This is a genomic window from Thiopseudomonas acetoxidans (assembly GCF_030362935.1).
GTDB classification, from domain to species: domain Bacteria; phylum Pseudomonadota; class Gammaproteobacteria; order Pseudomonadales; family Pseudomonadaceae; genus Thiopseudomonas; species Thiopseudomonas acetoxidans.
Genome location: NZ_JAUCDY010000004.1, coordinates 1 through 115,343, shown reverse-complemented (window position 1 = coordinate 115,343; position 115,343 = coordinate 1). Strand labels below are relative to the sequence as shown.

Below are 115,343 nucleotides of genomic sequence, written 5' to 3'. Positions count from 1 at the left end.
ACGATCAGTACATGAATCTGTACCTGCCTGCAGCCCTTTCTGGCCGCTTAATTGTCGGAGATGAAGCGCGTATTTTATTGGATGCTTTGCCAGAACAACCCTTAGTTGCACAGGTTGCTTTTGTCGCGGGCAAAGCTCAGTTCACCCCCAAAGAAGTGGAAACGCGCGATGAGCGGCAGAAGCTGGTATTTCGCGTCAAACTGCGTCTGAGTGAGCCTAGCGCAACGCCACAAGCTAAGCCGGGCATGCCGGGTTCGGCCTATGTGCGCGACAGGCAGGATGTGCAATGGCCAGAATTTCTTGTCCGTTAATTAATTAGCCGTCCACTATGACCACTCAACCTGCAGTAATTGCACAGGGAATTTCCCATCGTTATGGCCAGCAGCAAGCGCTGTCCGGAGTGGCTTTTAGTTTACCGGTTGGCAGTCGTTGCGGCTTAATCGGCCCCGATGGTGCGGGAAAATCTAGCCTACTTGGTTTAATTGCAGGAGTAAAAAAGCTACAGCAAGGTGAGCTTGCTGTGCTCGGTGCTGATATTGATGTTCGCCGTCACCGGCGCACGCTCTACCAACGTATCGCTTTTATGCCGCAAGGATTAGGACACAACCTGTATCCTGATTTATCTATTGCGGAAAACATTCGTTTCTTTGCTGACTTGTTTGGCTTAAATCGCCAAGAGCGCGAAGTCCGCATGACGAGCCTGCTTGCAGCCACCGATTTAACCGCCTTTGCCAATCGACCCGCAGGCAAGTTATCTGGCGGTATGAAACAAAAACTAGGACTGTGTTGCGCACTAATTCATGACCCCGACTTGCTTATTCTGGATGAGCCCACCACAGGAGTAGACCCTTTATCGCGCCAGCATTTTTGGCAATTGGTTGAGCGTGTACGCCAAGATCGACCCCAGCTGACCTTACTGGTAGCCACGGCTTACATGGAAGAGGCTGCGCAATTCGAGCATTGCTTAATGCTGGACAAAGGCCAGCTCATAGCCCAAGGCTTAACCGCAGACCTGCTGCAAGTAGTCGACAGTGGCACACTGGATGATGCTTTTACCTATTTTCAGGGCGCTGGTAAACAAGCGGTTATCCCTTTAACCATGCCGCCACTGCAACAAAGCAGCCAAGAAATTGCCATTAAGGCCGAAAATCTAAGCTTGCGCTTTGGTGATTTTACGGCGGTAAACAACGTCAGTTTTGCCATTAGAAAAGGCGAAATATTCGGTTTTTTAGGTTCCAATGGTTGCGGCAAAACCAGCACCATGAAAGTGCTGACCGGCTTGCTACCCGCCAGTGAAGGCAAGGCGTGGCTGCTGGGTAATCCCGTAGACTCAAGTGATTTGGCTACCCGCAAAAGGGTCGGCTTTATGTCGCAAAGCTTCTCTCTATATGGTGAATTGACCGTACTCCAAAACCTTCATTTGCATGCACAGCTATTTGATATTCCTAGCGCACAAGGCCAACAAAGAGCGCAAAAACTCATGCAGCGTTTTGACTTGCTCGACTTTGCTGACGAGCAGGCCGGCACACTACCACTGGGTTTGCGCCAGCGTTTATCCTTAGCTGTGGCCGTCATCCATGAACCTGAGGTACTTATTCTGGATGAACCCACCTCTGGTGTTGATCCAGCCGCACGGGATGATTTCTGGCGTTTATTACTTGAGTTATCGCGGGAGCAGGGCGTTACTATCTTCCTGTCGACCCACTTTATGAATGAAGCTGAGCGCTGTGACCGTATTTCATTGATGCATGCAGGACAGGTGCATGCGGTGGGCACGCCCACCGAGCTGCAAGAGCAGTATCAGGCACAAAGCTTGGAGCAGGCTTTCGTACGTTGTTTACTCAAAGCGCAAAACATCAGCGAAGAAGACGCGCATATCGCACCGACCAATACAGCAACCGCTAGCCAAATTACAGCGCCACGGCAAAGGTTTAGCTTTAAACGCACCCAGGCTCTTGCCGTACGTGAATCCAAAGAACTCTTGCGCGACAAAGTACGCTTAGCCTTTGCCATGCTCGGCGCGCTGTTTATGATGATTATCTTTGGCTTCGGAATTTCATTAGATGTGGAAGACCTTTCTTTTGCCGTGCTGGATCAGGATAACAGCCCACAGAGCCGTGCTTATCTAGAAGCCTTTCGCAGCTCAAGATACTTTTCCGAGCGCCAACCTCTCAGTAATGACAAACAACTGCATGCGCGTTTGCAACGCGCCGATATTCGCATTGCTATTGAAATACCGGCAGGCTTTGCTCGCGACCTTTATGCAGGGCGACAACCCGAAGTCGCTGTTTGGCTAGACGGTGGTGTGCCTTTTCGCGCAGAAACCAGTCGCGGTTATGTGCAGGCTGTACATATGGAAAGCTTGCAGCGATTACAGGCAGAAAGCAGTGCTCCCTTACCTGAAGTAAACCAGCTAGCACGACTGGAAACGCGTTTTCGCTATAACCAAGGTGTTATCAGTGTGCATGCAATAGGCCCGGGGGTGATGGCACTTATTTTAGTTTTTATTCCAGCTATGCTCACCGCTCTTGGAGTGGTGCGCGAAAAGGAACTGGGTTCCATTACCAATTTTTATGCCACACCGCTAACCCGTTTAGAGTTTTTGTTGGGCAAGCAATTTCCTTACTTAGTAGTCAGCCTCTTAAATCTAGCCTTGCTTGTCGCTACCAATATCTGGCTGTTTGGCGTGCCGCTTAAAGGCAGTGCCACTACACTCGCATTAGGTGGCGTGCTCTATGTTCTGGCGACCACCAGCTTTGGCTTATTGATTTCCACAGTCACCAAAACCCAGATAGCAGCCATTTTAGGCACGATGATTCTCACCACTTTGCCTACGGTACAATTTTCCGGTTTGATTACTCCACGCTCATCCTTAGACGGTGGTGCGGCAATCATGGGCGAACTTTTCCCTGCCGGCTACTTTTTAGATATCGCCGTAGGTACCTTTACCAAGGCGCTGAACCTAACCGACCTCTGGCCACAAGCCTTAGCACTATTAGGTTTTTTCGTGCTCTTTACCGGCCTAAGTTTGCTGCTGCTAAAGAAGCAGGAGGCTTAGAATATGTACAAGCTAAAACATATTTTCCGCCTAGGTATCAAAGAGTTAATTAGCTTAAGACATGACAGCGTGCTGTTGCTGTTTATGCTGTATGCCTTTAGTGCGGCGATTTACATGCCTGCATCTGGCTCAGCCATTGGTGTGCATAATGCCAGCGTAGCTATGGTGGATGAGGACAACAGCCGCTTATCACGCCAACTCGCAGAGGTCTTGCGACCACCCGAATTTCAAACTCCAGTACCCTTGGCCTACGATGACATGGATGCGGTGTTAGATAGTGGACGGTTTACCTTTGTGGTGAATGTACCACTGAATTTTCAAGCCGACTTACTCGCAGGCAAGCAACCTGAATTACAGATAAACGTTGATGCAACCGCCATGAGTCAAGCCTTTATGGGGGCAGGCTATATGCAGCGGATTTTTCAGCAGCAACTGCATGCCTTATCAGGGCAAGAAACCGTTACCGCCGTCAAGCTCACCACTAGGGCGGTGTTTAATAGCAACCTACAAAGTGGTTGGTTTTTAGCCATTATCCAAATTATAAATAACGTGACGATTCTCGCTATTTTGCTCACCGGCACGGCACTGTTACGTGAGCGTGAGCATGGCACGCTGGAGCATTTGTTAGTGCTGCCGCTGACGGCTCTGGAAATCATGCTGAGCAAAGTCTGGATTAATATCGTGGTCGTGGTGTTTTGTACTTGGCTGTCATTGGAGTTGATCGTAAAAAAGGCGCTGGGCGTGCCTTTGGTCGGCTCTATGGGTTTGTTTTTACTGATTACTGCACTCTACTTGTTTGCCTGTACTGCAGTAGCCGTCTTTCTAACCACATTGGCACGCTCGATTCCGCAGTTTGGCTTGCTGACTATTCCAGTGGTGATGACCATGCTGATGCTATCGGGTGGAACTACGCCACTAGACAGCATGCCGGTCTGGCTGCAATGGGTGATGCAGTTTGCACCAACGACACATTTTGTCAGCTTGGCAACGGCGGTTTTATTTAGAGATGCTGGTATCGCGCTGGTGTGGCCGGATATGCTGGCACTAAGCGCTATTGGTGGGGTTTTCTTTGTTACTGCACTGGCGCGCTTTCGCACCAGCTTGGCGTCTTAAAACTATTCTTGAATGAAACGTAAACCAGCACCCTTGCTGCTAATGCGTACTACTTCCATCATCAGTACTGGCGCATCATCATTATCACTCAAGCCTTGAACTTGCCCAAACACCACATCACCAACGGTCAGCTTAGCCATATCTGGATGCGCAATAAACACACCCGTATCAGATAGATCTTCGGTAGTGGCATAGATATCTTCCATGCTGGGATGTGAAATTTTTATCTTGCAATTAAGGCAGGTACGAATATGTTGGCGTAAATGAACATGCATGATGGTGTCCTTATGGCGTGTGCGTCTATATGTCCACTTTATGCAGCTCAAACAATTTGTTCAAGTACAGATTAGAATTAGTCTTAAACCACGCTGGGCAGTATATTTGATGCTTGTTGGCTTTCTGGAGCTACTCTGCAGACCAGATAATCATGCATAAAGTATTGTTTACTTAGGGAGCAATAAAATAATGCCCCCTAAGTACTGACTAGTTACCGCCCCATTTGCTGACGATGCATAGACTGATAGGCTGAGAACTCCTCTGGAGATATTGAGCCATCACCGTTAGTGTCTATATCAGTGAACGATGCAGCATCAGTAAGCCCTCGCATTTGATAGCCTTGCTGAGCGCGATCGCTAATTCTGGCGGTACGTGCCTCAATAAATTCCTCCTCGGTGATCTTGCCGTCATTATTAAGATCGAAGTCAGAAAATGAAGGCATGGCATTCTGTCTGGCATTACCACCACCCATGCCCATACCACGTCCACCGGCACCCATGCCGCCACCTCTAGTAAGAGGTTCATCCGGCAGCGTCACTCCACGCTCCTTGGCACGAATTACCATACGCTCGTGATGCTCCCTGCGAATTTGTTCCTGCTCTTCAGCCGTTTTCGCAGCACGCATTTTAGCACGTTGCTCGGCACGCTCCTGAGGCGTCATAAGCTGACTGCCGTAGATTTGCTCTTGCTGCTGGGTTTGGGCCTGCTCTGTGGCTGGCTCTTGCTCAGCTGCCAACGCGTAACCAGCGAAAAATGCCAATGTACTAACCAAAGCAGACATAGCTAATGTTTTTAGCTTCTTCATGATTAACTCCTAAAACTGGGTTGTCTAGAGAAGATACGCGAAGCTAGTTTAGTAGCTACGCCTATACACACTAGCATAGCATGCTCAATTTACTGCATCTTTGAATTCGTTTTGCATCACTTCGCGGTCAAACCATACCCTTGCGCCAAACTAGGCAAGTCGTGTGAAAGCAATCATTTATGGGGTTGAAGATTATTTCTGTCTGCGTAAGCGGCGGTCCTTGCTGAGGCTGAAACTCTGTACGACTGTTCTTTTATCGTCTTCTGTCCGCACTTTAACGATAGTCGGTTCAAGCGCAGCGTAACTTTTTATCTGCTTGTTTAATTTTTGCTTGAGCTTCAGCCGAATCGTTCACATTCAACTTCCTTTGTTGATTGTGTAAAGCTTAAAAAATAAAAAGCAACCAAAACAGACGCTTACCGTATTTAGTATGCGCCGATTAGGGTTGCCCTTTAATTTGTGTTGCTACTTAGATAGCAACAACTTTATTTGCGCAAGGACCTTTTTGACCTTGACCAACTTCGTATTCGACCGCTTGGCCGTCATTTAAAGTTGCGTATCCACCACCTGCCTGAATTTCAGAGTGGTGCACAAACAAATCTTTACCACCGTCTTCAGGTGTAATGAAGCCGAAACCTTTGTCAGCATTGAACCACTTTACAGTACCTTTAGCCATTTTACTTTACTCGTAATTATTGGTGAGAAATATAGTTATATGCGAATTCACCAGTTCGTATATAAAGCAGTGATTCAGATTAGAGCGCATAGCGTCCTGCACGGCCGAACAAGACCTGTGTGCCAGCACCAAAATGCAGACGGTTACAGCTTGTTAACGGCAACACGTGCTACTCCGAAAATCACGATTGTATAGTATGCGCCAATAGATGACATTAATGAACATATGGATTAACAAATCTAACCCTTTTCTATCTAGCCTGTATCCGCAAGCACAGGATGAAATTGCCGCATCGCCTGCTGTGGTGTGCGTGGCGGTGAATTTGTAGTCTCAGTTTAAGCGTGTTCTTTTTAACCGCTTTTATTGTTACTGACGTCCAATATGTGCCCAGCCCAGTCTATTTTCTTAAAACGTCGCTTCGTACAGGCTTTCAACCTTATCTCTGGCCCATTGGGTTTTGCGTAAAAACTTCAATGATGACTTGATTGACTGCTCATTTTTAAAGCAGTTCACATTGATTCGTTGCGCCAATCCATCCCAGCCATAATGTTCTTGCAGACTTGTCACTATCTGCTCAAGCGTAACGCCGTGCAAGGGGCTATTGGTTTGTTCGTTACTCATGTTGCATACACCCGCATGTTATCTAAGAAAGCACTGAATCTATGCCTGCGCCGCTAGAGCGTTGATAGAAAGCGTACAAATGATCTGTCCTTACTCTATTCCCTGCTGCGGTACTAATTGCTCGCAACGGTAAAAAGCCTGTCCTGTTTCATCCAGCGCCTGAGTGAGTTTTGGCAGGAGTGCCTGCATGTGGGTCATAAGTTGCCAAGGTGGATTGATGACCAGCATGCCAGAAGCCGTCATACCTTGACCTTCTGCGTCGGCAGCCAAGCCCAGCTCAAACACCTGAATATCCTTAATGCCGCTTTTAACAAACTGCTGGTGCATACGCTTAATACGGCTGCGCTCAACCACGGGATACCAAATGGCGTAACTGCCCGTGGCGAATTTTTTATAGGCGCTGGCTACTGTTTTAAATACCGCATCGTAGTCAGATTTTATTTCATAAGACGGGTCAATAAGCACCAGAGCCCGTCGTGAGGGTGGTGGCAACCGGCCTAATAAGCCGCTTAAACCATCTTCTTTAAAGACTTTGAATTTGCTATAACCTTGCGTGTTTTTTACCAGCCGTTTGTAATCTTCAGGATGCAACTCATACAGCCATGCATGATCTTGGCTGCGTAAAAATTGCGCGGCAATCAGCGGTGACCCCGGATAAAAACCCAGTTTGGCTGACTTACTATTAAATGCAGCTATCGTTTGCTGATACAGATTCAATTCAGGCCAGTTCAAATCCATTAGTTTGGCTACGCCCTGACGATACTCCTGCAGCTTATCGGCATGGGCTGATTGTAGGTGATAAAGCCCAGCGCCGCTGTGGGTGTCCACATAGCTGAAACCCTTATCTTTTTTAATCATATGCTGCAGCATTTCTAGCAGCACAATGTGTTTAAGCACGTCCGCAAAATTGCCGGCGTGAAATGAGTGGCGATAACTTAACAAGGTGATTTCTCTATCAAAATACGTGGTTAGGCACGTGCTGTTTAATTGCTGGCAAAACAATTGCCGCCGCTCTGCTTAGCCTTATACATCGCCGCATCAGCCGCTTGGATAATGCGATCGGCGCTGTTGCCATCTTTAGGATAGTGCGCGATGCCTATAGACACACCCACCGTCACACTTTGACCTTCAATTTGGAAGGGCTGGGTGATTTGGCGAATAATTTTTTCGGCAATAACGTTGGCCTGTAGCGTATCGGTTGCCGACTCAACAATCATTAAAAACTCGTCACCACCCAAACGTCCAACAATATCATTGGCACGTACTACACTACGGATTCGCTGCGCCACTTCGCGTAACAGGCAATCACCCACCTGATGACCAAAGTTGTCATTCACCGGTTTAAATTTATCCAAATCAATAAACAGCACAGCAAACACCTCTGTGTTTTCTACACAGTGCGCTAAACGATTCAGCAGCGCGTTTCGATTTGGCAAGCCAGTAAGCGCATCGTGATGGGCCATATAAATCACTTTGCTATGTACCGCTTTGCGTTCTGTAATGTCGCTAAAAATATGAATAAGGTAGCTGATTTGCGCGCTGGTGTTATTAACCGAGCTGATGTTCTGCAAAGTGGGCGTGATAGCGCTCTCATCGCCTGCTAATTTTTTATAGCAAATCTCACCCTGCCAGCTGCCCTTAGTATTTAGCAGTTGCGTTAAATCCTGCGTAAGCAGCTGATTGTTGTCACATACGTCTGGGGGTAAAAACTCTTTTAGATTTCGCTTTGCAACAGAGAGGTCATCCACGTGAAGAATTTTTTTAGCGCCCTCATTGGCACGCACAATGTTGAATTGCGGATCGGTGATTAAAATCGCCTGCTGAGTTTGCTCAAACACACTGGCAGCCAACCGTAATTCGATGGCGTGTCGCTCAATTTCAGCTGCTTGCCGGGTAAGCTTGTTGATCAAGGGTCTCACGGCGTAATGACTGATAAGCGCCCCCATGACCAGCATGATGAAGATACTGAGGTATGCCCAATACATTTCTTGGTAAGCCGCTTGGTAAAAGATGTGCTGCGGAATCTGGATAAGCAGCCCACAACCAACCTCGGTTAGTGGTACATAAAGCAAGGTGAAATCTTGCTCCGCGGTGAGTTCAGATAGGCGCGCCTTACTGTAATCAAGTTCAGTTAATGCACGTTTGAATGCAGGACTTAACTCCTGACGTATCACCTGCTGCAGGCTGGGGTCGTAATTTAAGGACAATAAAGAATCTTGATTGATCAGGTGCAGCTGCGCACTGTGCGTATAGGTACCAAACTCGCTCAATAAGGGCGCCAAGCTTTGCGTATCAAAGTAGAGCATATCCCAACCCACTAACACGCCTTCTGGGCTGCGGATTTCTGCAGTCACGCGAATCAAGTCTATGACTGGATCGTTGAGGCTCACTACTTTTTGCGTTATAGCTGTTAAATCCAGCGTTCTAACCTGCTCGGCGAGCTCACCCACAGCAGCCACCACTTCGTGCTGGGGTGTAACGCGCACCATAGCGCGCAAGTCTGGAATATGGCTGGCTGGTTCGGCCAAACGTGGCTGGCTGAATTCCTGTAACTGCGCCAAAGACAGCGTGCCGTCTAAATAGGCTTCTAGGCGTTTACGTATCTCAGTACGGCTGGTGAACTGCGCTGCTAAAGAGTGCAAGCGCGCAAAATGGTTGTCTATTGCACCGGCTTGCGCAGTCGCATTGGTTAGATTGACCTGTTCAATATGCGAGCGTATTGAATAATACATTGGCACAGTGGTGCTAAAGCCAACTAAGGCGCCCGTAAGCAATATTGTTATAAGTGATAACAATACAATCCTTTTGCCAACACTGAGTAACCTAGGCATAACGCATTAACCTTTTACACAAACTACCTGGCGCAGGGTATGCACAATTTCCACTAAATCTTGCTGTGCTGCCATAACCGCATCGATATCTTTATAAGCCATAGGCGTTTCATCTAGCACACCGGCATCCTTGCGACATTCTACATGAGCCGTAGCCTGTTGGTGATCCTTTACCGTAAAAGTGCGCTTGGCTTGGTTACGACTCATCACTCTGCCAGCACCATGACTGCAAGAGTTAAAGCTTTGCTGATTCCCCAAGCCTCGGACAATAAAACTTTTCGCCCCCATAGAACCTGGAATAATTCCTAATTGACCGCGTCGAGCAGACACAGCACCTTTACGGGTTATCCACAGCTGTTGTCCAAAATGCTGCTCTTGTTGCACATAGTTATGATGGCAGTTAATCGCTTCTTGTACGCTGGTAAAGGGCGTGTCTATTTCTTGTGCCAAGGCAGCCAAGGTGTGGTCCATCATCAGTTCACGGTTAACTCTGGCATAGTGTTGCGCCCAATCGACCGCTTCTACGTAGTCGGCAAAGAACGCACTACCTTCTTGCAAGTAAGCCAAGTCCTCATCGGGCAAATTCATTTGTTGACGCTGCATATCCTGCTTAGCCAACTCAATAAAACTTGTGCCTATGGCATTGCCCACACCGCGTGAGCCGCTATGCAACATAACCCAAACTTGATTGGTTTCATCCAAACACAGCTCTACAAAATGGTTGCCTGTGCCTAAAGTGCCTAAGTGCAGGCGGTTATTGGTTTTTTCCAAGCGCGGGTGCTTAGCGGTAATTTTTTTAAAACCGGGTAGCAACTTAGCCCATGCCTGATCCACCGACTTTGGCGGCTCATGCCAAGCACCCACGTCTCTTTTACCGCGACCAAAGCTGCGCCCGTGCGGCACTGCCTTTTCGATAGCACGACGAATCGATGCCAGATTATCCGGCAAATCCTCTGCCATTAATGAAGTACGCACCGCCATCATGCCGCAACCCAAATCAACGCCAACGGCAGCTGGAATAATAGCCTTCTGCGTGGGAATGACACTGCCGATGGTTGAGCCTTTACCCAAATGTACATCCGGCATCACCGCCAAATGACTAAAAATAAACGGCATTTGTGCGGTATTGAGCAATTGCTGCTTAGCTTCTGCTTGTACCGGCACGCCCTGCGTCCAAAGCTTAATAGGCACACCCTGGTGACTGCTTAATACTTGATAACCAGACATACTCTTACCTCAATAATTAATACAAACATGACACTACTATGCAAACTATCTGTCTTAAGCTTGTTCATGCAGCAATAAAGCTTGCCTACTAATAATTTCCTGTGGAGTAAAAAAATGAAAAATATACTCACCCCTGTGCTCTTAGCAATAATCTCATCTACAGCTGCCTATGCTGATACCTACAAACTAGACCCAGACCACTCCAATGCACGCTTTGCTATTGGCCACTTTGGTACCAGCACCAACCACGGTGGCTTTTATAATCTCACCGGTGACATCACCGTAGACCCGCAACGCGGAACAGGTCAGCTCAAAGTTATTATTCCAGTAGCGAGCGTTAATACAGGTAACCAGCAGTTCAATGAACACCTAAAAAATGCCGATCTATTTAATGTTGAGCAGTTCCCCACCATGACATTCGCCAGCACTGAGTGGAACTATGTCGATGGCATGCCACAGCAAGTGACGGGCGATCTCAGCCTGCTAGGCGTAAGTCATCCAGTTACTCTGACGGCCACACAATTTAACTGTTATCAAAGCCCTATGTTTGACGGTGCAACAGTCTGTGGTGGTGATTTTGAAGCAGTTATCGACCGCAGCCAGTGGGGCATGGATTATTTAGTTGAGTTAGGTATACCTAAAGAAGTTAAGCTCAGCATCCAAGTTGAGGCCGTTAAACAGTAACAAAACTCAGAAAAAACAGCATAAAAAATGGCGCTGCCACGGTCAGGATTAAACCGCTAATAATAGCTGTGGGTACATACTCGTAGTTGCACGCCTTACGCACAAAGGGCAGGGTAGTATCCATAGCCGTTGCGCCACAGACCCCTATGCTGCTGTTGGAATAATTACGCCCCAAAATAAATACGGCCGTCAGACCAATTAACTCACGCATCAGATCGTTCAGCAGCGCAATACTGCCGTAAGCTTCGCCTAGATGCTGTCCAGCCAAAGCGCCTGATAAGCTAAACCAGCCAAAACCCGTGCTGAGCGCCAATGAAACCATTAAGCGCTCACCCGTCATCCAGCTTAACAAAACGCCTGCCAGCATCGAACCAAGCATCACCACGGCAGGAATCACTAAGACACGCGGTGCAAGCCAAGAGCGGTTAATCGCCACCTGAGCCAAATCTAAGCCGATGAAAAACAACAACACATACAGCCAGTAGGAAATGTTAAATAAAACCTCGCCTACGGCATGCTCATGCCAGTGTAAACGGTAGAAAAAAGCACCTAGCAATACCAAGCTAAAAGCAATCAGGCACTCTTTAACCGGATACCAGAGTGCTAGCCAAGCGCTGGTATCCTCTGTTTCAGTTTGGTTTTTTTGATTGAAGGGCAAAAGCAACAAAAAAACCACTACACTGATGGTAAACGCATAGATGGCGGCTTGTTTTAAAACGCTAATCCCAGAAGCAAAACTGCTAAAAGCCTCACCCGACTCCATGCCAATCACAAACAAAATCACCCAAACCACGGGCGTGATCGCTTTGACTAACGAGCCAATTACAGGCTTGCTCAGTCGTTTGCCCAATAGGTAGCCTGCTAACAAATAAAGCAGTATCGGCAGTACAGTAGTGAGTATTTTGGTCAGTGGAGCTAGCACGAGGTATCTCTTGGGGAGCTGATTAAATTGAAGTCAGTAGCCCAGTAATTTAGTGCGACAAGAGATCACGCTGGGGCTGGAGGGCCTAGTATAGCAGGTTCAACCGCGGGGAATATTTGTCAGCTCAGAGAAGAAAAGCAATTTAGCCGACAAATTAATATGCTAATTTGTATACTCTAGCTATTCATTCGCTTTAAAAAGGTACCCTGGTATGAAGGTCGCTCGCTGGTTAAGCCAAAATCTTAGCTTAAGTATTCCGCTGTTTTTATTGCTGGGTCTGGTTGCCGGTTTTTGGCTGCCGAGCGCAAACCTCAGCGTGCTGATCACACCACTCACCTTGCTGATGGTTTACCCGATGATGGTCAATATCAAACCCAAGCAACTGCTTGAGTCTGGCCATGGCAGCGTGCAGTTTTGGGCGCTGGTGATTAATTTTTTATTTATCCCTTTTGTCGCTTTTATCCTAGGCCGTTTATTTTTTTCTGATAAGCCCGAGCTGGCGCTAGGTCTGCTACTAACCTCACTATTACCCACTAGCGGTATGACGATTTCCTGGACAGGTTTTGCCAAAGGTAACGTACCGGCCGCGATCAAGCTCACCTTGGTCGGTTTATTCCTCGGCTCATTGCTCACGCCTTTTTATGTGCACCTTTTATTGGGTGCTCAGTTGCCCGTTAAACTGATGCTGGTGTTCCAACAAATTCTATTCTTTATTGCCATTCCTTTGTTTGCTGGTCAACTGACGCGTGCGGTTCTGTTACGCCGTTATGGCCAAGAAAACTTTCAAAAGCACCTAGCACCTAACTTCCCAATCCTCTCCAGCATTGGCGTCCTCGGGATTGTATTCGTAGCCATGGCGCTTAAAGGTCCTGAGCTTATTAAGTCGCCCAGTTTGGTGGTATACATCATTGTGCCGCTGGTCTTGTTGTATGCCATTAACTATGCGGTGAGTACCTTTGTGGCGCGCAAATCACTTTCGCGCGGCAATGGCATTGCTTTGGTTTACGGCACGGTAATGCGTAACCTGTCGATTGCTTTAGCATTGTCCATGACAGCCTTTGGCGAGGCCGGTGCTCAAGCAGCGCTATTGATTGCCTTGGCCTATATTATCCAGGTGCAATCTGCAGCTTGGTATGTAAAACTCACTGAACACTTGTTTCCCGCTGAGCCCGAGCAACAGTAGCCGATAAATTTAAGGCAGTACCCAGTCCAATTCATGGTGCGCCGCAAAGGCTTCCGGGTGTAAATACTCTCCTCTTAACAGGGGCTGCTCAAGCCAACTCCAGTTGATGTTAAAGGCTGGGTATTCATTTTTTATCGCATCCGCCAAAATCGTGCTGCAATACAGATGCTGCTTATCACGCGCAGCTAGCACAAACGGCTTGCCCAGCTCAGCCAAGAGACTGCGGCTTATATTTTGACGCTGCTCAGCGCTTAAAAACTGTGGCCGCGCTACAGCAACACGCTTGGCTAATTTCACATCGGTAAACTGCTGCCAAGTAGAGAGTAATACTTGATTGCTGAGCGCTTGTAGATCATCGGTGGTTGCATGGAGTATTTGTATTTCTGGCTCAACCTCAACCACCATGCCGATATGGGAAAAATCACCTGCACCAAAGCTGGCAATCAAATAGCTTTCCAACGAGGTTCCTTGCCGAAAGACCCAGTCACCCACAGCAAGCGCCGGCGTATCTGTTATGCCAGTCGAGTCAGCGTTATCACGAGCAACGGCTAAGCCGTTTAACAGCAGCCAGCTAAGTAAAAGAAAACATAAAAAAAGCCATCTATGTCTTACCCAGATGGCTTTTTTATTATTCGGCAAACAATGCATTACAGCTTAACTTTCCAACCATCCTTAGTGCTGATCAGGTTAACGCTTTCTTCTTCGCTCGTGCCGTTTTTAAATTCCAACTTAACCGCAACAGAGGCCATTTTCTTATCACTGCTGTATTTGGTAGTGGTGGACTTAATGGATTTAACACCACCAGCCAACTCAGCTGCAGCGGATGCGGCTTTAAGCATTTCGCTCATTTTGCCCTTCATCATATTGAACTGCTGTTTTTCTTCTTCAGTTAAATGAACCACAGCCATAAAGGTTTCAATATCGCCGTTGATCATGGCGCTAACATACTTCTCAGCCACTTTCTCTGGACCTGAGCCCGAAGAACAAGCAAACATAAATACAGCAATGGCCAGTACAAAAAAGTGCTTTACTTTATTCAGATACATGAGGGTTCCCTATTAAATTAATGTGTTAATTTTTCCAAAATCTACCTCAGCGCCGGCCTAAACAAAGCGCCCTGAACAGCACATGGTCTTTAACGGCCTTGCTAATGCATTAGTTAGTCGCGTATAGCTTACACACTTAACTAAGGCAAACCGTTACCAAAAACGATACTGTCATTTTTTTGCGAACTAACTCACAAAAAAAAGGCGGTCACAATACTTAATAGCACTACCACAGCAAAAACCTTGTAGTGGGTGCTAAATAGCGGTCGTTTATTTGATTCGTTCACATCTCTAGTCATAGCTTCCAACTCTGCGGCTCTATCGATTCATTAACGAGCACTCTGCTCAAAAATCACCCCACAAATGCTGCGCTACTGCCATTGCAGCTATGGGTGCTGTTTCTGTTCTTAATACTCTTGGTCCTAGGCTAACCGCCTGAAAACCTTGAGTTAATACCTGTTCAACCTCACCCGCACTTAAACCACCTTCAGGCCCTATTAATAGCGCCAGCGTTTGAGGTGCGGCGTATTGGGCAAAAGGCTGAGCCTGCGGGTGCAACACCAGTTTTAAGTCAGCGTTGAGCTGATCTGCCCAAGTGGCAAGCTTTTCGATTGGATGAATAATAGGGATTTGGCTACGACCACACTGTTCGCACGCACTAATAGCAACTTGCCGCCAATGCTCGAGTCTTTTTTCTGCACGTTCTTTATTTAAACGCACTTCACAGTGCTCGGTGAACAATGGCGTGATGTGTGTGACACCTAGCTCGGTTGCCTTTTGAATTGCCCAATCCATGCGCTCACCCTTGGAGAGCCCTTGGCCCAGGTGCACCTTTAAGGGTGATTCTGCTAAACCCGCTATTTTTTCAGTGAGTTGCACAGTTACAGATTTTTTACCCACCCGTGTTAGCTTGGCTAAAAACTCATCGCCACTGCCATCAAAAACCTGTATCCGAGCGCCAACATCCAAACGTAATACTCTGGCCATATAATGTGCAGTTTGCTCTGGCAGTTCGTGCTCGCCCAAACTAAGTGGCTGCGCCACATAGAAACGCTGATACCCCATGTCGCCCACTCGTATGCAATTAAAAACCGTGAAACCATAGCAGATTCCATGGCGGCTCGACCATAGCGCTGGTGTGATATGTGGATGTGTGATGAGTTATAGCAGGTTGCGGCTATGTGTTAGGTGGGTTTCTACAGGTTTACAAGCAACTTCCTTGCCGCCAACACTGAGCCAAGTTTTAAGCCAGTCTCCTATTGAAGCGTAGCTTCTGTGCGAGGTGGACTATACAACCAGCTCAGGCGGTACTGGAGAATCCTTCGCGCAAGAGTTGCGCTCCCACAGAAGCTGAGCCTGCGCGCCAGCTGGCTATAAAATTGCCGGACGTCTACTTAGTGCGCAAGCTCATCATGTTCGATTACATCGCCCTCATGTTCCATGGATTCATGCTCATGTCCTGCATCTTCTTGGCCATGCATCATCTGCATTTTGTCACCGTGTTCAGCCGCGTGCTCATGGCCCGCTTGAGCGATTTCTTTCAGTACCGCCAAATCAATTTGCTCAAAACTTATTACACGTCCACCACGATCATGCGCCAGCTTTTCAGCCGCTGCTTTATCGCTGTAGGACACTAACGAGGGTCCCATAGCGCCAAGCATGTCAGAACCCACAACATACCAAGCTTTGCGTGCATCGATTAAGTGCTCATCTTCTGGCGTATCCCAATGTGTTTTAGCCATATCATGCACATAAATCTGCGCTTGCAGGGTTTTGTTTTCTGGCTGCAACCACCAGCTAAACATATCCACAGTAGAGCAAAATTTATGTGTTTCGCCATTTTGCTTATTGATTGACTGACCTTTTGCGCCCGGCCATTCGGTAATCAACATACCGCATACATGGCACTCATCGCCCGCATGAAAGGCGACCGGATCAGTGCTCACTTGTGGTTTATTTTCTTCTGTACAAGCAGTTAACCACAGCGCTGTGAAAAGTACTGCGCCAAAACCTAATGCTTTTTTTATTGTTTCTTTCATGGGTACAACTCCTTTAATTATTTTAAGCCGCTCGCTTAGTCAAGCGCCAATGTGCTAAACCCAGTACTACGCCAGCCCAAACCACCAAACATAACCACAACGCTAACTGACCAACCGGCAAGTCACTAGCCAATGCCATAACTCCAAGCCCCTGACCGCCAGCTTCAAAACCACCCAGATTAATCAAACGGTAAATATCGGTAGGGTTAAGCAACAACAACCATGGCAGTAATTCGGGATTAATTCGTCCTTCAGTCACCACCAGCAAGGCTAATAAAGCCAAGTCAAATACCAGTACAAACAAAAACCAAATACCCAGCGCTAACCCTGCCGCGGTAGTTTTTTCCTTTGCTTGGCTGCTCAGTACATAGGCAAAGGCTAAGAATACTAAGCCAAGTAAAGTTGATGAGAAAATAAAGCGACTAAATGCAAACAGTAGCGTGCTGTAGGAGACATCCTGTACCAACAATGCAATCGCCACAGCCGCACTACCAAAACCTATTAAAGTGGCCATACCTAAAATACACCCATGACCAACAAACTTCCCGAGCAACAGTTCGCGGCGAGTCAACGGATAGGTCAGCAGCAACATCAATGTACCGCCTTCTTCCTCGCCGACAATGGCGTCATAGGCTAATAACAAAGCAATTAGTGGCATTAAAAACGTGGCCAAGCTTGCCAAACTGGCAATGGTTGCTGGGATAGAGGTAAAGCCCACCTGCCCTGAAGCAGCGGCACCAAACCAAGCAATACCGACAGCCAACACCGCAAATAACAGACTAATCGCCAACATCCAGCGGTTACGCAAGCCATCACTAAATTCTTTACGAGCAATATGAATTATTTGCTTCATTGCTGTACTCCTGCAATACCCACGGCACCCGCTTTTTCCATGTAGTAAATATAAATATCCTCAAGTGAGGGTGGGCGCACTTCTAAATCGCTGGGCTGCAACTTAAGCAGCTCCTGCACTACACTCAGCTTAGCGGCGGGGTTGACGCTCAGTTCGAGCCAGCCCTGACTTAACGGTCGCTGCGCCTGCACTTCTGGATGTTTAAACTCACCAACAAGGCCTTGCACGCGAATTCGCACCGGTAAACCTGCTTGTTCGCGCAGTTCGTAGAGATTGCCTTCTGCCTCTAAATAACCACGCGCCAGCACAACGGCACGATCGATATAAGACTCCACACCCGGTAAAACGTGTGAACAAATAATAATACTGGTTCCCGAATCTTTAAGCCGGCCAATAAGTCGGTACAGCTCTTGTGTAGCAATAGGGTCAAGCCCCACGGTAGGCTCATCTAAGATTAGTAATTTAGGTTCGCCTAACAGTGCTTGCGCCAAACCTAAACGCTGGCGCATTCCTTTTGAATAGGTTTTCACACGCTTGCTGGCGGCAGCAGTAAGGCCCACTTGCGCCAGCAACGCATCTACCTGTGCAAGCGGTGCATCTTTTAAACGTGCAAAGTGCTGCAACGTTTCACGACCTGTCAGTTGCGGATAAAACATCACGTTTTCAGGTAAAAAACCAATTTGTTGGCGAACTCGAGACTCACTGGCCTCACCACCCAACACCCGCACCTGGCCTGAAGATGCTTGGATTAAACCCAAAATAAGCCGCACCGTGGTGGTTTTTCCTGCACCGTTATGGCCAAACAGCCCCAGCACCTCTCCGGCACGTAATTGCCAATTCATATCGTGCAGCACCTGCAAGTCGCCATAGCTTTGCTGCACCTGTTTGAGTTCTACCACTACAGTCATTGTTGTGTTCCTTGTGACGCTGTCGGCAACCTTTGTGGTGGTCGCATTAACGGATAACTATCTTGCACGCCTGGATATTTCACCACGGGAAACGCCCGCTGCACCCAACGTAGCAGTTCAATACTAGGGCTGTGCATTAGCAAGCGTACTTGCGGATAAGTCCACAGCAATCGGTCTACGTTATCGTTAGGTTCATAGGGCACATCGCCTATGCCATCGTCATTACGATCCCAGCCTAAATAGTCGCTCCAGTAGTTGCCACGACCTTCATGTGACCATTCCTGATAACGAATGGCGACATATTTAACCTGCTGTTGGTTATTGATAAAGGCATTGTCGTAAATCTTGTTATCCTCAGAACCTGCGGTGAGATGCACACCCAAGGCGCTGTTGACAAAAGAGTTACCCGACACGGTATTAAACAGGGAGTTATAAATAAACAGCCCTTTACCTTCGGCACCGCTGATATGTACACCATCTCCAGAACCGGGCTGCACATCGGTGGCATAATTATTCTGGATAGTTGAATTAATGATGTAATTGAGTAGCACGCCATAGTTCTGGTCGTGGTCAGAGCGGTTGTTAAGCACAGTTAACTGGCGGCTTTGCATCAGTGCGTAGCCTGTACGCGTGCGCGTGGTGCTGTTATTGGTTACATGGTTGCGATTGGAAAACATGTAGTGAATGCCGTAACGCATATCACGCAAATTATTGCCGTCGATAATATTGTCGTTGGAGGCTTCGATATAAATCCCATCGCGCACATGCCAAATTTCATTGCCTTGAATAGTGGCATCACGTACTGCAAATAAATGGATGCCGTTGCCACGGTCTTGGGTACGCAGATTGTCATCGCCCTGGACTTGGTTGCGGATAATGCTTACGTCTCTAGTAGCATCAACCCAGAGCCCAAAACCTTGCCCTTTTAAGGAGTTCTCTACTATGTTTGCATTTCTTGCCGTGCGTTCGACAAAAACACCTGCTTCCATATTGGTGAGGTTGCTCCCCCAGTTTTCAATCTGGCATTTTTTAAGTGTTACATCATGGGCACGGATGTTGATTGCGTTTTTATGTCCATTTGCATTGAAGATCGCACCTGCGGCGCATTCAAGTTGAATGGGAACATCAATGACAAAGTTGCCGTGGTACACACCAGCCGGCAAGCGCCATACATGCTCATTAATTTGTTCTATAGGAAGTGTTGTTATAGAGATGAGACTTGTGTCTGCTTCAGGTGCTGCTTGAATCGCATGAAGCTGTAAATGATTGGCTGCTTCTGGAACGTCTGGAACGTCTGGAACTTGCGCTGCTATAGCCATGCTGGTCGCAAAGAAAGCGACAAAGCAAATCACAGTATGAATGAAACGTTTGACACCCATGCACAAGCCTTACTTGGTTAAAAATAAAAACCATGCGCCCCCATTAAGGAGCGCATGGATTATTCCAGCTTACTTAGCTGGTTTTACATACATGCGTCCAACCATTTCCATGTGAAGTGCATGGCAGAACCAGTTACAGTAATACCAGTGGATACCTGGCTTATCAGCAATAAACGTCACTGATGCTGTTTGTTGCGGGCTAATTTCCATGCTCACACCGTGGTTTACCATACAGAAGCCGTGTGAAACGTCTTCGATGATATCCAAGTTGGTAATGATTACAGTTACTTCATCGCCCTGGTTAACGGTGAACTCAGTCATTCCGTAAGATGGAGCGTAAGAGGTCATATAAACCCGTACTTTCTTACCTTCACGAATAACTTTGTTGTCTTTTTCTAGATCAATGCCGTCTTTCTTCGCCATGGCACGCGTTGTAGCAAAGAATGGATCATCACGGTCCCAAACTTTTTTGGTCTTGATCTGATCACGACGCGCCATAATACAGTCATGCGGCTCAGCAAAGGTAGGGCCATCATGTACTAGCTTCATCACATCACCAGAAATATCAATTAACTGATCGTTTTCTGCGTGTAACGGGCCAACCGGCAAGAAACGGTCTTTAGAGAACTTACTCAATACCACCAACCACTTACCGTCTGCTTCGCGAGACTCAGTCAGAGAAGCATGGTTATGACCTGGCTGGTAGTGTACATCGAGTTTTTGCTTGATGTAGTTAACTTTTTTACCGTTGTATGCCTGAACAGCTTCTTCGATGTTCCACTTCACTACCTGGCTATCAATAAACAGCGTGGTGTACGCATTACCGCGACCATCAAAGGTGGTGTGTAACGGCCCTAAGCCTAACTCTGGCTCACCAACAACTACATCACGCTCGTCTTTGAGCTTGTCGTTAAACAGGTCGTCCAGTCTATCAATTGCAATAATAGTACAGGTTGGAGATAGCTTACCGTTGGCAATAAAGTACTTACCATCTGGTGAAGTATTCAAACCGTGGGGGTTTTTAGGAGTAGGAATATAACGGGTTACACGAGAGTTTTTGCCGTCTTTTTTACGACCATCAACAACAGGAACTTTAGAGTCGCCAAGGGTAATAAAATTACCTTTTTTAATTTCTTCTTCAATGCGTGGAATATTGAAAACAGTTACCCAGTCACGCTCATTACGCATCATACCTGCAAGATCAGTCGCAGCTTCTGAGTTGTAGCAGGTAGCAGCAGCGTACTTACCTGTGTAACACGCATCAGTGTTATCGAGGTTACCGTCGACAATTACCTGCCATGCTACTTCCATGGTTTCCGCATCAACTGCGTTATACATGGTGTACTTGTTGGATTTATCCCAGTTTGCAAAATCAGTTTTACCGTCATTTGGGTGCGGAATAATAAATTCAGCGTTACAGAATACGTACTTTGTGTGAGGTACTTTCTGCAAACGTAAACCGTGAATTGCCTGTACGTTTGGAATGGTGGTGATCTTGTCACACTTCATAATGTCCAAGCGAATACGTGCAACACGGCTGTTAGCTTTATCGTTAATGAACAGGTACTTACCATCATACTTACCATCGGTCATGGAAATATGTGGGTGGTGAGAGTCACCGTTTAAGAACTTCGCGCTATCACCAAGCACTTCTCTACTTTCGTTGGTTAAGCCCCAACCAGTAGCAGAACAGGTATTAAATACTGGAATACGCATCAACTCACGCATGGATGGAATACCCAATACGCGAACTTCACCCGAGTGACCGCCACTCCAGAAACCATAATACTCATCAAGTTCACCTGGTCCTACATGAACTTTATTTTGTGAATCCTTTACCGCTGCAGCCCATGACTCGCGTGTCATTACTGAACTACCCAGAGCTGTAGCACCAGCTAAGGTGGCGCCTGTTACTGCAGTGGCGCCGAGAAATCCACGGCGACTAAGGCCTGTTTTCTCAACTTCTGTTGTTTTTTTATCACTCATGACAGACTTTCTCCTAAATTAAACCCTTACTCTTCTAAGTCAGGGCGAAACATCCAGCTGTACGGCTGGAATGATTTGCGGCTCCTCAGGAGCAGCTTTATTACGTTGGCGGCGTTTCTTTTTTGCCACCAACGGCGGGCATCGGTCGTCGTTGTAGTAGGTAACCTGACAATCCAGACAGTGGTGACACTCGTTGGCATTAATATGTCCATCTGGGTGAATCGCCTGCACCTCACACTCAACGGCACATAACTGACAAGGCGTACCGCACTCTTTGCGACGCTTAAGCCAGTCGAACAAACGTAATTGTGTTGGTATCGCCAAAGCTGCTCCTAAAGGACAGATGTAGCGGCAATACACTTTGCGGGTAAAGATATTGATTACCAATAAAACAACAGCATAGAGAACGAAACCCCACTCACGCACAAAATGCAGCGTAATAGCGGTCTTGAATGGCTCAACCTCAGCATATTTTTCTGCCGTGGCAATGGAGTCAAGTGACAATCCGAACAGAGCCAGCAAGATAATGTACTTCACCGCCCATAAGCGCTCGTGCACAGCCCAAGGCAACTCATACTGCTTAACTTTTAACTTGCGTGCGGCTTCATTAATCAATTCCTGCAGGGCACCAAAAGGACAGAGCCAGCCACAGAATACTCCACGACCCCAGAGCAGAATACTCACCGCCACAAAGCTCCACATAATAAATATCACGGGATCAATCAGAAACGTCTCCCACCTAAAGTCACCCATAAATGAGTGCACAAAGGTAAACACGTTAACCACTGAGATTTGACCCAAGGCATACCAGCCAATAAACACCACAGTGAAGGTCAAGTAAGCGATTCGGATTGTGTGCAGTAAACCCGGACGACGCGCTAGGAAGTCCTGCATAAATAAGACTGCTACCAGTACAATCAGCGCTATTGAGATAATCGATATTTGGAAGCTTTTTTGATACCAAACACTCAGCCACAGCGGACGATTAGCTTCATCAATAGCGGCCTGCTCTGAAGCGGTTAAAGCCGGTCGATCAATGTATTCTTCAGGTAGCTGGTAGCCCAGTTCAAAGCTGGTAAAAATACTGTCTACGGGACCGGTTTGACGGCGCACCAACAGCTCAAAGCTTAGAGGGCTGCCCGGGTCCACGGCGTATTGTGAGCGCGCAATAAAAATACCCATCTCAGTAAAATTTGGCATGCCTTGCGCATACACATCACTGAGACGGAAGAAATCCAAGTCTCTAAAGCTGATAACTTCACCAAACTGACGCATCTGGATACGGTCGAAAATACCGCCACGCACATAACCCGAGCCTTTAAATGAGTAGTCACCATTAGCCACAACCATCATGGCATGATCACCCTCGTTAAGCTCTTCCATAATCGCTTGGTATTGCTTGTCGCCCAAAATGTTGCGGCCAATGGTTGGCACTGTTAAGTCCGCTAAATACAGATCAATAAAGGGTGTATCTCGTTGATCCTCAGCAACCGCCTCAACACCTTCAGCTTCCGTACCGATAAAAGCATCATCAACCTGACCATGGTTGAGCAGCATACGTCTCACTGAACCGTCACCGGTCAGCGTATGCCAATCTGATGGTCTGAAATAGTCTTTGAGGATAGTAGCGGGCTTAGATTTAATCTCGCTGTGTGCTTCAACCAGACCCAGCGACACTGCAACTCGGTGTGCAGCACGCATGACGATCTCGTTAACCACCATTACCGTAACCGTTGCGCCACTTACTGCATCAATAGTTACCGCTGTTTCATCTTTGGTACGCCCGATAACTACGCGCTGCTCAACATTAATTCCTTGATATTTAGCTGCAAAATCGTGCAGTTTTTGCTCAGGAATACCAATGAGTAGAATAGGTTCGTCATGATGCAATACGTAAGCGTCAAGGATGGTGCCATCTAAACCTAGCACCACCTGCATATTGATAGGCTTGCCCGAGTAGGCAGGGATATTAACGACATTGATACTTTCGAATGCGTAGCCCTGTAATTCGTCGCCTTTTTTTAGCGTTCTTACGCCGAACTCTTCTGCCGGCTCTGAAATAACGTTCACTTCAGGCAGCACTGTAGCAATACGCTGCCTCTCTAACGGGCTCAGTGGCTGGGCAAGTGCCAAGCTTGTCCAAAACATTAACAACCAAATCCAGAAGCTTTGGCGTAAGTATTTAATTCCTGCGCTTTGGGGTGCCGCAACCGTCATAGCTTTCCTGCCTTATCATTTGTAACTTAATTCATACTAACCCAGCCTATGTGTGTGCGGCGCATGATCGCAATCAATTTATTTTTTTATTAGTTTACAAAGAATGAAATCTTTGAAACTCGCACCTCACTCAATCCCCCCTACTGGCGCTACGCCTTTTTAGCATGCAATACACTGATCCATGACAGCACTTGTCCAGATGCGAGCATCAATACTGCCTAACCCAGCAAAGAAGACTGCGACAATTCGCTATAATCATGATGGCACAATACCTGCATGGTTATCTGGCAGTTAAAATTTTGACTCTGGTTCACACACCTGTCTGCCTATAGCACGTGACCAAAACCAACTCTAATAATTATTGGGTGCCACTATGAAAAAATATATTTCCGACGTCATACAGGCCATTTTGCGTGGCATAGGGATTCGCAGCCTTGATAAGCAATTTTTGTTTTCGTATTCACTTATTGCCATTTTCACTGTTGTTGTAGCTGCACACCTATTAATCTCTCACAGCGATGATGCGACCAGCATAAATGTGGCGGGGGCACAGCGAATGCTTAGCCAAAAAGCGGCTAAAGAGGCGCTGCTTACAGGCGCAGGCTTAGAGCAAAAAGCCACAGTGCTCGCCACCCTGAAGCAGTTTGATGACGCTCACCAAGCTTTGTTAGCAGGTAATAAAGAGCGCGGCATGAGCGCCATTACTGACCCTGAGGTTGTTGCGCAACTTAAAAAAGTGGAGCACCTCTGGCAAGACTACAAACAATCCATCATCAATTACGTAGAGCAACACAACCCTGAGTATCTAAGCGCAATTCACGAACGCTCACCCATAGTTCTAAAAGAAATGAACGCCGCAGTAATGATGATGGAAACCTTAGCGCAAGCTGACGCCAAACAACAACTCTATGTAGCCTTTGGCTCCACCGTTATTATTTTAATCCTCGTCACCTTTGGACGAATTTTCGGTATGAGTGTGCTTATGAATCAGGTGCACAGATTACGAGAACACCTTTACTCAGTTGGAGCAGGCGATTTTTCCCACACGCTTGAAATTGACCGCTTAGATAACGAAGTAGGGCAAATGTTCACGGCCTATAACGATATGGTGACCCATATTGGCAAACTGGTCGGCGGCGTTATGCAAGCAACAGCCGAAGTAAGCACAACTATTGATGGTGTTGCGCAACGACTAGAGCAAACCGCGCGCGGTGTTCAATCCCAGCACAGCGAAATCGACCAAGTAGCCACAGCCATGAATGAAATGGCGGCCACCGTGCAAGAAGTTGCTCACAATACTGTGTTGACCGCCGAAGCAGCTGAACAAGCGCAATTAGAAGCACAAAACGGCCGTCAAATAGTTACGCAAACTATCCGCAGCATTAGAGAGCTGGCCGATAAAGTCGAACAAGGCTCTGCAGCCATGCAACTGCTACAACAGGATAGTCATGAAGTAGGTCAGGTCATGCAGGTGATTAGCGCCATTGCCGAACAAACCAACTTACTGGCATTAAACGCTGCCATTGAAGCTGCACGTGCTGGCGAACAGGGCCGTGGTTTTGCTGTAGTAGCCGACGAAGTACGTACACTGGCGCAGCGTACCCAGCAGTCTACTGAAAACATTCGTACCATTATTGAACGCTTACAAAACCAATCACGTCGAGCAGCTGACTTAATGGCAGAAAGCCAGGAACAAACACAGGCCACGATCGACGATACGACCGCAGCTGATAGCGCACTGGATAACATTGTGCAGTCTGTTACTTCGATTACTGAAATGAGCACCCAAATTGCTACAGCTGCAGAAGAACAAAGTCAGGTGGCAGCTGAAATGGATAGCTCGATTACCAACATCACTGGCATTGCTGAAAAAACCAGTATTGACGCCAACGATACTGTTACAGCTACCGCACAGATTCATGAGCAGATGGATAGACTGCGCACGTTGACCGCCCACTTCCGCTCCAACGTAAAAGGGGTTGATTTAACCGCCGCAAAAACTGCCCACGTCGCTTGGAAAGGTCGGTTGCGCGCCTACCTTGATAACAAAGGCAGCCTGACGCGCGCCGAAGCAACTTCGCACAAGGATTGCGCTCTGGGCAAGTGGTATTTCGGCGAAGGGTTAAAACAGTATGGACACTTGCCTGAAATGAAAAACCTAGATGCTCCGCACGCCGAACTGCACAGTATAATCAGACAAATTATTGAGCTGCGTGAAAGTAACAAGCTTGTAGAGGCTGAACAGCTGTACCAGCAAATTGAGCCGTTATCTGAAAAGGTTGTTCATCTACTAGGACAGATTGAACAAAAGAGCAAATAAGGACTAAGGAGCCTCTAAATAACACCCGTTTTTCGGGTGCGACGTAAAATCCTCCATGCATCCCAACTATAAACTGCCAGTGCGGCCCAAATAAAGGCGAAACTAAGCCAGGCACTGGCAGTGAAGGGTTCTCCGAACAACAGCACCGCCAATAATAAAAGCACCGTGGGGGTGATGTACTGCAAAAAAGCTATGGTCGAATACGGCAGGTGTTTAGCCGCACCATTAAAGGACAGCAGCGGTAATAGCGTTATAGGTCCTGCCGCTGCCAACCATAGCATCTCTTTACTGCCCCAAAATCCAGGCTGTGCTGCCACCGCTTCCGGGCTTAACCACAGCCAAATCAAAGCAGCGGGCAACAGCATCCAGGTCTCAACCACCAACCCAGGCAAAGCTGCCACAGGTGCTTGCTTGCGGATCAATCCATAAAGACCAAAAGAAAAAGCTAAAATTAATGCAATCCACGGCACTGTACCCAGTTGCCAAATTTGCACGCTGACACCTAGGCCAGCAAGTCCCAAAGCCATCCACTGCATGCGCCTTAGGCTTTCGCGCAAAAACACCAGCGCCAGCATCACATTCACCAGCGGATTAATGTAATACCCCAAACTGGCCTCTACCATATGCTCGTTGTGTACCGCCCATACATAGGTCAACCAGTTGCTGGCGATTAAGCAGCCTGACAGCACCAAAGCCAGCAAACGCTTAGGGTGTTTAATTAATTCATTTAACCAGCCGGGGTGACGCCAAATCAGCAATAAAAAAGCGCCGAAAATTGCAGACCAAATAATACGGTGCATCACTACTTCAATCGCTGGAGTCCCTTCAAGCGTCTTAAAGTACAAAGGAAACATACCCCACACGCAGTAAGCCGTAAGGCCAAGCACATAACCACGACGGGGATTCACTGTTGGATTCATTTACTGTTAGCCTGCTATTAAAAGCGCATTTTACACGGTTCTTGTTTTGCCGTCTTTAGACTCTACACGTTAGCTCAACACAGGTGCAGCAGCTAGGGTTCGCATGCGGCTGTATGATAGCGGCCCAAAGTCACAGCCTATTGGAATCATAGCCTGCTGTGATAACGTATTTGTCACCGTTTATCAGTCAGGAATCTCCAAATGTCGCGCAACTCCATCCAGCTTGCTTTACTCGCAACCACCAGTTTGGTGTTGGTACTAATCATTATTTACGCAGCCGCCAACATCAAATCACCCAGCCCTGATCAGCACAACGAAGAGTTGCGTGCTGCCGGCATCATCGCTTTGCCCAAACCTAGAGACATTCCCACACTAAGCTTTGACAGCAGCAACAACGAGCCTATTGTCACAACCGAGCTTAAAGATAAATGGTATTTGGTTTATTTCGGCTATACCTATTGCCCAGATATTTGCCCAACCAGCCTCGCTGAAATGCGACAAATACACCGCTTGCTCACACCCCAAGCACAGCAACAGGTTGAATTTATTATGGTGAGCGTCGACCCTAATCGCGATACGCCCCAGCAACTCAGAGCTTATCTTAATTTTTTCCATCCAGACTTTAAGGGGTTTACAGGAGATATGACGGATGTGCAAAAATTTAGTAACGCGCTGGGTATTCCCTTTATTCCCGGCGATACCAATCAACCCGGTTACACGGTCGATCACAGCGGCAATTTAGCTATTATCAGTCCGGCGGGACAACACTTTGGTTTTGTCCAAGCGCCGTTCAAAATAGAACAAGTAGCGCAGCAATTTAACCGGCTTGTGCAGCAAGCAAAGTAACAGCGATTACCACACTCATCGCCACAGGCCAGCCATACATAATCATGCGCCAACGCACGGACGCGTGGCGCAACTCCATAAAGCCATCAATAATCACCCCGGATTTTACAACGGCGATGACTAAAATTGCTGCCAATTGCAGCGCCAGTGTGCTTTGTTGTGCGCCCCAGTATACGGTCGCCATAGTGGCCAGCATGAGCACGACCCAGCAGACCAACAAAACCACTTCGTTGCTTTTTTGCTTCATGCCGTTAACCCAATAAATAAACCAGCGGGAAGATAATCACCCAGACTAGATCCACCATATGCCAGTACATTACTCCTGACTCCATCCCTGCGTGTTCTTGTGCGTTATAGACATTTTTCCAGCAGCGCCAGCTCAAAAAACTCAGCACTGTTAGACCTAATAGCACATGCAGAAAGTGAAAAGCCGTGGTCAACCAATACAGAGTGAAAAACGTATTGTATTCAAGATCAAAACCAAGACTGGCCAAGTGGCTGTATTCGCTGATTTTCAGCACAACATAAACCATGCCGCTGGCAATAGCAGCTATCAGCAACAGACTGCCTTGCCGTGCTTTGTTTTTGCGCGCGCGTTCAACCGCCAACGCTGCTAAAAAACCAGAGCTCAACAAACCTGCGGTCATCGCAAAGCCGGTCGAGCTGTCCAGCTGTGCGCGCCCAAGCGTAAACATCTCAGGCTTAAGTAGTTGCGTAATACTGAAAGCAAGAATGAATAACGTAAAAGCTGCCAATTCGGCTAGGATAAAAATCCACATAGCCAAATCACCCGGCAGCTTATGTTTCGGTTGTTCAGTCAACGTGAAAGTGGACATCGACTACATCCATGAGTGCGGCAACAGTTTGTGCGTCATCGGTTAGAGGCTCAGCCAAACAGGCCATGCATGCTTGGCGTACAGGCAAGCCTGCTTTAATCATACGCGCGGTAAAAATTAACAACCTTGTCGAGGCAACCTCTTCCAAGTCATGGTTTTCGAGACGTCGAATCGCATGACCTAACCGCACCAATTGAGCGGCTAGTTTCTCATCGACTCCGGCCTCGGTGGCCACAATATGGACTTCTTGCTCAAAGCTAGGGTAGTCAAAGCGCATTGCTACAAAGCGCTGTCTGGTACTAGGTTTCATACCCTTAAGCAGATTTTGATACCCGGGGTTATACGACACCACCAGCATAAAATTGTCGGGAGCACGTAAACTTTCGCCGGTACGCTCAATAAAGAGCTCGCGACGGTCATCCGCCAATGGGTGCAGCACTACCGTTGTATCCTGCCGTGCTTCCACCACCTCGTCCAAATAACAAATACCGCCTTCACGTACGGCTCGTGTCAATGGACCATCCTGCCACCAGGTTCCGTCGGCACCTATTAAATGCCTGCCTACCAAATCTGTAGCACTTAAGTCGTCATGACAGGCAACTGTGTACAGGGGTAAGTTGAGAGCGTGGGCCATGTACTGGACAAAGCGCGTTTTACCGCAGCCTGTAGGTCCTTTAATTAAGACCGGAAGCTGATGTTGCCAAGCTTGACGGAAAATCTCTTCTTCGTTGGTTATATTTTGATAATAGGGAGTTGTTTCAATTATTGCGCTGGATTGTTCTTGCATAACCATATCCTACTGCTTGACTGGGTTTTAGACAGCTTAACTACCTTGTCACTCTATAGACAATTAAAGAGCGCAGTTAACTTGATTGCCATCAAGGGTGATTGTTTAGCCTTTCTTTAGCATTATTGTCAACATGGTTAGCAAGCTACCCAAACTACAAAACACCCATACAAGAACAGTTACCCTAACAATAAGATTTTCGCACCACTCGCAGAGTTCTGTTGAAATTCACTGTTAAAATTAAAAACATGCAGAACTCAAAAGGAGACAAAGCATGACAATGAGAACGACCGCAGCACGCACTAGCCTTCTCGCTATCGCTTCAGTACTAAGCCTTGCAGTTGCCAGTGCCCATGCACAAACCAAAGTTGACGATCCGCAAGCGGCCTATCAATCCGCTGCAATCACAGAGATCAGCGACGGTAAGATCATCCGTACCGCTGGCGCACCCAACCTATCTGACGCTGAATTTGAGCGTGCACGTGAAATCTACTTCCAGCGCTGTGCTGGTTGTCACGGCGTGCTACGTAAAGGCGCTACAGGTAAACCATTAACACCCGACATTACGCAAGCCCGGGGTCAACAGTACCTTGAGGCGCTGATCACCTACGGCTCACCGGCTGGTATGCCTAACTGGGGTACTTCTGGTGAGCTAACCAATGAGCAAATCACGCTCATGGCCAATTATATTCAGCATACACCGCCTACTCCACCTGAGTGGGGCATGCCGGAAATGAAGAATTCTTGGAAGATCATTGTTCCGCCAGAGAAGCGTCCTAAGAAGCAGATGAACAAGCTCAACCTACCGAACCTGTTCTCAGTAACACTGCGCGACGATGGTAAAATTGCACTTATCGATGGTGACACCAAAAAAATTGTTAAAACCATTGAGACAGGCTATGCCGTGCATATTTCTCGTATGTCAGCCTCAGGCCGATACATGTTCGTTATTGGCCGTGATGCCCGTATCGACATGATTGACCTATGGATGAAGAGTCCAAGCATCGTTGCCACCATTAAAGTGGGTATCGAAGCACGCTCTGTAGAAACCTCCAAATTCGCAGGTTACGAAGATAAGTACGCTATTGCTGGCGCATACTGGCCACCCCAGTACACCATCATGGACGGTGAAACCCTTGAGCCATTACAGATTGTCTCCACGCGCGGCATGACTGTAACCACTCAAGAATATCACCCAGAGCCCCGAGTAGCTGCGATCATTGCCTCACACGAGCACCCGGAGTTCATTGTTAACGTAAAAGAAACTGGCCGTATTTTGCTGGTGAATTACGAAGACATTGAGAACCTGACAGTGACCAGTATTGGTGCCAACCTGTTCCTGCACGATGGGGGTTGGGATAGTTCTCACCGCTACTTTATGACGGCAGCGAACGAGTCTAACCAAATTGCCGTGATTGACTCTAAAGAGCGTAATCTGGCTGCTCTGATTGATGTGGGCAAGATTCCTCACCCAGGTCGTGGCGCAAACTTTGTCCACCCTGAGTTCGGTCCTGTGTGGGCGACCAGCCACCTAGGTGATGAAACCATCAGCCTGATAGGCACCGATCCTGTGGGCCATCCACAGCATGCTTGGAAAGTAGTGCAAACGCTGAAAGGTCAAGGCGGTGGTTCTTTGTTTATCAAGACTCACCCAAAATCAACCAACCTGTACTTAGACACTACCTTTAACCCTGATGCCAAAATCAGCCAAACAGCCGCTGTATTTGATATCAACAACCTCGCTGCCGGCTACAAAGTTTTGCCAATTGCCGAGTGGGCTAATATTGATGGTGGCGTACAGCGCGTGCTACAGCCCGAGTACAACGAGGCCGGTGATGAAGTTTGGTTCTCTATCTGGAGCCAGCAGGATGAAGTTTCCGCAATCGTAGTTGTGGATGACAAAACCTTAAAACTGAAAAAAGTGATCAAAGATAAGCGTTTGATTACACCAACGGGTAAATTTAACGTAAACAATACACAACACGACGTTTACTAAGTAAACTACAGTTGCGGGCTCCTTTGAGTCCGCAACTATAATAGCTTTGAGGATATATGATGAAAAAACTATTAATTCCTTTGTTTTCCGTAGCAGCTCTTGCCTCTTTCCAGACCGCAGTAGCTGTTGATAACGCTGCTGCAGAAGCACTTTTTTCTGCAAAAGCATGTGTTGCTTGTCATGCTGCTGACAGAAAACTGGTTGGCCCTTCTTACCAAGAAGTTGCAGAAAAGCGTGGCGATGATGTTGCAACTGTTGCACAGAACATCATCAGCGGTAGCACCGGTGTATACGGCCCTATTCCAATGCCACCAAACGCTGTTACTGAAGAAGAAGCAACTATTCTTGCTGAGTGGGTTCTCTCACACAAATAGTCTGCTAAGGAGACGTCATGCGGTACTTAAGCAAACGCAAGTGCGCTATTATTTTCCTCGTGGCGTCCTTCCTTTTTCCACTTACCAGTCATGCAGAATCCATTTCTGCAGAACGACAAGCCACATTAAAACATCTCCTTATTCAAGACTGCGGGTCCTGCCACGGTCTGCGCATGAAGGGCGGTTTAGGCCCAGCACTCACTCCTGATGATATTGCCGACAAACCTAAAGAAGGTTTAGTGGCCACCATCATTCATGGCCGTCCCGGCACAGCGATGCCACCTTGGGCCGCCTTACTCACCGACCAAGAAGCCACATGGTTGATTGACCAGCTTTTACAGGGAGTTTCACCATGAGAAAACGCCTGTGTATTACTCCTTTATTTGCGCTGGCGCTTAGCGCCTGCAGTTTAATAAGTGTGCAAGAAGAACCGCGCGGTACTGGAGATTTGGGCGTAGTTATTGAGCGCGCTGCCGGTAATGTTCTTATTGTTGAACACACCAACAACCAAGCCATTGCTCGCGTCGAAGGTTTAGGTGATTTATCACACGCCTCGGTCGTTTTTTCACGCGATGAACGCTACGCCTATGTCTTTGGCCGTGATGGCGGCTTGACCAAAGTGGACCTGCTTAAACAGCGTATTGATAAGCGCATTATTCAAGGCGGTAACAGTATTGGCGGTGCTATAAGCCAAGACGGTCGCCTCATCGCGGTGGGCAACTATGAGCCCGGCGGCGTTAAAATATTTACAGCTGACACCCTAGAACTGGTGGCTGATATTCCAGCGACGGCTCTTGCCGATGGCAGCAAAAACTCGCGCGTGGTCGGCATGGTTGATGCTCCCGGACAAAAATTTTTAGTCAGCCTATTTGATACCGGAGAAATCTGGATTATCGACTTTAGCGATAGCGCTGCTGACGCACCAACCGTTTCCCGCTTTACCGATATTGGCAAGCAACCCTACGACTCTATGCTCACGCCTGAAGGGCGCTACTACATTGCTGGCTTGTTTGGCGAAGACGGTCTAGCGATGCTGGATTTATGGAATCCAGAGCAGGGCGTAACGCGTATTTTAGACGGCTACGGCAAGGGGAATGTGCCACTACCTGTGTATAAAATGCCTCACCTAGAGGGCTGGACCGTTGCAGACAACCAAGCCTTTGTCCCTGGCGTGGGTCATCACCAAGTTTTGGTGATTGATACGCAAACCTGGCAACAAAGCAAAGCGATTGAGATGGTTGGGCAGCCTGTATTTGTAATGGCACGACCTGATGCACGACAGATTTGGGTTAACTTTGCTTACCCCGACAACCAGTACGTGCAGGTGATTGACAGCCAAACTAAAGAAGTCATCAAAACCATTGAGCCGGGTCCAGGCGTGCTGCATATGGAGTTTACTCCACGCGGCGAACATATCTGGATTTCTGTGCGCGATCGCAACGAGGTGCAGGTCTGGGATACCCAGACATTGGAACATCTTTACACCCTCGAAGCCGACAACCCTAGCGGCATTTTCTTTACTAACCGAGCCCATCGTATTGGCCTCTAAGGGTTAAACATGGACGAACTCACTCAACGCCTGCTGGATCGTTTCCAGCATGGCGTACCTATTTGTGCCACCCCCTATCAAGCCATGGCTAATGCGCTCAACTGCAGTGAAGCCGATATCTTGTTGCGCTTAGAACAACTGCAACAACTAGGCGCTTTATCCCGCGTTGGTCCCGTCATTGAACACAGCAAAGCGGGTGCCAGTTCATTAGTCGCCTTAGCCGTCCCCGAGCCACGCATAGAAAGCGTCGCTGAGTACATCAACCAGCTGCCAGAAGTGAATCACAACTACCTGCGTGAACATGAATACAACCTATGGTTTGTCCTTACCGGACCTAGTCGCGACCATCTGGATGTAATTTTACAGCGCATCGAGCATGACACTGGTTTGGCTCCACTGGATTTACCCATGCTCACGCCCTACCGCATCGACTTGGGTTTTTCCTTGTTTAGTAATTCGCAGGTGCCGCTATGACACAAGCATTATCCGCCAGCCAAGCGCAACAACTACTGGCACTGCTGGAACAAGGACTGCCTTTGGTCTCTCGCCCATACCAAGCACTGGCCGAACAGGTTCAGGTCAGCGAAGCGCAGGTAATTGCCAAGGTGAAAGACTGGCAAGAGCAAGGCTTGTTTCGTCGTTTCGGCATAGTGGTCAAACACCGAGCACTGGGTATTAACGCTAACTGCATGCTGGTACTGGATGTTGCTGATGGACAGGTTGACGAAATAGGCGCTCAGCTCGCACAAGCCCCCGGAGTGAACCTGTGTTACAGACGACCACGACGCGATAATTGGAATTACAATTTATTTTGCATGGTGCATGGCCGCTGTCGTGAAGCCGTTACCGAGCATGTGTACCAGCTGTTACGACAGTTTGATTTAACTGAACGCCCACACCATTTACTGTTCAGCACACGCGCCTTTAAACAACGCGGCGCGCGCTACACGATGCCCGAGGTTAACCATGGTTGAATTAGATGAATTTGATCGCCGCTTACTTAATCGCATGCAACATGGTCTGCCTTTAGTGCGCCATCCTTGGCAGGCACTAAGTGTCGAACTAGAAGCCAGCGAAGAACGCATCCGCCAACGTCTGCAAGAGCTGCTGGATGACGGCACTCTAACCCGCTTTGGTCCCATGTTTGATATTGAACAGCTTGGCGGTGCTTTTACCCTTGCGGCAATGCGCGTACCCGAAGAGCAATTTGATACGGTCACTGAACAACTCAACAACATTCCCGCCGTCGCCCATAACTATCAGCGTGAGCATGACTACAACATGTGGTTTGTGCTGGCGACCGCAACGCCAGAGGGCATCACCGAGACCATAGAGCACATCGAACAGCTGACCGGCCTGACCGTACTCAACCTACCCAAAGAGAAAACCTATCATGTCGGATTGCATTTCCCCCTCTGATCAGCAATTAGCGCAACGCTTAATCGCCCTGACCGAAGCCGGCATGCCATTGGTTGCCGATCCTTGGGCGTGGTTAGCTGAACGTATGCAGCTTGAGGTGGATGACACCCTAGCCTTATTGCAGCGCCTACAAGCCAGCGGCGCTATTCGCCGCATCGCTGCCGTACCCAACCACTATCGTTTGGGTTACACCTTTAACGGTATGACGGTTTGGGAAGTGGACGAAGCAGAGATTGATCGCCTCGGTCAAGAAGTGGGCAACTTCCATTTTGTCAGCCATTGTTACCGCCGACCCCGGCGTGAAAACTGGAATTACAACCTTTTTGCTATGGTGCATGGTACCAACGCTGAACAAATTGAACATGAGCGCAAACTTATTCGCGATCATTTAGGCAAGCATTGCCGCGCTGATACGATGCTGGTTAGTAGTAAAATTCTTAAGAAAACTGGGCTGCGGATTCATAGTAAGCCCAAGGAGTAGCCGCCATGATGCGCATCAGTACCTATCTACGTGCCATTGCAGGTCAAGCCCCCGAACCACGGGCAGCCAAACCCGGCAGCACTCGTCCTCCTGTAGTTATTTGGAACACGCTACGCCGCTGCAACCTGACCTGTAAGCACTGTTACTCCACCTCCGCCGATATAGATTTTAAAGGTGAGCTGGATACTGCTGAAGCGCTGGATGTGATTGACCAGTTGCACGAGGCGGGCGTTAAGGTATTGGTTTTAAGTGGCGGCGAGCCTTTGATGCGCCCCGATATCTTCCAGCTGGCTGAACGCGCACGTCAGTACGGTTTTTATACTGCACTGTCCACCAATGGCACGCTGATTAACGAAACCAACATTGACCAAATCGCCGATGCAGACTTTGACTATGTCGGTATCAGCATTGATGGTTTGCCCGAGATTCATGATGAGTTTCGTCGCATGAAAGGTGGTTTTGCCGCCGCCATGCATGGCGTGAAACTGTGCCGTGAAAAAGATCTGCGTGTGGGTCTGCGTACCACGCTAACCCAGTTTAACTTCCCGCAGCTGCCCGACTTGCTCGACCTAATGCGCGAATACGATGTGCAGAAATACTACCTCTCGCACTTAAATTACAGCGGGCGCGGTAAGCGCAATCACGGGGTAGATGCCCACCGTAACATGACCCGCCAAGCCATGACGCAAGTTTTTGAACGCGCTTGGGAAGACGTACAAAATGGCATTGAAACCGATTTTGTTAGCGGCAATAACGATGCCGATGGCGTGCTGTTACTGCAGTGGATCACGGCCAACATGCCAGAGCACCGCGAACAAATGGAGCGCATGCTGCTCGCTTGGGGCGGTAATGCGTCCGGCGCTGGTATTGCCAATATCGACAATCTTGGCTTAGTGCACCCCGACACCTACTGGTGGCAAGAGACCGTGGGCAATGTACGCAAACAACGCTTTGCCGATATCTGGTTGAACAAACCTGATCCTTTATTAGTTGAACTGCGCCAGCACCCGCGCCCGATTAAAGGTCGTTGCGGTCAGTGCCAGTGGTTGTCTATCTGTAATGGCAACACCCGGACCCGAGCTTGGGCTGGTGGCGATATGTGGGCAGAAGACCCTGGCTGTTATTTAACCGATGCTGAAATTGGTTTGCCTCAGCCAGAGCTAATCCAAGCGATGCCGGTAAACTAATGCTAAGTACTACGCCGTAACGCCAAAACAACTATAAGCACTGGAATAAAAACATTCGCTAAGGAGCACCACATGAATCTAATCAAGCCTCTCAAACCCTTAGCCTGTGCTTTGTTATTGCTGGCCTCGAGCCACACATGGGCCGTAGATAAAGCCGCTGAAAACACCTATCTCGAATTATGCAGTGTATGCCATAGCGAACAACGCATTGGCGGCACAGGCCCGGCATTATTACCGGAAAGTCTGGGACGGATCAAAAAAGCTGAAGCCATTAACGTGATTGCCAATGGCCGACCCGCTAGCCAAATGATTGGCTACAAAGACGTACTCAGCAGCGAGCAAATCAGCACACTGGTTGATTACCTATACACCCCCGCTGATAATCCACCCAACTGGTCGGTAGCAGATATCCAAAACAGCCATAAACTTTTTGTGAACCAACAAGACTTGCCCACACAACCACAGCATAACTCTGATCCGCTGAATCTGTTTGTCGTGGTCGAGGCCGGCACGCATCATGTCACTATTTTAGATGGCGATAAGTTTGAAACCATCGCTCGCTTCCAAAGCCATTTTGCCCTACATGGCGGACCTAAGTTTTCCCCAGACGGGCGCTTTGTTTACTTTGCCTCGCGCGATGGCTGGGTCAGCAAATACGATATCCACAACCTCACTATGATTGGTGAAATCCGGGTGGCGCTGAACACCCGCAATTTAGCCGTCAGTAATGATGGCAAGTGGGTGATGGTCGGTAACTACTTGCCCGGCAGTTTAGTGGTCTTAGACGCTGAAGACTTGAGCTTCGTTAAAGAGATTCCGGTCGTCGGCAATGACGGTAACCCCTCACGCGTCAGTGCGGTATACACCGCTCCACCCAGAGACAGCTTTGTGGTGGCGTTAAAAGATACTCAAGAGGTATGGGAGTTTCCCTACCTGAACAACCCCAACTTTGAGCCGCGCCGTATTCTGGCCAATGACTATTTGGACGATTTCTCTTTCACTCCCGATTACCGTTATTTATTAGCCACCTCGCGTAAAGCCAAGGGCGGACAGGTGATTGATATGGAGCTGGGTAAAACCATCAGCGAGATTCCACTGCCGGGCATGCCGCACTTAGGCTCAGGTATTTACTGGCAGCGGGGCGAGCAGCAAGTGTTTGCTACACCCAATATCAGCCAAGGCTTGATTTCAGTATTGGATATGCAGAATTGGCAGCTGATTAAAGAAATTAAAACCGAAGGACCGGGCTTTTTTATGCGCAGCCACGCAAACTCCAAATATGCTTGGACCGATGTATTCTTCGGCCCTAACAATGAAGCCGTGCATGTCATTGATAAACAAAGCTTGGAAGTGGTGCGGACGTTACGCCCCATGCCCGGCAAAAATGCGGCGCACGTAGAGTTTAATAAAGACGGTAGCCACCTGATTCTTAGCGTCTGGGACGAAGATGGCGCCTTGATTGTCTATAACGCTGAAACCCTTGAAGAAGTGAAGCGTATCCCGATGAACAAGCCCTCGGGCAAATACAACGTCTACAACAAAATCAATTTTGCTGAGGGAACCTCCCACTAAGCAATCATGCGCAAGCGCACCTAGACTGCGCTTGCGCTATTTCTGCAGAACTAGATCGGCTCAAGCTTAGCAAACGACAACATCAACCACTTACTGCCTTCGCTGGCAAAGTTAATTTGCACACGTGCCTGAGCGCCAGCGCCTTCAAAGTTAACGATCACACCCTCACCAAAAACCCCATGGCGTACCGCTTGTCCCAGTTGAAACTCTGTCTCGGGTACTGCACTGCCGGCAAACAAGCTGCTCGCTGACGAAGCGCTTTGCTTGGGTGCGCTAGGCGTGTTCTGCAAACGTACCATTTGCAATAAATCGGCAGGAATTTCACGCAAGAAACGTGATTGCAAATTATATGACTCCTGCCCATGCAAACGGCGACTTTCCGCGCTGGTTATATACAACTGTTGCATGGCGCGGGTGATACCCACATAGGCTAAACGCCGTTCTTCCTCCAAACCATCGGCTTGCTGCAAGCTATTGGAGTGGGGAAATAAATTTTCTTCCATACCGGCAATAAACACCAAAGGAAACTCCAGTCCCTTGGCGCTGTGCAATGTCATTAACTGCACGCTGTCTTCAAACTCATCCGCTTGTGTATCACCCGACTCCAATACCGCATGGTCAAGAAACGCCACCAAAGGTGTGAGCTCTTGTTCTTCATCGCTTAATTCAAAAGCACGCGCCGCGCTGATTAATTCTTCCAAGTTTTCCACGCGTGACTGGCCTTTCTCACCTTTCTCTTCCTTGTGATAGGTCATCAACCCGCTGTGTTCAATCATGTGCGCCATGGCTTCATGCAAGGGTAAATCTGTCGCCTGCTCGGTTAGCTGTTCAATCAGCAGGATAAATTCCTGCACTGCGTTGTTCGCCCGGCCACTGAGCAGTTTACGCTCGGTTTGCTCACGCATGGCTTGCCATAAAGATACATCATGGGTGCGCGCATAGTTACGAATGTTTTCTACTGTCTTCTCGCCAATACCGCGTGTAGGCACATTAATCACACGCTCAACGGCCTCGTTATCATGGTAATTACGCAATAAGCGCAGATAACCTAAAGCGTTTTTAATCTCTAAACGCTCAAAAAACTTATGCCCACCATAGATGCGATAAGGAATGGCAGCGCGTAGCAAGGCTTCTTCCAAAACACGCGACTGCGCGTTAGAGCGATAAAGTATGGCGATTTCACTGCGTTTAAGCTCACTGCCATGCAATGCTTGCTCAATCACTTCAACGATATAGCGCGCTTCGTCATATTCGTTATAACCCAGATACACGCGAATAGGCTCGCCACCGGTTTCATCGGTCCATAATTCTTTACCTAAACGACCTTGGTTATTACTGATTAACGCATTGGCGGCATTAAGAATATTGGCTGTAGAGCGGTAGTTTTGCTCAAGTCGCACAGTTTGTGCCTTAGGGAAGTCATCATTAAATTGCAAAATATTTTCGATGCGCGCGCCACGCCAACCATAGATAGACTGATCATCATCACCGACCACCATCAGGCTGGAACAGTCCGCTGCCAACAGCCTTAGCCACGCATATTGCACGGCGTTGGTATCTTGAAACTCGTCCACCAGAATATGACGAAAACGGCGCTGATACTGCTGCAGCAAAGTTGGATTATCACGCCACAACTCCAACGAGCGCAGCAGCAGCTCAGCAAAATCAACCGCGCCAGCACGCTGGCAAGCTTCTTCGTAAGCGGTATACAGCTTTTGCATGGTGGTTAAAAACAAATCACCCTGCGCTTGGATATGTTGCGGGCGCAAGCCTTCATCTTTTTGCCCGTTAATAAACCACTGCGCTTGACGAGGTGGCCAGCTTTTCTCGTCCATACCCTGTTCGCGCATGACTCTTTTTAACAGACGCAGCTGATCTTCACTGTCTAAAATGCTAAAGCCTTCGGCTAAACCGGCTTCTTGCCAATGTGCGCGCAGCAAACGGTGTGCTAAACCATGGAACGTACCCACCCACATCCCAGCAGGGTTGATGCCCAACAACTCTTGAATACGCGTGCGCATTTCTGCAGCTGCTTTATTGGTAAAGGTTACCGATAAAATACTATGTGGCGAGGCACCTTCAACCTGAGTCAACCAGCCAATGCGGTGCACCAATACCCGCGTTTTGCCTGAGCCTGCACCTGCCAATACTCGTTGTTGACCTAATGGAGCTGCAACGGCTTGGCGCTGTGCATCATTGAGATCGTTTAAGAGGTAGGAAATATCATCATTCATAGTAGTAAGTCACTGACATGCAAACTCCAGCAGTGAGCCGGGGTTGTCCTAAAAGCGCCGCGGCTATAACGGTGTATAGCTACGTAATGAGGAAGTTACCAATAACGCTAGCCAAAACCGCCTAGACAATTCAAGTGACCAAGCTGGCGCAACGTTTGGTTTATGCAATGTTGCGCATTAACAGGCCGTACTCAAGGTCCAGCTCTTGTGGCAGCGGAATATACAACACATGCCCATCACCAGGTGCCACATCGCGGGGTTTACCAGCACGATCTTCAATATGTTTGAGTTCGAAGGTCAGGTTTCCCTGAGGTGTCATAAGCTCAAGGCTGTCACCAACGCAAAAGTGGTTTTTGACAATCACTTCAGCCAACTCACCCTTGCGTTCACCGGTCAGCTCACCAACAAACTGTTGACGATCCGACACGGAGTTACCGTAAGCATAGTTCTGATATTCATCATGTACATGACGACGTAAAAAACCTTCGGTGTAGCCGCGATGCGCCAAAGACTCAAGCGTATCCATCAGTGACCTATCAAAAGGGCGGCCCGCTAACGCATCGTCAATGGCTTTGCGGTAAACCTGCGCCGTGCGCGCAACATAATAATGGGATTTGGTCCGGCCTTCGATTTTCAGCGAGTGCACGCCCATTTTTATCAATCGCTCAACATGCTGTACCGCTCGCAGGTCTTTGGAGTTCATGATGTAAGTGCCGTGCTCATCTTCATAGGCAGACATCAACTCACCGGGACGGCTGGAGTCCTCCAGCAAGAACACTTCTTTGGTCGGCGCACCTACACCTAGAGTCGGCTCTACGGCTGCAGTACTGGCGATAGGCTCGTATTTTTGTACGATATCGCCCAGCTCGTTTTCTTTGGCTTCGTGGGTTTTATACTCCCAACGACAGGCATTGGTGCAGGTGCCTTGGTTAGGATCGCGCTTATTAATATAACCCGACAGCAAGCAACGGCCTGAGTACGCCATACACAGCGCGCCATGGACAAACACTTCCAGCTCAACCTCGGGTACCTGTTGACGGATTTCTTCGACCTCTTCCAGCGATAACTCGCGCGATAGGATCACCCGCGAAATACCTTGTTGTTGCCAAAACTTAACACTGGCCCAGTTAACCGCGTTCGCTTGCACCGACAGATGAATACACTGCTGAGGGAAATGCTCACGCACCAGCATGATCAAACCCGGATCCGACATAATCAGCGCATCAGGCTGCATTTCGATCACGGGCTTAATGTCTTTGATAAAGGTTTTCAGTTTGGCGTTATGCGGAGCAATGTTAACCACCACATAAAACTTCTTACCTTGCGCATGCGCTTCTTTGATACCCAGCGCAAGGTTGTCGTGGTCAAACTCATTATTGCGCACGCGCAGACTATATCTAGGCTGACCGGCATACACCGCATCAGCACCATAGGCAAAAGCATAACGCATATTTTTCAACGTGCCGGCAGGGCACAGTAATTCAGAGTGATACAGGCTAGACATGGGGAGGGTACTCAAAATAGCTGTCTAAAACGCTCTATTCTACCAGCCTTACGCCAAAGAGTCGCTTAGCTAGCCGCCGAAAGATAGGCTAGTTTAATGACTTAAGCTGCTTCGGGTACAGGCTCTGCGCGTTTAGCATAGTTTTGCGCCATCACCGCACAGACCATCAACTGGATCTGGTGGAATACCATTAGCGGTAAAATAGCAGGCCCCACTGCACCGCCAGCAAACAGCACCTGCGCCATAGGTACACCTGTAGCCATGCTCTTTTTCGAGCCACAGAACACAATCGTAATTTCATCTTCCTTATTGAAATTTAACAAGCGTGATGCCCAGGTAGTTATCATCAACACCAACGCCAGCAATGCACAACACACCACGGTCAACATAATGAGCGCCTTAGGCGGCACGGTGTACCACAACCCACCTACCACCGCAGAACTAAAGGCCGTGTATACCACTAACAGAATTGAGCTTTGATCCACGTACCTGATCAGGGTGCGGTTGTTATCCACCCAGCCGGCGATCCAGCGGCGCGAGTAGTGCCCTAAAATAAAGGGCAATAACAACTGCAGGCTAATCTTGATCACGGCATCCAGCATACCCGTGGTGCCTGCATCAGCATCCAGCATCAGCTTGACCAGAATAGGTGTCACCAAAATACCTACTAGGCTTGAAGCCGAGGCTGCGCAGACTGCGGCAGGAACATTACCACGCGCCATTGACGTAAAGGCGATCGCCGACTGCACCGTGCCCGGTAACGCCGCCAAATAGAGCATGCCCACCCATAATTGCTCGCCAAGCAAAGGTTTTAATGCTGGGGTTAACGCCACCATTAATAGGGGGAACATAATAAAAGTACAGCCGAATATCAGCAGGTGCAAACGCCAGTGCAAGGCACCGGCAATGATCGCTTGGCGCGACAGTTTGGCGCCATGCAGGAAAAACAGCAGGGCAATGGCAGCGGTGGTCAGCCATTTAAAAAACACTTCACCAGAACCCTGTGCTGGCACATAGCTGGCAGCCAAAATCACTGCGATAATTATCAGGGTGTAATTATCAAAAACCATTCGCATACGGGCATAGAAAACAGACATAACTTTGCTCTTCAAAATAAACACTGGACGCTAATGTACCCTAGCCTTTATATTCCGGCTAACGCCAAGCAGTCAATTAATTGCTCCGAACGGACATCGCATGTATTTAGAACAACAACTCAACCAACTAAAGCAGTTACCGCGCCCTGTATACGGCCAAGCAGAAGCTTTGCCCAACATTGCACTGGGTTATAAACACAGTCATCCGTGGATACAGTTTTCCTATGCCAGCCGTGGCGTATTGGATGTATTGACTGCAGACGGGCGTTATATCGCGCCACCGCAACGCGCTGTCTGGATTCCAGCGAGGGTAGAGCACCAAGTACGCTGTTCTGGGCAAACGCAAATCCGCAGTCTGTACATTGAGCAATCGGCGCTCGCAACCGCCATGACGCAATCCTGCGTGGTGCAAGTAAGTCCGTTACTACGCGAACTTATCCATGCGTTTAGCCAGTTCGATAGCTGTTATCCTGAGCAGGGCAGCCAAGCACGTCTCGTGCAGGTTTTGCTCGATCAGCTTGAACAAGCGCCCTTAACCGACTCCATTTTGCCACTACCACAAGATGAGCGCGCTTTAGTGATTGCCCAACACTTGCAAAACCAACCCGATTGCACACAAACACTGGCCCAGTGGGCGGCTGAACTTGGCGTGGTCGCAAAAACCCTAAGTCGTATTTTTACCCAGCAAACCGGTCTGACCTTCAGGCTCTGGCGTCAGCGTCTGCGTATTTTGAGCGCCCTGCCAATGTTAGAGCAGCAACAATCGGTTACCGATGTAGCCATCGCCTGTGGTTATGATTCTGTTTCTGCGTTTATCCATGCTTTTAGTCAGCATTTTCATTGCACGCCGGGAGAGTTTTTCAACTGACGCGCGCAGTGCTCAGCATCAAACAAACTGACTAATAAAATACACCCCAGCAAAACCAGTGCTATAAGCAACCAACAAGTAAACAAAATAGCGCAGATAGGCAACAAAGGTTAAGCCGGGCACTTTACTCATAGATACCACCCCAGCCGCCGAACCAATGGCCAGCAATGAGCCACCCACGCCAACCGAATAGGTAAGGGTCAACCATTCACCGGTATTCATATCGATGCCTGATTTCAGCAATGCTGCGGTCAATGGTACGTTATCAATCAAGGCTGAGAACAAACCCATAATGTAGTTAGCGGCTAACACCGGTACATTTTCATACAGGCTCAGGAAATGCTGTAGCACGTGCAGCTCTTTCAAAATGCCCACAAGTAATAATACGCCCAAGAAAAATAGCAGCGTATCAAACTCAATTTTGCGTATGTATTCTAAAATCGGTTCGTCCTTATTGATGAGGGTAACGGCCATAAACATCACCGCCAGCCCGAATAAAAAGGACAGTACAGGCGGTATGCCAAATGCTACGTTGGCAGCAATAGTGCCAAGAATGGTGGCTAAGAATAATCCAGTGATAATTTTGTCACCGGTGCGTATATATATCCTTTGCTTCTCGAGTATTACTTCACCTTTAAGGTTGAGCGAGAGCATAAACGCTAAAAACAATACCGCTACCAACGCTGGGATACTGAGTAAAATCAGATCGACGATTTGCACTTTTCCCGCCAAGAAAATCATCAGCGTCGTTACATCACCGGTGATCAAAGCCGCACCACCTGAGTTCACCGCAAATACTGTTAAGGAACGTCTGAATAACGTTACCGAGGACGCTAGCACAAGGCAAAAACGTATGAAAAAGCGCAGTTTACACCTAGTAAATGAGCATTTTGAGTACGTTTTTAACGCAGTGATAGCTACGCAGGTAGTTATTCAGAGGCTTCTTAAAACAACATAGCGAATGAGCCTCTCTGTGGTGAGCTTAAGGCTCATCAGCACCGTGATACAGATGAGCGTAGCGGTAATGTTGTCTGCCATGGATGAGAATACAAAGGCGAACACGCCAACAACCATCATCAACTGGCGTTGCGTCATTTTTTTAGGCAAGACCTTGTAAGACAGCGCATCAATCACGCCTTTACTGGAGACATAGGCAACAAAAGTCATGGCCGCCATTAAGAATAACCACAGCGAGGCGATCTCGAGCAGATTTTCATTCAGTGCGTGCATCAACTGTTCATTGCTAAGCCCACCTAGCGGCGCAATGAAATACAGCATCCACGCTAAAGTGCCAAAGAACAGTGTGGTTTTGGCTTTATCTATACCGATGTAATCTTCGGCAATAATGGAAATAAAGCCCAGCAGGGCGAGGATGAGTAGAGCTGTGGACATAATAGTAGTCCTAAAAATACATGCACTAACCATCCACGGGCAGACATTTGGCTGCCTGCGCGTGGTATTTTGCCCAGCATTTTATGCTCTATTTAGCCGAAGGAGTACTGTTTGTTGCTTAAGGTTTCGGTTATTTTCAAACGAATCATTTAGAGTTAATTTTTAATCAGCTTTTGTCATCTTGCTCTGGCTTTTTAGCCGCTACTTGCTGGCTTTGCCACTCTCTTAACTCTTCGTAGTAAGTATCCCATACGCAGGGTTCGCAGGCTGACTCACAGCACTCATAATCTTCTGGGGGTAAGGGTTTTTCTAACATGGGTATTCCTGCTTTTTTTATTGCTGTTTCATTCACTTAGAGGCAAAAACATGAGTAAGAAAATCTACTATGCCACCTACAGCCATCCTTTTGCAGAGCTTTTGGTGGCACAGGATAACCAAGGGGTTTGCGCTGTCTTGTTAGGCGATCATCAGCACGATTTGATTACCGACTTACAGTCTCGTTTTAGTAAGGACGAAATCATCGAAGACAAAGCGCTGCTGCAAAAAAATCTACAGCGGGTTAAAGATTTTTTAACCCGTCCAGATCACCCCTTGAAACTAAAGCTCAGCTTGCATGGCACTGATTTTCAAAAGCGTGTGTGGCACGTGCTCGAAAAAATCCCCATTGGCACTACCGTCAGTTACAGCCAGATCGCCGAACAAATCGGTCAGCCTACTGCCATGCGTGCCGTTGCCGGTGCCTGCGCTAAAAATCCTGTTGCCTTAGCGGTTGCGTGCCACCGCGTACTGCGTAGCGATGGCGGTATCTCAGGCTATCGTTGGGGAGTTGAACGCAAGCGCAAGCTTATCGCCCTAGAGAAAAAATATGCTACGGACGCGGCGCATAGCTAAATACATCGGCCTGTATTTGCTCAGCCTGCATGCCGCATTTAACCAGCGCATCATGGGTTGCATAAACCATATTGGGTGAGCCACTGACAAACACGCGAAAGTTTTTTAAATCCGCCAAGTCGTGGCAAACCGCCTCATAGAGCAAACCACTACGACCATTCCAGTCCGCATCATGGCTCACTATTTTATGTAGCTGCACATTCGGCATTTTTCTCCACAGAGCTACAGCAGGTACAGAATAAAAATCCTCTTCTGTTTTCGCGCCCCAATAGAGGTGGATGGGCATCTGTGCGTTTTGCTGGCGACAATGTTCAAGCATGCTATGCATTTGTGCCAAACCTGTACCTGCCGCAATCAATAATAAAGGGCGCTCATCCAGATCAGTCAGACAGACATCACCCATGGGTAGCTGCACTCTGGCTTCAGGCTGCTCTTTGAGCTGTTCAATCAGGTCAACGGCTGCATTATCATGCGCTAAAATATGCAACTCCAACTCCGGCAACTGCTGTGGCGCAGACGCGATGGAGAAAGGATAAAAATCACCTTGCTGCGCGGCCAACATCAAGTATTGTCCCGCTGCATGGTTAACGTTAGCGCTCTGGGGTAACAGCAGCTTAAGCTGATATACATTAGCCCCTAGGTCTTGAATACTTTGCACTGCACAAGCAATGGTTTGTATTGGCTTATTATCCACAGCCAGTTTTACTCCGCTTTATGTTTAAAGTTGCAGCAACGCTTGGTTGCTTGCTTTATCGACTAAGGGTGCTGCGAAAATACCGATTAATCTATGCCTAACTCAAACCAAATATCATCAATTCGCTGCTTTACCTTGGCGTCTTGGGTAATCACCTGCCCCCACTCACGTTGAGTTTCGCCCGGCCATTTATGGGTGGCATCCAAGCCCATTTTACTGCCAAGGCCTGATACAGGTGAGGCAAAATCCAAATAATCAATCGGGGTATTATCTATCATCACCGTATCCCGAACAGGATCCATGCGCGTGGTAATAGCCCAGATTACATCATTCCAGTCACGTGCATTGATATCGTCATCCGTAACAATCACAAACTTGGTATACATAAATTGACGCAAGAAGCTCCACACCCCCATCATCACGCGCTTGGCGTGTCCTGGATATTGCTTCTTAATCGTCACTACCGCCATACGGTAAGAGCAGCCTTCAGGCGGCAAATAAAAATCAACTATTTCAGGATATTGTTTCTGTAAAATAGGTACAAAAACCTCGTTCAGCGCCACCCCTAAAATCGCCGGTTCATCTGGTGGTCGCCCTGTGTAGGTGCTGTGATAAATAGGATCTTTACGGTGGGTAATGCGCTCTACGGTAAACACCGGAAAACTATCTACTTCATTGTAGTAGCCGGTGTGATCACCATAAGGGCCTTCATCCGCCATTTCACCCGGATAAATATGTCCTTCGAGGATCATCTCAGCGCGTGCTGGTACCTGTAAACCACTGCCAATAGCTTTAACTAGCTCGGTTCTTTTGCCGCGCAATAAGCCAGCAAAAGCATATTCAGATAGGGTGTCCGGAATAGGGGTAACCGCCGCCAAAGTGGTCGCTGGATCAGCACCCAACGCCACGGCAACTGGATAAGGCTGTCCGGGAAATTTTTCACACCAATCGCGAAAATCCAGCGCGCCACCACGGTGACTGAGCCAGCGCATAATCACTTTATTACGCCCGAGCACCTGCTGACGATAAATGCCAAGGTTTTGTCTGGTTTTATTAGGGCCTTTGGTAATTGTTAGCCCCCATGTAATCAAGGGTGCTACATCACCTGGCCAACAGGTTTGAATGGGCAGAGTGCTAAGGTCAACATCATCACCCTCAATCACCACGTCCTGACAGGGCCCGTGCTTGCGCACTTTAGGCATCATCGACAGAACCTTACGAAACATAGGTAATTTTTCCCATGCATCTTTAATGCCTTTAGGCGGCTCTGGCTCTTTCAAATTGGCCAGTAGCTGACCTATCTCGCGTAAAGCGGATAGGTTTTCTGCACCCATAGCCAAAGCAACACGCTCAGGTGTACCAAAAAGATTGGTCAGTACAGGCATGGAAAAGCCTGTGGGCTGCTCAAACAACAAAGCAGGGCCAGCCTTGCGTAGCGTACGGTCGCTTATTTCGGTCATTTCCAATACTGGGGAAACGGGCAGCTGTACGCGCTTAAGCTCGCCTCGCTGCTCCAAAACCTGAATAAACTCTCTTAAATCTGCGTATTGCATGGCTAACCCACTTGGTTTTATTTGCCGCGTTTCATCGCCATAAAGAACTCATCGTTGGTTTTAGTATCTTTCAACTTATCCAACAAAAACTCGATGGCAGCAACTTCGTCCATAGAGTGGAGTAGCTTGCGCAAAATCCACATGCGTTGTAACTCCTCTTCAGTGGTGAGCAACTCTTCGCGGCGGGTACCTGAACGGTTGATATTAACCGCAGGGAAAACACGTTTTTCAGCAATACGGCGATCAAGCTGCAACTCCATATTACCGGTACCTTTAAACTCTTCGTAGATAACTTCGTCCATTTTAGAACCCGTATCGACCAGAGCTGTAGCAATAATAGTCAGCGAACCGCCTTCTTCGATATTACGAGCCGCACCAAAGAAACGCTTAGGCTTTTCCAAAGCATGCGCATCCACGCCTCCGGTTAAGACCTTGCCAGAGCTTGGAATTACTGTGTTGTAGGCACGTGCTAGGCGCGTAATAGAATCGAGCAGAATTACAACGTCTTTTTTGTGCTCAACCAGTCGTTTAGCTTTTTCAATCACCATCTCTGCCACTTGTACGTGACGGGCAGGTGGCTCATCAAAAGTTGAGGCAAGTACTTCACCGCGGACTGTACGTTGCATTTCGGTCACTTCTTCCGGGCGCTCGTCAATCAGCAGCACGATTAAATGACACTCAGGGTTGTTACGGGTGATATTGGCAGCGATGTTTTGCAACATCAGGGTTTTACCCGCTTTGGGCGGTGCAACAATTAAACCACGCTGACCTTTACCAATGGGTGCTGCCAAGTCGATAACGCGACCAATCAAATCCTCAGTTGAGCCATTACCGGCTTCCATAACCATGCGCTGATCGGGAAAGAGCGGGGTCAGGTTTTCAAACAGAATTTTGGTCTTGGCGTTTTCTGGTCGATCGAAGTTAATCGAATCAACTTTTAACAGGGCAAAATACCGCTCGCCTTCTTTGGGTGGGCGGATTTTACCTACAATGCTGTCACCAGTACGCAGGTTAAAGCGACGTATTTGACTGGGTGACACATAAATATCATCGGGTCCGGCTAAGTAAGAAGCGCCAACAGACCGCAGGAAACCAAAGCCATCTTGCAATATTTCCAATACGCCATCGCCAGAAATTTCTTCACCGCTTTTGGCATGGCGTTTTAATAAGGCAAAAATAATATCTTGTTTGCGTGAGCGAGCCATATTTTCAAGGCCCATTTGCTCCGCCATTTCAAGAAGCTCGGTAACAGGTTTTTGTTTTAGTTCAGTTAAGTTCATATGAGATGAAATGTTCGATGGGTAGTGGGAATAACTCAGTGTCAGTTTGACTAGGTGTCAAAATGAGAGGCGAGTAGAGAAATATGAATGTGCCGCGTACTTAGCGTGTTAAGACGGCATGCAAGACTGTAACGACTTGCGCGTTACAACAGTTGGGAATTTACCACCAGATACACACAGAGTCCAGTATGCGCACTAAAGATTTGACTGTGCGCATACTTTCAGCACCCTATATTATAGGTGTGCATCCAAAAAGGCAGCGAGCTGACTTTTAGACATTGCACCTACTTTAGTTGCTTCAACGTTGCCATTTTTAAACACCATCAGTGTAGGAATGCCGCGTACACCGTACTTAGGCGGAGTACCTGGATTTTCATCGATGTTTAGCTTACAGACTTTTACCTTACCGGCATACTCTTCAGCAATTTCATCTAGCACTGGAGCAATCATTTTGCAAGGACCGCACCACTCTGCCCAATAATCCACCAGAACAGGTCCTTCTGCTTGTAATACATCCTGCTCAAAGCTGGAATCAGTAACGTTGTTGATGTGCTCGCTCATAGAACTTCTCCGTTTGTTGGCACGCATAAAACGCTGTCTATAATAGCCCGAGTTAGTGACTAATGAAACTATAGGAGTCCTGAATATATTGAGCAGCTCAAATTTTAGTAACCTATCGCTCCGCCTTTTCGCCCCTTTTTCTTTTGCTGCCTTTCCTTCGCTGCCCCTATCTAACTGATTTTGTTAGCTTTTAGAGTGTTCGCTTAAAGCCGTAGTTTCGTTTTTCTCAGCTTAGGCTGGCTTTTTAATCGTTAAATCCAAGCCCCTAAACCCTTATCAAGCACCGGTTTATCCCCGGCAAGCCCGTGCACTTTGCATGTTTTATTGCGCTAAAACATTGGCTAAACATGCCATTCATGGCAGGATTAACTTTAGTTGCTTTGGATACTCATCTATGCCCCTCACTGCCACCAAGAATTTCCCCCTTATTGCAGCCATCGATCTAGGCTCAAATAGTTTTCATATGGTGCTGGCTAAGACTCATGAGCGTGAAATTAGAATCCTTGATCGCATTGGCGAAAAAGTTCAGCTGGCCGCTGGCCTCAATGAAGCCTTAGACCTAGAAGAAGAGGCTATTGAGCGCGGTTTAGAATGCCTTAGACGCTTCGCGCAACTGATAACTGATCTGCCCAAAGGTGCTGTTCGCATTGTAGGTACCAGTACTTTACGCATTGCTCATAACCGACAACACTTCATTGATCGCGCTAAAGAGATTTTGGGTCATGACATTGATGTAATTTCCGGCCGCGAAGAAGCCCGTTTAATTTACCTAGGTATTTCCCATACGCTAGCCAGCATTGACGATAAGCGGTTAGCGCTAGATATTGGTGGCGGCAGCACAGAGCTTATAATTGGCCAGCATTTTGAATCCCAATACCGCGGCAGCTTGCAGATGGGTTGCGTCAGTTATAGCCAGCGCTTTTTTAAAGACCTCATCATTTCTCCTGCGCGTTATGCGCAAGCCTATACCGCGGCACGTTTGGAGCTTATGGAAATTGAGCAAACTCTAAAACGTATCGGCTGGAAAGAAGCTGTAGGCGCATCCGGCACTATTAAGTCTATCGCGCAGGCCTGCTTTGCCGCAGGTTTTGGTCAAGGAGAAATCAACCAACCGGGAATAGCCTATCTCAAGCAGCAGCTGCTAAAGCTTAAGCATATTGACCAAGTTGATTTTCCCGGCGTTAAGCCCGAACGCGCCAGTATTTTTCCGGCAGGCTTAGCTATAGTGGAAGCTATTTTTGATGCACTAAACCTCGACCAAGTGCAAGCAGCCGACGGCGCTTTGCGTGAAGGTGTTTTATACGACCTGCTGGGTCGCCACCAACACGAAGATGTGCGCGAACGGTCGATTAATGCGCTGATGCAGCGCAGCCATGTCGATGTTGAGCAGGCACTGCGCGTTGAAAATAAGGCGCTTGAAGTGCTGCAGCAACTTGCCGAGCCGTGGCAACTAACGGACGACTGGCATAAAGAGATGCTGAGCTGGGCGGCGCGCGTGCATGAAGTAGGTCTGGATATCGCCCATTACCATTACCACAAACACGGCGCTTATTTGGTTGAGCACTCCGACCTTGCTGGTTTTTCTCGTCAAGAGCAGCAACGTATCGCGCTACTGGTTCGCGGCCATAGACGCAACATCCCTTTACAGCTGTTTAATCAGTGCGGCAATGACAGCCATGCTTTGCTCTATCTATGTGTGATTTTGCGCCTAGCTATCTTGCTGTACCGAATTCGCGGCTCTCAAGAGGTTCCCGAGCTGCGCTTGCAAGCAACAGAAGATGCATTGGAGATTTTGTTTCCTGCCTGCTGGCTGGAAGAAAACCCCTTAACCGCAGCAGACTTTCACAAAGAAGCGCAGTGGTTAACGCGCATCAACTTTAAACTCAGCCTAGGTGAATACTTCTGCTAGAGTGGCACCTGCAACTTGTTTTATTGGTCTTTTATGCACACATATGACTAAGGAATAAAATGATTTTGTAAGTGCTTAATTTTTGAGCACATTGCACATAAAGACTTTGACTGCAACGAATAAAAGACTAATAAATTTGCTAGCGTGTGGATAACTTTGGCCTTCATGGCTACAATACCGGTTCGATTCGCCCATCAACTGAGGTTTCTCTGTGTCTGTCAATCTTTGGCTGCAGTCTGTCGATTTTTTGCGTGATGAACTTCCCGCGCAGCATTTCAACACCTGGATTCGCCCCCTGCAAGTTGAAGAAGTAGATGAGTGCCTTTTTGTCTATGCGCCCAATCGTTTTGTCTTAGACTGGGTTAACGAAAAGTATTTCACCCGCATTTTAGAGCTGATGACTGAACGCAACAGCGGAGAAACACCTGAGGTAGTGCTCCAAATTGGTAGCAAAGGTCAGACAGTACGGCCTACTGCTACTACCACTGTAACCTCAGCAGCCAGCCCAGCGCCAACCCCTCAGCCCGCTAATGCAACACCCGCAAACGATGCACCTACTCATACAGATAAAGCGGCTGTTGCTGCAGCCAGCGCTAAACCGGCACAGTATGTTAGCGGTCTAAACCGCTCCTTTACATTTGCCAGCTTTGTTGAAGGTAAATCAAATCAACTTGCTCACGCTGCGGCTTGGCAGGTAGCTGACAACCCCAAGCACGGTTACAACCCATTATTTCTTTATGGTGGTGTAGGGCTAGGTAAAACCCATTTAATGCACGCGGTTGGTAATCATTTACTGCAAAAAAACCCAAAAGCCAAGATCGTCTATCTCCACTCTGAGCGCTTTGTGCAGGACATGGTCAAAGCCATTCAAATGAAGGCGATTAACGAGTTTAAAACCTATTACCGCTCAGTTGACGCGCTACTGATTGACGATATTCAATTTTTTGCGGGCAAAGATCGCTCACAAGAAGAGTTTTTCCATACTTTTAATGCCTTGTTAGAAGGCAATCAACAAATCATTTTAACCAGCGACCGTTACCCCAAGGAAATTGACGGTATTGAGGAGCGTTTAACTTCACGCTTTGGTTGGGGTTTAACCACAGCCGTTGAGCCACCAGACTTAGAAACCCGTGTGGCCATTTTGATGAAAAAAGCTGAGCAAAGTAGGGTAGTACTAGCTAAAGATTGCGCTTTTTTTATTGCACAACGCATCCGCTCTAACGTGCGTGATCTCGAAGGCGCTTTAAAACGTGTTATTGCCCACTCTCACTTCACTCATCAACCCATTAGCCTTGAGCTAATCCGCGAATCGCTAAAAGACTTATTGGCGCTGCAAGATAAGCTAATTAGTATTGATAATATCCAGCGCACCGTTGCTGAATACTACAAAATTAAAATAGCCGATCTATTATCAAAGCGTCGCTCTCGTTCAGTAGCTCGACCACGTCAGGTGGCTATGGCATTAGCCAAGGAAGTGACCAATCACAGCTTGCCGGAAATCGGCGACGCTTTTGGTGGGCGCGACCACACCACAGTTTTACACGCCACCCGTAAAATCGCAGAACTATGCGAAACGGATGCCGACATTAGCGAAGATTATAAAAACCTGTTGCGCACACTCACTACGTAGTAAAATCACCGCGCATATTATTTCAAGCAAGAGGCCCAGCATGCACTTCACCATACAAAGAGAAGCCTTGTTAAAACCATTACAACTGGTTGCCGGCGTAGTCGAGCGCAAGCACACCATGCCTGTGCTGTCCAACGTGCTGTTAGTTTTACAGGATCAACAGCTTTCCATGACCGGCACAGACACTGAAGTAGAACTTATAGGCCGCGTTACGCTAGAAGAGCCCGCACAAGATGGTGAAATCACAGTACCCGCCCGCAAACTCATGGATATCTGTAAAAATCTGCCGGCTGAATCCACGCTCTCTATTCGCCTAGATGAGCAAAGATTACTGATTACCTCCGGGCGTAGTCGCTTTACGTTAACCACTTTACCCGCTTCTGATTTCCCTATATTCCAAGAAATCACCGGCTCTTTTGCCTTCCGTATTAACCAAGGCAATCTGCGTTTCCTAATTGAGCGCACCAGCTTTGCCATGGCGCAGCAAGATGTTCGATACTTCCTCAATGGTTTGATGCTCGAAGCGACCACTAATAAACTAAGAGCCGTAGCTACTGACGGTCATCGCCTTGCATTAAGTGATGTGGAAGCTGAAATCAGCGAGACCAGCGCCCACCAAGTGATTGTCCCACGCAAAGGCGTACTGGAACTAGCCCGCCTGATGGATGATGAAAGCGCGTTCGCAGACATCACCCTAAGCCAAACTTTTATCCGAGCCTCTACAGAAGACTTTATATTCACTTCCAAACTCATTGACGGTAAATTTCCCGACTACGAACGCGTGTTGCCTCGCGGTGGTGACAAAATCATTACCGTAGACCGCGTAAGCTTGCGTGACTCGCTTAACCGCACCTCGATTTTGACCAACGAGAAATATCGCGGTATTCGTCTGCAATTTGAAAACGAATTACTCAAGCTGCAAGCCAACAACCCAGAACAAGAAAGCGCTGAAGAAGAAGTGGTTATTGACTACAACGGACCCAACCTTGAAATGGGCTTCAATGTTAATTACCTGCAAGACATACTGAACGTCATGTCCGCCAGCCAAGCCAAGCTGACTTTGTCGGATGAAAACAGCAGTCTGTTAATGAGCGAAGCCGGTAATGAGAGCTCTGCTTATGTTGTTATGCCGATGCGCCTGTAACAATGATTCGCCCTTCTTAAATGCCCATCAAAGCACTAAGCGTGACAGGCCTACGCAATCTTGAACCTGCCACGCTAAACTTTTCATCCAAAATAAATATTTTATACGGCGCCAATGGCAGCGGTAAATCCAGCCTACTGGAAGCCATTTACTTACTTTCGCTTGCGCGCTCTTTTCGCAGCACAAAGATACAGACGCTTATTCAGCATGAAGCCGCTGAAACTGTTGTTTTTGCTCAGTTGGTAGCGAGTTCCGAACACAACACCAACAAAATCGGCATCAAGCGTAGCCGTCAAGGCGAGTTTGAAATACGCATTAATGGCGAGAACATAAAAACCATCGCTCAGCTCGCGCGCGCTTTACCCTTGCAACTACTGAACTCAGACAGCTTTCTGCTCTTAGAGGGCGCTCCAAAGCTTAGAAGACAATTCTTAGACTGGGGGGTGTTCCACGTGGAACATTCCTTTCATAGCCAATGGAGCCGCATGCAGACAAGTTTAAAACAGCGTAACTCATGGTTGCGTCATGCTATAATGGACAGGCAATTACTAGCCTCTTGGGACAAAGAATTCTGCGCTGCCAGCGAAAGCATCGACCAAGCACGCCAAAACTACATTGCTCTACTTAAGCCTGTTTTCGAGCAGACCCTTGAATCGCTAATCAAGCTGCCCGAGCTTAGTATTAGCTATTATCGTGGTTGGGATAAAGACAGTAGCTTGCAGAGCGTTTTAGATAACGGCCTAGAGCGTGATAGGATTTTGGGGTATACCCAAGCAGGGCCTCAGCGTGCTGACATCCGCATTAAAGTGGGTGGTCATAACGCAATAGAAATCCTTTCAAGAGGTCAACAAAAGCTGGTGGTTTGCGCATTGAAATTAGCCCAAGGCTATTTACTGGCCCAGCAAATGCAACAGCAGTGTATCTATCTGATTGATGATCTGCCTGCCGAGCTCGATAAAGAGCACCGTAAGGCCCTCAGCAGATTACTTGAAGAACTAAACTGTCAGGCCTTTATAACTGGCACTGACAAAGAAACGTTATTAGAAGGCTGGCAAATGGACACGCCAGTAGCCATGTTCCACGTGGAACATGGCCGTATAAATCTTGTGGAGTAAACAGATGAGCGAAGCATCAACCTACGATTCCAGTAATATTAAAGTCCTTAAAGGACTTGACGCTGTACGTAAACGCCCCGGAATGTATATCGGCGATACCGATGATGGCACCGGTCTTCACCACATGGTTTTTGAAGTGGTGGACAACGCCATTGATGAAGCTCTGGCGGGGCATTGTGATGAAATTAAAATCACCATTCATCCAGACGAATCCATCAGCGTAGAAGACAACGGCCGCGGCATCCCGGTAGATATCCACGAAGAAGAGGGAGTCTCAGCCGCTGAAGTAATTATGACTATACTGCACGCTGGCGGTAAGTTTGATGACAACAGCTATAAGGTTTCCGGCGGGTTGCACGGTGTTGGCGTATCAGTGGTAAACGCTCTGTCCAAAGAGCTGATTATGACTATTCGCCGCCAAAACAAAGTCTGGCAGCAAACCTACCACCACGGCGTGCCACAACAGCCGATGGCTGCGATAGGCGATACCGACAAATCCGGTACCCACATTCACTTCAAGCCTTCCGAAGATACCTTTAAGAATATTCATTTTAGCTGGGAAATATTAGCCAAACGTTTACGCGAGCTATCTTTCTTGAACTCAGGCGTAGGCATTCGTCTCGTGGATGAGCGCACAGGCAAAGAAGAACTCTTTAAGTACGAAGGCGGACTTAGAGCATTCGTTGAATACTTAAACACCAACAAAACCACCATTAACAAAATCTTCCACTTCAGCATACAACGCGAAGAAGACGGCGTAGGTGTTGAAGTAGCCATGCAGTGGAACGATGGCTTTAACGAAAACGTTCTTTGCTACACCAATAACATTCCGCAAAGAGATGGCGGCGCGCACTTGGTGGGTTTTAGAACCGCACTGACACGTCATCTGAACAACTACATTGAAGCAGAAGGTTTGGGCAAAAAAGATAAGGTCGCTACAACAGGTGACGATGCTCGTGAAGGTTTAACTGCTATCGTTTCAGTTAAAGTTCCTGACCCAAAATTCAGCTCACAAACCAAAGAAAAGCTGGTTTCCTCTGAAGTGAAAACAGCTGTTGAGCAAGAAATGGGCAAGTACCTTGCAGACTACTTACTTGAAAACCCAAGTGAAGCCAGATTGATTGTCGGTAAGATGATCGACGCAGCTCGAGCCAGAGAAGCCGCGCGCAAGGCAAGAGAAATGACCCGCCGTAAAGGTGCGCTGGACATTGCAGGACTGCCGGGCAAGCTCGCCGACTGCCAAGAAAAAGATCCCGCACTCTCCGAACTCTACATAGTGGAGGGTGACTCTGCTGGCGGTTCAGCCAAACAGGGCCGTGATCGAAAGACGCAAGCCATTTTGCCGCTTAAAGGTAAGATACTGAACGTCGAAAAAGCACGTTTTGACCGCATGATTTCATCGCAAGAAGTCGGCACACTGATTACTGCGCTGGGCTGCGGTATTGGCAGAGATGAATACAACATTGACAAATTACGCTATCACAACATCATCATCATGACGGATGCTGACGTGGATGGTTCACACATTCGCACTCTGCTGCTCACTTTCTTTTTCCGTCAACTGCCTGAGCTGATCGAGCGCGGCTATATCTATATCGCACAGCCGCCTTTATACAAAGTAAAGCGCGGTAAACAAGAGCAGTACATTAAAGACGATGAAGCCATGCAAGAGTATTTAACCCAGGCAGCCTTGGAAGATGCCAGCCTACACGTTAATGAAAATGCACCCGCACTATCAGGTACGGCATTAGAAGAGTTGGTTAATCAATACCGCGCCGTAATGGCAACCCTGCAGCGACTGTCCCGTATTTACCCACTGGAAATCACTGAGCATTTAATTCACATGCCACGCATCGAGGTTGAACAGCTAGGCGATCAAAAGGTCATGCAAAGCTGGGTGGATGAGCTACAGAAAAACATCAACAATACAGAGCGCTCGGGTGAAGAGTACAGCATCAAACTGAACAAAGATGCAGAGCTAGGACATTACGTTCCTTGCATTGAAATATTAACCCACGGCTTGGTAAAGCAGGTTCTGTTACAGAAGGACTTCTTTGCCAGTAATGACTATAGAAGTGTCACTGACATAGGAAGTAAGTTACAAGAGTTAATTGAAGACGGCGCCTATGTAATGCGTGGTGAAAGAAAGCAAGCCATCAGCAGCTTTAAGCAAGGTTTGGAGTGGTTGATGACTGAGGGTTCAAGACGCTTAGTCGTACAACGCTATAAGGGATTGGGCGAGATGAACCCAGAGCAGCTATGGGAGACCACCATGGATCCTAATACTAGACGCATGCTACAAGTAACTATTGATGACGCTATCGCAGCCGATCAAATCTTTAATACACTGATGGGCGATCACGTAGAGCCTAGACGCCAGTTTATTGAAGACAACGCACTAGCAGTCTCTAACCTAGACTTCTAAAAACAAACGGGCCGCAAGGCCCGTTTTTCATTGTTAATCAAGCAGTTAGCTAAATAATATCGGAAAGCTAAGCGCTACCGAAAAGTTCGTCTGCGTCTTATTGGCCGTTAGTGTCCCGGCAAATCGTTGTGCAATAGCTGCAACAATCGCCAACCCTAAGCCGCTGCCTCGATTAGCCGATTTAGCGCGCCAAAACCGTTGCTGTGCCTGCTCAAACAACTCAGCAGAAATACCCTCACCCTGATCAGTCACCTTAAAAACTACAGCGTCTAGCTGCAAGCAGATAGTCAACTCAACCGGACTGTTAGCTGGACTATGTACCAATGCATTCTCCAATAAATTACGCAGCGCTACCGCAGCTAAGGATTCAGGCACAGCCAGTAAAACATCTTGCTCAAGCTGGCTATCCACCTGAATACGCTCAAAGCCTTCACTGGCAAAAAGATTATCCAAAACTGTGCGCGCAACGTTCTGCACACTGCCGGGTTCAATCGCAGAGAAATCTTCACTGCTGCTCAAGCGCGAAAGTAGCAATAGCTGCTCGATCGTTGCCTGCATGCGCTCCACTGCCAGTTGAGCCTTAGCCAAACTTGCTATGGCATGCTCAGGTTCAGCGCGTTGCGCAACCTGTAAGTGGGTTTTAATAGCCGTAAGCGGTGTACGCAGCTCGTGCGCTGCATCGTCGTTGAAGCGCCGCTCACGTTGCAACAAGTCACTAAGCCGTGCCAGCAACTGATTGAGCGTACCTACCAATGGCTGCAGCTCTTTAGGAGCCAGCGCGGAATCAAGTTCGGTTAAATCATCAGCCTTGCGTTGCGCCAACTGCAGACGCAATACCTGCAAGGGCGCTAATCCACGGCCAATACCTAGCCAAATCAGCACCAAGCTACCCACCAGCGCCAACAAAACAGGGGAGGCCGCTGCCACTAAAATTACCCGCTGTAAATGCTCGCGCTCCTCCATTTTATCGCCCGTGGTAATCAACAAGTTGCGTCGCTGTACCGTAAAGGTACGCCACTGCTGCCCATCAATAGCCGTAACTGCAAACCCAAGCAACTCTTCATCCGGCTCGGAAAAAAACATATTGGGTGAGCGCACTAGTACTTCGCCGCGCAAGTTACGCACTTGGCAAACCAAGCCGCGCTTTAAGCCGAAAATTTGACTGGTCAAAGGACTTAACTGCGGTGCACCAACGGGTGCAGGAATTTGCTCCAACAAACCCGCGACCATATTCGCCGAGGATGCGAGGCGCTCATCCAAAATCCGCTCAACCTCATGGCGTAACTCACCCAGCATCCATAACGCCGCAACACCCCATAACAACACAAAGGTACCACCCAAAATGAGCAGTAGGCGTTTACGCAGGCTCATCAGGAACACCTAAACGAAAACCCAGTCCACGGACGGTCTGAATCATGGAGCTACCCAACTTGCGGCGCAGATTGTAGATATGCACATTAATGGCATTACTTTCCACACCATCACCCAGTCCATACAAAGCATCCTGTAAGTACTCTGCGCTAAGAATGCGCTTAGGGTTATTTAAAAAAGCCAGTAGCAACGCCATTTCACGACGTGCCAAATTGACGGGTACGCCATGCAGCGTAACTTCCAAATGGCTGGGGTTAACCATCAAACCCTCATGTTCAATCACATGGGTACTGCGCCCCGAGCTTCGGCGCAATAAACTATGTAACCGAGCACTGAGTTCACGCAAATCAAAAGGCTTCAATAAGTAATCGTCAGCACCGGCCTGTAAGCCGGACACTTTCTGGGCAACTGAGTCACGCGCACTTAGGATAAGCACTGGCAAATCATGCTGTTGGCGACGCATACGCTCAAGCCAAGAAACACCGTCTTCATCGGGCAAACCCAAATCCAAAATAACCGCATCGAAGTGCCCTAAAGATAGCGCCTGCTCGGCTGCAGTCGCGGTTGCCACATGATCCACAGTAAAATTTTCTAAGGCCAAAGCAGCACACAGGCCATCGGCAATTTGTGCGTCATCTTCTACCAATAAAATATGCATAATTACTCAAAGAGAAAATCAGAATGATTTAAGGAACCTCTGGATAACGTTACCGAGGACGCTAACACAAGGCAAAAACGTGCGAAAAAGCGCAGTTTACACCGAGTAAATGAGCATTTTGAGTACGTTTTTAACGCAGTGGTAGCTACGCAGGTAGTTATTCAGAGGCTTCTTAAACAATACCCGCTCACTAGAGTTAAGGCAAAACAATTATAACCAGCATAAAATGCCTTTGTTAATGCTCTGTTAATACCCAGTAATCAGCATTAAGCATCCGTTACAGCGACTAAAAATATTTAAGGGCGCACAGAATAATACCAGCGAGAAACGACAGCTAAGGAGCCTCTGAATAACGTTACCGAGGACGCTAACACAAGGCAAAAACGTACGAAAAAGCGCAGTTTACACATAGTAAATGAGCATTTTGAGTACGTTTTTAACGCGGTGGTAGCTACGCAGGTAGTTATTCAGAGGCTTCCTAATTATTCAACGCTTCCTTAGCACTCTAAGATGGCAAACCACCTATGCGTTACCTAATCAGCTTATCTTTACTTTTGTTTACATTGACTGCCAATGCTTTTTTTACTAACAAGCAGGATTTTTTGCCTGTCGAGCAAGCCTTTCAACTTACCCTAATAGAAGGCGAGCAAGGCGAGGCACTGTTGAACTGGCAAATATCCCCAGGTTATTACCTGTACCGCCACAGCATTAAAGCGCTAGACGCCAGAGAAAACCCAATCGAACTCGATATCCCCGACGGTATTGAAAACGAAGATGAGTTTTTTGGTAAAACTGAAATTTACCATAACAACTTGCGCGTACCCGTAAGCCTAAGTCACCCACAGCCACTACAAGTCAGCTGGCAAGGCTGTGCCGACGCAGGACTCTGCTATCCACCACAAACCACAGAGCTACAACTGACTACCGCAAGCGCAGACAGCAACAGTAACCCTACAAGCGGATTAGCAGAAGACCAAAGTATTGCCGCGCGTTTAGCAGATGCAGGTTTATTAGCCAATATTGGTGCGTTCTTTATCATGGGCTTACTGCTGGCTTTCACTCCCTGCATGCTACCCATGCTGCCCATTCTTAGCAGTGTAATTGCTGGCTCTAAACCCGGCGGCTGGCAAGGTGCGCGCTTAGGTGCTGCCTTCGTTATCCCCATGGCGTTGGTCTATGCCGTGCTGGGTGTAATTGCCGCACAATTAGGCAACCTCAGTGCCATGCTACAAAATCCATGGTTACTTATTCCTTTTGCCAGCTTATTTGTCTTCCTAGCACTGGCTCAGTTTGGTTTGTTTACCCTGCAACTACCGGGCTTTATACGCAACCGCCTACACAAGCAGGATCAACAAATCAAAGGCGGCAGTATGCTGGGTGCAGCGGGCTTAGGCGTATTTTCTGCTTTGCTCGTTGGTCCATGCATGACCGCGCCGCTGGCCGGTGCGCTGCTGTACATCAGCCAATCGGGTAATGTCACTACTGGTGGACTGGCTTTATTTAGCCTAGGAATCGGTAGCGGCTTACCGCTGTTATTGGCAATGAGTTTTGGTATGCGCTGGCTACCCAAGCCCGGCGAATGGATGCAGAGTATCAACAAAGTCTTTGCCTATGCGCTATTAGCCGCTGCGATTTTTATTGTTCGCCCTGTGATAGATGATAGCCTAAGCATGATTTTCTGGGGTGTGCTGCTGGCGGCCATTGCATTACAAATAGGCACCTTAACGCACCCGCGTAGCCTGTTTGTAACGCGCTTGATCGGCCTGCTGCTAGGTATTTACGCCAGTATGATTTTATTCGGTGCTGCCAGTGGCGCACAGGATCCCCTTGATCCCTTGGCAAATTTTAAGCAAATACCCGCAGCAGCAAGCTTAAACACCGCCATACGCTACAGCGACCCTCAAGCAATTTACCAACAACTTGACCAAGCAAAGCGTGCTCACCAGTGGGCTATCCTAGACTTTTATGCCGACTGGTGTGTGTCGTGCAAAGTTATGGAAAAAACTGTTTTTTCCCAGCCCGAGGTGCAAACCGCTATCGCAGGTATGCGTTTTTTACAACCTGATGTAACAGAAAATAACAGCGCGCAACAAGACTTACAAAAAAAGTATGGCATTATGGGCCCGCCCACTATTTTATTTATTGCCCCAAATGGCCAAGAAATTCGTGCTGCACGAATTACCGGTGAAGTAAATGCAAAAGAATTTCTTGCCCATCTAAAGCTTGCACAGGAAACCAATTAAATGCTCAGCGTACAGCTAGGTCCTTTCGCCATTCCAACCAACCTTGCTTTACTTTATTTAGGTTTGATCTGTGCTTGGTTACTAGGTTGGTTTATTGGCCGCAAGCGTGGCGCAAATCCAGAAGCCGCTTTGTTCCATATGCTCATCAGCGGATTTATCGCGGCGCGCATTGCTTTTGTTATCCGCTATTGGCAGCTATACGGCTTTGACCCACTGGCGATTATCGATATCCGCGATGGCGGATTTATCCCCTTAGCAGGTATCCTCGTCGCGCTAACTGTGGCTGCTTATTATTTATGGCGTAAAGCCGAATTACGTATTCCATTGGCCAGCGGTTTAACCCTGGGCATTATTATCAGCGGCTTAGGGTTTGCGCTATTGCAAGCGCTGCTCGACAGCCAAAAACTTCCAGATATGGCGATGCGTGACATTCAGGGGCATTCCGTGGAATTACACAGCTATATAGGCAAACCCATAGTAATCAACCTGTGGGCTACGTGGTGTCCACCCTGCCGCAGAGAAATGCCCGTCCTAGAGGCGGCTCAGCAACAAAACCCAGATATCCATTTTGTGTTTATCAATCAAGGCGAAGGGCAACAGCTGATAGAAGAGTACTTTACCAAGCAACAACTTAGCCTAGATAATGTCTTACTCGATACCGGCGCTCGTATGGGGCAATCGGTCAGTTCATTATCACTGCCTACGACATTATTTTATGATGCCGAGGGTTTACTACAAAACAATCATCTGGGTGAGCTTTCCAACGCCAGCCTTAAACATGCATTGCGTACCATTAATACCCAACCCGAAAAGGAATCCCAATGAAACCAGCCCACCTAGCAGCAGTTATCTGCATTGCCAGCTTGCCCATCTTAACCTTTGCACAAAATTACCCTGCGCCTATCGAGGCCTTGCGTGGTAAGGGTGTAGAGATTCTAGATACCTTCGATGCGCCCAGTGACATGCAAGGCTATGCTGCGTTGTATCAAGGAAATCCACTGGCTATCTACCTCACCAGCGACAAAAAACATGCACTAATAGGCAGCTTGCTGGATGCGCAAGGTGAAGACCTAACCCGCTCAATTATTGAAGACAAAATTAGCCGTCCACAAAGTGATGTTTTATGGAATAAATTAGAGAAGGAAAGCCACTGGGTTACCGAAGGCTCAGCCAAAGCACCAACCACAGTCTACTTTTTCACTGACCCCAACTGCCCCTACTGCAAGCGCCTATGGAAAGATGCACAGCCCTGGGTTAAATCCGGTAAAGTACAAATCCGCCATATTCCAGTGGGTGTGCTGGGCGAAAGCAGCCGCAAAAAAGCCGCCTATATTTTAGCGGCAAAAGACGGCAGCAAAGCATTGGTAGATAACGAAAGCGGTAAAGCCCCTGCCAAAGAAAATCCGATCGCCAGTAAACAGTCCAAACAACTGGATGAAAACCTACAGTTAATGCAACAACTAGGTGCCAACGGTACACCGGCAATCCTATACCGAGACGAAACTGGTTTGCTGCAACTTCACCCCGGCGCCGCACAGGGTGAACAACTCATAGAAATTTTTGGCTCAAGACCTTAAATGTAAGGCAGCCGCTAGGGTAGCCGGCATCAGCACCGATAAAACTTCAGCTACAGACAGTTTCTTGCCTGCAGCTGAGGTTTAAAGAATGTTACAACCGTGCACCACGCACACCCGTGCTAATCTCGCGGCATTGCGCCAGCACATCGGCGACCGCTTGCTCTGGGGTGGCTGCTTGGTTGATTTTATCGACCAATGCCGAGCCCACCACCACGCCATCAGCCAAACGCGCCACATTGGCGGCGTGTTCTGCCGTGCGGATGCCAAAGCCGATACAGACCGGCAAATCACTGTGATGACGCAAGCGCGCTACGGCTTCTTCGACATGCTCAAGGCTTGCGGTAGCACCACCGGTAATACCCGCCACCGAGACGTAGTAAATAAAGCCGGAGCTGTGATTCAGTACTTTAGGCAAACGCTGATCATCGGTGGTCGGTGTGGCCAGGCGAATAAAATCTATCCCTGCGGCCTGCGCCGGCTCACACAACTCTTCGTTATGCTCTGGCGGCACATCCACAACAATCAAACCATCGACGCCGACTTCATGGGCATCACGCACAAAGTTATCCACACCATAGTGATGAATCGGGTTGAAATACCCCATCAACACCACTGGAGTGCTCTGATTATCTTGGCGAAACTCACGCACCATCTGCAAAGTTTTACGCAGTGTATGGCCGTTTTTCAAAGCACGCTGGTTAGCCAGCTGAATCGCTGGGCCATCCGCCATAGGATCGGTGAAGGGCATGCCTAACTCGATCACATCCGCACCCGCATCTGGCAAGCCTTTAAAAATTTGCATGGCACTGCTGTAGTTCGGGTCGCCCGAGGTGACGAAAGTGACCAATGCCGCACGGTTTTGTTGTTTTAACTGCGCAAAACACGCCTCAATACGACTCATGATTGTTCTCCTTGCGCGCCTAAATAGTGCATTACGGTTTGCATGTCTTTATCACCGCGACCAGATAGATTTACGACCATCAAATGGTCTTTGGCTAAACTGGGGGCGCGTTTGATCACCTCAGCTAACGCATGGGATGTTTCCAGTGCAGGAATAATGCCCTCTAAACGGCACAGCAATTGAAACGCTTCCAATGCCTCATCATCAGTAATGGCGGTATATTCAACCCGACCTGTATCATGTAACCACGCATGTTCAGGTCCTACACCCGGGTAATCCAATCCCGCGGAAATGGAGTGAGCGTCTTTGATTTGCCCGTCTTCATCTTGCAATAAGTAGGTTTTATTACCGTGCAGCACGCCAGGTGCGCCACCAAGCAAACTTGCCGCATGCTTGCCTGTTTCCACACCTTGACCGGCGGCTTCCACGCCAATAATGTTCACACTGGGGTCATCTAAAAACTCATGGTACAAACCCATGGCGTTAGAGCCACCACCAATGCAAGCCACCAATGAATCCGGCAAACGGCCTTCCTGCTCCTGCAATTGCGCACGTGTTTCGCGGCCAATCACCGATTGAAAATCACGCACCATCGCCGGGAACGGGTGCGGACCCGCGACCGTACCAATCAGGTAAAACGTGTTGTCTACGTTCGTTACCCAATCACGCAAAGCCTCATTCATGGCATCTTTCAACGTGCCTGTACCGGCTTTAACAGGAATCACCTCAGCCCCTAACAGCTTCATGCGAAACACGTTGGCCTGTTGGCGCTCGATATCTGTAGTGCCCATGTACACCACGCATTGCAAACCAAAACGTGCAGCAACAGTCGCCGTCGCCACACCATGCATACCCGCACCGGTTTCAGCAATAATGCGTTTTTTGCCCATGCGTCGCGCCAGCAAAATTTGCCCGATGCAGTTGTTAATCTTATGGGCGCCGGTGTGGTTGAGCTCTTCGCGCTTTAGATAAATCTTTGCGCCGCCTAAGTGTTCGGTAAGGCGCTCAGCAAAATACAACGGGCTTGGGCGACCCACATAGTCGCGCTGAAAATACGCCAGCTCTTTCTGGAATTCAGGATCCTCTTTGGCTTGCGCGTAGGCCTTGCCCAATTCTAGGATCAGCGGCATTAAGGTTTCCGCAACATAGCGTCCACCAAAAATACCGAATAGACCACGCTCATCTGGCGCTGCCGAATAATTTGTCATGTTGGTTATTCCATTGATAGCAAAATATATGCACTTAACATACGCCAATTAGTGCGCAACAAAAAGCGATAAAAACACACACTCATGTTAGTATTTATCACATGAACTACTTAACCCAACTGCCCTCACTGAATGCACTCAAAGCTTTTCTTGCCGTAGCCGAGCAGGGCAGCATAACCGCCGCTGCACAAAGCTTAAACGTCACCCATGGTGCAATCAGTCGACAGATAAAGCAGCTGGAAGATCAACTGGGCATGCCATTAACCAGCAAGCATGGGCGCGGCATAAAACTCACAGATGCAGGGCAACAACTCTATACCGATACCAGTCCTGCCCTAGCGACGATTGCTCAAAGCTGCCAACAACTTAAGCAGCTCAATCGAGATAAGCCCATTGTCTTGGCCTGTTCGGGCAGTATTTTAGCGCGCTGGTTGATACCTCGTTTGCATCAACTGCAGCAGGAACTGCCTGAATTAGCCTTGCAACTGATCACCAGTACCGGAGATGACAACCCACAGCAGCAGGGCGCCGATGCGAGTCTGTTGTTTACCCAGAGCTGCGTGGCACAAAGCGCCAGCCAATTTGTGTTGGATCACGAACGTATCGGACCCGTTGTTAGCCCTGAGTTTGCCAAACAGCATCAGCTCATCGATAGCCCAATCGAGCGCATTCTTGATTTTGCCGTGCTCCACACTCAATCGCGCCCGCAAGCCTGGCCCGACTGGGCAGCGCAACAATTAAGCGGCCAGAAGTTACAACTCGGACAAGGCTTTGCGCATCTGTATTACTTATTAGAAGCCATCACTGCGGGCATGGGTATTGGTATTGCCCCGCAGCAGCTTGTTGATGCCGATATTCAACAAGGCAGGCTCATTGCACCTTGGGGCTTTGTACGCACTTCAGCAACCTTATGTTTAAATCTACATAATCCGCAGCAAGCTCAAGCGATTGAGCAGCTCGCTCAATGGTTTAGCACACATCTTTAATAATGAACACGCATTACTAACAGACAGATACTCGAGGTAACAGATTGGATTTGGTCAAAATCCGACAATGATAGTACAATGACAGTACTTGTTTAGTTTATCTTTACTAACTAAGCCGTCCTAATCCACAGGAGGACAATATGCAAATCTCAAGCGGTATGATGCCCATGGGTATCCAAGCCATACAAAATGGCCAGCAACAAATGACAGAAGCAGCACAGGCGGTTGCCAGCTCAACGGCAAACTCAAACGCCGACCAAGCGCCAAACTTTAACATTGCCGATCTAACCCAGCAGTTAGTGCAAATGGATCAAGCCAAGCACTTAACCATGGCAGGCGCAAAAATGGTGCAAACAGCCGACGAAGCGCTAGGTACTATCATTAATACTATGGCGTAACTTCGTCTAAACCACGCTTTGCTAAAAGCCGTTCTACTCGAAAGAGGGACGGCTTTTTTTGTCCCTGCAGAACAGCAACCCACCACCAAATACATCGCACCCCCAACCCACGAACAAAGCTTTGAGTGGGCTGTCTGATTGTGAACAGCCAAGCCTTAATAGCTCATTTCATTGCGCATAATCACAACTCACTCACATAAAACCACCGCAACGTTGCCACAACATCCAAGCTATTAAAAAATACCACTTTTGTGTGCTTGACAAGCGATAGTCAGAGCCGTAAGTTTCAAACAGTCGTTTGATAATTTTAAAGCACGCCCAGACAGCAGGAAAAGTTGTCCATTAATTACGCAAAAAACCAATAATAAAGAATCTATCTTAGAGGTAAACAGCTATGCCAGAATACAAAGCCCCCTTGCGCGATATCCGTTTCGTACGTGACGAACTCTTAGGTTATTCCCAGCACTACCAAAACCTGCCTGGCTGCGAAGACGCCACACCAGACATGGTCGATGCCATCCTAGAAGAAGGCGCAAAGTTTTGTGAGAACGTCATTGCGCCACTCAACCGTGTTGGCGATACAGAAGGCTGTACTTGGTCAGCCGATGGCGTTACTACACCAACCGGCTTTAAAGAAGCCTACGAGCAGTTTGTTGAAGGCGGCTGGCCTAGTCTTGCCCATGATGCTGAGCACGGCGGTCAGGGGCTGCCCGAGTCACTAGGCATGGCCATCAGCGAAATGATTGGCCAAGCCAACTGGTCATGGGGCATGTACCCGGGCTTGTCCCACGGCGCGATGAATACCCTCAGCGCCCACGGTACCGAAGAACAGCAAGCGATTTATCAAACCAAGTTGGTGTCAGGTCAGTGGACGGGGACCATGTGCCTAACTGAGCCCCACTGTGGTTCTGACCTAGGCTTACTGCGTACCAAGGCCGAACCACAGGCTGACGGCAGCTACAAGATCACTGGTACTAAGATTTTTATTTCCGCCGGTGAGCACGATATGGCAGAAAATATCGTCCACATCGTACTTGCACGTCTACCGGATGCACCCGAAGGCACCAAAGGGATCTCCCTGTTTATCGTGCCTAAGTTTCTGCCCAACGCCGATGGTGAGATAGGTGAGCGTAACGGCGTTACCTGTGGTTCCCTCGAGCACAAAATGGGTATCCACGGCAACTCCACCTGCGTAATGAACTTTGATAACGCTACCGGTTTTTTGATTGGCCCGCCCAACAAAGGCTTGAACTGCATGTTCACTTTTATGAACACGGCACGCTTGGGTACCGCGCTACAGGGCTTAGCTCACGCCGAAATTGCCTTCCAAGGCGCAATAGAATACGCCCGCGACCGCTTACAGATGCGCTCACTCACTGGCGCCAAAGAACCAGATAAAGCAGCTGACCCCATTATCGTGCACCCCGATGTACGCCGCATGTTATTAACCACCAAAGCCTTTGCCGAAGGCAACCGAGCAATGCTGTATTACGCGGCCAAGCAAGTGGATATCGTGCAGCGCAGTCAGGACGAAGAAGCGCGCACGCAGGCCGATACGCTGTTGTCTTTCATCACCCCAATAGCCAAAGCTTTTATGACCGAAACAGGATTTGAAGCCGCCAACCACGGCGTGCAAATCTATGGTGGTCACGGCTACATTAGCGAGTGGGGCATGGAGCAAAACGTGCGCGACAGCCGTATTTCTACCTTGTACGAAGGCACCACCGGCATTCAAGCGCTGGATTTGCTCGGCCGTAAAGTGTTGATGACCCAAGGTGAAACGCTCAAAGCCTTTACCAAGATCGTGCACCAGTTCTGCAAGGCCAACGAGGGTAACGAAGCCATTGAATCCCTAGTTAAGCAACTGGCCGAACTCAATAAAGAGTGGGGCGAGATCACCATGAAGGTGGGTATGGCGGCGATGAAAAACCGTGAAGAAGTCGGTGCCGCTTCCGTGGATTACCTGATGTATTCCGGCTACGTCTGCTTGGCGTATTTCTGGGCGGATATGGCCCGGGTCGCGGCAGAAAAAATCGCCGGGGGCACCAGCGAAGAAGCTTTCTATAAAGCCAAGCTGCAAACCGCACAGTTCTACTATGCGCGTATTTTGCCACGTACTCGCGGCCACGCGGCAGCCATGCTCTCAGGGGCCGACAACCTGATGGACATGGCGGTCGAAGACTTTGCCTTAGGCTATTAACCTTCACACAAACCCGCTTCGGCGGGTTTGTTACCAAGAACAACTATAAAGAGGACATTATTATGGCTGAGTATCGAGCACCTTTACGCGACATGGTTTTTTTACTCAATGAAGTTTTCCAGGTCGGCACACTCTGGTCAGAATTACCTGCACTGGCTGAGACTGTTGATGAAGAAACGGCCAGTGCGATACTCGAGGAAGCCAGCAAAATTAACGCCAATATCATTGCCCCCCTAAACAGAACCGGCGATGAAGAAGGCTGCCAATGGCAGCAAGGCGTAGTTAAAACACCCACAGGCTTTGTTGAGGCCTACCAAAGTTACGCCGAAGGCGGCTGGGTGGGTGTGGGCGGCGATCCTCAGTATGGCGGCATGGGCATGCCAAAAATGATCACGGCTCAACTTGAGGAAATGGTTAATGCTGCCAACCTGTCGTTTGGCCTGTACCCCATGCTCACCGCAGGCGCGTGCCTGTCGCTGTTAACCCACGCCAGTGACAAGTTAAAAGAACAATATCTACCGAATATGTATGCTGGGACCTGGGCGGGCTCTATGTGCTTAACCGAAGCTCATGCCGGCACGGACTTGGGCATGATTCGCACCAAAGCCGAACCGCAAGCCGATGGCAGCTATGCCATTACTGGCTCGAAGATTTTTATCACCGGCGGTGAACACGATCTTACCAAAAACATCATTCATTTGGTGCTGGCCAAACTGCCTGATGCGCCCGCTGGTGCCAGAGGTATTTCACTGTTTTTAGTGCCCAAAGTGATGGTCAACGAAGACGGTAGCTTAGGCGAGCGCAACGCGGTGTCCTGTGGCTCGATTGAGCATAAAATGGGCATTAAGGGCTCATCCACCTGCGTGATTAACTTCGACAACGCCACCGGCTACTTAGTCGACGAGCCTAATAAAGGCTTAGCAGCAATGTTCACCATGATGAATTACGAACGTTTGGGCGTAGGTATTCAGGGGTTAGCGCTAGGTGTGCGCTCGTACCAAAGCGCGGTTGAATACGCCCGTGAGCGTGTACAAAGCCGTGCCCCCACAGGAGCACAACGTCCAAATCAAGCTGCCGACCCCATTATCGTGCATCCAGACGTGCGCCGCATGCTATTGACCATGAAAGCGCTGAACGAGGGCGGTCGCGCCTTTTCCACCTACGTGGCTAAGCAGTTGGATCTGAGCAAGTACAGCATGGATACCAACGTCAGCAGTAAAGCTGCAGATCTCGTGGCTTTACTGACGCCCATTGCCAAAGCCTTTATGACCGATATGGGGCTAGAAACCACAATACATGGACAGCAGGTTTTTGGGGGGCATGGTTATATCCGCGAGTGGGGTCAAGAACAGCTGATTCGCGATTGCCGTATCACACAGATTTACGAAGGCACCAACGGCATCCAGGCGCTGGACTTGTCGGGACGTAAAGTGGTTGCTAACGAGGGTGTTTTTTATCAGCATTTCAGCCAAGAAGTTAACGACTTTATAGCTAGTGCTGGTGATGAGCTAAGCGAGTTTACCCAGCCACTGGCGCAAGCACTCAACAACCTCGACGAGCTGACCCAGTGGTTAATAGAGCAGGGCAAACTCAATGCCAATGAAATTGGCGCGGCTTCCGTTGAATACCTGCATGTGTTTGGCTACACCGCTTATGCCTATATGTGGGCCATGATGGCGCGGACCGCCCAAGGCAAAGAAGAGCAAGACAGTTTCTACGCCAGCAAAATGGGTACAGCACGCTTTTACTTTGCCCGTTTACTGCCGCGTATTCATTCACTAACCGCCAGCGTCAAAGCCGGTAGTGAGTCACTGTACCTGTTAGATGAGCATGAGTTTTAGGTTCTTGTAAGCAAAAGCTTACACGAACTAGCGCTAATCTCCTCTAGCGATGTCAGTGGTTAATTGCCTACACTAAATACCTAGGAAAAGAAGGACGAACATGGCGCCTGCCAAGGCTCGTAGGCTTACAAAGGATATGTTGCTGGATGCGTAAATGGATACAGTCTGCAAACCCCGCTTCGGCGGGGTTTTTTTATGCACGATTATTTTATCTTAATACAAGCCTGCCAAATCAAATACTTTTTAATCAAATCAGCTATACTTAAAAGTCATAACTACCTGCCTAGTATCGCAATTTCAGCGAAATGGCTTCTTACTCGTTAATTGGACGTTAATATGACTGCTCTGAAAAATGATCGTTTTCTCCGTGCACTGCTTAAGCAGCCTGTAGATGTAACCCCAGTTTGGATGATGCGCCAGGCAGGGCGTTATTTGCCTGAATACCGTGCAAGTCGCGCCAAAGCAGGTGATTTTATGGGTTTATGCATGAACCCAGAAATGGCCTGTGAAGTTACACTGCAACCACTTGAACGATACCCTTTAGACGCAGCTATTTTATTCTCCGACATCCTGACTATTCCAGATGCGATGGGCTTAGGGTTGTATTTTGAAACGGGTGAAGGTCCACGCTTTAAGAAAATAGTCGACACCCCAGAAGCCATTGACGCACTACCTATTCCAGATCCCGAGCAAGACCTTGGTTATGTTATGGATGCCGTACGTACCATTCGCCGCGAACTCAATGGCCGTGTACCCTTGATTGGCTTTGCTGGCAGCCCCTGGACGCTCGCCACCTATATGGTTGAAGGCGGCTCATCCAAGGATTTCCGCAAGAGCAAAGCTTTCATGTATGACAATCCAGCAGCGATGCACAGACTACTAGATAAGCTGGCTCAATCAGTCACTAGCTACCTGAATGCGCAGATTTTAGCAGGTGCACAGGCGGTACAGATTTTTGATAGCTGGGGCGGTAGCTTGTCTTCAGCGGCTTACCAAGAGTTTTCTTTAGCCTATATGAAGAAAATTGTGGATGGCTTAATTCGTGAAAACGACGGTCGCCGCGTGCCGGTCATTCTATTCACCAAGGGCGGCGGTCTGTGGCTTGAGTCCATGGCTGACACCGGTGTAGAAGCTTTAGGACTCGACTGGACCTGTGACATGGGTGTTGCCCGTCAGCGTGTCGGCGACAAGGTTGCCTTGCAAGGCAACATGGACCCTTCGGCGCTCTATGCCAGCCCCGCAGGTATTCGCAAAGAAGTTGAGCGTATTTTGGCCAGCTATGGCCACGGCGAAGGTCACGTGTTCAACCTAGGCCACGGCATCACCCCAGAAGTAAAACCAGAAAACGCCGGCGCCTTTATTGAAGCGGTACATGAGTTATCAGCTAAGTACCATCAATAAGTACAGCATCCTAGACACGCTCTAAAACTTTAAAAGCCTCTTTTTAAAGAGGCTTTTTTTATTTTTTTGTAAAATGAGACACCGCTTTACTTCTACTATTGTTCGTTCACACTCTGCTACAAAAAACACATACAATTGCCAATCCAATTTCATTTTAACCGAGGATATCTAGATGAAGACACTTTTAGTCAGGGCAGTAACACTTGCGTTATTTTTTGTTGCAGCCACAGCACAGGCTGTGAGTAGCGTAGGGCAGCACTATATCGAGCGAATTAGCCAAGGTGGCCCTGGCACAGTCAGAGATGTGGCAAAAAGTATCCAACAGACAGGTATGGATGAAGTAGAAGTACTGGATGCACTGGCTGAGCGCCTGTGGATGGATTATCAAAAACCCGGCGGCAATCAAATTGATGCAACCTCTTGGGCTATCGTCGCGCTAGGTAGCTCAGGTAACTCGCGTTACCAATCCGTGATAAAAAATATCCACACGAACACCTCTTTTAAAAAAGTTAAGAAACATGCACAAAAAGCGTTAAAAAACCTTAAAGATGGTTCGGTAACACAGTTTCAGCCCGGCTCAGTCAACTTAACCAAAACCGACACTGCTGCAAAACCAGCGGCTAAAACTCAACCTGCAGCCAAATCTAAATCCAGCGATAAAGTTTCTTTAGCCGAGATCAAAGTGGGCATGAGCATGCAGGAAGTAGACGTCCTAGCGGGCTCTCCTACATCAACAAACAGCCATATTACTGGCAAGGCATTTATTCCCTTTAATTTTTCAGGAAAGGACGCCCATCGCACGATTTATTACTACAAGGGTCAAGGCCGTGTAGTGTTTTCTAATCAATCTGCTTATTCCGGTACCTATCGCGTCTCTGATGTGATTCTAAATTCACAAGAACCTGGTTATCCGTAAACTATAAACACCGTCAATTCAATGATGCACAAAAAAACCTTGCTCTGGGCAAGGTTTTTTTGTTGTTTAAGCTAAAAAGTGCGAAATAACGATTAACGCGTCTTCGCCAAATCACCTTTGAGCGCTACACCAGCCAATATACCGCCTGCATGACATTCATAATTATCGCGGCTCTTATACACATTATGCTTATAGTTACTCACCAAGTTCACCACCGCATTAGCGCCTGCATTCTTGGCCGCTGTTTCGAACTGTATGAGTGCAGACTGCAACGCCCAACTGCACGCCGCCTGGTCTGATTTATTAAAGGCGTTGGTTTTCTTACTGGTAGTCAAACCCTTACGAATAACCTTTGCGCCACTGGGTTGGCTATCTAAGTAAAACTTTACACTGCCATCCAACCGTCCTGCGGCTAAAGCTTCTTGAAGCACCTCGTTAAAGTTTAAAAAATGAGTCGTATCGCGTGCTTGCGACACAATCGGCAAGCACAGTGCGGTTAAAAATACCGCCAAAATTGTTTTTAATTTCATAAATCACCTCGCTTTGATTTAACCACATTACTTCCGCATAATAACGTAGCTCGCCCTGCCTGATTAAGGCATGAAACTTAATTTGGTATTTATATCCATTTCTAAGTTTTTAATCCAGCGATTAAAATTTCTATGGATACTGTTGCGCTTCACGTTATAGTCCAAACCTTGGCTAGACACGTGCTTAATAGAGTACCTATAAGCACTGTAATCAATCTGTATGACCGCTAGATGGCGATCATGTTTGTTATAACGCGCAATTATTTTCTGACCATCGTCTGACTGTAACTGCCAGCCACGTCCTTGTAGTGCCTCATAAATTGCGCTCTGCGTACGCATCGAGTCACCGGCTTGCTGAGTAGCAACCGTCTGGCTGATACTCATAACGGGTGCAGAAGTACCGCAACCAATCAGCAAAAAAGTACAAAGACTAAGCGCAATCCCTGTTTTTTTCATTGTTAACTCCAGCGTTTAAAAACCAAAGACGTATTAATGCCGCCAAAAGCAAAGTTATTATTCATCACGTACTCATTCTGCATCTGGCGTGGTGCCGTTAAATAATCTAACGCTCCGCAGCGACTATCCACGTTGTTTAGATTGAGTGTATGGATATAGGTGTCAGAGTTCATCATCTGAATACTAAACCAAGACTCTAGCGCGCCACAGGCGCCTAGCGTATGGCCTAAAAAGCTTTTTTGTGAGCTGATAGGCATCTGTTCGCCAAACAGCTCACTGGTGGCCTGGGTTTCAGCTATGTCACCTGAATCAGTCGCCGTGCCGTGACCGTTTACATAACCGATGGCACTTGCTGGCAACTGTGCATCCTGCAAAGCCAGCTCCATAGCAATACGCATGGTGTTTTTTTCTGGCTTGGTAATGTGTGAGCCATCAGCATTGCTGCCAAACCCTACAATTTCTGCATAAATGTGCGCACCACGTGCCAAGGCATGCTCTAACTCTTCCAGTACAAAAATACCTGCACCCTCACCGATAACTAAACCATCTCGGTCAACATCATAGGGCTGTGGCGTCTTGGTGGGCGTATCATTTTTTAAACTGGTGGCATACAGCGCATCAAATACCATGGCTTCAGTAGCACATAACTCTTCCCCACCACCGGCCAACATCATCGGAATACAGCCGAACTTAATCGCTTCATAGGCATAACCAATGCCTTGACTACCGCTGGTACAGGCGCTTGAGGTAGGAATAACACGCCCCTTTAGACCAAAGAAAATACTGATATTGGCGGCTGTAGTATGCGGCATCATTCGCACATAGGTGTTGGCATTTAGACCATGTGATACTGAGTTCAAGAGCATATTGGCAAAGTTTTTTGCTTCTTGCGGACTGCCCGTTGATGAGCCACAGGCCACACCCATACGACCATCTTGAATACTGGGCTCACCTAACAATCCAGCGTCATCTAAAGCACGTTCAGCCGCATACACTACATATTGCGATACAGGACCCATGCTGCGTAATTGTTTGCGTGTCCAGTGCGCCGGTACAGTGAAATCATTAAGCGGACCACCCAAGCGCGTATTTAAATCGGTAAAACGATCCCACTCGTGCATGTAGCGAATGCCGCTGCGATTATTCAGAAAATTATCGCTGATGGTTGCCCAATCATCGCCTAGTGCGGAAACACCACCTATTCCCGTAATAACTACACGCTTTAATCCAACCATTAACATAGTCCGCCATTCACTGCGATTACCTGACGCGTAATATAAGACGCTTCATCAGACATCAAAAAATTAACCACTCCAGCCACTTCCTCTGCTGTACCCATGCGCTGCGCTGGAATCATTTTCAGCATTTCAGCTACTGGCACGTGTTCGTCCAGCATCGCAGTATCGATTAAACCAGGTGCAACGCAATTTACCGTAATTTTGCGCTTAGCCAGCTCAATAGCCAGCGACTTTGCGGCACCAATTATGCCTGCTTTTGAAGCACTGTAATTCACCTGACCGCGGTTACCAATAAGACCAGAAACAGAAGTCATACATACGATACGTCCTGCTTTACGGCGGCGAATCATGGGCATCATTAGCGGATGCAATACGTTGTAAAAGCCGTCTAAATTGGTTCTGAGCACAGTGTCCCAATCATCTTCAGTTAACGCCGGGAAAGCACCGTCGCGCGTTAAACCGGCATTGCACACTACGCCGTACCAAGCACCATTGCGCTCAATCGCCTGCTCAAGCTGCTCGCGTACTGCTTGTCGATCAGCTACATCAAACTGCAAAATATCGACTTGCCGTCCCAACGCTTTAACTTGCTCGGCGACTTGTTCTGCTTCGGCCAAACCGCTACGACAATGCAGGCTAATATCAAAACCTGCTTGCGCTAAACGTAATGCGATTGCACGACCAATACCACGGCTAGAACCCGTTACTAAAATACGTTCGCTCAAGGGGGAGTCTCCTGAATATAACTTGTCACATTGTTGGGGCGATAAACGTTTAATCTAGCACAAACCTGAATATCATCAGAGGTAAGCTCGCATTCAAACACGCCCATCCCGCTATCATCTTCCAGTGAGCGTTTAGCACTAACCCGTAACTCACTGCCTAAAGGAAAACGGCTGACATTAGACTCATACTTGCGGGTACCTAACAAAAACCCAAGCCGAACAGGCTCACCTGCATGTCTAGCCTTCAATCCCGCATAAGCAGCGATTGCTTGCGCCATCAATTCCACCCCTAAATAAGCCGGATAACTGCCATCTGCTTGGCTAAATAAACAGCCGTCACGCACTGTTAAATAAGCAACGATAGTCTCATCATCGTAATGCTCAATTCGCTCCAATAAAATCATATTACCCGCATGGGGTAATAACTCAGCAAGAGGCCACATCCACTTAAAACCCTAAAATCAAACTTGTATTGTTACCACCAAAGGCAAAAGAGTTACTCATTAACCAAGGCTCAACACCTTGCGCAAACCTATGTCCAGCCTTACATAAATTAAGCTGCGCTAACTCTGCATCTGCAGCGCCATCCCACACATGCGGTATATGCAGCTTGCTTGGGTTATAGCTACCTTGCATAGCCAGCCAACAAAAGGCGGCTTCCAAAGCTCCAGCAGCCCCAAGCGTGTGACCAGTTAACGGCTTGGTTGATGAGCAAGGCTTGCCAGCACCAAACAACTGATTCACCGCTGCAGACTCCATCGAGTCGTTATGCTGGGTCGCGGTACCGTGCAAATTAATATAACTAATTTGCTCAGGCACAAGCTGTGCATCGGCCAAAGCTAATTGCATGGCCTTAACAGCACCCTCACCCTCAGGCTGAGGTGCTGAAATATGGTACGCATCAGAGCTTGCCCCAACCCCTGCAAGCACAGGCGTGGGCTGGTCATCATGCAGCAGTTCGCGGGTTAACAAAAACACCACCGCCGCTTCGCCAATATTAATGCCTTGACGATTTTTGGAAAACGGATTGCAATGCGCCGTACTAACCGCCTCTAAACTCGAAAATCCATTCAGTGTTAAATGGCATAGGCTATCAGAGCCACCACAAATAACCGCATCACACAAACCCGCCTGCAACATGCGCTTAGCGCTGATTAGCGCGCGCGCACTTGAGGTACAAGCCGTTGAAATACTGTAGCTGGGGCCTGACAAATCCAGCCAATGACTTAAAAATAACGCCGGATCACCCAGCTCTTGCCGGCGATAATCAAACGCCTGCGGTAAAACACCCTCACAGTGCAATTCAGTAATATGCAAACCTGCTTCATAGATGCCGCTGGTACTGGTGCCAATAATCACCGCTATACGCGCCTTGCCATAGCGTACAATCGCCACGTCTAGCTCAGGCATTATTTGCTCGGTCGCGGCCAGCAATAATTGATTGTTCCTAGAGTTTTGCCATGGGTACTTGGAGTTTACTGGCGGCAATGGCGCATTTACTACACCGCATATCGCGGTGGTTTCAGGAATCCAGCCCGTCACCGGTTGCATACCCGAACTGTCGCCGGCTAACAAATTTTTTGCCACCTGCTGTTTGCTGCTCCCCAGCGGACACACCAAGCCTAACGCGGATAAGTAACTCTTAGTTTTTATCATTGTAGATGCTGTACTGTTATTTTTTGTTGGTTGTCGAGATACAGAATAAACTGCTCTGCAGAGACGTATTCAACCCGCCATTGGGCCTTTAATGCGCGTGCCTGTTCGCTTATTTGTGCCTCAGGATACAAACGCGCGGCCTGTTCAGGCACCATAAGGGCAAACAACACCGCTGCAAACCACTGTTTAGCCTGCTGATTCGGCGGTAAAAGCCCTTCCGCTAGCCAACGCCCACGCTGTAATACTTGTCGCGCCACCGGCATTCCCATTGGGTTAAACAACGAAAAACGCACGCCGTCATGCTGTTCTTGGATAACCAGCAAATAATCTTCTACTTGCTGCTGTTCAACCTGCACTAGCAGTTGTACAGGTAACGGCCAAATAGACTCTACTTGAGGAAAGTCAGGTACCGTCCGTTGCCCCGCACAACCGGCAAGCAACAACACCGCTAAAAACGCTAACCAACGCTTGAGCATTATTGCGACTGCATACGACACAATTCTGCTAACACCGCTAAGCGACGGCGAGAATCGGCCACATAAGGGTTGGTTTCATCCCAAGCATAGCCGGCCAAAATCGAGCACAGCATGCGCTTTACTTCCGGCTGTGGGTTTTCATAATAAATCACATCCTGAAACGAGGTGTCATACCAGCCTTCGACATAGGTGCGGAAGGTTTCCACGCCCACTTTTAACGGCTTAGCAAACTCAGTTTCCCAGTCCACCGTCTCACCGCGTAACTGACGGTCGAGCAAATTAGCCGCCATGCTTGAAGAGCGCATGGCAATGGTTACCCCAGAGGAAAACACTGGATCTAAAAACTCAGCCGCATTACCTAGCAAAGCAAAACCTGAACCGTGTAACGTTTTTACGTTGGCCGAATAACCACCCAGCGTGCGCATCGGTTGATCCCAAATCGCATGTTTAAAAATACGCTTCAAGTTCGGTGCTTCGCTAACAAACTCTCGCAGACAGGTCTCTAAATCTTCCGGACGATCGTCGAAACGTTCCTCCAACGCCACTACTCCTAGTGAGCAATAGCCGTCACTAAAAGGAATACTCCAGTACCATACATCACGCATTTCAGGGTGGGTGGTAATCAGAATTTTTTCACGGTTAAACTGCGGGTCATCAATACAATCACGCACATGGGTAAACACCGCTTTACGTACTGGCAGGGCAGAGGGCAGCTCTAAGTCCAGCAAGCGTGGCAACACCCGCCCATAACCGCTGGCATCCAGCATAAACTCGGCCTGTATTTGATACTGGCTGTCATCTGCTATGCGGCGCACTGTTAACAGCGGTTTACCTGAAGAGTTATCCACCGCCACAATTTCTTCTTGGTAACGAATTTCAACTCCCTGAGCTTGGGCTTGGTCCGCCAACAACTTATCAAAACCTGCACGTCTCACCTGATAGGTGCTGCCCATACCGGGGGTGTAGGTCTCGCGGAAATCAAATTCGGTATAGCGCTCGCCCCAACCAAAGGCCGCGCCATGCTTAATTTGCAAACCGGCATTGCGTACAGCCTCTAACATGCCGGCTTCTTCAATAAAGTCTAAGCAATGCGACAACAGACTTTCACCAATCACAAAGCGTGGAAATTCCTGCCGCTCAATCACCAAAACCTGATGGCCTTTGCGCTGCAAAATAGCAGAAGCAATAGAACCAGAAGGACCTGCACCTATGACTACAACTGGGTGTTGCTCAACTGCTAAATTATCTTGCACCATACTCACAATACCTTTGCCAGTAAATCCCTAAACAAAACGCTATATGTTACGCACAATATAGGTCAACCAGTACAGAACCTTCTGCCTATAGAACAATCATGCAGACGGATTGCCTTTAGACGCCCAAGGCGCTAATAAAAAACTAAACACCAAACCCAAACTCACTGCTATGCCAAAACTACTGACCGCTGGTGTGCTAGACAGCGCCAGCAAACCAAAGGACAGCCAGGTCGTAATAGCAGCCAAAAACGCACCTAGCAAACTAGCAGCCTGACCGCCGACGCCCTCGTACATGATGATGGCATAGTCCACACCAATGGCCGTGACGAGCAGCAAGCCAAACACACTAAATAATGTTACCGGTAAACCCAGCCAGCCTAGGCTTGCAGCAGCTAATAACGCCGCAAAAAGCGATACGCTCAGCGTACGTAACGCACCGCGCCAACCAAGAAATACCATTAACACAATAAAGATCGCCACGCTTGCTAGAACTTTCGACCACAGCGCATAGCTTTGCGTGTGCTGAAACAGCTGATTTAACTGAGCGGGACGATCCACCCAAATCACACCCTCTTGTTGCTGGGCAAGCTCGGCTAGTGCTTGACTATTACGCAATCCTTGTAAACGCACCATCGCCACATACTGATTATCCTGTTTACCGAGCCACAGCATGCGCCAAGGTTCACCCAGGTCAGACGCCAGCGCCTGCTCAATCGAAAGCGGCTGTTGCGCCTGTAGCTGTTGAATCTCTTGCTCGATTAACCCTGTAGCAATCCCCGCATCAGCAAAGGGCTGTAGATCCTGCTCATTAATGACGGCCAAGGCATGCGCTAAGGATGGCTGGCCGAGCAAGCCCGCTAACAGGTCAGTAATGGATTGATAACCGGACAAATCACCCTGCGCCACATGCTGATCCAACTGCTGCTGCAAACTTGATAAGCGTTCAATAAGCTGTGGCTCATCTGCACCCTGTAGCAAAAAAAACTGGCTGGTTGGTTGCTGTCCGGTTAATTGACCAATGCGCTGTGCCTGCTCCAATAACTCAGGCGCTGGCACGACCCACTGGCGCAAATCATTATGCAGCTGCAACTGGGCAAAGCCGACCACAACAAAAATCAATAAAACAAAAGCTAGGGCATACCCATTAAGCCGCGTAAAAATAGCTTTATGCCAGGTTAATAACCGCTGCATCCAAGCTAAAGGTAATCGCCAAGGCTGCACCGCATCGGGTTTGGCCAGCAGCCATGGCAAACAGCAAATAGTACACACATAGGCGGCCAGTAGCCCCGCAACCGAAAATACCGCCACCTGCGATAAAGCCGGAAACGGCGTAAACGCCAAAGCCACATAGCCTATGGCATTACTGAGCACACCCAGTGTTAGGCCCGGCAAAGTAGCACGCAATACCTTAGCGCTATGCCAAGGCTGCATCACCCAACCTTTAGACAAATAATGCATCGGAAAATCGATGGTGACACCAATCAGGCTAATGCCTAACACCAGCGTCAGCGCATGAATATAGCCAAACACGGCAATGCAAGCGGTCACCCCAACCCACAGACCAAACAGGGCAGGCAGCAACGCAACGAGGCTATTAAAACGGCGAAACAACCACACAATTAACAACAACGAGCCTAGCAGCGAAATACCGCCCAGCCACTGAATCTCAAAACCTGCTTGCTGCTGCGCCTGGGCGCTAAATAACAAGCCGCCACTGGCTAAAACTTGACCTCCTTGCTGTTTGATTTGCTGCGCCAGCTGTTGAATTTGCTCCGCAACCTTTAACACACTGGCATCGGCAAAGCCGCTTTGTTGGCTGCGTAAGCGCAGTAAATACCAATCACCGGTTGGGCTATCGACAAACAAAAACCCTTGTGCATCGCTCTGAACTCGACTGACGCTTTGTAAGCTGTGCTGTATTTTACCCGTCAGACCCAGCCAATCCTGCTGCACGCTGACTAAGGAAAACCCACCCAACGGGTCAAAGATTTCATTTATTCGCTCGCTAAAAAACTGCTGCGGCTGTTGTGCTAATTGTTCACGCACTGCCAAAGGCACAAAACTGGCACGACCCGCTAACAGCTGCTGACTTAGCTGTTTAAGGTTAGTGCTGAGTTGATATTCGACATGAGAAAACTGGCCGCTGTCCTGCAATTGCTTAGCCCAGCCGCTGAGCCGTTGACTGGCTTGAGGGTGTTGAATTAACACAATCAACTCTTGATCAAGCACCGCTTGGGTACGCTGCTGCGCATATTCAATTAGCTGATTGTTGTCTGCATGAGGAAGGATTTGTAAGAGGTTGGCGCTAACCGGCGACTCGGCACGCCATTGCCACAGGCTCAGCCCCGCTAAAATAACGAGCAGCGCAATAAAAGCTGCAAATAAACGCTGCTCAAGAGCTAAAGGCTTGCTTCTCATCGGCCTTCAGCATCCTGTATTGCTCAACGTTTTCCATACGCATTAGCGTACGATCACCCTGTGTTTCATGCAGCTCGATACTGTGCACATAATCAGCGCCTTTGATTACGATTTGCGTAAAAATCTGCTGCAGCAAGAGCGCTTTAGGGCTTAGCACCAACTGCCAGTCATGCATATCACCAGAAAGCGCAAAACTAAAATCTTCCTTTAAGCCTTGTTGATCACCGGCCAACACCGCTAAAAACAAACGACTTTGCCGATTGGCGGCATCCTGCTTGGTTTGTAACTGCCATTGGTCAGCAACCCGCAAAGCAATGCCCGTGGCTGTAATACGGTAACTACGCACCAGCGGAGCCTGTAAATTCCACAGCAAACCCTGTTGTTTCGCCAAAACAAAGTTGCCCTTGCTGGTCAAGGGTGCATCAAGCCCGCGCAAAAATTTTTCTTGCACAAACTCACCACGCAATACCTCAATTTTCGCCAGCTGCTGAGCTAAATCCTGTTCATCAAAAGCCCAAAGGCTTTGGTTTAGCAAGAAAGCACATACAAACACAAACAGCCTATTCATTGGCTATTGCCTCAGCCACGGCTGTATGGAGCACCGCTGGGGTAACAAATTGCATTTCACCACTGGCTAACTCAATAGCCACTTGGATGCTACTGCCACGGGTTAAACGCTCGCCTGTTTGTGTATCACAAATCAAATAGTTTATTTTTAAACGCTCTTGCCACTCAATCAGGTCAGCGGTTACCGTGATTTTTTGCCCAAAAACCGCCGCTTTAATATAACGCAGCTGCATATCTATCACGGGCCAGCCATAACCACTGTCACGCATTTGTGTGTAATTGTGGTTAATTTTATCCAGCAATGCACAGCGGGCGACTTCAAAATATTTCACATAGTGGCCGTGCCAGACAATGTCCATCATATCCACATCAAAAAAAGGAACTTCGAGCGTAACATTTGCCTGAATAACGCCTTTTTTACGCATATAGACTCCAATGTTGCTGTTTGATTTGCTCCACACAATGCCGCAGCTCATACTCTAAGGCACGATCTTCAAGCAAGGGCTGATAGGTTTCTGACATCTCATCAAGCATCTGGACCAAGCGTGCATTGATTGACAGCGAACCTTGTTGCTGACGCAGCCAAACTCCCTGCTTAGCAGCCAACAATGTAGCAGCGGCCACCTGCTCGGTTAACTCAAGACTGCGCCGCGCATCACGCGCAGCAATAGTACCCATGCTTACTTTGTCTTGGTTATGACATTCAGTTGAGCGAGAAAACACGCTGGCCGGCATGGTGTTTTTTAAGGCTTCAGCCGTCCATGCACTCGCGGCAATCTGTACCGCCTTAAAGCCATGGTTAATCATGGCAACCTCTTTGGATGCGCCTGATAAATTACTCGGCAAGCCGTGGTTATACCGGGTATCCACTAATAAAGCCAATTGACGGTCCAGTAGATCAGCCACGTTAGCTACCAGGTTTTTCAAGCTGTCCATAGCAAAAGCTATATGCCCGCCATAAAAGTGGCCGCCGTGTAATACACGTTCCTGCTCAGCATCAATAATGGGGTTATCGTTGGCACTGTTTAACTCTGTTTCAATAAAGGTACGTAACCATCCTAGGCTATCAGCCAACACACCCAGCACGTGCGGTGCACAGCGTAGCGAGTAGCGATCTTGCAAACGGTGCAAGCCATTTAAACAAAACAGCTCCTGATCCGCTGAAGTCTCAGTGACATCGAGATCATCACGCAACCAAGCCGCAACCTGCATCTGCCCCAAATGCGGCTTAGCTAAAAACAAACGTTCATCAAAATGCTGTACATTGCCTTCTAGTGCCACCATGTTCAGCGCGGTAATACGTGTCGCTAACTTAAGCATGTACTCAGCACGGGAATACACCTCGCACGCCACACCGGTCATTGCTGCAGTGCCATTCATCAAGGCCAAAGCTTCTTTTGGACGCAGTACCAACGGCTGCCAGCCCAATTGCTGATGCACCTGCGCCGACTCACACACCTCACCCTGATATAACACCTGACGCTTGCCCGACAAGGTTGCCGCCACATAGGACAGTGGAGTTAAATCACCACTAGCGCCCACCGAACCTTCTTCAGGAATTAAAGGTAAAATATCGTGCTGTAAAAATGCACACAGGCGCTCTAATAACTCAAAGCGTACACCTGACATGCCAAAACATAGTGACTGCAAACGCGCAGCTAAAATCATCCGCGTTTCAGCAGCATCAAAGTGTTTACCCATTCCACAACCGTGGAAAGTGAACAGCCCTTTAGGTAAAGCCTCAACCTGATGCAATGGTACAGGCACCACACAGGAGTCACCGTAGCCGGTGGTAACCCCATAAATAACACCTTCACGATCCAGCAAAGTATCTAAGAACTGTGCACCGCGCTGAATGCGCGCGCGAAAATCTTGATCCGCTTGCAGAGCAACTTCTACTTCACCTTGAGCAATAGCGACAACCTGCTCGATGGTTATCGGTTGAGTACCAAAAATAACTTTTTTAAGGGATTTATTGTTCATCTGTGTTCCAAAACGGGTAAAAATTAAACCATTGATCGGGCGCTTCCAAACAACGCAAAGCCAAACGATCAGCAAACTGTTGCGCGCAATCATCTAGTATTTTTTGACGACTGTGACGCTGCCATTCAATACGTTGAGCAAAAGGCTCCAGACATATACGGTAACGACCCTTTGTTTTTAAACAAAAAAACAAATTGACCCGGCATTGTAACAAGCCAGCTAACAACCAAGGGCCTTGCGGCAAATAGGCAGGCTGACCTAAAAACTGCACCAAACTTAAACGCTTATCCTGCAAGGGGACCCGGTCTCCAGCAATGGCTAACCATTCGCCTTCATCAATACGCTGATTCAATTGCAACATGGTTGCCGCATCAAGCTCGGAGACTTGAATTAAACGCAAATTACTCGCACCGCTTTCATTTAATAGCCGATTGATCTGTTGCGCATGGGTTGTATGCACCAACACATTCATGCGTACTTTCTTACCGACTTCCGCCAACGCACGACATACTTCAAGATTGCCCAGGTGCGCACCCACCAAAATTTGCCCACGTCCTTGTTGCATATGTGTTTGCTGGCGTACGGCATGTGGATCATCCACATCTAAATGCTGCAAACCTAAGCGCCCATGCCACACATCAAATTTGTCCAATATGCTTTGCGCAAATGACATAAATTGGCGGAAGGTTTTTAAAAGAGTGGGCTTTAACGCGTCTCGACCACTCCACTGGGCAAGATTTGCGTAGTAGGTATTAATACTTTTGCGTGCGACTCGTCCCGTGACAAAAAAATAAAACACTATCATATACAACAGCGGCGCAACCAGTCTGCGGCCAAAAATCCTTGTGAGTAGTAAGGTAAGCTTCATCAACCAAAAACTGCCACGTTCGCTCTGACTCGCCCAATGTGTATTTGTTTTTGCGTTCATTGCGCTAACCTGCGCCACAGTGTACGCGGAGCACGCCAAAGCATGCCAAAAATAAGCTTTGTATGCATTTTGCTAATCAGCCAATTATCTTGCCAAGGACGGAAATTAGATAATCCATCTTCCGGATAAATAACCTTTACTGGATACCACTGCATACCCACATCACGCCAAAATAAACGCACTAGAATTTCAATATCAAAATCCATGCGTTGACCAAGCTTAACTTCGTTAATCAGCTTTACTGCAGAGTCCAGCGGATACACTCGAAAACCACACATGGAGTCACGGATCGACAAGGATAGAGTTTCCAGCCACACCAACACATGCGTTAGATAGCGCGCATAGTAACGCCCCTTGGGGACAGAGGCGTCGTATTGTGGATAACTACAAACCATCATCTGTGGCTGCTCGCTGGCAGCACGAATAAAGAACTCTACTTGCTGTAAGTCATGCTGCCCATCCGCATCCACTTGCAAGGCATGAGTAAAGCCCAGTGATTGCGCATAACGCAAACCACTCATTACCGCACCACCTTTGCCTTTATTCACACTGTGGCGCACTAAAAATATCTGCTCTTGTTGCGCTAATTCATCCATGATTTCAACTGTTTGCGCATTCGAGGCATCATCCACTAACACACAAGACAAACCGCGCTGCCGTAGCTGGTCTACTACCTTAATCAGCGGTTGACCGTGGTTACACACAGGAATAACCACGCATACTTTAAACGTCTGCACAGCATCCGCACCGGATTGTTCTGTGTTGCTGTGCTGCTGGATTGTTTTTTCAGGGTGAGCGTTAGCCATGCTGATCAGCCAAAAGTATGCGCCCAGACGAGCAGGGCGTATCCGCCATAGTAAAAGCAAAATAGAGTTTATTTTTCTCAGGCTCAAAACGCAGACTTAACGACACCTCATCAGCAGGACGAACGAGCTGCTGAAACTTAAGTACTTCCATGCCTGCAAAATCACTAGGCAAAGACATATGCTGCTGTGCTAAGTGCAGCGCCCAGTCCACCTGTACCACGCCCGGTAACACCGGGGCGCTTGGAAAATGACCAGAAAAATAAGCCAAATCATGGGGGATTTTTAATTCAAGCTGCCAGTTAAAATCCGCACCTGTAACCTGTTTAACAATGGGTAATTTAGGTCGTTCCTGCTGCAAACTATCCATCACTTGGCTATGTATTATCTTGCCTTGCGCATTGAGCGGCAGCTGCTCAATAAACCGCCAGCGCCTGGGCAGTGCCATCGCTTCGCAGTAACCTGATAAGTGCTGCCTGAGTTGCTCGGTTAACTGCCGACGACCACTGTTGCGCAGATGGTGTAATCCTTGCTCATTAAGCACAATCAAAGCTGAAATACTGGCACGACCGCTTTGTGTAACGGCTAAACACGCCTCTGCCACCCAAGGATGCTGCTGCAGACTGTCTTCTAAGAAAGGTAGAGAAATACGTTTTTCTTCCAACTTAACCACACGATCCAACCGACCTTTTAAAATAAAACTCTGCGGGGACAGTAACTCTACGGCATCGCTGGTGTATTCAGTCTCTACGGCAAGCCAAGGCGAACGGACCGCCAACGCGCCATTTTCTTGCTGGCTAATACACACCTGAGGAAAAGTGTGCCACTGTTGGCCACCTTGTCGCCAAGCAATACCACCCGTCTCTGAGCTGCCATACACCTCGGTAACGGATTGTTTGAGCTTTTCGGCCAAATCCAAGCCTGATTTTTCAGGTAATGCACCACCAGAGGAAAACACCTGTGCCACCTTGGCAAGCTGTGGCCAGTCTAAATTACTGCCCATGCGCTTAAGCAAAGCCGGACTACACACCCAAACAAAAGGGCGTTGCTGGGCGATACAGGCCATGCTGTGTTGTTGCAATTCTTCGGCAAAAGGCAGGTGTTGACGGATAAAATAACGTCCTGCACACAACGGCCAGAGCAAACGAAATAGCAAGCCGTAAATATGCTGAGTAATAACACTACCCATAAAAACCGCTTGCTGTAGCGACTGGCCCCATAGTTGTTCCAGTACCTGCAATTCGTTATGCAATTGACGTAGCGTTTTTGGAATCAGCTTAGGCTGCGCGGTTGAACCTGACGTGGATAATATCAACAGCGGTTCATCAAGCGCTAAAGCAGCAGCGGGCAAGGGATCGGTAAAAAAACCATGGATTTGACTGATATCAGAAATAAACACATCCACCTGAGCGCTCAAGCGTTGCTGCGTCTGCGCCTGCATATCACCAGGCAGTACAACTTGCACTCCGACACGCCAAGCACCCAGCAAAGCCACGGCTAAATCCCCAGCATCCAATAAATACAGGGCTATGCTTTTAATTTTGCGCTGTTGCAAACCAGCAGCAAAACACAGCGACTGTTCAATCAAATCCGCATGCTGAAGTTCAGGTGAACCCGCCAAAGTTTGCGGGTGTTGTTGTAACAATAGTTCTTGTAAATCAATCCAGCTCATGGTTTTTTTTTACTCGCTGACGTACCAACCACTCAATGGCAAACATCAAACCAATTAATAAATAGGCTATAAAACCGTTATACAGGAGCCACCAAGAGCGCGGGGCAGCAAGCGTTAGCAAAGCGGCAATCATAGCGTTGCAAAAGAAAAAAACGACCCAAGCTTGAGTAACTTTTCTTACATAGCTTATGGCATGCTCAGGCAGGTCGGCTTCGTGTAAGCGTGCTAATCGCTCAATGATAGGAGGACCGTGATACAGGCTAACCAAGAAAATAGCCAAAAGCATCAGATTAATTATCACTGGATACCAATGCAGCAAGACTGGATTTTTAAATATCACCAGCACAACACAAAAAATTAATACCACCGCTGTCATTAGGTGGTTTTTAACTTCTGGAGCTGCGATGGATCGTGCTAACCAAATCAGTGCCAACATTCCAGCAAAAAACTCAGCGGATAGCTGTTCAAAACCATAGTAAACAGCAAAAGGGTAAGCAATACCGCTGATGATAATTAATGCGCCAAGCAACCGTTTCATTAATCAGCTTGATTAATAACGCTAGTAATAGCCTCTACTACATCACCGACTGTGCGCACCGCTTTAAACTGCTCTGCAGCAATTTTCTTTCCGGTTAATTGCTTTAAGTGATCAATCAAATCAATAGCATCAATGCTATCAATTTCTAAATCTTCATATAAATTTGCTTCTAAAGTAACCTGCTCTGCATCAAGCTCAAACAGCTCTACTAAAGCATCACGCAGCAAAGCAAAGATGTCGTCACGTGTCTGCATGTTGTACTCCTTAAATTATTGTTTGCTTGCAACAAAATTTGCTAATGCATTAATACTAGCAAAGTGCTGGCGCACATCCTTAGAATCGGCATCTATCTTAATTGAAAAATGTTTTTGTACCGCCAAACCAAGTTCCAGCGCATCTACTGAGTCCAAACCCAGTCCTTCACCAAACAGTGGCGCATCATTATCGATATCATCAACGCTGATATCCTCCAAACCCAGAGCATCGATAATCAAATTTTTCAAATCAAGGTGCAAATCACTCATTTTTGGTTAATTCCTGTGCGTAGTATGAATGGAGGTAAGCATCAAGTTTTCGTGATGCTATAGGTGTTGAATTATTTACCGCAAAATCCTGTGGGTTTATATCTTCACCCACAGTAAAACTAAAATTGGGTCGCCGTTGTGGAATGTTATACCAAGGTTCAGCTTTAGTTAGAGTAGTAGGTCGCACACGAATCACCACCGGGGTAATCATCTTCGCCCCTCGCAATGCAATGGCAGCGGCACCACGATGAAACTTTGGCATTTCACCGGGTATGGTGCGCGTTCCTTCGGGGAAAATAATCAACGTCTGACCTTCTTTTAAAGCTGTAACTGTATCATCAAACATTTCCATACTGGCGTTATTACTGATGTAGCCAGCTGCGCGTAAAGTACCGCGCATGAAAGTGTTATGCCACAGGCTTTCTTTTACCACGCAATTTGCGTTACGGGTAAAAGCGATCAACACCACCACATCTATCAGCGATGGATGATTAGCTATGACCATCTGCCCGGGTCGCCCCAAACGCTCCCTATGTTTAACGCTGTAAGTCAACACACCAGTAAAACGCATAAATTCTACAAAAAGCCGAAAAATATTATGAATCAAACTGCGTACAAGCTCCCTTTTTTTTAAAGGATCGCGACAAAGTAAATTCACCAGCGGATAACCCACCAGCGTTAAAAACACACCGCCTAAACCAAACAAAAAGAAACTTAGGCCGGTAAACAATAAACGCCACAAATACGGAGGGCTATAGGCTTCTTTCATAGAGTTACTTGCCATTGCCAACAACGTGTATCAACAGAGTGAGTTACTTGGGTTGCTTGTTTAAGCAGCAGGGGTAAAAGGGTTAAAGCGTGCGGCCATGCTTGTTTTTTTAGTGTTGATGGTTCTTTAGACAAAGATAAACTTAAAGACCAAGCATCACCCCGAGTCAATTGTAATGCCAGTGCATAAGCAAAAGGTACGTCTTTGATCCAAGGTAAATACAGCTCAGGCTGCTGTTCCTCAGCAATAATAAGCAAAACTGAGTCTGCTCCAGAACTAAGCAACAACTGCGCTTCGATTACGGCATGCTCCAAACCATCTTGCGTGGCTGCGATGGCTGTCATTTCACTTTCATCTTGGCGAAAAATTGACCATAAACCAATAATTGCATTGTGTACTGACAAACTAAAATGTGTGGGCGAAAGTATTTCTTGCTCAGCCATTTGCTTAAGTAAATTCAAATTACGCGGCGTTTCACCGTGGCGTGAGCAAAATACTACGGGTTGTTTTGGGCTTTGTTCCGCCAAAGGCCAAGCCACATGAAAAGCCATCCTGGCCAAAGGACTTAAGCGCCGACGCTGCATTGCTGGCAAAAAACTTACATCAGCAGCATCTTGACTGCTTAATTGTTGCGGATCAGCCAACCAGCCTAACCAATCCTCTTGCGTGGATAAACCAGGCGCCCAAGCACGCCAAGCGCTGATGTTAAATTTCATCCGTGATTGCTCTTAATCTAGTCAATAACATGAGTTTGTCACCAAGCAACCAAAAAAATTAGGGGTTACCAAAGGAATTATAGTCGTAAATATTCGTTATTATCAGTAATAGCCTTATTAACCCCAAACTATACAGACGAATTTTATCACTATGTCCAAACCTATTTATAGCTTTGATGCGAATACAGGTTGGCTCAATGGAGCTATACACATTCCTTCACCCAACTTCAACGCACGTCCAAACAACGAAGTGTCCCTGCTGGTTATCCATAACATCAGCTTGCCGCCCGGCCAATTTGCTACGGGCATGATTGATGCTTTATTTACCAACCAGCTGCCAATAAATGCACACCCTTACTTTAAACAGCTGGAGGGTTTAAGGGTTTCCGCACATTTTTTAATTGAACGCAGTGGTGAAATTAAGCAGTTTGTCAGCTGTAATGACCGTGCTTGGCACGCTGGAAAATCATCCTTTCAAGGACGTGAAAACTGCAATGATTTTTCTATAGGTGTGGAGTTAGAGGGAACCGATGATCTCGCCTACACAGATGAACAATATAAGTCATTGAATAACTTGAAAAATATTCTGCAAAAAAATTTCCCACTGATTAAGCAAGAGCGTATATGTGGCCACTCAGACATAGCCCCTGAACGTAAAACCGATCCTGGTATTGCTTTTGATTGGCTAAGAATTCAATGAAAGAGCTCTGTGGATAACAGCACTTTAAAGCTTGGGATAGGCTGTTGAGCAGACTGTTCATAACTGTACCTGTGGATAACCACTACTTTTATCCACAGCTTATGTAACGGAAGTCAGCAGCTTGTCCATGCTCAATGAACAGCTTCCAATTTTCCGTAAACTATTGATTTCAAATAGAATTACAGTCTTACCAACAGAAAAACACTGCAGTAGTAATTATAAAAATAATAAAAGATCTATTTAAAAGCTTTAAAAGCTATTACTAAGGCCAAGTCAAAAAATGGCTGCGAAAAATCCCAAAAAAATAAATCTCTAATTTCTATCTCCAAGCAAAGCTAAGCGTTGACCTTAGGTGATTAATTCAATAGAATCGCCGGTCTATTTTAACGGGGACCACTTCAGGGACCCATCTCATGTCCAAAGAAGTTTAGGTATCAATCCATGAAACGTACATTTCAACCAAGCGTTATCAAGCGCAAGCGTGACCACGGTTTCCGTGCACGTATGGCAACCACAGGTGGTCGTGCTGTGTTAGCTCGTCGTCGTGCCAAAGGCCGTAAGCGTCTAAGCGCCTAAATACACCTCACCAATGAATCAAGGCTTTAGCCGTGAAAAACGGCTGCTCAACGCGTATCAGTTTAAAGCCGTTTTTGATTCACCTGATTTTCGTTTATCAGGTCGATGTGTACTGCTACTAGCTCGCTTTAACCAACTCAAGCACCATCGACTTGGGTTGGTTATAGGCAAAAAAAATATAAAGCTTTCTGTAGAACGCAACCGTGTTAAACGGCAAATTCGTGAGCATTTTCGTACACAAGAGTTAAATTTTCTTGGTGTAGACGTTGTAATTATTGCTCGCAAAGGATTAGCCGACTTATCCAATAGTGAGTTACAACACGAGTTAACTACACTTTGGAAACGTTTACTAAAACAGTGTAACGCTAAAAGTAAAGCTTCCTTAGCGGCACCGGTAGGTAACCAAAATGCGTAAGCTGGTCGTATTACCTATTAAGTTCTATCGCTACGCTATCAGCCCTATGATGGCCAGCCATTGCCGTTTTTACCCAAGCTGTTCAGCCTATGCACTGGAAGCCATTGAAAAACATGGTAGTTTGAAGGGCGGATGGTTATCTGCACGTCGCATCAGCCGCTGTCATCCTTGGAATCCAGGTGGCTATGATCCCGTCCCACCAAGCCAATCAGAATCATCTTCAACCGTCGATATAGCCGAGTAATTATGGATATCCAACGTACGTTTTTAATTGTTGCACTAGCTATTGTTACCTATGCACTGGTTTTACAATGGAATCAGGATTATGGCCAAGTTGCTGATAATCCATCAGTAACCATTTCAAGCAGTGCACAACAGCAACCAGCCGTGCAGCATTTTAATACTGTAAATACTACTGACACAAAAAATAACGAAGACTTTAGTGTTCCAGCTGCAGTAGCTAATGCAAGTCAAGAAGCACCCAATACGCTTAACCAAGATCTAACACCCAGCAACACAGGTCTGATTTACGTAAAAACAGATGTGCTTGAACTCGCAGTAGATCCTGTCGGCGGCGATATTGTTGAACTTAAACTGAGCCAATATCCAAGACAAGCAAAAAACCCAGATATTCCTTTGCAGTTGTTTGAAAACAGCAGCGAGCGTGTTTACATCGCTCAGTCAGGTTTAATGGGTAAAAACGGTCCTGATGCATCAGGTGAGCGCCCACACTACAGCACAGAAAAACAGTATTATCAGCTTGTTGAAGGTGAAGACAGCCTCAATGTGGATTTTACCTTCAGCAAAAATAACGTTAACTACACCAAGCGTTTTACTTTTCATCGTGGCTATAACCAAAGCTGCACAGAGCGCCAAATTGAACAGCGCAAAAAAGAATGTATGAATGAGCTTGGTTACCAAATTGGCGTTACCTACTTGGTTGATAACCAAAGTAACGAAAATTGGCAGGGATCCTTATTAGCGCGCATCAAACGTGATGGTCAAGGCGATCCTTCTTCAACCACGGCTACCAATACTGCCACTTACTTAGGGGCTGCAGTATGGACTCCAGACGAACCCTACAAAAAATTAAAAATGGGTATGATGGATGACAAAGAGTTTAAACAAAAAGTAGAAGGCGGTTGGGTGGCATGGCTGCAGCATTATTTTGTCGCTGCATGGGTACCAGATAGCGGCACCACCAATACAATGTTTTCACAAAGACGCGTAGAGCCCTCTAAATTTTATGTGGTTGGCTATGCGAGTCCTGAAGTTCAGGTTGCACCAGGTGAGCATTATCAATTTAAGTCAACGCTTTATGCTGGCCCTAAGATTCAAAGCCACCTGAAGAAGCTATCACCCGGATTGGAGCTTACTGTTGACTATGGTTTTCTATGGTTTATTGCCCAGCCTATTTTCTGGTTACTAACCTTTATTCATAGCTTGTTAGGCAACTGGGGTTGGTCAATTATTTTGCTAACCGTAATTATTAAACTTATTTTCTTCCCGCTTTCAGCAGCTAGTTACAAATCCATGGCGCGTATGCGTGGACTGGCACCAAAGGTTCAAGCATTAAAAGATAGCTGCGGCGATGATAAGCAAAAACTGTCGCAAGGCATGATGGAGCTGTACAAAAAGGAAAAAGTTAATCCTTTAGGCGGTTGCTTGCCTATTTTAGTACAGATGCCAGTGTTCTTATCCCTGTACTGGGTATTGTTAGAAAGTGTTGAAATGCGCCAAGTTCCTTGGATGCTTTGGTTGACTGACCTTTCCAGTAAAGACCCTTACTTTATTCTGCCAATCATCATGGGTATCAGTATGTTTGTGCAGCAAAAGCTTAATCCTGCACCCCCTGATCCGATGCAGGCTAAGGTGATGAAGATGCTGCCAATTATCTTTACCTTCTTCTTCCTTTGGTTCCCTGCAGGCTTGGTATTGTATTGGGTGGTTAACAACATCCTCTCGATTGCTCAGCAGTGGTATATTACTCGTAAGGTTGAACGGGCCATGGCAACTAAAGCTTAATGGCTTAAATGAAAAACAAACCCCGTACTTGCGGGGTTTGTGCTTTCTAGAGGTTATTAACGTGCAATACTCACAGGATACTATTGCTGCGATTGCCACTGCCCAAGGACGTGGAGGTGTTGGCATTGTTCGTGTTTCAGGTAGCTTAGCCGCACATATCGCTCAACAAATCTTAGCGGTTGAACCTAAGCCTCGTTATGCACACTATGGTGCATTCTATGCAGAGGATCAGCAGGCCTTAGATCAAGGCATAGCCTTATTTTTTAAAGGCCCGCATTCTTTTACGGGTGAAGACATTCTAGAGTTGCAGGGTCATGGTGGACCGGTAATTCTGGATATGTTACTGCAACGCTGTGTTGAGTTGGGCGCACGCTTAGCTCGACCGGGTGAATTCAGCGAACGCGCTTTTTTAAATGATAAATTTGACTTGGCACAAGCAGAAGCCATTGCCGATTTAATTGAAGCCAGCTCCGTTCAAGCAGCACGTAATGCTTTGCGTTCATTGCAAGGTGAGTTTTCTAAACAAGTGCATCAACTTACTGAGCAGTTGATAAGTCTGCGTATTTTCGTTGAGGCCGCCATAGACTTTCCCGAAGAAGAAATCGATTTTCTTGCAGATGGGCAGATTCTCAACCAGCTTACTCAGCTGCGCGAATCACTTACCCAAGTTATCCACAAGGCGGGTCAAGGTGTTTTATTGCGCGATGGTATGAATGTGGTAATTGCCGGTCGCCCTAACGCAGGAAAATCGAGCCTACTTAATGCCTTGGCAGGCTACGAAGCCGCTATCGTTACTGATATTGCTGGCACTACTCGCGATACTCTTAAAGAACATATCCATATTGATGGTATGCCACTGCATATCACCGATACGGCAGGACTACGACAAACCAGCGATCAAGTCGAACAAATTGGTGTTGAGCGAGCGGTCAAAGCGATAACTGCCGCTGATCGCATTTTACTGGTTGTGGACACAACCAGCCTAGAAGCCGCTGATCCTTTCAGTTTGTGGCCAGAGTTTTTACAGCACGCACCAGATATCAGTAAAGTGACTTTAATTCGTAATAAAATTGACCTATCGGGTGAACAATTGGCTGTGGATAACTTTGCTGATGGACACTGCAGTATTAGTTTATCTGCACGGCAAGGGCAGGGGATTGAAGCGCTGCGTGAGCATTTAAAGCAGTGCATGGGCTATCAACAAACAACCGAAAGCACCTTTAGTGCGCGTCGTCGCCACTTGGATGCTTTACAGCAAGCACAGAGTTTCTTAGAAAACGGTTATCAGCAGTTAACCCAAGTCAGTGCAGGCGAGTTGCTAGCTGAGGATCTACGCTTAGCACAGCAATGTTTGGCTGAAATAACTGGAGAATTTACTGCGGATGATTTATTGGGAAGGATTTTTTCTAGCTTTTGCATCGGGAAGTAAAACGCTCAAAAAGATCGAAAAGCGTCCAACCAAATACAAGTAAGCCATTGTTTTATAAAGAAATTTATTCTATTTCTTTGCAAGCAGTTTGATCCGTTTTGTCTCCTCTTGCTCCGTGTGTGCTTCGAGTATAAGTTTTCGGAGCACATGGAGCACAAAAGGAGCAAAACATGAAAATTACTATCCAAAAACGCGAACCAGACAAGAACAAAACCCAACGTCGCTTCGATGATCGAAAGCCTTGCCAGATCATACGAACAAGACGCCCGGCGTCATGATGAAGACGGATTATGGGCCCAAGAGTGGTAAAGAACTCTAATATATTAAGGACTCAATTACATTTGGATAAGAATGGAAAATTTTGAACGCTTCTCGTGCCGTAGATCATAGTCACATGGCGCGCATACTGATCGCTGCTTTACCTAGGTGGAAAAAACCTGGTACCGGTAACTTCTCTTATGGCGGCTATTTGTAGATCTCCTGAAAAACGGGAAGCGCGGCGGAATCAAGATTTTCTTCAAGCCTGCTTCATCGGCAGCACGTGAGGCTTTACACGTTTCACATTTTGCGCTTCCTGCTCATAGGCACGATGACGAACATCCCATAACTCAACTGCGTGCTGAATATTCAGCCAGAACTCCGGCGTATTCCCCAAAGCCGCTGCGAGTTTGATGGCCATGGGTGCTGTCAGCGTGCCTTTGTCATGTGCAATCCGGCTGAGTGTATTTCTGTGCACACCCATTGCTTCGGCCAGTTCACTGATTTCTATTTTCATCGGCTCCAGAAACTCGGTGACCAGCATTTCGCCAACGGTCACTGGACGACGTTTTGTATTCCTCATTACCATAACCTCCTCTAGCCCTTGTAAACATGCGGGTCTAGATATGTATCTTGGGCGGTGCCATCTTCCCAGCGAAAAATCAGGCGATACTGCTTGTTAACCCGAATGGAACACCATCCAGAAAGGTTTCCCTGCAAATGTTCAAAACGGTTACCCGGCGGAATCCTCAAGTCTGACTCCTGCGTCGCGGCATCCAGAATCTGAATCTTTCTGAACAGAGCGCCTTCAATAGTGCTGGGTATTTTCTTGTGGCTTTGGTCCTCGTCGTAGAAAGCCTCCAGCCATATATCCCTGAATTCAACCGCCATAGTTACCTGATCGCTTTTTAATCATTCTATGCACAACAACGTTGTGCGTCAAGTCAGTTAAAAATGAGAACGGATCCGTTTAGAAAACGATGTTACTATAATTTTGTTTGGCAGAAGGGGCTAAGAGTGATCTCAAGGCGCTGATTTCATAGAGATAAAAGCGTATACAAGGCTCCCAGTTTCCCACTTATCCCAGTTTAAAATGGGTCGTCAGGAGCCGATGAAAAGGAAATTTGCCAATATTTACACTTTTTTTCGCAAATTTCAGCACTCCAATAGTGCTCCACGAGTTTCATAAACCTATGTTTTTAAAGTATTTTATACATTCTGCATCGGTAAATAAATACCTGAATTTCTTATAGACTCTGTTTAGGCAGAAGCCGTATTGTGAAACAGTTGCGCAAAACCCTTAACAAAAAATTTTATTTGATAGGCCGACCATACAAATAATGCTATTTTAGGCGAAATAAATTACCTGTAGACGCAGCATATTCTGTGGCTATTGTATTTAATGAAAAATGGAGTTATCTATGCTGTTGTCGAAAACAAAATATTTGGTTATTACAAGTCTAGCTGCACTCCTAGCAGCCTGTGGTGGCGACTCTGATCTGGATAAAAAATCAGCAAAAACCCTATACCAAGAAGCTACCCAACAGCTTTATGCAAAAGAAGCGCAATTTAATTTTAAAGCGGACGCGAAAGTCGATATTGGTATTGAGAATCCTTTTCTTACGGATCTGAAAGTAAAACTATCTGGCGCGGTAAACAATAACGCACAGCGTTATGAGCTGATACCTGAGGTTGAAGCGGCTATTTTTAACTTTAAACTGCCTATTTTAGTGGATGCCAAGAAAAAAGACCTTTTGCTTAATCCGACCAATATCATTGATACGGCACTGATGTTTGCACCACAGGCAAACTCGGAGCTGCAGCAATATAAAAATAAATTTGTTCGCTTTAGCACGAAAAATTTTGAAATTGATGAAGAAGATATGGCTAAGGTGATTACAGTAGTTTCTGAAGTAGTAGAAATGGGCTACGCCACTATGAATGAATTTACTAAAATTATTCCTGAGACCAGCATCGAGAAAATCGAGCTCAATGAAAAAGCTAAGCAAATCAATGCCAAAGCGATCTTGAAAGTAAGATTGGATGAGCAGCAAAGTAAAGAGTTGCAGCAACATATCAATACGTACCTGTATAACCAAGTGGCCGAAAACGAAAAACTGCCTGAAGAGTTTAAAGAAGGTTTTATGCAAGGTTTGCTTGAGGCTAATAGTGATACTGGCTACGAGAGTTCAGAATCAGTGCTTTATTTGAACGATAAAGGACAAATAATTCACGAAAATGATGTGTTCAATTATGAAATTGAGGGTGAGAAAGTCAGCATTAGCATGACTATTGATTACTCAAACTATGGCAAAGCAAGTTTTACCATTAACCCGTCAGAAAATCAGATCATCGACTTCACAGAAGAAAAAATGCGTTCACTGCAACGCATGTAAGTACACAAAACTCTGAAAATGAACCTAAATACTAGCCATTTTCAGAGCATACTTTGCTATGACCTTCTCTAAAGCTGCGTAATTTTTTATACTAGCGCGTCTTTTCTCTGCAGGCTGAACTTGGTTTAGCCTGCTTTATTGCGTAATTAAAGCTTCTTTTCGGGGTCTATTGTGGATTATCCTTCTCGTTTTGATGTCATTGTCATTGGTGGTGGACATGCTGGTACTGAAGCGGCTTTAGCCGCGGCACGCATGGGCGTCAAAACATTATTGCTGTCACACAATATCGAAACCCTAGGGCAAATGAGCTGCAATCCAGCGATTGGCGGTATTGGTAAAAGCCATTTGGTTAAAGAAATTGATGCCTTGGGTGGTGCTATGGCCACGGCAACGGACTATGCAGGGATTCAGTTTCGTGTGCTCAATAGCCGTAAAGGCCCAGCCGTACGCGCGACACGAGCGCAAGCTGACCGTATTCTTTATAAAGCTGCCATACGTAAAATTTTAGAAAACCAGCCTAATTTATGGTTATTCCAACAAGCAGTCGATGATCTCATTATTGAGCAAGATGTTGTGCGTGGCGCGGTAACGCAGATGGGTTTACGCTTTTTTGCCGATAACGTAGTGTTAACTAGCGGTACGTTTTTGGGTGGCACCATCCACATAGGAATGGAAAATTACTCTGGTGGTCGCGCCGGTGATCCGCCAGCCAATACTTTAGCTAAACGCTTGCGTGAATTGCCGTTTAGAGTGGCGCGGTTAAAGACCGGTACGCCACCACGAATAGATAGTCGTTCCGTTGATTTCTCTAAGCTAATTGAACAGCCCGGTGATACCCCTTTACCGGTGATGTCCTATTTGGGCAAAGTAGAACAACATCCACGGCAAATCAGTTGCTGGATTACGCATACCAACACTAAAACCCATGACATCATTTCAAGCAACCTTGATCGCTCGCCCATGTATGCCGGCGTGATTGAAGGGGTGGGTCCGCGTTATTGCCCTTCAATCGAAGATAAAATTACCCGTTTTGCAGACAAAGACAGCCATCAGGTGTTTTTAGAGCCTGAAGGCTTAGAAACCAATGAGCTGTACCCCAATGGCATTTCTACCTCGTTACCCTTTGATGTGCAGCTAGACTTAGTCCGATCCATGCAAGGCTTGGAAAATGCTTATATTATGCGTCCAGGCTATGCCATCGAATACGACTATTTTGATCCACGTGATCTGCACTACAGCTTAGAAACCAAGTGCGTTAAGGGTTTGTTTTTTGCTGGGCAAATCAACGGTACTACGGGCTATGAAGAAGCCGGCGTGCAAGGTTTGTTGGCGGGCAGTAACGCAGCGCTTCGCGCACAAGGCAAAGACAGTTGGCATCCAACCCGTGATGAAGCTTACTTGGGTGTGCTAATTGATGATCTGCTAACCATGGGCACGCAAGAACCCTACCGCATGTTTACTTCACGCGCGGAATACCGATTGATTCTGCGTGAAGACAATGCGGATATGCGCCTAACTGAAAAAGGGCGGGCAATTGGCTTAGTGGATGATGTGCGCTGGGCAGCATTTGAAACCAAACGCGAAGCCATCGAGCGGGAAGAGCAGCGTCTACGCAGTACTTGGGTACGCCCCAATACTGCCGAAGGTGATGCTCTGAGCAGTCACTTTAATATCCCGCTGGCCCATGAGTATAATTTACTCAACTTACTGACCCGCCCAGAGATAGATTACGCTGGCTTGAAAGCCGTAACAGGCACAGGGGTTGCTGATCAGCAGGTAGCTGAGCAGATTGAGATACGCACTAAATATGCAGGTTATATAACACGTCAACAGGGCGATATTGCCAAACTTAAGGCCAGCGAAAGTATTAGCATTCCAGCCGATTTGGATTACACAAAAATCTCTGGCTTATCCAAAGAAGTGCAACTGAAGCTCACTGACATCAAGCCGACTAACTTAGGTCAGGCATCGCGCATTCCGGGTGTAACTCCAGCGGCAATATCACTTTTGCTGGTGCAATTAAAAAGACGCCAAGCCAATCAAAACTTGGAGGTCAGTGAGCAATGAGCATCACAGATTCGCAGCGCAAAGCGCTTGTAGAGGGTGCCAAAGAGCTTGGATTAAGCTTAACAGTTGTACAAATAGAACAGTTGCTGTCTTACTTGGCTTTGTTAATTAAATGGAACAAAGCCTATAACCTAACTGCAGTTAGAAACGCAGAAGAAATGGTATCTCGGCATTTGTTAGATAGCTTAAGCGTGTTGCCTTTTGTTGAGCAGACTGGCGTTACCTGGTTAGATGTGGGCAGTGGCGGGGGTATGCCCGGCATCATCTTGGCTATTATGCTGCCCAACAAGTTGTTTAGTCTGTTAGATTCTAACGGTAAAAAAACGCGCTTTTTAACCCAGGTAAAATTGGAGCTTAAACTGGACAATGTACAGGTTATCCACAGTCGTATTGAAGAGCACAACACAGAGCAGCCTTATCACGGGGTTATTTCTCGCGCCTTTAGCTCCTTGGCAGATTTTACTAACTGGACCGCGCATCTGGGCGATCAAAGCACACGCTGGCTGGCGATGAAGGGCGTACATCCAGATGACGAACTGCAGCAACTGGCAGCAGAATTTAAGCTCGATAGCTGCAATAAACTACAAGTACCGGGCTGTCAGGGACAACGACATCTTTTGCTACTTTCACGTAACTAGAACAGAGGTATTGCCATGGGCAAAGTTTTGGCTGTAGCCAATCAAAAAGGCGGAGTAGGTAAAACCACAACCTGTATCAACCTTGCCGCCTCCTTAGTGGCAACCAAGCGCCATGTTCTGGTCATCGATTTAGACCCACAGGGTAATGCAACAACAGGCAGCGGTATTGATAAACACGAGCTAGAGTATTCAGTGCTTGATGTGCTTACCGGCCAAGCCGATCTGGTGGATGTGATTCAAATATCAGAGCATGGCGGCTATCAAGTGTTGCCGTCAAACCGAGATCTCACTGCCGCAGAGGTTGTGCTACTGGAGTTAGAAAATCGTGAAAAAAGGCTTTTACATGCGCTGCAGCCCGTTCGTGATAACTACGATTACATCCTGATTGATTGCCCACCCTCCCTTAATATGCTGACGGTTAATGCGTTAGTGGCTGCCGATGCAGTACTAATACCTATGCAGTGTGAATACTATGCACTGGAAGGGCTGACAGATTTAATCGGAAGTATTCAACGCATTACCGCGAATCTCAATGCGGACTTAGAAATAGAAGGTATTCTAAGGACGATGTATGATCCGCGTTTAAGTCTGACCATGGATGTGTCAGAGCAGTTAAAACAACACTTTGGGCAAAAACTTTTTGATACGGTAATACCGCGAAACGTACGTTTAGCAGAATCGCCCAGTTATGGTATGCCTGTGCTGGCTTATGACAAACAATCAAAGGGTGCGTTGGCACATCTTGCATTAGCAGGAGAGTTGGCCAGACGCCACCGTAATAAGCAGCGCACCGCAACCGTTTTGTAAGGAATCAGTATGGCAGTTAAAAAACGTGGCTTAGGTCGTGGGCTGGATGCTTTATTAGGTGGCGCAAACGCAAGCAGCCAATACCACGAAGCCCAAGAGAATGAGCTATTACACATAGCAATCGATCGCATCCAGCCGGGCAAATACCAACCGCGCCGCGATATGGATCCAGCCGCGCTTGAAGAGCTATCAAAATCGATTAAAGCGCAGGGCATTATGCAGCCTATCGTTGTACGCTCTGTTGGCAGTAATAAGTATGAAATTATTGCCGGTGAAAGACGTTGGCGTGCAGCGCAATTAGCTGAGCTTAAAACCGTGCCTGCCCTGCTTAAGCAAGTAGCTGATGACGCAGCTATTGCCATGGCATTAATAGAAAATATTCAGCGTGAAGATCTTAACCCTATAGAAGAAGCCATTGCTTTACAGAGGTTGCAGCACGAGTATGAGCTGACTCAGCAAGAAGTCGCTGATGCCGTAGGAAAGTCACGGACCACAGTAACCAACCTACTGCGACTGATAAACCTGCCGGAAGAAGTAAAAATTATGTTGGCACATGGCGATATAGAAATGGGTCATGCGCGGGCTTTGCTAGGACTTGCAGAGCCGCAACTGTTGTTGGCGGCGCGTCATGTTGTCGCAACCGGCTTAAATGTACGACAAACCGAAGCCTATATACGCAGCCTGCAAAAACCCAAAGCAAAACCTACCACGCCAAAAGCGGATCCAGATATTCAACGCTTAGAAAAAAAGCTTGCTGAGCGCCTAGGCGCCAATGTGAAAATCAAACATACCGACAAAGGTAAGGGTCAATTAGTGATTAATTACGGCTCACTTGACGAGCTACAGGGTGTTTTGGCGCATATTCAGTAGATGTAAATCAAATATTATTATTAATAGCCTACATTTGAGTTGATAGAAGCGACACAGACACCTATACTCTCAGCGCAATTTTGTAGTGACGAATTGTAAGCACAACAATTCAGACCAAGGGCGATAGAAACAGTGGCTATACGTAACAAAACACCGTTTTATCGTTTAAGCATGTTTCGCGTGCTCATGGCACAAGCCGTTGTCACTGCACTATTGGTTGTCGTATGCGCAATAACTCTTGGAGTTGTCGCAGCGTACTCAGTGTTTTTAGGCAGTTCGATAGCTTTATTAGCCAACGCCTATTTCACGTACAAAGCGTTTAAGTATTTTGGGGCGCGCTCAGTGTCCGCTATTCTCCAGTCATTTTGGGCTGGACAGGTAGGAAAAATGTTTATGACGGCAGTGCTTTTTGCGCTGGTGTTTATAGCAGTGAAACCTTTAAACGTAGTACAGTTGTTCTTGGGTTACATTTTGATTCAGCTGACTTCAGTGGTTACACTCTTTTTTAGCAAAAATTTGTAAACGTCCGGGTTTGAGGCATATATGGCAAATAGCAATGCTGAGTATATCCAGCACCACTTACAAAACTTAACTTTTGGCAAAATCGACGGCACATGGCGAATTGCTGAAACACAACAAGAAGCACTAGACATGGGTTTCTGGGCTATCCATCTTGATACCATGGCCATGTCACTTTTGATGGGCTTTGTGTTTCTGTTTATCTTCAGAAAAATAGCAAAACGCGCCAACTCAGGCGTGCCAACAGGTATGCAGGGCTTCGTTGAAGTCATCGTGGAATTTGTACAAAACATGGTTCGCGATACCTTCTATGGCCGCAGCCCGCTTATAGCACCGTTAGCATTGACTATTTTCATGTGGATCTTGCTGATGAACAGCCTGAAATGGATCCCAGTCGATGTAATCCCAGGCATCGCTGCTGCAATAGGCATTCCAAACTTTAAATACGTCCCAACCGCTGATCCAAACGCTACGTTTGGCATGTCGATTGGTGTGTTTATGCTGATTATTTTTTACAGTATCAAAGTTAAAGGCGTGGGCGGCTTCAGTAAAGAGCTAGCGTTCACACCCTTTAACCACTGGTCACTCATTCCTGTAAACCTGGTTCTTGAAATACTAGGTTTGTTAACCAAACCATTCAGCCTTGCGCTGCGTTTGTTCGGTAACATGTATGCGGGTGAAGTTGTATTTATTTTGATTGCGCTACTGCCATTTTGGATTCAGTGGTCGCTATACGGGCCTTGGGCGATTTTCCACATTCTGGTAATTCCGCTACAAGCCTTTATTTTCATGGTGCTGTCGATCGTATACTTGAGCGCAGCCCACGAAAGCCATTGACGCGAAAGCGAGCGTTAATTTTAACCTTAGACTATAACTTAACTTTGAAACTCTAGGAGTAACTATGGAACTCGTAATTTTATCAGCAGCGATCATCATCGGTATGGGCGCACTGGCCACTGGTATTGGTTTTGCTTTACTGGGCGGCAAATTACTGGAATCAACAGCACGTCAGCCTGAGCTGGCTCCACAGTTGCAAACCAAAACCTTCATTATGGCTGGTCTACTTGACGCCGTTCCAATGATTGGTGTTGGTATTGCTATGTACCTGATCTTCGTTGTAGCACCAGGAATGGCTGGTTAATCACGCGATTTCATTAGTACGGCAGCAAAGTTTGTCTGACGTAGGATGTTATCTTTGGATAAACAATGAAATGGCATGAGGTGCATCAATGGCTATTAACATGACTCTCATAGGTCAATTGATTGCCTTCGCTATTTTCACCTGGTTTTGCATGAAGTTCGTATGGCCACCCATCACGAACGCAATGGATGCGCGCCAGAAGAAAATTGCTGAAGGCTTAGATGCAGCAGGACGTGCTGAGCGCGACCTTAAACTTGCTCAAGAAAAGGCAGCAGAAATGCTGCGTGAAACTAAGCAAGCAGCTGCTGAGATTATTGAGAAAGCCAACAAGACTGGAAACGATATTGTTGAAGAAGCAAGACAGCATGCACGCAATGAAGGCGAACGCCTAATTGCAGGCGCTAAAGCTGAAATCGATTTAGAAGTGAATCGCATTAAAGAAGATCTTCGCAAACAAGTTTCAGTCCTTGCAGTGGCAGGTGCAGAAAAAATCCTCGGTGCTACCGTGGATGCGAAAGCACACAATAATTTGGTCGAGCAATTGGCCGCAGAACTTTAAGCGAGGCAAGCGATGTCGAATTCCAATACGCTTGCACGACCTTACGCAAAAGCTGCTTTTGAATACGCAGCTACGGCAAGCAAAGAAGAAGCATGGAGTAACATGCTATCTTTTGCAGCAACTGCGGTTGCGCAAGCTGAGGTTGTTAAGCAGTTAGGTAATCCTGAGCTTAATAAAAAAGGTAAGGTCACGTTTCTTATACAGCTGTGCGAAGGCAATGTAGATAACGAGTTTTCGAATTTTCTCCATCTTTTGGGTGAAAATGATCGTTTGACTCTGTTACCAACAATTTATGAGATTTTTACTGAATTGAAGGCAGATAAAAATCGTTCATTAGACGTTGAAGTAGAATCTGCATTTGAATTAAGCGCAGCACAATTAAAAACACTAGCTGCCGCCTTATCTAAGCGGCTTGATCGTACCGTTCATCCCAAAGCGACTGTTAACCCCGCTTTAATTGGCGGTTTACACATACGCGCTGGTGACTTAGTAATAGACGGTTCGATCCGCGGCAAACTAAATAAGTTAGCCGAAGCGTTGAAATCCTGATTTGAGGGACAAATGGCATGCAGCAACTGAATCCTTCCGAGATTAGTGAGATTATCAAGCAGCGTATTGCAAAGCTTGATGTTTCTGCACAAGCCCGTAACGAGGGCACTATCGTCAGCTTATCTGACGGTATCGTACGTATTCACGGCCTAGCCGATGTAATGTACGGTGAGATGATTGAATTCCCTGGTGGAATCTTTGGTATGGCATTGAACCTAGAGCGTGACTCTGTCGGTGCTGTAATTCTAGGTTCATTCGCAGGTTTAACAGAGGGTATGAGCGCCAAATGTACCGGCCGTATTTTGGAAGTTCCAGTTGGTAACGAACTTCTAGGTCGCGTTGTGGATGCTTTAGGTAACCCTATTGATGGCAAAGGTCCTTTAGGCACCACGCTAACTGACGCGGTAGAAAAAGTAGCACCTGGTGTTATTTGGCGTAAGTCAGTCGACCAACCTGTTCAAACGGGTTATAAATCAGTCGACTCCATGATTCCAGTAGGTCGTGGTCAGCGAGAGTTGATTATTGGTGACCGTCAGATCGGTAAAACGGCTCTGGCGATTGATGCCATCATCAACCAGAAAGACAGTGGTATTAAATGTGTGTACGTGGCTATTGGTCAGAAACAATCGACCATTGCAAACGTCGTACGCAAGCTAGAAGAAACAGGCGCGTTGGCCAACACCATTGTTGTGGTAGCCAGTGCTTCAGAATCTCCTGCGCTTCAGTACTTAGCTCCGTACGCAGGTTGCACCATGGGTGAGTTTTTCCGTGACCGTGGTGAAGATGCGTTAATCGTTTATGATGACCTCTCTAAGCAAGCTGTTGCATACCGCCAGATTTCTTTGTTGCTACGTCGTCCACCAGGACGTGAAGCTTACCCAGGTGATGTTTTCTATCTCCACAGTCGTTTATTGGAGCGTGCGTCACGTGTATCTGAAGAGTACGTTGAAGAGTTCACCAAGGGCGAAGTTAAAGGTAAGACCGGTTCATTGACCGCTTTACCTATTATTGAAACCCAGGCAGGTGACGTTTCTGCGTTCGTACCCACCAACGTAATTTCTATTACTGATGGTCAGATTTTCCTTGAGTCAGCAATGTTTAACTCAGGTATTCGTCCAGCGGTGAACGCGGGTATTTCGGTATCTCGTGTAGGTGGTGCGGCACAAACGGGTCTGATTAAGAAACTGTCTGGTGGTATTCGTACAGCCTTAGCACAGTATCGTGAATTGGCTGCTTTTGCGCAGTTTGCTTCTGACTTGGATGAGGCAACACGTAAACAGCTAGAGCATGGTCAGCGTGTTACTGAACTGATGAAACAAAAGCAATATGCGCCTATGTCCATCGCTGATATGGCAATTTCTCTGTATGCAGCAGAACGTGGCTTCTTAGAAGATGTAGAAGTCAATAAAGTAGGTGCATTTGAGGCGGCTTTGTTAGCCTTCTTTAAGCGTGAGTTCGCCGACCTAGTGTCGACCATGAATAAAGAAGCGGCCTTTACTAAAGAAATCGATGCTGCCTTGAAAGAAGGTATCGAGAAGTTTAAGGCAACTCAAAGCTGGTAATTCGCAGCGGAGGCTTTTAGCCTCCTTCTGCTAACCAGAAGGGTGTCAAATGGCAGGCGCAAAAGAGATTCGCACAAAAATTGCGAGCATCAAAAATACGCAAAAGATTACAAGCGCCATGGAAAAAGTGGCGGTCAGCAAAATGCGCAAGGCACAGCAGCGCATGGGTGCTGGTCGTCCTTATGCAGAACGTATTCGACAAGTAGTTGGCCATCTGGCTCAAGCTAATACCGAATACAAGCATGCATTCATGGTTGAGCGTCCAGTGAAACGCGTAGGCTATATACTCGTGTCAACTGATCGTGGTCTTTGCGGTGGTCTGAACTTTAACCTGTTCAAAAACTTGATTAGCAATTTTCAAGAGTGGCAGCAACAAGGCGTAGAAGCTGAGTTCTGTGTAATAGGTAATAAAGGTGCTAGTTTTTTCCGTAGCTACGGCGTAAAAATTTCAGCTGCAGTCGGTGGATTAGGTGAAGAACCTGAAATTAATGACTTGATCGGCAGTATTAAAATTATGCTAGATGGTTTTATGGAAGGTCGCATCGATCGTCTATATTTGGTGTCGAATAAATTTATCAACACCATGACCCAAAAACCTGCTGTTGAGCAGCTGGTTCCTTTGGCCGTAGATGAGAAAGTCGAAAACAGCCGTTTAGGTAGTTGGGATTATATATATGAGCCAGGTGCTAAAGAGTTACTTGACGCACTAATCGTTCGTTATATCGAATCTCAAGTTTACCAATCGGTAGTAGAGAATGCTGCCTGTGAGCAAGCAGCTCGTATGATCGCGATGAAAAATGCGACTGACAACGCCGGTGACCTTATTGATAACCTGCAGTTGGTTTATAACAAGGCTCGTCAAGCAGCTATTACCCAAGAAATTTCTGAAATCGTTGGCGGCGCAGCCGCGGTTTAAGAACGGTTCAAATATTCAGAGGACCAGATATGAGTAGCGGACGTATCGTTCAAATTATCGGCGCCGTCATCGACGTGGAGTTTTCACGTGAAGATGTGCCGAACATTTATGACGCACTGCAAGTTCAGGGCGTTGAAACTACACTCGAAGTTCAACAACAGTTGGGTGACGGTGTAGTACGTACTATTGCCATGGGTTCGACCGAAGGTCTAAAACGTGGTTTAGAAGTAGTTAACTCAGGCGGCCCAATTACCGTACCTGTGGGTGTTAAAACCCTAGGTCGTATTATGGACGTACTAGGTAACCCAATTGATGAAGCCGGTCCTATTGGCGAAGAAGAGCGTTGGGGTATTCACCGTTCAGCGCCTACTTATGCAGAACAAGCCGGTGGTAATGAAATTCTAGAAACAGGTATTAAGGTTATTGACCTTGTTTGCCCGTTCTCTAAAGGTGGTAAAGTTGGTCTGTTCGGTGGTGCCGGTGTTGGTAAAACCGTAAACATGATGGAGCTGATCCGTAACATTGCTATTGAGCACAGTGGTTATTCAGTATTCGCTGGTGTAGGTGAGCGTACTCGTGAGGGTAACGACTTCTACCACGAAATGAAGGATTCCAACGTTCTTGACAAGGTAGCACTGGTTTACGGTCAGATGAACGAACCACCGGGTAACCGTTTACGTGTTGCACTGACAGGTTTGACCATGGCGGAGAAATTCCGTGACGAAGGTCGTGACGTACTGTTGTTTATCGACAACATTTATCGTTATACCCTCGCTGGTACTGAAGTATCTGCACTGTTAGGCCGTATGCCTTCAGCGGTAGGTTATCAGCCAACATTGGCGGAAGAGATGGGTGTTCTGCAAGAGCGTATTACCTCTACTAAAGCAGGCTCCATTACCTCTATTCAAGCTGTTTACGTACCTGCGGATGACTTAACTGACCCATCCCCAGCTACTACGTTTGCGCACTTGGATGCCACCGTTGTTCTGTCACGTGACATTGCTTCGTTGGGTATTTACCCAGCCATCGACCCACTGGACTCCTCATCACGTCAGTTGGATCCATTGGTTATTGGTCAAGAGCATTATGATTGTGCTCGTGGCGTACAGTATGTATTGCAGCGCTACACAGAGCTTAAAGACATTATTGCTATTTTGGGTATGGATGAATTGTCTGAAGAAGATAAGCAACTGGTTTCGCGTGCGCGTAAAATCCAGCGCTTCCTATCTCAGCCGTTCTTCGTAGCTGAAGTATTTACTGGTTCACCAGGTAAATATGTCTCCTTGAAAGAAACCATCCGTGGCTTCCAAGGTATCCTCAATGGTGACTATGACGATTTGCCAGAACAGGCGTTCTACATGGTAGGTACCATTGATGAAGCTATTGAAAAGGCAAGCAAGCTGTAATTGCGAACCTTTTAGCAAAAGTAATTTGGTGGCGACTGTATAAGTCGCTACCAGCACTCTGAGGCGATTAATATGGCCATAACAGTCCACTGTGACATTGTTAGTGCAGAAGAAGAGCTGTTCTCCGGCTTGGTTGAAATGGTGATTGCCCATGGACATATGGGTGACATAGGTGTTTTGCCTGGTCACGCGCCATTGCTATCAACGATTAAGCCAGGTCCTGTGCGCGTCATTAAGCAGGGCGGAAAGGAAGAGGTATTTTATATCTCTGGTGGCTTTATCGAAGTCCAGCCCAATATGGTTAAAGTGCTAGCTGATTCAGCCATCCGTGCAGCGGATCTTGATGAAGCTGCAGCGATGGAAGCTAAGAAAGCAGCTGAAAAAGCAATACTTAACCATTCTGCTGACTTGGATTATTCTGCAGCATCTGCGCGCTTGGCTGAAGCTGCGGCGCAACTACGTACTATCCATGAATTACGTAGAAAAGTAGGCCGCTAATAGGTTTTAGTCTTCGCTGTGAAAAGAAAAGGGTAGCTTATTTATATAGCTGCCCTTTTTTATTTATACTAGTCCAAACAATCAAGCAGCATACGTAGGAGTTTTTTTATGTCTCTGGATATCGTCATTCTAGCTGCGGGCCAGGGTACGCGTATGCGCTCATCCCTCCCCAAAGTACTGCACCCCATTGCTGGCAAACCTATGCTGGCTCATGTAATTGATGCGGCAAGAGCATTACAGCCCAATAGCATTCAGGTTGTCATTGGGCATGGTGCAAAGCAGGTTACCCAACAATTAGCTGCTGATGATGTCACTTTTGTCATGCAAACAGAACAACTGGGTACGGGCCATGCTGTAGCGCAAGCAATACCTAACCTTAACGCCGATACCCTGTTAGTTCTCTACGGAGACGTACCGTTAATACATCCCAGCACCTTAAGCAGACTTTTGCAGGGCGTGACCGAAAATACAATGGGCTTACTGACGGTTAATTTAAGCGATCCTGCAGGTTACGGGCGCATTGTTCGCGATAATCAACAGCAGGTAACAGCCATTGTTGAACACAAAGATGCCACGCCAGAACAGCTGACAATTTGCGAGGGTAACACGGGCATCCTTGCAGCATCACGCCAGCATATGGTGCAGTGGTTAGGTAGGTTATCAAACCATAACGCCCAAGCAGAATATTACTTAACCGATATTATCGCGATGGCCGTCGCGGATGGTGTGGCGATACACACAGAAACAGCTACAGAGCCTATGGAAGTTCAAGGTGCGAATGATCGCCAGCAACTAGCAAGCCTTGAGCGTTTTTATCAATTTCAACAAGCTAACGTGCTGATGGCGCAGGGTGTTACCTTGCTGGATCCAGCACGCCTCGACATTCGTGGCACAGTAAAGGTTGGTCGCGATATCACCATTGATATCAACGTTATTCTCGAAGGAAATGTTGAGATTGAGGATAACGTCAGTATTGGTGCAAATTGCGTCATTAAAAATTCTATCTTAAGAAGTGGCGCGATAATCAAAGCCAACTGCCATATAGAAGGTAGTGAGGTTGGTCCAGAAGCAGACTGTGGACCATTTGCTCGATTACGCCCAGGCACCAAGCTTGAGAAAAATGCCCATGTGGGTAATTTTGTGGAGCTTAAAAACACGCATTTAGGTGTAGCCGCGAAAGTAGGGCATCTAACCTATTTAGGTGATAGCGAAATCGGTGCGCGTACCAACATAGGCGCAGGCACTATCACCTGTAATTATGACGGTGCTAATAAACATAGAACGGTTATGGGCGAGGATGTGTTTATTGGTTCAAATAGCTCCATTGTTGCCCCAATAACCCTAGGCGATGCAGCTACTACAGGTGCTGGTTCAACAATTACTCAAGATGTTCCGGCGCACACCTTAGCGATTGGCCGGAGTAAACAGCGCAATATTGCAAACTGGGCAAGGCCACAAAAAAAGAGCTAGATGCTCAGTAAAAAACTTGATTATTTTCAGCAATTTGGCGGTTTAGGGTCCAATAATCATAAAGAATACCTAGTAAAAATAGGCCGCCTGTACACAGATATAAAATACCGGTGAGCCATTTACCTAGGTAAAAGCGGTGAATACCAAAAACACCTAAAAACGTGAGCAGTAACCAAGCTAGGTTGTAGTTGTAGCGACCGGATAAGTAGGTTTGATTAACTTGGCGATTCATTGCGGGAATGAGGAATAAATCAATTATCCAGCCCACAAAAAACAATCCAAGGGTAAAAAACCAGATAGTCCCAGTGATAGGGCGACCATAATAAAATCTATGAGCGCCGATAAAACCAAAGATCCACAGTAGATATCCAAAGACTGGTGTGTGATTTCGTAGTGAGTAATTCATAAGATGGGCGTTAACAATAATGTCTAAAATATTCAGAGTAGCTCTGTGTGTGTTTACGCTGTACCTAACCGGCTGTTCAGCAATTAATGTAGAGAAAAAATATCGCAGCAACAGCTATGACAACAGAATACAGTGGATCGTTCTGCACTATACCTCAGCCGACTTTGAGGACTCCTTGCACCTGTTAACAAATACAGCTGTCAGCAGCCATTATTTAATCAGTGAACAGCCCGTTAAAGTGTATCAATTAGTCGACGAAAGTAATCGCGCTTGGCATGCAGGGGATAGCTCATGGCGTGGTCGCACATGGTTAAATGCAACCAGTATAGGCATAGAGTTGGTGCATCCGGGCTATACTGAGCAGGCAGGGGAGCGGATTTGGCATGACTGGTCAACCGAGCAAATAGACAGTCTGATTGTTCTTTTGCACGATATTTTGTACAGATACCAGTTACCCATTGAAAGCGTTATTGGTCATAGTGATATAGCGCCACAGCGTAAAGTAGACCCTGGCCCTAAGTTTCCTTGGTCAAGACTGGCGCAAGAAGGCATGATTCGCTGGCCATTAACAACTGACATTGATTTTTACGAGCCGATATTTCTTGTTGAGCTGCCCGATGCATTGTGGTTCCAAGAACAACTAGCGGCATTGGGTTATGCCATACACCAGAGCGCAGAATTTGATGAGCAGACACAGCGCGTCATAAGCGTACTACAGATGAAGTACCGCCCTAGTGACTTTTCAGGCACAGCAGATGCTGAAACGGCGGCTATCCTTCAATCGCTTACAGAGCAGCAAAAACAGGCACAGGAAAAATAATGCTAAATACGCTTTGGTTAAGCTTTTTTATCGTAGCCACTGTAGCCGGCTTGACCCAGTGGCTTCAAGGTGATGCCACGGTGTGGGCGGCGATGGTAGAAAGCCTGTTCAGCATGGCTAAGCTGTCAGTTGAAGTAATGATTTTACTGTTTGGCACGCTTACTCTTTGGTTAGGGTTTCTGCGTATAGCGGAGCAGGCGGGTTTGGTAGAACGTGTAGCAAGACTATTATCGCCTTTATTCTCCAAACTCATGCCTGAAGTGCCACGCGGACACCCAGCTTTGGGTTTAATAACCATGAACTTTGCCGCTAACAGTCTAGGCCTAGATAATGCCGCAACACCTATTGGCCTAAAGGCGATGCGCTCGTTACAAAGTTTAAATAGCTCGTTAACCACAGCTAGTAATGCACAAATCCTTTTTTTAGTACTAAACGCATCCTCCTTGACGCTATTGCCCGTTACTATCTTTATGTACCGAGCTCAGCAAGGTGCTGCTGATCCAACGCTCGTTTTCTTACCAATCCTTTTAGCGACCAGCGCCTCAACGTTAGTGGGGCTTGTGTCTGTAGCCTTTATGCAGCGTTTGAAAATTTGGCATCCTGTAGTACTGGCTTATTTGCTTCCGGCCGTGTTAGTACTGGCTTTGTTTATGGCGTTATTAGCCAGCTTGACGGGAGCAGCGCTCGCATCGTTATCATCTCTGCTGGGCAATTTAACGTTATTTGGCATCATTTTATTTATTTTAGTATTTGCCGCATTCCGAAAAGTACAGGTGTATGAGGCCTTTGTAGAGGGCGCAAAAGAAGGTTTTGATGTTTCGAAAAACTTGCTGCCGTACCTAATTGCCATGCTATGTGCAATAGGCGTATTAAGAGCCTCAGGAGCACTGGACTTCGGTTTAGATGGTATTCGCTGGCTGGTTGAATATTTATCCTGGGACGCCCGCTTTGTAGATGCACTGCCTACAGCCTTAGTTAAACCATTCTCAGGCAGTGCCGCACGGGCTATGCTGATTGAAACGATGCAAACGCAAGGTGTAGATAGTTTTGCAGCACTTGCTGCAGCAACAGTACAAGGCAGTACGGAGACTACATTCTATGTGCTGGCGGTGTACTTTGGTGCAGTCAATATCCAGCGCGTACGCCATGCCGTAGGCTGTGCATTACTTGCTGAGCTGGCAGGAGTAATAGCTGCCATCAGTGTGTGCTATTGGTTTTTTGGTTGAATAAATGAACAGAAAAAAAGCAACCATAGCCTGTCTACTCCTAAGCCAAGTTAGTGCCTGTAATGCTGTACTTGCGGAGCATGAAGGCAATAAAGCGCTAGTGCTAGTTGAAAGCCGAGCTGGACATCATTTATCGGCACAGAGAATAGACGGCAAAAAAGTTACGGATGGGCGCTTTTTTATTTTAGAGCCCGGTCAGCACAAGCTGAGTGTTCGCTTAAGCTATGAGCGCGGCGGTCAAATAGGTTATTCAGGTTGGCGGCATTGTCTTGCAGAAATAGCCTATGCAAATTTTAGAGCCACAGAAAAATATAGCATACGTGCCTATGCTAAAGGCTACACCGCCAGGGTTTGGCTACAAAACGAACAAGGGGAGCGGCTTGTAGAAAGTCAGTCGGTACCGTGCGGGCCCCAGTATTAAAAGATGATATAGCAGCTCGCAGTAGGTAAATGCTAGAAAACCGTGCAAAGTTTAAATAGGGCTTTACAAGTAAATTAAACTCTGTAGAATACGCAACTCGTTCGGCGTATACCTAACTAAAACGCGACTAAGCATTTGATTTTTAAAAAGATTTTTAAGATTCACGCTTGACAGACTAAGAGTAACACTTTAGTATACGCCACCTCAGATGCAGCGACGCACTTAGCGCAAAGCTTCTGAACAGTTCTTTAACATTTTAATCAAGCAATTCGTGTGGGTGCTTGTGGTATTGGATGATAGTCAACA

The 115,343-nt window shown here is 47.4% G+C and carries 113 protein-coding genes and 1 pseudogene (1 of these 114 running past the window's edge); 57 read left to right on the top strand and 57 right to left on the bottom strand.

Features of this window, described 5'->3' with window-relative positions:
- The 3 genes in view from QEZ41_RS04935 to QEZ41_RS04925 are tightly spaced (at most 17 nt apart) and all read left to right on the top strand, a layout consistent with a single transcriptional unit that may run on beyond the window.
- A protein-coding gene (locus tag QEZ41_RS04935; RefSeq protein ID WP_289410278.1) for an HlyD family secretion protein crosses the window boundary here: on the top strand, positions 1-311 show its 3' portion. It extends 661 nt beyond the left edge of the window; only the last 311 of its 972 coding nucleotides appear in the window; its start codon lies beyond the left edge, outside the window; it ends in the stop codon at positions 309-311.
- 17 nt (positions 312-328) lie between these two features.
- Complete coding sequence (rbbA, locus tag QEZ41_RS04930) at positions 329-3,058, top strand: ribosome-associated ATPase/putative transporter RbbA (RefSeq protein WP_289410277.1); 2,730 nt, start codon at positions 329-331, stop codon at positions 3,056-3,058.
- Positions 3,059-3,061: 3 nt separating this feature from the next.
- Positions 3,062-4,171 (top strand): ABC transporter permease, encoded by a 1,110-nt coding sequence (locus tag QEZ41_RS04925; protein WP_289410276.1) that lies wholly within the window; start codon positions 3,062-3,064, stop codon positions 4,169-4,171.
- Between the two features lie 2 nt (positions 4,172-4,173).
- Here the strand turns inward: QEZ41_RS04925 and QEZ41_RS04920 are convergent, their stop codons facing one another.
- From QEZ41_RS04920 to QEZ41_RS04890, 7 genes are all read right to left on the bottom strand, one after another.
- On the bottom strand, positions 4,174-4,446 hold the full coding sequence (locus tag QEZ41_RS04920; protein ID WP_289410275.1) for a PilZ domain-containing protein: 273 nt from the start codon (positions 4,444-4,446) through the stop codon (positions 4,174-4,176).
- Positions 4,447-4,658: 212 nt separating this feature from the next.
- A complete protein-coding gene (locus tag QEZ41_RS04915; protein WP_289410274.1) occupies positions 4,659-5,252 on the bottom strand; it encodes an EF-hand domain-containing protein in 594 nt (197 codons plus the stop codon).
- A gap of 469 nt (positions 5,253-5,721) precedes the next feature.
- Positions 5,722-5,928: a cold-shock protein gene (locus QEZ41_RS04910; protein ID WP_289410273.1), complete on the bottom strand. Its 207-nt coding sequence runs from the start codon at positions 5,926-5,928 to the stop codon at positions 5,722-5,724.
- Positions 5,929-6,333: 405 nt separating this feature from the next.
- Positions 6,334-6,549 carry a VF530 family protein gene (locus QEZ41_RS04905; protein ID WP_289410272.1) on the bottom strand — a complete coding sequence of 72 codons (216 nt, stop codon included), beginning with the start codon at positions 6,547-6,549 and terminating at the stop codon, positions 6,334-6,336.
- A gap of 90 nt (positions 6,550-6,639) precedes the next feature.
- Positions 6,640-7,491, bottom strand: coding sequence for a 23S rRNA (adenine(2030)-N(6))-methyltransferase RlmJ (locus QEZ41_RS04900; RefSeq protein WP_289410271.1), 852 nt, complete (start codon positions 7,489-7,491; stop codon positions 6,640-6,642).
- Positions 7,492-7,532: 41 nt separating this feature from the next.
- Positions 7,533-9,281, bottom strand: a complete 1,749-nt coding sequence (locus tag QEZ41_RS04895) for a sensor domain-containing diguanylate cyclase (RefSeq protein WP_289410270.1) — start codon at positions 9,279-9,281, stop codon at positions 7,533-7,535.
- Positions 9,282-9,386: 105 nt separating this feature from the next.
- Positions 9,387-10,607, bottom strand: a complete 1,221-nt coding sequence (locus QEZ41_RS04890; RefSeq protein WP_289410269.1) for an RtcB family protein — start codon at positions 10,605-10,607, stop codon at positions 9,387-9,389.
- Positions 10,608-10,721: 114 nt separating this feature from the next.
- Between QEZ41_RS04890 and QEZ41_RS04885 the strand changes: the two genes are divergently transcribed.
- Positions 10,722-11,291 carry a YceI family protein gene (locus tag QEZ41_RS04885; protein ID WP_289410268.1) on the top strand — a complete coding sequence of 190 codons (570 nt, stop codon included), beginning with the start codon at positions 10,722-10,724 and terminating at the stop codon, positions 11,289-11,291.
- Here the strand turns inward: QEZ41_RS04885 and QEZ41_RS04880 are convergent.
- A complete protein-coding gene (locus QEZ41_RS04880; RefSeq protein WP_289410267.1) occupies positions 11,281-12,213 on the bottom strand; it encodes a LysO family transporter in 933 nt (310 codons plus the stop codon). The genes QEZ41_RS04885 and QEZ41_RS04880 overlap by 11 nt on opposite strands.
- A gap of 211 nt (positions 12,214-12,424) precedes the next feature.
- Between QEZ41_RS04880 and QEZ41_RS04875 the strand changes: the two genes are divergently transcribed.
- Entirely contained in the window at positions 12,425-13,396 is a 972-nt protein-coding gene (locus QEZ41_RS04875; protein WP_289410266.1) for an arsenic resistance protein, read from the top strand.
- A gap of 9 nt (positions 13,397-13,405) precedes the next feature.
- On the opposite strand, the gene QEZ41_RS04870 is transcribed toward QEZ41_RS04875, so the two are convergent.
- The 9 genes from QEZ41_RS04870 to nosR all read right to left on the bottom strand — a co-directional run bounded on the left by QEZ41_RS04870 (position 13,406) and on the right by nosR (position 23,824).
- Positions 13,406-14,044 carry a YiiX/YebB-like N1pC/P60 family cysteine hydrolase gene (locus QEZ41_RS04870; protein WP_289410265.1) on the bottom strand — a complete coding sequence of 213 codons (639 nt, stop codon included), beginning with the start codon at positions 14,042-14,044 and terminating at the stop codon, positions 13,406-13,408.
- The gene (locus QEZ41_RS04865; protein WP_289410264.1) at positions 14,044-14,442 is read right to left on the bottom strand and encodes a DUF4878 domain-containing protein; all 399 of its coding nucleotides are present in this window, start codon (positions 14,440-14,442) and stop codon (positions 14,044-14,046) included. The genes QEZ41_RS04870 and QEZ41_RS04865 overlap by 1 nt, the downstream gene beginning before the upstream one ends.
- A 345-nt stretch (positions 14,443-14,787) precedes the next feature.
- On the bottom strand, positions 14,788-15,507 hold the full coding sequence (locus QEZ41_RS04860; protein WP_289410263.1) for a 16S rRNA (uracil(1498)-N(3))-methyltransferase: 720 nt from the start codon (positions 15,505-15,507) through the stop codon (positions 14,788-14,790).
- 329 nt (positions 15,508-15,836) lie between these two features.
- A complete protein-coding gene (locus QEZ41_RS04855) occupies positions 15,837-16,481 on the bottom strand; it encodes a nitrous oxide reductase accessory protein NosL (protein ID WP_289410262.1) in 645 nt (214 codons plus the stop codon).
- A 22-nt stretch (positions 16,482-16,503) separates the two neighbouring features.
- A complete protein-coding gene (locus QEZ41_RS04850) occupies positions 16,504-17,334 on the bottom strand; it encodes an ABC transporter permease (RefSeq protein ID WP_289410260.1) in 831 nt (276 codons plus the stop codon).
- The gene (locus tag QEZ41_RS04845) at positions 17,331-18,242 is read right to left on the bottom strand and encodes an ABC transporter ATP-binding protein (protein ID WP_289410259.1); all 912 of its coding nucleotides are present in this window, start codon (positions 18,240-18,242) and stop codon (positions 17,331-17,333) included. The genes QEZ41_RS04850 and QEZ41_RS04845 overlap by 4 nt, the downstream gene beginning before the upstream one ends.
- The gene (locus QEZ41_RS04840; RefSeq protein WP_289410258.1) at positions 18,239-19,621 is read right to left on the bottom strand and encodes a nitrous oxide reductase family maturation protein NosD; all 1,383 of its coding nucleotides are present in this window, start codon (positions 19,619-19,621) and stop codon (positions 18,239-18,241) included. Before QEZ41_RS04840 ends, QEZ41_RS04845 begins: the two co-directional genes overlap by 4 nt.
- A gap of 69 nt (positions 19,622-19,690) precedes the next feature.
- Positions 19,691-21,607 carry a TAT-dependent nitrous-oxide reductase gene (gene nosZ / locus QEZ41_RS04835; protein WP_289410256.1) on the bottom strand — a complete coding sequence of 639 codons (1,917 nt, stop codon included), beginning with the start codon at positions 21,605-21,607 and terminating at the stop codon, positions 19,691-19,693.
- 39 nt (positions 21,608-21,646) lie between these two features.
- Entirely contained in the window at positions 21,647-23,824 is a 2,178-nt protein-coding gene (gene nosR, locus QEZ41_RS04830) for a transcriptional regulator NosR (RefSeq protein ID WP_434556792.1), read from the bottom strand.
- Between the two features lie 373 nt (positions 23,825-24,197).
- Here nosR and QEZ41_RS04825 point away from each other — a divergent pair, with 373 nt between their 5' ends.
- Positions 24,198-26,144 carry a methyl-accepting chemotaxis protein gene (locus QEZ41_RS04825; RefSeq protein ID WP_289410255.1) on the top strand — a complete coding sequence of 649 codons (1,947 nt, stop codon included), beginning with the start codon at positions 24,198-24,200 and terminating at the stop codon, positions 26,142-26,144.
- A gap of 14 nt (positions 26,145-26,158) precedes the next feature.
- Here QEZ41_RS04825 and rarD read toward each other — a convergent pair whose 3' ends face one another.
- The gene (rarD, locus tag QEZ41_RS04820; protein ID WP_289410254.1) at positions 26,159-27,064 is read right to left on the bottom strand and encodes an EamA family transporter RarD; all 906 of its coding nucleotides are present in this window, start codon (positions 27,062-27,064) and stop codon (positions 26,159-26,161) included.
- Positions 27,065-27,265: 201 nt separating this feature from the next.
- Between rarD and QEZ41_RS04815 the strand changes: the two genes are divergently transcribed.
- On the top strand, positions 27,266-27,910 hold the full coding sequence (locus tag QEZ41_RS04815) for an SCO family protein (protein WP_289410253.1): 645 nt from the start codon (positions 27,266-27,268) through the stop codon (positions 27,908-27,910).
- Here the strand turns inward: QEZ41_RS04815 and QEZ41_RS04810 are convergent.
- The 3 genes from QEZ41_RS04810 to QEZ41_RS04800 are packed head-to-tail and all read right to left on the bottom strand — an operon-like array spanning position 27,882 to position 29,533.
- Positions 27,882-28,157 carry a cytochrome C oxidase subunit IV family protein gene (locus QEZ41_RS04810; RefSeq protein WP_289410252.1) on the bottom strand — a complete coding sequence of 92 codons (276 nt, stop codon included), beginning with the start codon at positions 28,155-28,157 and terminating at the stop codon, positions 27,882-27,884. The two genes, QEZ41_RS04815 and QEZ41_RS04810, sit on opposite strands and share 29 nt — an antisense overlap.
- Positions 28,158-28,161: 4 nt before the next feature.
- Positions 28,162-28,746 (bottom strand): cytochrome c oxidase subunit 3 family protein, encoded by a 585-nt coding sequence (locus QEZ41_RS04805; RefSeq protein WP_289410251.1) that lies wholly within the window; start codon positions 28,744-28,746, stop codon positions 28,162-28,164.
- Complete coding sequence (locus QEZ41_RS04800) at positions 28,724-29,533, bottom strand: CbbQ/NirQ/NorQ/GpvN family protein (RefSeq protein ID WP_434556791.1); 810 nt, start codon at positions 29,531-29,533, stop codon at positions 28,724-28,726. The genes QEZ41_RS04805 and QEZ41_RS04800 overlap by 23 nt, the downstream gene beginning before the upstream one ends.
- Before the next feature lie 280 nt (positions 29,534-29,813).
- Here QEZ41_RS04800 and QEZ41_RS04795 point away from each other — a divergent pair, with 280 nt between their 5' ends.
- The 10 genes from QEZ41_RS04795 (at position 29,814) to QEZ41_RS04750 (ending at position 38,111) form a co-directional block, all read left to right on the top strand.
- On the top strand, positions 29,814-31,529 hold the full coding sequence (locus tag QEZ41_RS04795; protein ID WP_289410358.1) for a nitrite reductase: 1,716 nt from the start codon (positions 29,814-29,816) through the stop codon (positions 31,527-31,529).
- A 59-nt stretch (positions 31,530-31,588) separates the two neighbouring features.
- Positions 31,589-31,903, top strand: coding sequence for a c-type cytochrome (locus tag QEZ41_RS04790; protein WP_289410249.1), 315 nt, complete (start codon positions 31,589-31,591; stop codon positions 31,901-31,903).
- A gap of 17 nt (positions 31,904-31,920) precedes the next feature.
- Positions 31,921-32,259 carry a c-type cytochrome gene (locus QEZ41_RS04785; protein WP_289410248.1) on the top strand — a complete coding sequence of 113 codons (339 nt, stop codon included), beginning with the start codon at positions 31,921-31,923 and terminating at the stop codon, positions 32,257-32,259.
- Entirely contained in the window at positions 32,256-33,452 is a 1,197-nt protein-coding gene (locus QEZ41_RS04780) for a cytochrome D1 domain-containing protein (protein ID WP_289410247.1), read from the top strand. The genes QEZ41_RS04785 and QEZ41_RS04780 overlap by 4 nt, the downstream gene beginning before the upstream one ends.
- A gap of 9 nt (positions 33,453-33,461) precedes the next feature.
- Positions 33,462-33,926 (top strand): Lrp/AsnC family transcriptional regulator, encoded by a 465-nt coding sequence (locus QEZ41_RS04775; protein WP_289410246.1) that lies wholly within the window; start codon positions 33,462-33,464, stop codon positions 33,924-33,926.
- Positions 33,923-34,426, top strand: a complete 504-nt coding sequence (ahbB, locus tag QEZ41_RS04770; RefSeq protein ID WP_289410245.1) for a siroheme decarboxylase subunit beta — start codon at positions 33,923-33,925, stop codon at positions 34,424-34,426. The genes QEZ41_RS04775 and ahbB (QEZ41_RS04770) overlap by 4 nt, the downstream gene beginning before the upstream one ends.
- Complete coding sequence (locus tag QEZ41_RS04765; RefSeq protein ID WP_289410244.1) at positions 34,419-34,871, top strand: Lrp/AsnC family transcriptional regulator; 453 nt, start codon at positions 34,419-34,421, stop codon at positions 34,869-34,871. The genes ahbB (QEZ41_RS04770) and QEZ41_RS04765 overlap by 8 nt, the downstream gene beginning before the upstream one ends.
- Positions 34,846-35,352: a siroheme decarboxylase subunit beta gene (ahbB, locus tag QEZ41_RS04760; protein WP_289410243.1), complete on the top strand. Its 507-nt coding sequence runs from the start codon at positions 34,846-34,848 to the stop codon at positions 35,350-35,352. Before QEZ41_RS04765 ends, ahbB (QEZ41_RS04760) begins: the two co-directional genes overlap by 26 nt.
- Positions 35,353-35,357: 5 nt before the next feature.
- The gene (gene nirJ, locus QEZ41_RS04755; RefSeq protein ID WP_289410242.1) at positions 35,358-36,539 is read left to right on the top strand and encodes a heme d1 biosynthesis radical SAM protein NirJ; all 1,182 of its coding nucleotides are present in this window, start codon (positions 35,358-35,360) and stop codon (positions 36,537-36,539) included.
- Between the two features lie 72 nt (positions 36,540-36,611).
- Entirely contained in the window at positions 36,612-38,111 is a 1,500-nt protein-coding gene (locus QEZ41_RS04750) for a nitrite reductase (protein WP_289410241.1), read from the top strand.
- A 50-nt stretch (positions 38,112-38,161) separates the two neighbouring features.
- Here the strand turns inward: QEZ41_RS04750 and uvrD are convergent, their stop codons facing one another.
- The 3 genes from uvrD to QEZ41_RS04735 all read right to left on the bottom strand — a co-directional run bounded on the left by uvrD (position 38,162) and on the right by QEZ41_RS04735 (position 42,946).
- Complete coding sequence (uvrD, locus tag QEZ41_RS04745) at positions 38,162-40,345, bottom strand: DNA helicase II (RefSeq protein ID WP_289410240.1); 2,184 nt, start codon at positions 40,343-40,345, stop codon at positions 38,162-38,164.
- A gap of 160 nt (positions 40,346-40,505) precedes the next feature.
- Positions 40,506-41,849 carry a prephenate-dependent tRNA uridine(34) hydroxylase TrhP gene (gene trhP / locus QEZ41_RS04740; RefSeq protein WP_289410239.1) on the bottom strand — a complete coding sequence of 448 codons (1,344 nt, stop codon included), beginning with the start codon at positions 41,847-41,849 and terminating at the stop codon, positions 40,506-40,508.
- Positions 41,850-41,950: 101 nt separating this feature from the next.
- The gene (locus tag QEZ41_RS04735; RefSeq protein ID WP_289410238.1) at positions 41,951-42,946 is read right to left on the bottom strand and encodes a bile acid:sodium symporter family protein; all 996 of its coding nucleotides are present in this window, start codon (positions 42,944-42,946) and stop codon (positions 41,951-41,953) included.
- 79 nt (positions 42,947-43,025) lie between these two features.
- On the opposite strand from QEZ41_RS04735, the gene QEZ41_RS04730 reads away from it, so the two are divergent.
- A complete protein-coding gene (locus QEZ41_RS04730; RefSeq protein ID WP_434556795.1) occupies positions 43,026-43,814 on the top strand; it encodes an AraC family transcriptional regulator in 789 nt (262 codons plus the stop codon).
- Positions 43,815-43,832: 18 nt separating this feature from the next.
- On the opposite strand, the pseudogene nhaD reads toward QEZ41_RS04730, so the two are convergent.
- Both nhaD and QEZ41_RS04720 read right to left on the bottom strand, forming a co-directional pair.
- Positions 43,833-45,206 (bottom strand): annotated as a pseudogene (gene nhaD, locus QEZ41_RS04725) (sodium:proton antiporter NhaD).
- Between the two features lie 166 nt (positions 45,207-45,372).
- A complete protein-coding gene (locus tag QEZ41_RS04720) occupies positions 45,373-45,522 on the bottom strand; it encodes an oxidoreductase-like domain-containing protein (RefSeq protein WP_289410236.1) in 150 nt (49 codons plus the stop codon).
- A gap of 50 nt (positions 45,523-45,572) precedes the next feature.
- On the opposite strand from QEZ41_RS04720, the gene QEZ41_RS04715 reads away from it, so the two are divergent.
- The gene (locus QEZ41_RS04715; RefSeq protein ID WP_289410235.1) at positions 45,573-46,097 is read left to right on the top strand and encodes a methylated-DNA--[protein]-cysteine S-methyltransferase; all 525 of its coding nucleotides are present in this window, start codon (positions 45,573-45,575) and stop codon (positions 46,095-46,097) included.
- Here the strand turns inward: QEZ41_RS04715 and QEZ41_RS04710 are convergent.
- The 4 genes from QEZ41_RS04710 to trxA form a co-directional block, all read right to left on the bottom strand.
- Entirely contained in the window at positions 46,075-46,791 is a 717-nt protein-coding gene (locus QEZ41_RS04710; RefSeq protein WP_289410234.1) for a CDP-6-deoxy-delta-3,4-glucoseen reductase, read from the bottom strand. The genes QEZ41_RS04715 and QEZ41_RS04710 overlap by 23 nt on opposite strands.
- Positions 46,792-46,877: 86 nt before the next feature.
- Entirely contained in the window at positions 46,878-48,344 is a 1,467-nt protein-coding gene (gene ubiD, locus QEZ41_RS04705) for a 4-hydroxy-3-polyprenylbenzoate decarboxylase (RefSeq protein ID WP_289410233.1), read from the bottom strand.
- A gap of 17 nt (positions 48,345-48,361) precedes the next feature.
- On the bottom strand, positions 48,362-49,624 hold the full coding sequence (rho, locus tag QEZ41_RS04700; RefSeq protein ID WP_289410232.1) for a transcription termination factor Rho: 1,263 nt from the start codon (positions 49,622-49,624) through the stop codon (positions 48,362-48,364).
- 234 nt (positions 49,625-49,858) lie between these two features.
- Positions 49,859-50,185: a thioredoxin TrxA gene (gene trxA, locus QEZ41_RS04695; protein ID WP_289410231.1), complete on the bottom strand. Its 327-nt coding sequence runs from the start codon at positions 50,183-50,185 to the stop codon at positions 49,859-49,861.
- A 394-nt stretch (positions 50,186-50,579) separates the two neighbouring features.
- Here trxA and ppx point away from each other — a divergent pair, with 394 nt between their 5' ends.
- From ppx to gyrB, 5 genes are all read left to right on the top strand, one after another.
- The gene (gene ppx / locus QEZ41_RS04690) at positions 50,580-52,094 is read left to right on the top strand and encodes an exopolyphosphatase (protein WP_289410230.1); all 1,515 of its coding nucleotides are present in this window, start codon (positions 50,580-50,582) and stop codon (positions 52,092-52,094) included.
- Between the two features lie 211 nt (positions 52,095-52,305).
- Positions 52,306-53,724 (top strand): chromosomal replication initiator protein DnaA, encoded by a 1,419-nt coding sequence (gene dnaA / locus QEZ41_RS04685; RefSeq protein WP_289410229.1) that lies wholly within the window; start codon positions 52,306-52,308, stop codon positions 53,722-53,724.
- 40 nt (positions 53,725-53,764) lie between these two features.
- The gene (gene dnaN / locus QEZ41_RS04680; protein WP_289410228.1) at positions 53,765-54,868 is read left to right on the top strand and encodes a DNA polymerase III subunit beta; all 1,104 of its coding nucleotides are present in this window, start codon (positions 53,765-53,767) and stop codon (positions 54,866-54,868) included.
- A 20-nt stretch (positions 54,869-54,888) separates the two neighbouring features.
- Positions 54,889-55,983 carry a DNA replication/repair protein RecF gene (gene recF, locus QEZ41_RS04675; protein WP_289410227.1) on the top strand — a complete coding sequence of 365 codons (1,095 nt, stop codon included), beginning with the start codon at positions 54,889-54,891 and terminating at the stop codon, positions 55,981-55,983.
- A gap of 4 nt (positions 55,984-55,987) precedes the next feature.
- Entirely contained in the window at positions 55,988-58,408 is a 2,421-nt protein-coding gene (gene gyrB, locus QEZ41_RS04670; protein ID WP_289410226.1) for a DNA topoisomerase (ATP-hydrolyzing) subunit B, read from the top strand.
- 45 nt (positions 58,409-58,453) lie between these two features.
- Here the strand turns inward: gyrB and QEZ41_RS04665 are convergent, their stop codons facing one another.
- Complete coding sequence (locus QEZ41_RS04665; protein ID WP_289410225.1) at positions 58,454-59,779, bottom strand: ATP-binding protein; 1,326 nt, start codon at positions 59,777-59,779, stop codon at positions 58,454-58,456.
- Positions 59,766-60,437 carry a response regulator gene (locus QEZ41_RS04660; RefSeq protein WP_289410224.1) on the bottom strand — a complete coding sequence of 224 codons (672 nt, stop codon included), beginning with the start codon at positions 60,435-60,437 and terminating at the stop codon, positions 59,766-59,768. The genes QEZ41_RS04665 and QEZ41_RS04660 overlap by 14 nt, the downstream gene beginning before the upstream one ends.
- A 524-nt stretch (positions 60,438-60,961) precedes the next feature.
- Here QEZ41_RS04660 and dsbD point away from each other — a divergent pair.
- From dsbD to dsbG, 3 genes are read left to right on the top strand one after another with little or no spacing between them, the layout of a single operon-like run.
- Complete coding sequence (dsbD, locus tag QEZ41_RS04655; protein ID WP_289410223.1) at positions 60,962-62,680, top strand: protein-disulfide reductase DsbD; 1,719 nt, start codon at positions 60,962-60,964, stop codon at positions 62,678-62,680.
- The gene (locus QEZ41_RS04650; RefSeq protein ID WP_289410222.1) at positions 62,681-63,505 is read left to right on the top strand and encodes a TlpA disulfide reductase family protein; all 825 of its coding nucleotides are present in this window, start codon (positions 62,681-62,683) and stop codon (positions 63,503-63,505) included.
- Positions 63,502-64,257, top strand: coding sequence for a thiol:disulfide interchange protein DsbG (gene dsbG, locus QEZ41_RS04645; protein ID WP_289410221.1), 756 nt, complete (start codon positions 63,502-63,504; stop codon positions 64,255-64,257). The genes QEZ41_RS04650 and dsbG overlap by 4 nt, the downstream gene beginning before the upstream one ends.
- Before the next feature lie 91 nt (positions 64,258-64,348).
- Here the strand turns inward: dsbG and trpA are convergent, their stop codons facing one another.
- Together trpA and trpB are read right to left on the bottom strand one after the other, a co-directional pair.
- The gene (trpA, locus tag QEZ41_RS04640) at positions 64,349-65,158 is read right to left on the bottom strand and encodes a tryptophan synthase subunit alpha (RefSeq protein ID WP_289410220.1); all 810 of its coding nucleotides are present in this window, start codon (positions 65,156-65,158) and stop codon (positions 64,349-64,351) included.
- Complete coding sequence (gene trpB / locus QEZ41_RS04635; protein WP_289410219.1) at positions 65,155-66,366, bottom strand: tryptophan synthase subunit beta; 1,212 nt, start codon at positions 66,364-66,366, stop codon at positions 65,155-65,157. The genes trpA and trpB overlap by 4 nt, the downstream gene beginning before the upstream one ends.
- A 101-nt stretch (positions 66,367-66,467) precedes the next feature.
- On the opposite strand from trpB, the gene QEZ41_RS04630 reads away from it, so the two are divergent.
- From QEZ41_RS04630 to QEZ41_RS04605, 6 genes are all read left to right on the top strand, one after another.
- Complete coding sequence (locus QEZ41_RS04630) at positions 66,468-67,352, top strand: LysR family transcriptional regulator (protein ID WP_289410218.1); 885 nt, start codon at positions 66,468-66,470, stop codon at positions 67,350-67,352.
- Between the two features lie 140 nt (positions 67,353-67,492).
- Positions 67,493-67,750 carry a hypothetical protein gene (locus QEZ41_RS04625; protein WP_289410217.1) on the top strand — a complete coding sequence of 86 codons (258 nt, stop codon included), beginning with the start codon at positions 67,493-67,495 and terminating at the stop codon, positions 67,748-67,750.
- 394 nt (positions 67,751-68,144) lie between these two features.
- Positions 68,145-69,950 (top strand): phenylacyl-CoA dehydrogenase, encoded by a 1,806-nt coding sequence (locus QEZ41_RS04620; protein ID WP_289410216.1) that lies wholly within the window; start codon positions 68,145-68,147, stop codon positions 69,948-69,950.
- Between the two features lie 62 nt (positions 69,951-70,012).
- On the top strand, positions 70,013-71,791 hold the full coding sequence (locus tag QEZ41_RS04615) for an acyl-CoA dehydrogenase C-terminal domain-containing protein (protein ID WP_289410215.1): 1,779 nt from the start codon (positions 70,013-70,015) through the stop codon (positions 71,789-71,791).
- A 336-nt stretch (positions 71,792-72,127) separates the two neighbouring features.
- On the top strand, positions 72,128-73,192 hold the full coding sequence (gene hemE / locus QEZ41_RS04610; RefSeq protein WP_289410214.1) for a uroporphyrinogen decarboxylase: 1,065 nt from the start codon (positions 72,128-72,130) through the stop codon (positions 73,190-73,192).
- 172 nt (positions 73,193-73,364) lie between these two features.
- A complete protein-coding gene (locus tag QEZ41_RS04605) occupies positions 73,365-74,108 on the top strand; it encodes a hypothetical protein (protein WP_289410213.1) in 744 nt (247 codons plus the stop codon).
- 92 nt (positions 74,109-74,200) lie between these two features.
- On the opposite strand, the gene QEZ41_RS04600 is transcribed toward QEZ41_RS04605, so the two are convergent.
- The 20 genes from QEZ41_RS04600 to QEZ41_RS04505 form a co-directional block, all read right to left on the bottom strand.
- Complete coding sequence (locus QEZ41_RS04600) at positions 74,201-74,638, bottom strand: excinuclease (protein WP_289410212.1); 438 nt, start codon at positions 74,636-74,638, stop codon at positions 74,201-74,203.
- 63 nt (positions 74,639-74,701) lie between these two features.
- Positions 74,702-75,094, bottom strand: a complete 393-nt coding sequence (locus QEZ41_RS04595; protein ID WP_289410211.1) for a hypothetical protein — start codon at positions 75,092-75,094, stop codon at positions 74,702-74,704.
- A 2-nt stretch (positions 75,095-75,096) separates the two neighbouring features.
- Entirely contained in the window at positions 75,097-76,329 is a 1,233-nt protein-coding gene (locus tag QEZ41_RS04590) for a beta-ketoacyl-ACP synthase (RefSeq protein WP_434556790.1), read from the bottom strand.
- A complete protein-coding gene (gene fabG / locus QEZ41_RS04585; protein WP_289410209.1) occupies positions 76,329-77,057 on the bottom strand; it encodes a 3-oxoacyl-ACP reductase FabG in 729 nt (242 codons plus the stop codon). Before fabG ends, QEZ41_RS04590 begins: the two co-directional genes overlap by 1 nt.
- Positions 77,054-77,500: a hotdog family protein gene (locus tag QEZ41_RS04580; RefSeq protein WP_289410208.1), complete on the bottom strand. Its 447-nt coding sequence runs from the start codon at positions 77,498-77,500 to the stop codon at positions 77,054-77,056. The genes fabG and QEZ41_RS04580 overlap by 4 nt, the downstream gene beginning before the upstream one ends.
- A gap of 4 nt (positions 77,501-77,504) precedes the next feature.
- Positions 77,505-78,713 (bottom strand): beta-ketoacyl-[acyl-carrier-protein] synthase family protein, encoded by a 1,209-nt coding sequence (locus tag QEZ41_RS04575; RefSeq protein ID WP_289410207.1) that lies wholly within the window; start codon positions 78,711-78,713, stop codon positions 77,505-77,507.
- Positions 78,710-79,189, bottom strand: coding sequence for a hypothetical protein (locus QEZ41_RS04570; protein ID WP_289410206.1), 480 nt, complete (start codon positions 79,187-79,189; stop codon positions 78,710-78,712). Before QEZ41_RS04570 ends, QEZ41_RS04575 begins: the two co-directional genes overlap by 4 nt.
- Positions 79,189-80,445 carry an NAD(P)/FAD-dependent oxidoreductase gene (locus QEZ41_RS04565; protein WP_289410205.1) on the bottom strand — a complete coding sequence of 419 codons (1,257 nt, stop codon included), beginning with the start codon at positions 80,443-80,445 and terminating at the stop codon, positions 79,189-79,191. Before QEZ41_RS04565 ends, QEZ41_RS04570 begins: the two co-directional genes overlap by 1 nt.
- A gap of 96 nt (positions 80,446-80,541) precedes the next feature.
- Entirely contained in the window at positions 80,542-82,863 is a 2,322-nt protein-coding gene (locus tag QEZ41_RS04560) for an MMPL family transporter (protein ID WP_289410204.1), read from the bottom strand.
- Positions 82,838-83,431 (bottom strand): outer membrane lipoprotein carrier protein LolA, encoded by a 594-nt coding sequence (locus QEZ41_RS04555; protein WP_289410203.1) that lies wholly within the window; start codon positions 83,429-83,431, stop codon positions 82,838-82,840. Before QEZ41_RS04555 ends, QEZ41_RS04560 begins: the two co-directional genes overlap by 26 nt.
- Positions 83,424-83,855 (bottom strand): acyl-CoA thioesterase, encoded by a 432-nt coding sequence (locus QEZ41_RS04550; protein WP_289410202.1) that lies wholly within the window; start codon positions 83,853-83,855, stop codon positions 83,424-83,426. Before QEZ41_RS04550 ends, QEZ41_RS04555 begins: the two co-directional genes overlap by 8 nt.
- Entirely contained in the window at positions 83,848-85,413 is a 1,566-nt protein-coding gene (locus QEZ41_RS04545) for an HAL/PAL/TAL family ammonia-lyase (protein ID WP_289410201.1), read from the bottom strand. The genes QEZ41_RS04550 and QEZ41_RS04545 overlap by 8 nt, the downstream gene beginning before the upstream one ends.
- On the bottom strand, positions 85,403-86,341 hold the full coding sequence (locus QEZ41_RS04540) for a lysophospholipid acyltransferase family protein (protein ID WP_289410200.1): 939 nt from the start codon (positions 86,339-86,341) through the stop codon (positions 85,403-85,405). Before QEZ41_RS04540 ends, QEZ41_RS04545 begins: the two co-directional genes overlap by 11 nt.
- Positions 86,338-87,147: a glycosyltransferase family 2 protein gene (locus QEZ41_RS04535; protein ID WP_289410199.1), complete on the bottom strand. Its 810-nt coding sequence runs from the start codon at positions 87,145-87,147 to the stop codon at positions 86,338-86,340. The genes QEZ41_RS04540 and QEZ41_RS04535 overlap by 4 nt, the downstream gene beginning before the upstream one ends.
- Entirely contained in the window at positions 87,140-88,816 is a 1,677-nt protein-coding gene (locus QEZ41_RS04530) for an acyl-CoA synthetase family protein (protein WP_289410198.1), read from the bottom strand. The genes QEZ41_RS04535 and QEZ41_RS04530 overlap by 8 nt, the downstream gene beginning before the upstream one ends.
- The gene (locus QEZ41_RS04525; RefSeq protein WP_289410197.1) at positions 88,803-89,354 is read right to left on the bottom strand and encodes a COG4648 family protein; all 552 of its coding nucleotides are present in this window, start codon (positions 89,352-89,354) and stop codon (positions 88,803-88,805) included. Before QEZ41_RS04525 ends, QEZ41_RS04530 begins: the two co-directional genes overlap by 14 nt.
- On the bottom strand, positions 89,354-89,608 hold the full coding sequence (locus QEZ41_RS04520; RefSeq protein WP_289410196.1) for an acyl carrier protein: 255 nt from the start codon (positions 89,606-89,608) through the stop codon (positions 89,354-89,356). Before QEZ41_RS04520 ends, QEZ41_RS04525 begins: the two co-directional genes overlap by 1 nt.
- Positions 89,609-89,623: 15 nt before the next feature.
- Positions 89,624-89,878 (bottom strand): phosphopantetheine-binding protein, encoded by a 255-nt coding sequence (locus QEZ41_RS04515; RefSeq protein ID WP_289410195.1) that lies wholly within the window; start codon positions 89,876-89,878, stop codon positions 89,624-89,626.
- On the bottom strand, positions 89,871-90,668 hold the full coding sequence (locus QEZ41_RS04510; protein WP_434556789.1) for a lysophospholipid acyltransferase family protein: 798 nt from the start codon (positions 90,666-90,668) through the stop codon (positions 89,871-89,873). The genes QEZ41_RS04515 and QEZ41_RS04510 overlap by 8 nt, the downstream gene beginning before the upstream one ends.
- Positions 90,644-91,363 carry a beta-ketoacyl synthase chain length factor gene (locus QEZ41_RS04505; protein WP_289410193.1) on the bottom strand — a complete coding sequence of 240 codons (720 nt, stop codon included), beginning with the start codon at positions 91,361-91,363 and terminating at the stop codon, positions 90,644-90,646. Before QEZ41_RS04505 ends, QEZ41_RS04510 begins: the two co-directional genes overlap by 25 nt.
- 151 nt (positions 91,364-91,514) lie before the next feature.
- Between QEZ41_RS04505 and ampD the strand changes: the two genes are divergently transcribed.
- From ampD to mnmE, 6 genes are all read left to right on the top strand, one after another.
- A complete protein-coding gene (gene ampD / locus QEZ41_RS04500; RefSeq protein ID WP_289410192.1) occupies positions 91,515-92,063 on the top strand; it encodes a 1,6-anhydro-N-acetylmuramyl-L-alanine amidase AmpD in 549 nt (182 codons plus the stop codon).
- A gap of 441 nt (positions 92,064-92,504) precedes the next feature.
- Positions 92,505-92,639, top strand: coding sequence for a 50S ribosomal protein L34 (gene rpmH, locus QEZ41_RS04495; RefSeq protein WP_289410191.1), 135 nt, complete (start codon positions 92,505-92,507; stop codon positions 92,637-92,639).
- Between the two features lie 13 nt (positions 92,640-92,652).
- A complete protein-coding gene (gene rnpA / locus QEZ41_RS04490; protein WP_289410190.1) occupies positions 92,653-93,054 on the top strand; it encodes a ribonuclease P protein component in 402 nt (133 codons plus the stop codon).
- Positions 93,047-93,298 carry a membrane protein insertion efficiency factor YidD gene (gene yidD, locus QEZ41_RS04485; protein ID WP_289410189.1) on the top strand — a complete coding sequence of 84 codons (252 nt, stop codon included), beginning with the start codon at positions 93,047-93,049 and terminating at the stop codon, positions 93,296-93,298. The genes rnpA and yidD overlap by 8 nt, the downstream gene beginning before the upstream one ends.
- 2 nt (positions 93,299-93,300) lie before the next feature.
- On the top strand, positions 93,301-95,079 hold the full coding sequence (yidC, locus tag QEZ41_RS04480; protein WP_289410188.1) for a membrane protein insertase YidC: 1,779 nt from the start codon (positions 93,301-93,303) through the stop codon (positions 95,077-95,079).
- A 61-nt stretch (positions 95,080-95,140) separates the two neighbouring features.
- Entirely contained in the window at positions 95,141-96,508 is a 1,368-nt protein-coding gene (gene mnmE, locus QEZ41_RS04475; protein ID WP_289410187.1) for a tRNA uridine-5-carboxymethylaminomethyl(34) synthesis GTPase MnmE, read from the top strand.
- A gap of 517 nt (positions 96,509-97,025) precedes the next feature.
- Here mnmE and QEZ41_RS04470 read toward each other — a convergent pair.
- The gene (locus QEZ41_RS04470; protein WP_289410186.1) at positions 97,026-97,349 is read right to left on the bottom strand and encodes a HigA family addiction module antitoxin; all 324 of its coding nucleotides are present in this window, start codon (positions 97,347-97,349) and stop codon (positions 97,026-97,028) included.
- A gap of 14 nt (positions 97,350-97,363) precedes the next feature.
- Entirely contained in the window at positions 97,364-97,657 is a 294-nt protein-coding gene (locus QEZ41_RS04465; RefSeq protein ID WP_044628576.1) for a type II toxin-antitoxin system RelE/ParE family toxin, read from the bottom strand.
- Between the two features lie 530 nt (positions 97,658-98,187).
- Between QEZ41_RS04465 and QEZ41_RS04460 the strand changes: the two genes are divergently transcribed.
- The 15 genes from QEZ41_RS04460 to glmU all read left to right on the top strand — a co-directional run bounded on the left by QEZ41_RS04460 (position 98,188) and on the right by glmU (position 112,164).
- Positions 98,188-99,162 carry a hypothetical protein gene (locus tag QEZ41_RS04460; RefSeq protein WP_289410185.1) on the top strand — a complete coding sequence of 325 codons (975 nt, stop codon included), beginning with the start codon at positions 98,188-98,190 and terminating at the stop codon, positions 99,160-99,162.
- A 171-nt stretch (positions 99,163-99,333) separates the two neighbouring features.
- Complete coding sequence (gene mnmG, locus QEZ41_RS04455) at positions 99,334-101,229, top strand: tRNA uridine-5-carboxymethylaminomethyl(34) synthesis enzyme MnmG (RefSeq protein WP_289410184.1); 1,896 nt, start codon at positions 99,334-99,336, stop codon at positions 101,227-101,229.
- Positions 101,226-101,867 carry a 16S rRNA (guanine(527)-N(7))-methyltransferase RsmG gene (gene rsmG / locus QEZ41_RS04450; RefSeq protein ID WP_289410183.1) on the top strand — a complete coding sequence of 214 codons (642 nt, stop codon included), beginning with the start codon at positions 101,226-101,228 and terminating at the stop codon, positions 101,865-101,867. Before mnmG ends, rsmG begins: the two co-directional genes overlap by 4 nt.
- A 15-nt stretch (positions 101,868-101,882) precedes the next feature.
- The gene (locus QEZ41_RS04445) at positions 101,883-102,674 is read left to right on the top strand and encodes a ParA family protein (RefSeq protein ID WP_289410182.1); all 792 of its coding nucleotides are present in this window, start codon (positions 101,883-101,885) and stop codon (positions 102,672-102,674) included.
- A gap of 9 nt (positions 102,675-102,683) precedes the next feature.
- Entirely contained in the window at positions 102,684-103,544 is an 861-nt protein-coding gene (locus QEZ41_RS04440) for a ParB/RepB/Spo0J family partition protein (RefSeq protein ID WP_289410181.1), read from the top strand.
- A 186-nt stretch (positions 103,545-103,730) separates the two neighbouring features.
- Positions 103,731-104,066 (top strand): ATP synthase subunit I, encoded by a 336-nt coding sequence (locus tag QEZ41_RS04435; protein ID WP_353061888.1) that lies wholly within the window; start codon positions 103,731-103,733, stop codon positions 104,064-104,066.
- Positions 104,067-104,087: 21 nt separating this feature from the next.
- Positions 104,088-104,900 carry a F0F1 ATP synthase subunit A gene (gene atpB / locus QEZ41_RS04430; protein WP_289410179.1) on the top strand — a complete coding sequence of 271 codons (813 nt, stop codon included), beginning with the start codon at positions 104,088-104,090 and terminating at the stop codon, positions 104,898-104,900.
- 64 nt (positions 104,901-104,964) lie between these two features.
- A complete protein-coding gene (gene atpE, locus QEZ41_RS04425; protein WP_289410178.1) occupies positions 104,965-105,204 on the top strand; it encodes a F0F1 ATP synthase subunit C in 240 nt (79 codons plus the stop codon).
- Positions 105,205-105,292: 88 nt separating this feature from the next.
- Positions 105,293-105,763 (top strand): F0F1 ATP synthase subunit B, encoded by a 471-nt coding sequence (locus QEZ41_RS04420; RefSeq protein ID WP_289410177.1) that lies wholly within the window; start codon positions 105,293-105,295, stop codon positions 105,761-105,763.
- A gap of 12 nt (positions 105,764-105,775) precedes the next feature.
- A complete protein-coding gene (locus QEZ41_RS04415; RefSeq protein ID WP_289410176.1) occupies positions 105,776-106,312 on the top strand; it encodes a F0F1 ATP synthase subunit delta in 537 nt (178 codons plus the stop codon).
- Between the two features lie 17 nt (positions 106,313-106,329).
- On the top strand, positions 106,330-107,874 hold the full coding sequence (gene atpA, locus QEZ41_RS04410) for a F0F1 ATP synthase subunit alpha (protein ID WP_289410175.1): 1,545 nt from the start codon (positions 106,330-106,332) through the stop codon (positions 107,872-107,874).
- Positions 107,875-107,923: 49 nt separating this feature from the next.
- On the top strand, positions 107,924-108,790 hold the full coding sequence (gene atpG / locus QEZ41_RS04405) for a F0F1 ATP synthase subunit gamma (RefSeq protein WP_289410174.1): 867 nt from the start codon (positions 107,924-107,926) through the stop codon (positions 108,788-108,790).
- Positions 108,791-108,819: 29 nt separating this feature from the next.
- Positions 108,820-110,196 (top strand): F0F1 ATP synthase subunit beta, encoded by a 1,377-nt coding sequence (atpD, locus tag QEZ41_RS04400; protein WP_289410173.1) that lies wholly within the window; start codon positions 108,820-108,822, stop codon positions 110,194-110,196.
- Between the two features lie 72 nt (positions 110,197-110,268).
- Positions 110,269-110,694 (top strand): F0F1 ATP synthase subunit epsilon, encoded by a 426-nt coding sequence (locus tag QEZ41_RS04395; RefSeq protein WP_289410172.1) that lies wholly within the window; start codon positions 110,269-110,271, stop codon positions 110,692-110,694.
- Between the two features lie 108 nt (positions 110,695-110,802).
- Positions 110,803-112,164, top strand: a complete 1,362-nt coding sequence (gene glmU / locus QEZ41_RS04390) for a bifunctional UDP-N-acetylglucosamine diphosphorylase/glucosamine-1-phosphate N-acetyltransferase GlmU (RefSeq protein ID WP_289410171.1) — start codon at positions 110,803-110,805, stop codon at positions 112,162-112,164.
- Positions 112,165-112,168: 4 nt separating this feature from the next.
- Here glmU and QEZ41_RS04385 read toward each other — a convergent pair whose 3' ends face one another.
- Positions 112,169-112,570: an NINE protein gene (locus tag QEZ41_RS04385; protein WP_289410170.1), complete on the bottom strand. Its 402-nt coding sequence runs from the start codon at positions 112,568-112,570 to the stop codon at positions 112,169-112,171.
- A gap of 19 nt (positions 112,571-112,589) precedes the next feature.
- On the opposite strand from QEZ41_RS04385, the gene QEZ41_RS04380 reads away from it, so the two are divergent.
- From QEZ41_RS04380 to QEZ41_RS04370, 3 genes are read left to right on the top strand one after another with little or no spacing between them, the layout of a single operon-like run.
- Complete coding sequence (locus tag QEZ41_RS04380) at positions 112,590-113,390, top strand: N-acetylmuramoyl-L-alanine amidase (RefSeq protein ID WP_289410169.1); 801 nt, start codon at positions 112,590-112,592, stop codon at positions 113,388-113,390.
- Positions 113,390-114,616 carry a nucleoside recognition domain-containing protein gene (locus QEZ41_RS04375; protein ID WP_289410168.1) on the top strand — a complete coding sequence of 409 codons (1,227 nt, stop codon included), beginning with the start codon at positions 113,390-113,392 and terminating at the stop codon, positions 114,614-114,616. Before QEZ41_RS04380 ends, QEZ41_RS04375 begins: the two co-directional genes overlap by 1 nt.
- A gap of 4 nt (positions 114,617-114,620) precedes the next feature.
- On the top strand, positions 114,621-115,037 hold the full coding sequence (locus QEZ41_RS04370) for a PA0061/PA0062 family lipoprotein (protein WP_289410167.1): 417 nt from the start codon (positions 114,621-114,623) through the stop codon (positions 115,035-115,037).
- The last annotated feature ends 306 nt before the right edge of the window (positions 115,038-115,343 follow it).

What these genes read in the sequence shown, in the direction of transcription:
- rbbA (WP_289410277.1), top strand. Translation starts at nt 329, where the DNA reads ATGACCACTCAACCTGCAGTAATTGCACAGGGAATTTCCCATCGTTAT.
- QEZ41_RS04925 (WP_289410276.1), top strand. Translation starts at nt 3,062, where the DNA reads ATGTACAAGCTAAAACATATTTTCCGCCTAGGTATCAAAGAGTTAATT.
- QEZ41_RS04920 (WP_289410275.1), bottom strand. Translation starts at nt 4,446, where the DNA reads ATGCATGTTCATTTACGCCAACATATTCGTACCTGCCTTAATTGCAAG.
- QEZ41_RS04915 (WP_289410274.1), bottom strand. Translation starts at nt 5,252, where the DNA reads ATGAAGAAGCTAAAAACATTAGCTATGTCTGCTTTGGTTAGTACATTG.
- QEZ41_RS04910 (WP_289410273.1), bottom strand. Translation starts at nt 5,928, where the DNA reads ATGGCTAAAGGTACTGTAAAGTGGTTCAATGCTGACAAAGGTTTCGGC.
- QEZ41_RS04905 (WP_289410272.1), bottom strand. Translation starts at nt 6,549, where the DNA reads ATGAGTAACGAACAAACCAATAGCCCCTTGCACGGCGTTACGCTTGAG.
- QEZ41_RS04895 (WP_289410270.1), bottom strand. Translation starts at nt 9,281, where the DNA reads ATGTATTATTCAATACGCTCGCATATTGAACAGGTCAATCTAACCAAT.
- QEZ41_RS04890 (WP_289410269.1), bottom strand. Translation starts at nt 10,607, where the DNA reads ATGTCTGGTTATCAAGTATTAAGCAGTCACCAGGGTGTGCCTATTAAG.
- QEZ41_RS04885 (WP_289410268.1), top strand. Translation starts at nt 10,722, where the DNA reads ATGAAAAATATACTCACCCCTGTGCTCTTAGCAATAATCTCATCTACA.
- QEZ41_RS04875 (WP_289410266.1), top strand. Translation starts at nt 12,425, where the DNA reads ATGAAGGTCGCTCGCTGGTTAAGCCAAAATCTTAGCTTAAGTATTCCG.
- QEZ41_RS04870 (WP_289410265.1), bottom strand. Translation starts at nt 14,044, where the DNA reads ATGCATTGTTTGCCGAATAATAAAAAAGCCATCTGGGTAAGACATAGA.
- QEZ41_RS04865 (WP_289410264.1), bottom strand. Translation starts at nt 14,442, where the DNA reads ATGTATCTGAATAAAGTAAAGCACTTTTTTGTACTGGCCATTGCTGTA.
- QEZ41_RS04860 (WP_289410263.1), bottom strand. Translation starts at nt 15,507, where the DNA reads ATGGGGTATCAGCGTTTCTATGTGGCGCAGCCACTTAGTTTGGGCGAG.
- QEZ41_RS04855 (WP_289410262.1), bottom strand. Translation starts at nt 16,481, where the DNA reads ATGAAAGAAACAATAAAAAAAGCATTAGGTTTTGGCGCAGTACTTTTC.
- QEZ41_RS04850 (WP_289410260.1), bottom strand. Translation starts at nt 17,334, where the DNA reads ATGAAGCAAATAATTCATATTGCTCGTAAAGAATTTAGTGATGGCTTG.
- QEZ41_RS04845 (WP_289410259.1), bottom strand. Translation starts at nt 18,242, where the DNA reads ATGACTGTAGTGGTAGAACTCAAACAGGTGCAGCAAAGCTATGGCGAC.
- QEZ41_RS04840 (WP_289410258.1), bottom strand. Translation starts at nt 19,621, where the DNA reads ATGGGTGTCAAACGTTTCATTCATACTGTGATTTGCTTTGTCGCTTTC.
- nosZ (WP_289410256.1), bottom strand. Translation starts at nt 21,607, where the DNA reads ATGAGTGATAAAAAAACAACAGAAGTTGAGAAAACAGGCCTTAGTCGC.
- nosR (WP_434556792.1), bottom strand. Translation starts at nt 23,824, where the DNA reads ATGACGGTTGCGGCACCCCAAAGCGCAGGAATTAAATACTTACGCCAA.
- QEZ41_RS04825 (WP_289410255.1), top strand. Translation starts at nt 24,198, where the DNA reads ATGAAAAAATATATTTCCGACGTCATACAGGCCATTTTGCGTGGCATA.
- rarD (WP_289410254.1), bottom strand. Translation starts at nt 27,064, where the DNA reads ATGAATCCAACAGTGAATCCCCGTCGTGGTTATGTGCTTGGCCTTACG.
- QEZ41_RS04815 (WP_289410253.1), top strand. Translation starts at nt 27,266, where the DNA reads ATGTCGCGCAACTCCATCCAGCTTGCTTTACTCGCAACCACCAGTTTG.
- QEZ41_RS04810 (WP_289410252.1), bottom strand. Translation starts at nt 28,157, where the DNA reads ATGAAGCAAAAAAGCAACGAAGTGGTTTTGTTGGTCTGCTGGGTCGTG.
- QEZ41_RS04805 (WP_289410251.1), bottom strand. Translation starts at nt 28,746, where the DNA reads ATGTCCACTTTCACGTTGACTGAACAACCGAAACATAAGCTGCCGGGT.
- QEZ41_RS04800 (WP_434556791.1), bottom strand. Translation starts at nt 29,533, where the DNA reads ATGCAAGAACAATCCAGCGCAATAATTGAAACAACTCCCTATTATCAA.
- QEZ41_RS04795 (WP_289410358.1), top strand. Translation starts at nt 29,814, where the DNA reads ATGAGAACGACCGCAGCACGCACTAGCCTTCTCGCTATCGCTTCAGTA.
- QEZ41_RS04790 (WP_289410249.1), top strand. Translation starts at nt 31,589, where the DNA reads ATGAAAAAACTATTAATTCCTTTGTTTTCCGTAGCAGCTCTTGCCTCT.
- QEZ41_RS04785 (WP_289410248.1), top strand. Translation starts at nt 31,921, where the DNA reads ATGCGGTACTTAAGCAAACGCAAGTGCGCTATTATTTTCCTCGTGGCG.
- QEZ41_RS04780 (WP_289410247.1), top strand. Translation starts at nt 32,256, where the DNA reads ATGAGAAAACGCCTGTGTATTACTCCTTTATTTGCGCTGGCGCTTAGC.
- QEZ41_RS04775 (WP_289410246.1), top strand. Translation starts at nt 33,462, where the DNA reads ATGGACGAACTCACTCAACGCCTGCTGGATCGTTTCCAGCATGGCGTA.
- ahbB (WP_289410245.1), top strand. Translation starts at nt 33,923, where the DNA reads ATGACACAAGCATTATCCGCCAGCCAAGCGCAACAACTACTGGCACTG.
- QEZ41_RS04765 (WP_289410244.1), top strand. Translation starts at nt 34,419, where the DNA reads ATGGTTGAATTAGATGAATTTGATCGCCGCTTACTTAATCGCATGCAA.
- ahbB (WP_289410243.1), top strand. Translation starts at nt 34,846, where the DNA reads ATGTCGGATTGCATTTCCCCCTCTGATCAGCAATTAGCGCAACGCTTA.
- nirJ (WP_289410242.1), top strand. Translation starts at nt 35,358, where the DNA reads ATGATGCGCATCAGTACCTATCTACGTGCCATTGCAGGTCAAGCCCCC.
- QEZ41_RS04750 (WP_289410241.1), top strand. Translation starts at nt 36,612, where the DNA reads ATGAATCTAATCAAGCCTCTCAAACCCTTAGCCTGTGCTTTGTTATTG.
- uvrD (WP_289410240.1), bottom strand. Translation starts at nt 40,345, where the DNA reads ATGAATGATGATATTTCCTACCTCTTAAACGATCTCAATGATGCACAG.
- trhP (WP_289410239.1), bottom strand. Translation starts at nt 41,849, where the DNA reads ATGTCTAGCCTGTATCACTCTGAATTACTGTGCCCTGCCGGCACGTTG.
- QEZ41_RS04735 (WP_289410238.1), bottom strand. Translation starts at nt 42,946, where the DNA reads ATGTCTGTTTTCTATGCCCGTATGCGAATGGTTTTTGATAATTACACC.
- QEZ41_RS04720 (WP_289410236.1), bottom strand. Translation starts at nt 45,522, where the DNA reads ATGTTAGAAAAACCCTTACCCCCAGAAGATTATGAGTGCTGTGAGTCA.
- QEZ41_RS04715 (WP_289410235.1), top strand. Translation starts at nt 45,573, where the DNA reads ATGAGTAAGAAAATCTACTATGCCACCTACAGCCATCCTTTTGCAGAG.
- ubiD (WP_289410233.1), bottom strand. Translation starts at nt 48,344, where the DNA reads ATGCAATACGCAGATTTAAGAGAGTTTATTCAGGTTTTGGAGCAGCGA.
- rho (WP_289410232.1), bottom strand. Translation starts at nt 49,624, where the DNA reads ATGAACTTAACTGAACTAAAACAAAAACCTGTTACCGAGCTTCTTGAA.
- trxA (WP_289410231.1), bottom strand. Translation starts at nt 50,185, where the DNA reads ATGAGCGAGCACATCAACAACGTTACTGATTCCAGCTTTGAGCAGGAT.
- ppx (WP_289410230.1), top strand. Translation starts at nt 50,580, where the DNA reads ATGCCCCTCACTGCCACCAAGAATTTCCCCCTTATTGCAGCCATCGAT.
- dnaN (WP_289410228.1), top strand. Translation starts at nt 53,765, where the DNA reads ATGCACTTCACCATACAAAGAGAAGCCTTGTTAAAACCATTACAACTG.
- recF (WP_289410227.1), top strand. Translation starts at nt 54,889, where the DNA reads ATGCCCATCAAAGCACTAAGCGTGACAGGCCTACGCAATCTTGAACCT.
- gyrB (WP_289410226.1), top strand. Translation starts at nt 55,988, where the DNA reads ATGAGCGAAGCATCAACCTACGATTCCAGTAATATTAAAGTCCTTAAA.
- QEZ41_RS04665 (WP_289410225.1), bottom strand. Translation starts at nt 59,779, where the DNA reads ATGAGCCTGCGTAAACGCCTACTGCTCATTTTGGGTGGTACCTTTGTG.
- QEZ41_RS04660 (WP_289410224.1), bottom strand. Translation starts at nt 60,437, where the DNA reads ATGCATATTTTATTGGTAGAAGATGACGCACAAATTGCCGATGGCCTG.
- dsbD (WP_289410223.1), top strand. Translation starts at nt 60,962, where the DNA reads ATGCGTTACCTAATCAGCTTATCTTTACTTTTGTTTACATTGACTGCC.
- QEZ41_RS04650 (WP_289410222.1), top strand. Translation starts at nt 62,681, where the DNA reads ATGCTCAGCGTACAGCTAGGTCCTTTCGCCATTCCAACCAACCTTGCT.
- dsbG (WP_289410221.1), top strand. Translation starts at nt 63,502, where the DNA reads ATGAAACCAGCCCACCTAGCAGCAGTTATCTGCATTGCCAGCTTGCCC.
- trpA (WP_289410220.1), bottom strand. Translation starts at nt 65,158, where the DNA reads ATGAGTCGTATTGAGGCGTGTTTTGCGCAGTTAAAACAACAAAACCGT.
- trpB (WP_289410219.1), bottom strand. Translation starts at nt 66,366, where the DNA reads ATGACAAATTATTCGGCAGCGCCAGATGAGCGTGGTCTATTCGGTATT.
- QEZ41_RS04630 (WP_289410218.1), top strand. Translation starts at nt 66,468, where the DNA reads ATGAACTACTTAACCCAACTGCCCTCACTGAATGCACTCAAAGCTTTT.
- QEZ41_RS04625 (WP_289410217.1), top strand. Translation starts at nt 67,493, where the DNA reads ATGCAAATCTCAAGCGGTATGATGCCCATGGGTATCCAAGCCATACAA.
- QEZ41_RS04620 (WP_289410216.1), top strand. Translation starts at nt 68,145, where the DNA reads ATGCCAGAATACAAAGCCCCCTTGCGCGATATCCGTTTCGTACGTGAC.
- QEZ41_RS04615 (WP_289410215.1), top strand. Translation starts at nt 70,013, where the DNA reads ATGGCTGAGTATCGAGCACCTTTACGCGACATGGTTTTTTTACTCAAT.
- hemE (WP_289410214.1), top strand. Translation starts at nt 72,128, where the DNA reads ATGACTGCTCTGAAAAATGATCGTTTTCTCCGTGCACTGCTTAAGCAG.
- QEZ41_RS04605 (WP_289410213.1), top strand. Translation starts at nt 73,365, where the DNA reads ATGAAGACACTTTTAGTCAGGGCAGTAACACTTGCGTTATTTTTTGTT.
- QEZ41_RS04600 (WP_289410212.1), bottom strand. Translation starts at nt 74,638, where the DNA reads ATGAAATTAAAAACAATTTTGGCGGTATTTTTAACCGCACTGTGCTTG.
- QEZ41_RS04595 (WP_289410211.1), bottom strand. Translation starts at nt 75,094, where the DNA reads ATGAAAAAAACAGGGATTGCGCTTAGTCTTTGTACTTTTTTGCTGATT.
- QEZ41_RS04590 (WP_434556790.1), bottom strand. Translation starts at nt 76,329, where the DNA reads ATGGTTGGATTAAAGCGTGTAGTTATTACGGGAATAGGTGGTGTTTCC.
- QEZ41_RS04580 (WP_289410208.1), bottom strand. Translation starts at nt 77,500, where the DNA reads ATGTGGCCTCTTGCTGAGTTATTACCCCATGCGGGTAATATGATTTTA.
- QEZ41_RS04575 (WP_289410207.1), bottom strand. Translation starts at nt 78,713, where the DNA reads ATGATAAAAACTAAGAGTTACTTATCCGCGTTAGGCTTGGTGTGTCCG.
- QEZ41_RS04570 (WP_289410206.1), bottom strand. Translation starts at nt 79,189, where the DNA reads ATGCTCAAGCGTTGGTTAGCGTTTTTAGCGGTGTTGTTGCTTGCCGGT.
- QEZ41_RS04565 (WP_289410205.1), bottom strand. Translation starts at nt 80,445, where the DNA reads ATGGTGCAAGATAATTTAGCAGTTGAGCAACACCCAGTTGTAGTCATA.
- QEZ41_RS04560 (WP_289410204.1), bottom strand. Translation starts at nt 82,863, where the DNA reads ATGAGAAGCAAGCCTTTAGCTCTTGAGCAGCGTTTATTTGCAGCTTTT.
- QEZ41_RS04555 (WP_289410203.1), bottom strand. Translation starts at nt 83,431, where the DNA reads ATGAATAGGCTGTTTGTGTTTGTATGTGCTTTCTTGCTAAACCAAAGC.
- QEZ41_RS04550 (WP_289410202.1), bottom strand. Translation starts at nt 83,855, where the DNA reads ATGCGTAAAAAAGGCGTTATTCAGGCAAATGTTACGCTCGAAGTTCCT.
- QEZ41_RS04545 (WP_289410201.1), bottom strand. Translation starts at nt 85,413, where the DNA reads ATGAACAATAAATCCCTTAAAAAAGTTATTTTTGGTACTCAACCGATA.
- QEZ41_RS04540 (WP_289410200.1), bottom strand. Translation starts at nt 86,341, where the DNA reads ATGAACGCAAAAACAAATACACATTGGGCGAGTCAGAGCGAACGTGGC.
- QEZ41_RS04535 (WP_289410199.1), bottom strand. Translation starts at nt 87,147, where the DNA reads ATGGCTAACGCTCACCCTGAAAAAACAATCCAGCAGCACAGCAACACA.
- QEZ41_RS04530 (WP_289410198.1), bottom strand. Translation starts at nt 88,816, where the DNA reads ATGAGCTGGATTGATTTACAAGAACTATTGTTACAACAACACCCGCAA.
- QEZ41_RS04525 (WP_289410197.1), bottom strand. Translation starts at nt 89,354, where the DNA reads ATGAAACGGTTGCTTGGCGCATTAATTATCATCAGCGGTATTGCTTAC.
- QEZ41_RS04520 (WP_289410196.1), bottom strand. Translation starts at nt 89,608, where the DNA reads ATGCAGACACGTGACGACATCTTTGCTTTGCTGCGTGATGCTTTAGTA.
- QEZ41_RS04515 (WP_289410195.1), bottom strand. Translation starts at nt 89,878, where the DNA reads ATGAGTGATTTGCACCTTGATTTGAAAAATTTGATTATCGATGCTCTG.
- QEZ41_RS04505 (WP_289410193.1), bottom strand. Translation starts at nt 91,363, where the DNA reads ATGAAATTTAACATCAGCGCTTGGCGTGCTTGGGCGCCTGGTTTATCC.
- ampD (WP_289410192.1), top strand. Translation starts at nt 91,515, where the DNA reads ATGTCCAAACCTATTTATAGCTTTGATGCGAATACAGGTTGGCTCAAT.
- rpmH (WP_289410191.1), top strand. Translation starts at nt 92,505, where the DNA reads ATGAAACGTACATTTCAACCAAGCGTTATCAAGCGCAAGCGTGACCAC.
- rnpA (WP_289410190.1), top strand. Translation starts at nt 92,653, where the DNA reads ATGAATCAAGGCTTTAGCCGTGAAAAACGGCTGCTCAACGCGTATCAG.
- yidD (WP_289410189.1), top strand. Translation starts at nt 93,047, where the DNA reads ATGCGTAAGCTGGTCGTATTACCTATTAAGTTCTATCGCTACGCTATC.
- yidC (WP_289410188.1), top strand. Translation starts at nt 93,301, where the DNA reads ATGGATATCCAACGTACGTTTTTAATTGTTGCACTAGCTATTGTTACC.
- QEZ41_RS04470 (WP_289410186.1), bottom strand. Translation starts at nt 97,349, where the DNA reads ATGAGGAATACAAAACGTCGTCCAGTGACCGTTGGCGAAATGCTGGTC.
- QEZ41_RS04465 (WP_044628576.1), bottom strand. Translation starts at nt 97,657, where the DNA reads ATGGCGGTTGAATTCAGGGATATATGGCTGGAGGCTTTCTACGACGAG.
- QEZ41_RS04460 (WP_289410185.1), top strand. Translation starts at nt 98,188, where the DNA reads ATGCTGTTGTCGAAAACAAAATATTTGGTTATTACAAGTCTAGCTGCA.
- rsmG (WP_289410183.1), top strand. Translation starts at nt 101,226, where the DNA reads ATGAGCATCACAGATTCGCAGCGCAAAGCGCTTGTAGAGGGTGCCAAA.
- QEZ41_RS04445 (WP_289410182.1), top strand. Translation starts at nt 101,883, where the DNA reads ATGGGCAAAGTTTTGGCTGTAGCCAATCAAAAAGGCGGAGTAGGTAAA.
- QEZ41_RS04440 (WP_289410181.1), top strand. Translation starts at nt 102,684, where the DNA reads ATGGCAGTTAAAAAACGTGGCTTAGGTCGTGGGCTGGATGCTTTATTA.
- QEZ41_RS04435 (WP_353061888.1), top strand. Translation starts at nt 103,731, where the DNA reads ATGGCACAAGCCGTTGTCACTGCACTATTGGTTGTCGTATGCGCAATA.
- atpB (WP_289410179.1), top strand. Translation starts at nt 104,088, where the DNA reads ATGGCAAATAGCAATGCTGAGTATATCCAGCACCACTTACAAAACTTA.
- atpE (WP_289410178.1), top strand. Translation starts at nt 104,965, where the DNA reads ATGGAACTCGTAATTTTATCAGCAGCGATCATCATCGGTATGGGCGCA.
- QEZ41_RS04420 (WP_289410177.1), top strand. Translation starts at nt 105,293, where the DNA reads ATGGCTATTAACATGACTCTCATAGGTCAATTGATTGCCTTCGCTATT.
- QEZ41_RS04415 (WP_289410176.1), top strand. Translation starts at nt 105,776, where the DNA reads ATGTCGAATTCCAATACGCTTGCACGACCTTACGCAAAAGCTGCTTTT.
- atpA (WP_289410175.1), top strand. Translation starts at nt 106,330, where the DNA reads ATGCAGCAACTGAATCCTTCCGAGATTAGTGAGATTATCAAGCAGCGT.
- atpG (WP_289410174.1), top strand. Translation starts at nt 107,924, where the DNA reads ATGGCAGGCGCAAAAGAGATTCGCACAAAAATTGCGAGCATCAAAAAT.
- atpD (WP_289410173.1), top strand. Translation starts at nt 108,820, where the DNA reads ATGAGTAGCGGACGTATCGTTCAAATTATCGGCGCCGTCATCGACGTG.
- QEZ41_RS04395 (WP_289410172.1), top strand. Translation starts at nt 110,269, where the DNA reads ATGGCCATAACAGTCCACTGTGACATTGTTAGTGCAGAAGAAGAGCTG.
- glmU (WP_289410171.1), top strand. Translation starts at nt 110,803, where the DNA reads ATGTCTCTGGATATCGTCATTCTAGCTGCGGGCCAGGGTACGCGTATG.
- QEZ41_RS04385 (WP_289410170.1), bottom strand. Translation starts at nt 112,570, where the DNA reads ATGAATTACTCACTACGAAATCACACACCAGTCTTTGGATATCTACTG.
- QEZ41_RS04380 (WP_289410169.1), top strand. Translation starts at nt 112,590, where the DNA reads ATGTCTAAAATATTCAGAGTAGCTCTGTGTGTGTTTACGCTGTACCTA.
- QEZ41_RS04375 (WP_289410168.1), top strand. Translation starts at nt 113,390, where the DNA reads ATGCTAAATACGCTTTGGTTAAGCTTTTTTATCGTAGCCACTGTAGCC.
- QEZ41_RS04370 (WP_289410167.1), top strand. Translation starts at nt 114,621, where the DNA reads ATGAACAGAAAAAAAGCAACCATAGCCTGTCTACTCCTAAGCCAAGTT.